The sequence below is a fragment of the Streptomyces sp. NPDC051561 genome, from assembly GCF_044454195.1.
GTDB lineage: Bacteria > Actinomycetota > Actinomycetes > Streptomycetales > Streptomycetaceae > Streptomyces.
Genome location: NZ_JBITDM010000007.1, coordinates 54,832 through 166,110 on the forward strand (window position 1 = coordinate 54,832; position 111,279 = coordinate 166,110).

Below are 111,279 nucleotides of genomic sequence, written 5' to 3' on the forward strand. Positions count from 1 at the left end.
ACCCCCCCCCCCCCCCCCCCCCCCCCCCCCCGCGCGGGCCCCGCCCCCCCCCGCCCCCCCCCCCCCCCCCCCCCCCCACGGCTCTGTGCGCAGTTCCGGCCGTGGCCGGGGGGCCGGTTGCGGTCGGCGAGTGCCGACCGTGATCAGAGCGCCCGGTCGTGCCCCTCCCAGTAGGGCTCGCGGAGGCGGCGTTTGTAGAGCTTTCCGTTGGGGTCGCGGGGCATCGTGGTGATGAAGTCCAGGGACTTGGGGCGCTTGTAGCCGGCCAGCCGGGTTTCGCAGTGGGCAAGGATGGTGGCGGCCAGGGCCTCCGACGGCTCGTGGCCCTCGGCGGTTTCGACGACCGCCTTGACCTGCTCGCCCCAGTCCGCGTGCGGGATGCCGAAGGCCGCCGCGTCGGCGACGGCGGGGTGGGTGAGCAGGGCGGCCTCGATCTCGGCGGGGTAGATGTTGACGCCACCCGAGATGATCATGTCGATCTTGCGGTCACGGAGGAAGAGGTAGCCGTCCTCGTCGAGGATGCCGAGGTCGCCGACGGTGAAGAAGTCACCGATGCGGTTCTTCCGGGTCTTGGCCTCGTCCTTGTGGTAGCTGAAGCCCCCGGTGTTCATCTTGAGGTAGACGGTGCCGAGCCGGCCGGGCGGCAGCCGGTTGCCGTCGTCGTCGAAGATGGCGAGCTCACTGATCGGCCAGGCCTTGCCGACGGTGCCGGGCTTCTTCAGCCAGTCCTCGGCGGTGGCGAACGCGCCGCCGCCCTCGCTGGCCGCGTAGTACTCCTCGACGCTGTTCCCCCACCACTCGATCATCGCCCGCTTGACGTGCTCCGGGCAGGGTGCGGCGCCGTGGATGGCGTGCCGCATCGAGGTCACGTCGTACGACCGCCTGGTCTCGTCCGGGAGGGCGAGGAGGCGGTGGAACTGGGTGGGGACCATGTGGGTGTGGGTGCAGCGGTGGGTGTCGATGAGGCGGAGCATGTCCTTAGGGGTCCACTTGTCCATCAGGACCAGGGGGTGCCCGATGTGCAGGGCGGCGCCCGCGAACTGGAGTACCGCGGTGTGGTAAAGCGGTGAGCAGACCAGGTGGACGTTGCCGTCGTGGGGTCGGATGCCGAAGATGCCGAGGAAGCCGCCGAGGTGTGACTCCTCGGGGAGCTTGCCGGAGAGGGGGCGGCGGATGCCCCGGGGGCGGCCCGTGGTGCCGGAGGTGTAGTTCATGACCCAGCCGAGGGCGCGGTCCTCCGGGGGCGACTCCGGTTGTCCGGCGAGGAGCTGGGGGTAGGGGAGGAAGCCCGGCACCGTGCCGACGGAGTATCGGTGGGTGGCGGGGAGGGCGGCTTCGTCGGCGGCGGAGGTGGCCGCGTCGGCGAAGCGTTCGTGGGCGATGAGGGCCTTGGCGGCGGAGTCGGAGACGATCCAGGCGATCTCGGGGCCGGTGAGGTGGTGGTTCACCGGGACGAGGTAGAGGCCGGCCTGGACCGCGGCCAGGTAGGCGGTGAAGAACTCGACGCCGTTGGGCAGGACCACGGCGAAGGAGTCACCCTGGCGCAGTCCCGCGGCGCGCAGACCGTGCACCAACTGGTTGGTGGCGGCGTGGAGTTGACCGGCCGACCACTTCTCGCCGTCGGGGGCGATCAGGACCGTGCGGTCGGGGTCGGCGGCGGCCTGGGCCCAGAAGCCGTTGGGGGGCTGATTGGACATGTGTCAGTTCCCGTCCCTTCCCGCGATGCGGTTGATGCGGTTCACGGCCTGCTCGAAGTCCCTGGTGAGGTCGTCGAAGACGGCCTGGACGCTGCGCCGGGAGTTCATCCGGCCGACGATCTGGCCGACCGGGGTGCCGAGCAGCGGCCCCACTTCGTACTTCTGGATACGGGAGTTGGCCTCGGCGACCAGCAGTCCCTGGAGGGGCATCGGGAGGGTGCCGGGGCCGTTGGGGTCGTCCCAGGCGTCGGTCCACTCGGTGCGGAGCTGGCGGGCGGGTTTGCCGGTGAGGGCGCGGGAGCGGACGGTGTCGCCGGAGCCCGCGGCGAGGAGTTTGGCGGTGAGGGCGGCGGAGTGGAGTTCGGCTTCCTCGGTGGTGAGCCAGAGGGAGCCGAGCCAGGCGCCCTGCGCGCCGAGGGCGAAAGCGGCGGCGATCTGCCCGCCGCTGCCGATGCCTCCGGCGGCGAGCACCGGCAACTCCCCGACCGAGTCGACGACTTCGGGCACCAGCACCATGGAGGCGATCTCGCCGGTGTGGCCGCCCGCCTCGTACCCCTGCGCGACGACGATGTCGATCCCGGCCTCCGCGTGGCGGCGGGCGTGCTTGGCGCTGCCCGCGAGGGCGGCGACCAGGACGTCCTGTGCGTGGGCGCGGGCGACGACATCGGCGGGGGGTGAGCCGAGCGCGTTGGCGAGGAGTTTGATCGGGTAGTCGAAGGCGACGTCGAGCTGGTTGCGGGCGACCTGTTCCATCCAGCCGGTGATCCGCCAGCCGGAGGCCTCACCCTCGGCGAGTTCGGGCACGCCGTGCTTGGCGAGGATCTCCTGGACGTACTGGCGGTGACCGGCAGGGATCATCGCCTCCACCTCGGCCTCGGTCACACCCTCGACCTTCTTGGCGGGCATCACGACATCCAGGCCGTACGGCTTCCCGTCGGTGTGCTCCTGCATCCAGTCGAGTTCGCGGGCGAGATCGTCCGGATCGGTGTAGCGCACCGCCCCGAGTACGCCGAATCCTCCCGCCCTGGTGAGGGCGGCGGCCACCGCGGGGAACGGCGTGAAGCCGAAGATGGCGTGCTCGACTCCCAGTTTCTGGCTCAGCTCCGTCTTCATGGGCGGCAGGATGCCGCAGGGCGGCTGCGAGGGGAAGAGCATTTCTGATGCTGCGTCAGATTCTTTGGGTGACGGGTCGGGCGCGGGCGCGGGGGATCCGCGCGCGAGGTGGGGCTGTCGGGGCTGTTGACACCGGGGTTTCGCTTTGGCCTGCTGGTGGCCATGACTGAGGATGGTGCGGACAGAGAGTTCAGGGACTTCAGCCGAAGGCACTTCGCGGGCGGGGCTTTGGCGCTGGGAGGTGCGTTGGTCTTGGGCCCCATTGCCGCCGCGGGTGCGGCGGAGGCGGAAGGCGCGAGCGTGGGCGCGGGTGGAGGCTCGGGCGGCGGCCGGCCGACGCTGAAATACGGTTCGCCCGCACGCGCCGGACTGCTCCCCCAGTATCTCGACCAACTGGTCGGGGACGCGCGGAAGTTCCTCGGCCCCTCCCCGAAGTACCCGTGGTACGCGGGTGCGGTACTGCTCGCCGGGCGGGGCGGTACGGTCGCGCTGCACGAGCCGATCGGGAAGGCCGTGCGCTACGCGGCGTACGACGAGAAAACCGACACGGCGGTGGAGTTCCCGCCGGAGCAGCAGATCGACATGGCCCGGGACACGGTCTTCGACCTGGCGTCGGTGTCCAAGCTGTTCACCTCGATGCTGGCGGTGCAGCAGATCGAGCGGGGCAGGCTGGCGCTGGAGGCGAAGGTGGCCTCCTATCTGCCGGAGTTCGGGGCGGCGGGCAAGCAGGAGATCACCGTCCGGCAGCTGCTCACGCACACCTCGGGCTTCAAGGCGTGGATTCCGCTGTACTCGCAGCCGACCCGCGAGGGCAAGCTGAAGATGCTGTGGAACGAGACCCCGGCCAACCCGCCCGGCACGGTGTATCTGTACTCGGACCTCAATCTGATCTCGCTCCAGCTGGTCCTGGAGAAGATCACCTCTCTCCCCCTGGACGCACAGCTCCGCAACGAGATCACCGCCCCGCTCGGCATGCGCCGCACCCGCTTCAACCCGCCCGCCTCCTGGAAGCCGAAGGTCGCGGCCACCGAGGACGCCCGCAAGCCCTGGTCGGGGATCGACCGCGGACTGGTCTGGGGTGAGGTGCACGACGAGAACGCGTTCGGCTTCGACGGGGTCGCGGGGCACGCCGGGGTCTTCTCCACCGCCTGGGACCTGGCGATCCTCGCCCGCACCCTGCTCAACGGCGGGGTGTACGGCCGGGCCCGCATCCTGCGCCCCGCGTCGGTGGAACTGATGTTCACCGACTTCAACACCGACTTCCCCGGCGACGAGCACGGTCTCGGCTTCGAGCTCTACCAGCACTGGTACATGGGCGCGATGGCCACTCCGCGCACCGCGGGCCACACCGGTTTCACCGGCACCAGTCTGGTCATCGACCCGACGACCGATTCCTTCCTGATCGTGCTGGGCAACTCCGTTCATCCGGTACGGAGTTGGCGCAGCGGGTCGGCGCCCCGGGTGGCAACGGCCAACGACATGGCGCGCGCGGTGGCGGTGCGGCCCGCCCGGGGACGCAGCGCCTGGTTCTCCGGTATGGAGTCCTCCACCACGGCGACGCTCGCGCTGCCCGCGCTGCCGGTGGGATCCGACCGGGCGGTGTTCCACTGCGACCTGTGGTGGGACACCGAACCGGCCGCCGACACACTGACGTTGGAGGCTTCCGCGGACGCGGGGGCGACCTGGACCGCCGTGCCGTTCACGACCGTACGCGAGGGCGGGAAGCCGGAGCCGCATCCGGGTGGCACGGCGACCGGGTGGTCCGGGCGGGTCTGGCACCGGGCGGGCGCGGACCTCGCGGCGTACCGGGGCAAGGACGTGACGCTGCGCTGGCGGTACGCGACCGATCTGCGGTACGTCGGTCGCGGGGTGTACGTCGACGGGCTGCGCGTCACGGACCGGGGGCGGCCGCTGTTCGACGAGTCCAGGCCCGGGGACGCCGCCCGGATCGCGGCGACGGGGTGGACGGCCTCCTCGGACTGACCGCCCTGGTCCGAACCCGGTGGCTCCTGAACCGGCGCCCGCGGCTCCCGGCCGGGAGCCGCGGGCGCCGGTTCAGCGGTGGCGGTGCAGGAGCAGCAGCGTGACTCCCGCCGCCACCGCCACGGCGCCCGCACCTGCCCGTACCGGCGCCCGCCCGGAACCGCCGAGCTTCCCGAAGCTGTACCGGGACTGGAGAGACAGTGCGGACCACTGGGACTGGGCCGACAGCAGCGACCCCGTGCTCATCCAGGACCCGATGGACATCCGCGACAGCGCGGAGCCGATCGACCCGACCGACAGTGCGCTGCCCACCGAGCCCACGGACAGCACGGAGCCGACCGACCCGATCGACAGCACGGAGCCGACGGAGCCGATCGACAGCACCGAGTCCTGCGAGTACAGCGAGAGGGGCGAGTTGTCGGCCTTCGCCGGGGACTTCCGCGCCGAGCACTTCCGGGATTTCGACATGGGCCCATCCTGCCCCGGAACCGCCGAGTCCGTCCGCCGAGTCCGTCCGCCGGCTCCGAGTCGGCTACCGCCCCAGCACCGCCATCGCCGCGTTGTGCCCGGCCACCCCGCTGACCCCGCCGCCCCTCACCGCGCCCGCCCCGCACAGCAGCACATTGGGGTGGGCGGTCGCCACGCCCCACCGCTCGGCCGCCCCTTCCGCGCCCTCCCGGAGGTACGGGTAGGACAGGTCGCCGTGGAAGATGTGTCCGCCCGGCAGCCGTAGTTCGCGTTCCAGGTCGAGCGGTGTCTTGGCCTCGATGCAGGGCCTGCCCTCGGCGTCCGGGGCGAGGCAGTCGGTGAGGGGCTCGGCGAGGTGGGTGTCGAGCTGTTCGAGGGTGGTGCGCAGCAGCTCGGTGCGGGTGGCCTCGTTGTCGGCGGTGAAGAGCCGGGACGGGGTGTGCAGGCCGAAGAGGGTGAGGGTCTGGTAGCCCTGCGCGGCCAGGTCGGGGCCGAGGATCGAGGGGTCGGTCAGCGAGTGGCAGTAGATCTCGGAGGGCGGGGCGCTGGGCAGCCGCCCCTGCGCCGCCTGGCGGTACGCGGTCGCCAACTCCTCGTATCCCTCGGCCACATGGAAGGTTCCGGCGAACGCGTCGCGCGGGTCCACGCCGCGGTCGCGCAGGCGCGGCAGCCGCCGCAGCAGCATGTTGACCTTGAGCTGGGCACCCTCGGGTGCGGCGGCGGACGGTTCCTCGCCGAGGAGCTGGGCGAGGTGGTGGGGTGAGGCGTTGACCAGGACGTGCTGGGCGGCGACCACGGCTTCGCCGGTTTCCGTACGGTACGAGACCTCGGCGCGCGCCCCGCCGGTGTCGATGTGCAGCACCTCGCAGCCGGTGCGGATCTCGGCGCCCGCCGAACGGGCCGCTGCCGCGAGGGCGTCGGTGAGGGCTCCCATACCGCCGACGGGGACGTCCCAGTCACCGGTGCCACCGCCGATCACGTGGTAGAGGAAGCAGCGGTTCTGGGCGAGCGACGGGTCGTGGGCGTCGGCGAAGGTGCCGATCAGGGCGTCGGTCAGGACCACGCCCCGTACCAGATCGTGCGAGAAGTTCTCCTCGATCGCGGTGCCGATGGGCTCCTCGAAGAGGGTGCGCCAGGCGGTCGCGTCGTCGATCCGGCGGCGGAGCGCGTCCCGGGTGGGCAGCGGGGCGGTGAGGGTCGGGAAGACGCGCTCGGCGACCTGACCCAACCGTCCGTAGAAGTCCTCCCAGGCGCGGAATTCCTTCTCTCCCCCGGTGAGTTCCGCGAAGGAGGCGCGGGTTCCGGAACCGCCGACCAGCAGTCCGCCGTCCCTGCTGGGGGTGTACGAGGAAATTGTCCGCTTCCGTACGGCGAAGGACAGTCCGAGGTCCCGCACAATAGTGCGGGGGAGCAACGAGACCAGATACGAGTAGCGCGACAGCCTGGCGTCGGTACCGGCGAAGGGGCGGGTGGACACCGCCGCTCCCCCGGTACCGGCGAGTCGTTCGAGCAGCAGCACCGAGCGGCCGGCCCGGGCGAGGTAGGCGGCGGCGACCAGTCCGTTGTGGCCGCCGCCGACAATCACGGCGTCGTACGGGGAACGCCGCGGCGCGACGGTGGACGAGGCAGAAGGTTCAACAGGGGCGGGCATGGCGGGACCCTATGCGGTACGCCACAGGTCCGACAGGGGGGGTACGGGGCGCGATGGCGACGGACTGGAGAAGCGCGGGCCCGGAGCAGGGGCCCGGGGACACGGCGTGGCGGCCGGAAGAGGGGGGCCGCTTTGTGCCCTCTCGTCCGGATAGGGAAAATCAGGAGGTGACCTACCCGGAACCCTCCACCCACCCGGCGCCGCTGGACCACCGGACCATCGAGCTGCACTCCGGCCCGGTTGTCGGCCGGTACGCCGAGGCTGCCGCCGAGCGGTACACCGAGACCGCCGGCGATCCGCGATCCGAAGCTGCCCGCGGTCCACGCGCGGACGCCCCTGTCGACTGGCGGCGGCGGGCGAGGACGTACGCCACTCCGGCTGCCGCCGTGGGTGTGCTCGTCGTGGTCGCCCTGCTGGGCATGGGCATCGTGTCCCGTGACACGGGCGAGCTGAACATACCCGGGGCCGGGACCACCACGCTGCTGCGTTCGGTGTTCCTGGCCGCCCTCTTCCTGCACCTCGGCGAGATCGTCGGGCACCGGATGGCGCGGACGGTGCCAGGGGCTCCGGAGGCCCGGCCACCCAGGTGGGGGATCGCGCTGTCGCTGGCCGGGGCGGCGGCCTCGTTCGGCCAGATCGTCCAGTTGGCGAGTCTGGGCGGTATGACGTTCACCGAGACGTATGCGACGGAGCCGGGCGGGATGCTGCTGCTCCAGGCCAACGCGTTCCTCGCGGCGGCGGCGTGCGCGTGGCTGAAGCGGCCGGTGTGGGCGGTGCTGCCGATTGCGGCGGTGATCTTCTCGGAGGCGGTGCGGGCGCATCCTGAGTTGGACACTCCGGAGATCGGGATCGCGTTGACGACGGTCCATCTGACGGCGTCGGCGTTGTGGACGGGTGGGTTGGTTTACGCGCTGCGGGCGATGCATGTGTGGCGACGGGTGGAGGTTTCGCCGGGGGCGGTGCCGGGGGCTGGTTCCGGGCTTGGGGCTGGGGCCGAGTCAGGGACGGGGCCGGGGCGGGCGCTGCTGGCGCGGTACGCGCGGATGGCGGCGTTTTTGTACGTGGCGCTGGCGGTGACCGGGACGTTCAGTACGCTGCGCCGGTTGCCGCTGGAGGATGTCTTCGTCACGGCCTATGGGCGGACGCTGTTGGTGAAGCTGGGGTTGTTCCTGGTGGTGAGTGTGCTGGCGCTGGTGGCGAGGGCGCGGTTGCGCAGATCGCTGCGGCGGCGGTCGGGGCGTGGGCGGCGGGATGAGGGCGGGGCGGCTCGGGCGGCCAAGGCGGAGGTGGTGGTTTTGGTGGGAGTGGTGGCGGTTTCGGCTTTGTTGACGGTGGTGCCGACACCGTCCTGGTAGGGGTGGCCGCCGCTGCGCGGGGCTGTTCCCCACCCCGCCCCTTCCCGAAACTGGGGCGCTGCCCCGGGCCCAGGAGGGGGTTGGTCAGCCGCGGTTTCTGCGCAGGGCGGCTACTCTGCGGTAGATTTCGGCGGCTTCGGGGGCGCGGCCCAGTTGTTCGAGGCACTGGGCCTCGTCGTTGCGGCTGGCGAGGGCGTCGGGGTGGTCCACGCCCAGGACGCGCTCGCGTTCCTGGGCCACTTGGCGGTAGACGGTGAGGGCGTCGGACCAGCGGCCGAGCCAGCCCAGGCCGACGGCGACCTCGCGGCGGGAGACGAGGGTGTCCGGGTGGCCGGGGCCCAGGACGCGCTCGCGGATGGCGCAGACGTCCCGGGCTTCGGCGAGGGCTTCCTCCCAGCGGGCCATGCGGCCGAGGTTGACGCCGAGGCCGTGGCGGGCGCGGAGGGTTTCCGTGTCGGCGGGTCCGGCGGTGCGGGTGCGGTCGTCGACCAGGTCGCGGTAGAGCTCCAGGGCTTCGGCGCTGCGGCCGAGGCGGCCGAGGCAGATGCCGACCTCGTAGCGGGCGGAGAGGGTGTCGGGGTGGTCGGCGCCGAGCGCGCGGGCGCGGGCCCTGGCGACGTCGCGGTAGGTCTGGAGCGCTTCGGTCCAGCGGCCGAGCTGGCCCAGTGCGTACGCCACTTCGTACTGGGTGACCAGGGTGTCGGGATGACCCGCGCCGAGCACTCTGGCGCGGGCCGCCGCGACATCACGGGCCATCCGGTAGGAGTCCTCCAGACGGCCCAGTCTGCTCAGGTTGAAGGCCAGGTTGTGGCGGCAGCGCAGGGTGTCCACATGCTCGGGGCCCATGGTGCGCTCGCGGGCGGTCAGCACCGCCGAGTACACCTGGTGGGCCTCGAAGTGCCGGCCGAGCTGGCCCAGTACGTACGCCGTCTCCTGCCTGGCGGCCAGGGTCTCCGGATGGTCGCCGCCCATGGTGCGGGCCCGGCCGTCGGCGACCCGGGTGAACTCGCGCAGGGCGTCCGCGGCGCGGCCGGTGCGGCTGAGCGTGAAGCCCACCTCGTAGTGGCTGGCGAGGGTGTCGGGGTGGTCGGGGCCCAGCGCGTGCTCGCGTTCGGCTGCGACCGCGCGGTGCACCTCGCCGGCCTCCTCCCACCGGCCCAGCCTGCCGAGGCTGAGGCCCGCGTTGTGCCTGCTGTCCAGGACTTCGAGGACTTCCGGCGGAGGCGTCGGCCGTTCCCTCGTGGACGGTACGGGGGTGCCCGCGGCGCGCAGCCCGGCCCCGCTGGTCCACTCCCCGGTCAGCCCGGCGGCCGGGTCGCCGTGCGCGGGGGTGAGCGAGCCGCTGCCGCCCGCCTTGTGGCCGGTGGTCATGCCGTTGGTCCAGGAGGGCAGCCGGGGGGGCGCGGCTCGGCGGCTGTTCGGGGCGCTCGGCGGGGCGGCGCAGACCGGGGGCGGCGGCGAGCACGGTCGCGGGGTGGCCCGGGACGCCGGGCAGCAGCCGGCCGGCCGACGGGGTGAGGCGTCCGTCGGTGAGGCGGCGGCCGAGGTCCTTGGCGTCGACGGGCCGCCCGTCGGGGGTCTTGGCGAGCAGGTCGAGGACTATCCGGTCGAAGAACTCGGGGAGTTCGGCCCGGTGCGTGCGCGGCGGCTCGGGGGTGGTGTCCCGATGGCCGACCAGGACCGCCCAGGCGTCCTCCAGGTCGAAGGGCGGGACGCCGGTGGCGATCTCGTACAGCACACAGCCCAGCGAGTAGAGGTCGCTGCGGTGGTCGACGTTGATGCCGCTGATCTGCTCGGGCGACATGTAGTGCGGGGTTCCCATGGCGATACCGGTGCCGGTGAGGCGGGAGGTGAAGCCGATGTCGTGGCCGAGGCGGGCAATGCCGAAGTCGCAGATCTTCACCGTGCCGTCGGTGAGCCGCATGATGTTGGCGGGCTTCAAGTCGCGGTGGACGATGCCCTGTTCATGGGTGTACGCGAGCGCCCAGGCGACCTGCTCGGCGATGTCGACGACATCGGGGACGGGCAGCGGATGCTGTTTGTTGTCCTCCAGGAGCTGGCTGAGGTTACGGCCCTCCAGCAGCTCCATCACCAGGTAGAGGACGCCCTCGTACTCGCCGAAGTCGTGGACGACGGTGACGCCGCGGTGCTGGAGGGCCGCGGCCACCCGGGCCTCGCGCCGGAAGCGTTCGCGCAGCACTCCGGAGATCGCCTGGTCGTGCTGGGTACCCATGGGCTTGAGGCACTTCACGGCGACCCGCCTGCCGAGCGACTCGTCACGGGCACGCCACACCTCGCCCATGCCCCCGCGCCCGATCAGGTCGAGCAGCCGGTACCGGCCCTGGATCAGCCTGGTGTCCGCCATCTCGTACTGTCGCCCCCGTCGCTTTGCTGCGCCCTCCCCGGCCCGTCCAGTATGGCCGCCCTCCGGTCGAGTTTGTACGGTGCGGGGCGGCTGCCGGGCCCGAGCCGGGCAACTGCCTTCAAGATGTGACCTGGTGGGAGCTGCCAGCGGAGCCGGGAGGGGATCGAGCGCAGAATGTTGCCGGTGGCGGTCAACCTGAGGTCGACCCGGCGCGGTGCGGGTGCGGACCGGCCGTACAGGGCGTGCGCGTAGGGCGGCAGTGAGGCGTAGGCGAGGCTCGCCACGCGCCGCCAGAGGAGTCCGCGGGCCGGTACCAGGGCCGGCGGCACCGGTGGTCTGCGCAGGAAGGCGTCCACCGTGCGGGCGTCCTCGCCGGCCTCCAGCCCGGGCCGCATCGTCTCGAAGTAGGCCGCCAACTCCCCCGTACTGGTAGGGACTTCCGCCGGATCGAGCCCCACCAGACGTGCACTTTCGCGGTGTTCGGCGACGTAGCGGTCCGCCTCGGCGTCACTCATCCGCAGTCCGGAGCGGCGGGCGATGCCCAGGTACGAGTCAATTTCCGCGCAGTGCACCCAGAGCAGCAGCTCCGGGTCGTCGACCCCGAGCTTGCGGTGGATGCCCCGGACCCGCGCCCCTGCTCGCTCGGCCGCCTCGGTGGTGCCGTAGGTGATCGTGCCGACGAAGTCGGCGGTGCGCATCAGCCGGCCCCAGGCGTCGTCCAGGAAGGTGCTGTTGATCATTACGCCGCGTACCGCCCGGGGGTGCAGCGCCTGGAGGTAGAGGGCGCGGACCCCTGCGATCCACATGACCGGGTCGCCGTGCACCTGCCAGGTGACGGAGGCGGGCCCGAAGAGGCCGGGGTCGAGGGCGGGCCGTGCCGCGGAGTGCGTGCTGCCCGGCTCGTCCGGCCCCGGCTCTCTCATGTCACCTGCCACTTTCTCGCTCAGTCGGTGTCACCCGGGACCTCAGTTGCTGTCACCCGGGATCAGGAACAGGTGGATCGACTGGTCCTTGGCGCGCAGCCGCTCCGTTCCCGCACTCTTCTTCGCACGGTCGGACACGATCACGACATGGTCGGCGGAGACCCAGGAGACGCCTTCCGCGTTGCCGTAGACCGTACGCCCCTTGCCGTCGGTGGGCAGGCGATGGACCGTTCCCTCGTCGACCTCCCACTTCTTGGCGGAGAGCCGGCCCACCCACAGCGCGGACGACGCCTGCGAGAGCACGGCGATCCGTCCGTCGCGCACGGACACACTGCTGTAGTCCTCGAAGGGCAGCGACCGGGGCAGCCGCACGGTGTCCGTACGGGTCCAGCGCTTGCCCTCGCGGCGGAAGACCTGGATCTGTCCGCCGCCCGGCGTCCGGCCCTTCTTGCCGCCCTCGCACCGGTTGCCCTCGCACAGGGCGAGGAGATGTCCGGTGCCCGCGCGCTCGACCCACTCCAGACCTTCCATGCCCTTGTTGGCGTCCGGCAGCTCGAAGTCGAGGAGCGCGGATCCGAGGGGGCGCAGTTTCGCGTCGTACTCCTGCACCCGGGCGCGGAAGCCCTTCGGCTTGACCGGTTCGGCCTCGCTGAGCGTGAAGTAGTGGTCGTTGAGGGCGTCGTGGGCGAGGTCCTCGTACCCCACGACCGTCTTGGTGCCGGCGGACTTCTTCGCCCGGCGGGCGTTGATCACGCCGTTCTCCGGCGCTTTGGGCGACAGCTCGCTGCTGACCCGGATGAGGGAGGTCAGGTTGTCGCAGACGACCAGGAAGGCGCCGTCGTGGTGGAGGACACCGCTGGCTTCCAGACGGGTGCCCGCGCTGTCGCCGATCAGGTCCTGGAGCTTGGCTTCCTTGACCAGGCGGAGCTCGCCGGGTGCTTTGGCCGGCTTCTTGTTGGTCGCGGTCATGAGGGGAGTACCTCCATCGCGCCCGGGAACGTCGCCCCACTGGCGCCGTTCGGGTAGGTCTTGCGCAGCTCGGCGAGCTGCTGGCGTGCGTGGTCGTACCGCATGCGGGTGTAGTGGAGGATCCCGTAGGTGAACTGCGAGCCCCGGCTCAGCTCCCACTGGCGGTATCCGGCGCGGTAGACCTCGTCGTTGGTGAACTGCCGCCCGGTGAAGGGCGCTCCGTGCTGGCTGGCCGACTCGCCGTACGCGGCGGACGAGATCAGCTGCCACAGCCCGTCGGCCCGCCCGGAGCCCTCCGCGCCCAGCAGTACGGCGACCTTCTCGGGGCTGAACTCCGTGTCCAGGAGGTATTCGAGGTGGTCGAGGTAGTACTGGCAGAAGTCGTGCTGCCGCAGCAGGTTGGTGAACAGCGGCAGGTGCGACGTCTCGTGCGGGGCGTGGGTGATCCGGCAGTAGTCGCGGCTCATGGCGGGCCAGTCGAGCAGGTCCGTGTACTGCCACGGGGTGGCGAAGAAGTCGATGCCCGAGCTGTTGTCGTAGTCCCAGGGGATGAAGGTGAAGTACGGGCGGGCCACGAACCCCGTCGGGTCGCCGAGCCGGCCCGAGTTGTAGAGGTAGTAGTTCGACGGCGTCGCGAAGTAGTTGTCCCAGCTGCCGAGGAGGACGTTGGCGCCCGCCCAGCGCAGGAAGGCAGGCACGTTCAGGATCTGCTCGACCGCGGCACGGAAGGCGTCGGTCGTGAACCTGCTGTCTTCTGCGCCCAGTTGGACACCGTTGACGGTCCGCACGAGGGTGGCGAGATCGTCGTAGCTGCCGGCGGCCGGGTCGTCCTCGTTGGTCTTCAGCCGGTAGGTGCGCTCGTCCTCCTGGCTGCCCGCGGTGAAGTAGTGCCGCCCGCCGTCGTCGCCGTCACCGCCGGACCTGTGCTCCAGGGTCGCGCAGCCGACGTCTCCGCAGTACGCCTTGTAGAGGTTGCCCTCGGCGTTCTTGCCGAAGTGGTCCTTCAGGAACTTCTTGTCGACCTGCTCGATGACCGAGAAGAGGCCCAGGTAGCGGTCGTTGATGGAGAAGGTGGCGTACGTGTGCTGCGCCGCCGGGACGCCCGCGCGTTCCAGCAGCCGCCAGGCGACGGCCTCGCGCATCTGCGACGGGTCGTTGTACATCGCCTTGAGGTTGATCCGCGCCATGCCGTAGAGCCGGTCCTCGCTCGCACCGACCTCGAAGTTGATCTTCCAGGAGCGTTTGGGTGCGTGCGCGGTCATGTTGCCGCTGTTGACCATCGAGAACGACGGTGTCGCGAGCAGCGTGTCCTCGGCGGCACCGCTCCTCGCCAGGGTGAGCCGGGCCCCCTGCGGCGCCTCCCGCACCTCGTCGGCCGTCAGGACGCCGGGCGGCCAGCCGGTGACCTTGACCTGATACATGTCCTGAGCGAAGAACTCCGCTTTGTTCTGCGCCGCGTTGAGGTAGCCGTCCACGATCTGCCCGATCGCGGTGGGCCGCCCCGCCGGGTCGAGAAGTACCAGGCTGCCGTCGAGCGGGATGCCCGCCGCCTCCCCCTGCTCGGCGAGCAACAGGTCGTACAGCGCACTGAACTCGGCCTTCGTCCGCAGCGCCGCGTCGAGTGGCCCCGCTGCGGCGTTGGCCTGCTCCGCGAGCCGCCGCCCGGTGCCCGCGGGCAACGCGGAAGGGGCGATGACCTGGTTCTTGAACGCGTCCCGGAACGTGCCCTTGCCGATGATCCTGTCCACGACGGCCTCCTGGGGTGAGCCTTCCTCTCTACGCTCGTCACCCCATGACCGCCAGGCCCGGATTCGGCCTGTCCGCCGGTGGAGACCCGTGGCCTCAGCAGCTCACCGCCGCACCCTCGGCATCCCCAGTCCGATCCACGAGATGATCTCGCGCTGGATCTCGTTGTTGCCGCCGCCGAAGGTGAAGATGACGGCCGAGCGGTAGCCGCGCTCCAGTTCCCCGTGCAGGACCTCGCCCGCAGAGCCCTCCTTGAGGGGCCCGGCCGAGCCGACGATCTCCATCAGCCAGCCGTAGGCGTCCCGGCGTGCCTCCGAGCCGTAGACCTTGACGGCGGAGGCGTCCTGCGGGGTGAGGGTGCCGTTCTGGAGGGCGGTCACCATCTGCCAGTTGAGCAGCTTCATGGCGTCGAGCCTCGTGTGGGTGCGGGCGAGCCGGCCGCGCACCCAGTTCAGGTCGATGACGCGGCGGCCGTCGGCGAGCTTGGTGTCCATGGCCCAGCGCTGTACGTCGTGCAGGGCGCGCACCGCCATGGTGCCGTGGGCGGCGAGGGTGACGCGCTCGTGGTTGAGCTGATTGGTGATCAGGCGCCAGCCCTTGTTCTCCTCGCCGACGCGGCGGGAGACGGGGACGCGGATGTTCTCGTAGTAGCTGGCGGTGGTGTCGTGCGAGGCGAGGGTGTTGATCAGGGTGCAGGAGTAGCCGGGGTCGCTGGTGGGGACGAGGAGCATGGTGATGCCTTTGTGGGGCGGGGCGTCGGGGTCGGTGCGCACCGCGAGCCAGACCCAGTCGGCGGTGTCGCCGTTGGTGGTCCATATCTTCTGGCCGTTGACGACGTAGGTGTCCCCGTCGCGCACCGCCCGGGTCTTCAGGGCCGCGAGGTCGGTGCCCGCGTCGGGTTCGCTGTAGCCGATGGCGAAGTCGAGTTCGCCGGAGAGGATCCTCGGCAGGAAGTACGCCTTCTGCTCGTCGGTGCCGTACCGCATGATCGTCGGCCCGACGGTGTTGAGCGCCATCAGCGGCAGCGGCACGTTGGCCTGTGCGGCCTCGTCGAAGAAGACGTACTGCTCCATGGGGGTCAGGCCCCGGCCGCCGTACTCCTCGGGCCAGCCGACCCCGAGCCAGCCGTCGGTGCCGAGCCGGCGGATGGTCTCGCGGTAGAAGCGCTTCTGGGCGGCGGGGTCGGTGTGGCGTGCGGTGGCGTCGTCGGGGATCAGGTCCGCGAAGTAGCTGCGCAGCTCGGCGCGCAACTGCTGCTGCTCGGGCGTGTATTCGAGGTGCACGGGCCCTCCAGGCATCTTGCGTACGGCGGGTGGCTGCGGCGGCGCACACAGTAGAACGTGTTGCAGGAATGAGGAAGGGGTGCGGGCAGCCGGGAGCTCTCAGGCCTCCCGGCGGAGCAGCGTGTCCATGGTCTCGGCGGCGGTCACCGAGGCGTCCGCGCAGCAGTTGTTGAACAGGACGTGGACCTGCGCGGACCGCTCGGCGAGTGCCGCGATGCGCGGTACCCACGGGCGCAGTTCGTCCTCGGTGTAGCGGTGCCGGTAGCTGTCCTCCTTGCCGCCGGTCCCCCACTGCGGGCTCCGGCCGTGGAACCGTACGACCGCGAGGTCCGGCGAGGTCGCCTCGGCCACCGGGGGCAGTGAGCCGGGCAGCCGCTGGGCGACGTCGACGCCGACCAGCGGGATGCGGTGCTCACGCAGCAGGGCGAGAGTGTCGGGCAGGCGTTCGGGGGTGAACCAGTCGGGGTGGCGGAATTCGACGGTGATCGGTACCTCGGCGCGCTCCCGGCACTCGGCGATGTAGTCCATCGCGCGCCGCTCGGGCCGGAACCACGGGGAGAACTGGAACAGCACGCTGCCGAGCCGGCCGGTGTCGCGGAGCGGGGCGATGCCGGTGTGGAACAGCCGCCACAGTTCGTCGAGGGCGTCCGGCGGCAGATCGCGTTTGCGGACCCGGCCCCTGCCCCGGGCCACCGACCGCAGCTGCGGCGGGAGTGCGGAGGTGCGGGCACTGTGGCCGGTGAGCAGCGCGAACGCCTTGAGGTCGAAGACGAAGTGGTCCGGGGTGCGCTGGGCCCACAGCTTGGCGACGCGCTCTGCGGGCAGCCCGTAGAAGGTGCTGTCGACCTCGACGAGGGAGAAGCGCCCGGAGTAGTGCCGCAGGCGCCCTTCGGCGCCCCGGGTGCCCGGCGGGTACCAGCCGCTGGTGACCAGAGCGGGGTCGGTCCAGGAGCAGGTGCCGACGCGGATACCGGTGGCGGGCGGGGTGCTGGGGTGGTCGCTGATGGCGCATCCTCGGGTGGCGGACATTCCGCCTCCCGGGTACCTCGCCCCCCGGGAGGCGAAACGCCCATCGGGGCACGGGAGTTCAGGGGGCCGAGAAACGGGGGTTCAGCCGCTGTCCGCCTCCGCGATGATCCGCAGCGCTTCCGCGAGGTCGTGCGGGCGGTGCACTCCCTCGCTCGGGGCGGTGCGGGCCCAGCCGGGGCCCGCGGCCAGTACCAGCGGCTGGGTGCGCGCGCCCCGGACGCCGCAGGCGGTGGCGCGGACCCTGCCGACCACCGATCGGTCCGCCGTGGGCCGGGTCTGGGACCACAGCACGACGGCTCGCGGGCCGGTGCGGCGTACCGCTTCGGACAGGGCGTTCAGCGGGACGGCGGCGCCGAACATCCGGGTGGGCAGACCCTGTTCGGCCAGCGCCGCGGTCAGGGCCTCCAGGGCGAGGGTGTGCAGTTCGCCCGGCAGACAGGCCAGGAGTACGGGCTGCTCGTCGTCGACCTCCTTGGCGGTGGCATTGCGGCGCAGGGCGGTGGAGACGTGCCAGGAGAGGAGGTGCTCGGCCTCCACGTACCGTTCGCCGGCCGCGTCGCCGGAGTCGGCCCAGGAGCGGCCGATGGCGCGCAGGGCGGGGGCCATCGCTTGCTGCCAGCCGTCGACGAGACCGTGGGTGTGCACGGCGTCGTTGAGGAGCTGGTCGAGCGTCGGGGAGTCGAGTCGTACGGCCGCGTTGCGCAGTCCGCGTACGGTACGGATCGGAACCGCGGCGTCCGGGGCACGCGGCCTGGGCACGCCGCCCGTGAACGGGGCGCTGGGCGGCGGTACTTGGCGCTCGGCCCGCCCCTGGCTCCCGCCGTTTCCTCCGGCGGATGTACGGGCCAGCCTGGCCGCCTCCGCCGGGGGGATGCCGCGCGCGGTCAGTGCGCACATGCGTTCAAGGAGGTCCACATCGGCGGCGGTCCAGCGGCGGTGCCTGCCGTCACCGCGGACGGCGGGCCCGATACCGTAACGCCGGTCCCAGGAACGCAGGGTGGTCGGCGCGACGCCGAGGCGGCGGGCGACGGCGCCGGTGCTGAGCCCGACGGGGGTGGGGCCGTGACCCTCACGGCGGTGGCCTGCGAGCCCGTCCTGGCGGTGGGGACCGTCCTGCTGGCGGGGCCCGTCGCCGCCCCGGTCGGGCCCGAGCCGGTCCGGTGTGCGGTCCGGCTGGTGGCTTGCGGTGCTGCCGGTTCCTCGGCTGCCCTCCGGGTTCCCGTTCATGGGCCGACGATACGACGCACGAACGACGCGGGTTGCCGGGTTTGCGTAACTCGCACGAATGTGGACAGCGCAGGAAGAGTGGCGAGCGCGCGGGGCCGGGTTTCCTCCACCGACGGCGTGTGGAGGTTGCGCGGATCCGCGCCCGAGCGCACTGGTGTCACGGGCGGAAGATCGGCCGCCCGTGGCGCTGCGACGGAACTGGCCGCCCGGCCCTGTCCGGCTCCCCCGGACCGGGTGGCCGACCCGTGTCGTAGGGGTCGGTGTCCCGTCCGGGCCCGTTCGGCTGTGCAGCGGCAGCCCAGACCCCGCTGCCGTTGGTGCGCCGGGGCGGGGTGGGGTGCGACTCCGTCGGAGGCCACCCCTCCCCCTCACCCGTACGACCTCTTACGGTCGCCGGAAGGACTCGGTCCCTCCAGCATGACGAGGACCGCACCCCCGTCGATTCCGGAGGAACCCATGACCAGCGTCCGTGACCTGATGACCCCCGAGGTCCGCTGCATTCCCGCGTCCGAGACCCTGGACCGCGCCGCCCAGCTGATGCGCGAACACCACATCGGTGCGCTGCCGGTGAGGAGCAGCGACGATGAGCTGACCGGCATCATCACCGACCGCGACATCGTCGTGAAGTGCATCGCCGCAGGTCACGACCCGTCGAAGAAGACCGCGGGCGACCTCGCCGAGGGCACCCCGGTATCGGTCGACGTGTCGGCGGACGCCGATGAGGCGGTACGCGTGATGAGCGACTCCCGCATCCGCCGCCTGCTGGTGCTGGACAACGGCGTCCCGGTCGGCATGGTGACCGAGGCGGACCTGGCCCGCGCGCTGCCCGCGGATCAGCTGGTGACCTTCGTCAGCGCCGTGTACGCGGGACGCTGACCGGTAGCGCAGGCCGGCGGTCGCGTACCGAACGCGGGGGTGCCCCGCCCGGAATCATTCCCGGGCGGGGCACCCCCGCGTTCCACTTCTGACTCACGTGCCTCGGGCCCGCACGCCGGAAGTGGCGGCAGCCCGCAGGATCACGGCAGCTCCGACTCGATCGCCGCCCGCCCCTCGGTCTCCAGCCGCTTGCGCGCCCACTCCAGGTTCTCCGGCGTGACATCGCGGCCCGAGGCCAGCACCAGGTCCTCGGGGGTCACGTCGTCGCTGCCGCCGCTGTGCAGGACGCTGTCCGGGGTCACTTCGGACGGGTCCGGTCCCTGGTCACTCATGCCGCCTCCTGTGTTCGTCCGGGTATTTCCGGTTCGTCGGGCAATTCTTGTCCCGGGCGGTGCGAACCGCACCTCCGGCCGCCCCGGGATGCGCCCGCCGCGCGAATGCGGCAGCTTGTGGTCATGAGTGACACCCAAGACGACAGCGGCGCTCTCCCCGAGGACGACGGCGTGCTGGACGCCCAGGACACCCTGATCACGGACAACCTCGACTACGACCCACTGGATTCCGGCATCGATCCGCCGAACCGCTGGTCCCCCGCCGAGTCCTTCGGTACGACGGCGGAGGAGGCCCATCGCGGCGAGTCCCTGGACCAACTGCTCGCCGAGGAGGAACCGGAGGCCCCGCAGCCCGCCGGGGACGAGACCGGCGAGGAGTACGCGGACGATCTCGACCTGGACCCGTCGGACGATCTGTAGGCGCGAAGGCCCGTACTCCGCGGGCCCGTGCCGAACAGGCCCCTGCCCCACAGCCCCGTAAAGGCCGGCGACCCCGTTCGCGGGTTCGGGTGAAGCTGTCCGATCCCAACTGAAATGTCCATGCCCGCGCTGTACGGTGCCGGGCATGAACGGGGCACGGGACGCATTCGGGGCCGAGTTGAGACGGCTGCGGGGCGAGCGTGGGATGTCACTCACCGCGCTCGCCCGCTCGATCCACTACAGCAAGGGCTACCTCAGCAAGATCGAGAACGGCGGGAAGCCACCGACTCCGGATGTGGCCCGCCGCTGTGACGAAGTCCTGGGGGCGGACGGGGCGTTGCGCGACCTGGTGCCGGAGGTCCCGGCCGCACGCCGGTCACCCTCCCCTTCCGCCGCGCCCGTGGCGCCGGTGCCCCAGGAGGGCTGCCCCTACCGGGGGTTGGCGCCCTTCGGGCCCGAGGACACCCGCTGGTTCTTCGGCCGGGAACAGGCGACGAAGGAACTGCTGCGCCGACTCGCGGAGCGGGCGGGCATCGGGCCGCTCGCGGTGGTCGCTTCCTCGGGCGCCGGCAAGTCCTCGCTGCTCAGGGCAGGACTGCTGCCCGCTCTGCGTGCCGGCACAGCGGCCGACTCGGGCACTCCCGAGCGGCCCGTGGTGCTGTGCACTCCGACCGCGCACCCTCTCGGCGAGCTGCTGCGCCGCCTGGCCGGGACGCTGGGTACCGACCCGGTGGGCGCAGATCCGGTCGGCACGAATCCCGTGGGCATGGAGCCCGGGATCACGCCGCAGGTGCTCGCCGAGTCGCCCGAGCGGCTGGTGACCGCCCTGCGGCACAGGTTCGCGGAGGCTCAACTCGTCGTGGTGGTCGACCAGTTCGAGGAGTGCTTCACGCTCTGCACGGATGGCGCCGAGCGACGCGCCTTCGTGGCCGTGCTCGGTGCGCTCGCCGCGGCCGGTGGCCCCGCCGTCGTCGTACTCGGGCTGCGCGCCGACTTCACCGGCCGGTGTCTCGAACTGACGCCTCTGCCCGAGGTGTTCACCCATGGGCTTTTCGCTCTGGGGCCGATGACCGAGCCCGAGCTGCGGGAGGCGGTCGCACGGCCCGCCGCGCGGGCCGGTCTGACCCTGGAGCCGGGGCTCACCGAACTTCTGCTGCGCGATCTGGGATCCGCCGGCACCCCCACCGGGGCCGTCGGCGCACTGCCCCTGCTGGCGCACGCCCTCCTGGTGACCTGGCAGCAGCGCACCGGCCATACCCTCACCGTCGCCGGGTACGAGCGGTCCGGCGGCATCCACGGAGCGGTGGCCCGCACCGCCGAGGACGTTTTCACCCAACTCCTGCCCACCGAAAGGGACATCGCCCGCCGGATACTGGTGCGCCTGGTCCACATCGGTGACGACGCCACCGAGTCCCGCCGCCGGGCGGGCCGCGAGGAGCTGCTGGGGCGGCGGGCCGACCGGGTCGCGGCGACGGCCGCGCTCGACGCCTTCGTACGGGCCAGGCTGCTGACCGTCGACCGGGACGCGGTGGAAATCACCCATGAGGCACTGCTGCGGGCCTGGCCCCGGCTGCGCGAGTGGATCGACGCCGACCGGGCCGGACTGCTGATCCGCCAGCAGCTCGCGGCGTCCGCCGCCGAGTGGGTGCGGGCCAACCGCGATACGGCCCTGCTGCACCGGGGGTCGCGGCTGCGCACGGTGGCCCGGTGGGCCGACGGGCGGGACGGGCGTATCGAACTCGGCTCCTGCGAAAGGGAGTTCATCGCGGCGGGCCTGGCCGAGGAGCAGGCCAGGGCGCGCACCGAGCGGCGGCGGGTACGCACCCGCGGCGCCCTGCTCGCCACCCTGGCCGCTCTGCTGGTGCTCGCGGTGGGCGCGGGCACCGTCGCCTTCCAGCAGCGGTCGCGGGCGTACCAGGAGCGGCGCACCGCACAGTCGCAGGCGATGGCGGTAAGGGCCGGGGCGCTCGCCGCCGGACGGCCGGAGGCCGCGATGCGGCTCGCCGTGCAGGCGTACCGGACGGCGCCCACCGTGGAGGCCCGCGGGGCGCTGCTGAGCACCCAGGCCCAGTACTTCGCCGGTCGTCTCACCGGGCACACCGGGCCGGTCAACGCGGTGGCGTTCAGCCCGGACGGCTCGGTCCTGGCGTCCGCCGGCAATGACGGAACGGTACGGATGCGGGGCGGCCCGGGGCAGCGGCAGGTGCTGGCCTCGCTCTCCGGGCACGGCGGGCAGGTGCTCGGCCTCGCGTTCAGCCCGGACGGGCGGCTGCTCGCGTCGGCGGGCGCGGACGGCACCGTACGGCTGTGGGACGTGCGGGCACGGCACGGGTCGGGGATGCTGCTCGGCCACGGCGGGGCGGTGCGGTCGGTGGCGTTCTCGCCGGACGGGACGAGCCTGGTGACGGGTGGCGCGGACCGGACGGTGCGGGTGTGGGACGTGGGGCGGGAGGAGTTGCGTACGACGCTGGAGGGGCACGGGGACGCGGTGATGGGGGTGGCGTACTCCCCCGACGGGCGGCGCGTGGCCTCCACCGGGCTGGACCGCACCGTGCGGCTCTGGGACCTGGCCGGGGAGTCGCAGGTGGTGCTGCGCGGGCACTTCGACGGGGTGCTCTCGGTGGCCTGGTCACCGGACGGCCGGCAGGTGGCGTCGGGCGGGATGGACCGTACGGTACGGCTCTGGGACACCGCCGGAGCGCGGCAGTCCGCCTCCCTCCCCGGGCACAGCGACGACGTCAACGCGGTCGCCTACGTCCGGGACGGTACGACGCTGGTGAGCACCGGCGGCGACGGCACCGCCCGGCTGTGGGACATGCCGAGCCACCGGAACACCGCGGTCCTGGCCGGGCACACGGACTATGTCCTGGGGGTCGCGGTCGGCGGCGGTCCGGACGGCCGGTTGCTCGCGACGGCCGGCTTCGACGGGACGGTGGTGCGCTGGGACCTGGGCCGTTCCGCGCTGACGGCGCGCCCGTTCGCGGAGTCCTGGCAGCCCGCGTTCTCGCCGGACGGACGTCTGCTGGCTTCGGCGAGCGCGGACCGTACGGTCCGCCTCTGGGACGCACGGACGCACCGCCCGGACGGGGTCCTGCGCGGGCACGGCGGCTCGGTGTTCGCCGTCGCCTTCTCGCCGGACGGACGTCGGCTGGCTTCGGCGAGCGCGGACCGCACGGTCAGGGTGTGGGACCCGCTCTCACACCGGCTGGTCAAGTCTCTTTCCGGGCACTCCGGTTCGGTGCTGGGGCTGGCCTGGTCACCGGACGGCCGGTGGATCGCCTCGGCGAGCACGGACCGTACGGTACGGATCTGGGACGCACGCACCCTCCACCAGGTCACCGCACTCACCGGCCACCGGGACTTCGCCAACGCGGTCGCTTTCAGTCCCGACGGCAGGACGCTCGCCTGCGGGGGCGACGATCTGACGGTCCGGCTGTGGGGCGTGCCCGGCTGGCAGCCCGGGGGCGTGCTGCACGGGCACACCGGGTCGGTACGGGCGGTGGCGTTCACCGGCGACGGCCGGATCCTGGCGAGCGGCGGCAACGACGGGGCCGTCCGTCTCTGGGACACCGCCACACTCACCCCCGCCGGCGCGCTCTCGGGTCATAGCGGTGCGGTGCGCGCGGTCGCCTTCGCGCCGGGCGGCGGCGGCCGGGTCCTGGCGAGCAGTGGCAGCGACGGGACCGTACGCCTGTGGGACGCGGCCCGGCAGCAGCCGACGGCCACACTGGGCGGGCACGGCGGCGCGGTGTGGGGCATCGCCTTCGACCGCCGCGGCAAAACCCTCGCCAGCAGCAGCAACGACGGCACGGTCCGGCTGTGGGACACCGACCTGGCGCGGCGGGAGGCGGCGGTGTGTGCGCTGGTCGGGTGTGGCGACGGGGGTGGGGCTTAGGAGTGCGCGGACGGGGGGTGGTTTCCCTGGCCGTTTCCCGTTTCCCGCTGCGTCAGGAGACGGCCAGGATCTCGACAGTCGCCGAAACCCCGGCCCACTCTCGAAGTGGCCGGGCACACCGTCGGCCGCACACCGAACGGGGAGCCCTCCATGCACCACCGCATCCGGTTCCGCCCCGGAACCAGGACCGCCGCCCTCGTCACCGCCGGGATCCTGGCCCTGGCGGCCGGCCCGCCGGCCTTCTCCCAGGCGAGGGCGGCCACCGCGTCCGCTCCCGCCGCGGCCGCTTGTGACGTCCTCGCCCCGGGCGCCTCGGCCGTCGCCGAGAGGGCGGTCCGGGCGGCGTGCAGCCAGATCGGCGTCTGGTACTCGTGGGGCGCGGGCCACCTCGCCCAGCCCGGACCGTCGTACGGCTATGTCGACCCGCAGGACCCGGACAGCAGCCAGGACCCGCAGCGCAAGGGTTTCGACTGTTCCGGCCTGGTCCGCTGGGCGTACGCACAGGCCACCGGTCAGGACATCCTCAACGGCAACGCGCACAGCCAGTACCACTCGGGCCGCGTCGCGCAGCGCTTCACCGCCGCGCAGGGTCTCGCTCCCCTGGTACCGGGCGACCTCGTCGTCTACAACGGCAGCAGCAGGGTCCACCACATCGCGATCTATCTGGGCGGCGGAAAGATGGTGGAGGCCAAGGAGTCCGGCACGAAGATCATGGTCAGCGACGTCCGGCTGGGCGGTGACTTCTTCGGAGCGGTACGGATCAACGCCGAGCCGGGGCAGGGCGGCAGCCACAGCACCTGGGGCACGGACGTCTGGACGCACTCCGAACCGTCGACGACGAGCGCCCGGGTGCACAGGTTCACCGGCCCGACACCGATCCGCGTCGAGTGCCAGAAGCGCGCGCAGCCCGTGACCGCCGAGGGCATCACCAACGACGCCTGGTCCTATCTGCCGGACCACAAGTCCTGGATCACCAACATCTATGTGAAGGGGGCGGCCTGGCTGGAGGGAGTTCCCACGTGCCGATGAACGCGTAGCCCAGGCGGCCGGACCGCACTCCGGCCGCCGCGGTGGGGACCAACGGTGTTCGGCTGAGCCGGGTTGAGGCCGGTTGGGCTACCCCGGGCGGGGGAATTACGCCGCCGCCCGCTGCCTCCCGCCTCACCCCGGGGCACCTGTGCCCCATGCCCGCCGCACCCCGCCCCCACCTCACGGCGCTCCGGCACGCACTCGTCGCGCTGCTGGTGTGCGCCGCCGTGTTCGCGCTGCCGGCGGGGGCCGGGGCGGACAGCCCGTCCGGGACGGAATTGCGGCCCGGCGCGGTGTCCTCGGGTGCTGTGGGCGAGGGCGAGGGAGTGCCCGACGGTTCGACCGACGCGGAGTCGCGGTTCCAGCCGGGTCAGGTGCGCCGCACCCACGCACCCTCTGCCCAGGCCGTGGTTCCGGCGCCCTTCGCGGCTCCCCGTCCGCCCCTGGGCCCGCCCGTCATCCCCGTCCGCACCGCACCGGCCAAGGGCCCCGCCCCGTACGCCGCTCGCTGTGCGGTACTGCGCTGCTGAGAGGCCCCGTGCCGGCACCCCGGGCGTTCCCGCCCGCATCCGCCGGTACGCCGTGCCCGTTCCCTGCCCGCCCAGGCGGGCGCCGCAGGGTCTCTCCGTACCGCGAAGGACGTCACAGCCATGCCGATCGACCCCTTTCTCGCCCTGAACGCGATGGTCCGCGCCGAGGTCACCCGCTCCGCCGAGCCGGGCTCCGAGCCCGTCGTCCGGCCCAAGTCGCCGCGCGCCGACGCTCCGGCCACCGAGCGCCGGACCGCCGCTCCCGACACGGAGCGGAACCTCGAACGGGACCGTGCCGCCGACGACGGCGGCCGACAGGGCTGAGTCGCGACCGCGGGCCGGGGCGTACGTCATCAGGACGTCACCCCGGCCCGCGGTGCTGCGGGGGCCCGGGGTTCAGCCTTGGGCCCCCACCGGCTCTCAGAGCGCGCAGTGCATCACATGCAGCCCGACGTAGCCCTGCTCGGGGTGACGGAAGCCCTCGGGGACCGTGCCGACGACCGTGAAGCCGAGGCGCTCGTAGAGGCGTACGGCGTGCACGTTGGATGCCGCGACCGCGTTGAACTGCATCGCGCGAAAGCCGTTCGCGCGGGCCCAGTCGAGGGTGTGCTCGACGAGGGCGCGGCCCACTCCCCGGCCGCCGTGTGCGGGGTCGACCATGTAGCTGGCGCTGGCGACATGGGCGCCGTTGCCGTTCTGGTTGTTGTTCATCTTGGCGGTGCCGAGGACCGTTCCGGCCTCGTCGACGGCCACCACGGTGCGGTTCGGGGCGGTGTACATCCACCAGCCGCGTCCGGTCTCCCGGTCGAGGTCGACGGGGAAGGTGAAGGTGTCACCCGCGGCGACGATTCTGTGGAAGAAGGGCCAGATGGCGGCCCAGTCGTCGTCGGTGGCTTCTCTGATCAGCATCCGGACAGGGTGCCCTCTCGTACCGCCCGAGCACCAGCCCTTTTCGTCCGTCCCATGACCTCAGGAGTGGGACACTCGCCATTCCTGTGAGACACTGATGTCTCATCTGAGTCTCACTAGTCCCGGAATGGATTCCTCATGCCCTCCCTCGCCACCGCCCGGCCCGACGCCGGGTCGGTCCTCGACCCCCGGCGCTGGATCGTGCTGGCGATCCTGTCGGGCAGCCTGCTGCTGATCGCCATGGACACCACGATCCTCAATGTCGCGTTCCCGTCCCTGGTCGCCGATCTGCAGCCGGGCTCGGTCGAACAGCTGTGGATCATCGACGTCTACGCACTCGCCCTGTCCGGACTGCTGGTCACTGCCGGTGCGCTGGGCGACCGGCTCGGACGCAAGCGGATGCTGCTGACCGGTTTCGCGGTGTTCGCGCTGGCCTCACTGCTCGCGGTGTTCGCCACCGAGGCCTGGCACCTGATCGCGGCCCGCGCACTGCTCGGCATCGGCGGTGCGGCGATCATGCCGTCGACCCTGTCGATCCTGCGGCACGTCTTCACCGACGCCCGCGAACGGGCCTTCGCGTACGCCGTGTGGGCGGCCGTCTTCGGCGGCGGCATGGCGCTGGGGCCGGTCGTCGGCGGGTTCCTGGTGGAGGACTTCGGCTGGCACTCGGCGTTCCTGCTGAACCTGCCGGTGGCCGCGCTGGTGATCGCGCTGGGCGCGTGGTTCCTGCCCGAGTCGTTCTCGCCGCGCAGCGGCCGCTGGGACTGGTGGGGTGTCGGCCAGTCGGTCGTCGGCATGCTGGCCCTCGCGGGCGGTATCAAGCAGCTCGGCAAGAGCGGCTTCGCGGACCCGTTGCCGTGGGCGCTGCTGGCGCTGGCCGCGGTGGCGCTGACGGTGTTCGTACGCCGCCAGCTCCGCCTGGAGAGCCCGCTGCTCCAGGTCCGCCTCTTCACCAACCGCTCCTTCTCCATCGCCGCCGTGTCGATCTTCCTCGGCATGGTCGGTATGGGTGCGGTGCTGTTCCTGGTGACGCAGTGGTTCCAGTACGGCCAGGGGTACAGCCCCCTGGAGGCGGGCTTCAGGCTGCTGCCCGCGTCGCTCGGCCTGATCGTCACCTCGATGGTGACGCCGTCGCTGATGCACCGCTTCCCGATCCGGCATGTGCTCGGCATCGGACTGCTGGTGATGACGGCGGGGCTGGCCCTGCCGTGGGTCGTCCAGCAGTTCGCGTCGATCGGCTACCCGGCGGTCGCCGTCGCGCTGACCGTGCTCGGCATGGGTGTCGGTGTCGCGACCACGGTCGCCTCGGTCACGCTGATGGCGGCGACCCCGGCCCACGAGGTCGGTGGCGCGGCGGCCGTCGAGGAGACCTGCTACGAACTGGGCGCGGCGCTCGGCGTGGCCATCCTGGGCAGCCTGGCGACGGCCCTGTACCGGGCGAACCTGCCCGCCCTGGAGATGTCCGGGTCCGCCGCGGATGCGGTCCGCAGCTCGGTGGGCGAGGCGGCCCACCTGGCCCAGACCATCGGCGGGGAGACGGGCCGTGCACTGCTGGACACGGTGTCCTCGGCGTACACCACGGCCATCACACCGGCCTTCCTGGCAGGAGCACTGCTGACGCTGGGGGCGGCGGCGGTGGCCTGGGCGTGGATTCCGCGTGATCTGCGACCTACGGAGAACGAGCACTGAGGGTGGGGGTGTTCGGCCCGGGGCGGGCCGGGCCCCCGCCGCAGGCGGACCCCCGCAGCGGCCCCGCCGCCGTCCTCTAGCCTGACGATCATGTGGATCGAGACCGTCACCGACATCCTCCGTGAGGCCGCCGCCGAGGCGATCGTCCCCCGGCACCGCGCCCTGACGGAGGGCGAGATCACGGAAAAGACCCCCGGCGAGGTCGTCACCGTGGCCGACCGGGAGGCAGAAGCACTGATCACCCGACGGCTTCGCGGCCTCCGGGACGTCCCCGTCGTCGGGGAAGAGGCCGTGGCCGCGCACCCCACCCTCCTCCAGGCCGCCCGGAGCGCCCCCGAGGCCTGGCTCGTCGACCCCCTGGACGGCACGGCCAACTTCGTCGCGGGCCACGACACCTACGCCGTGATGGCCGCCCTCGTCCGGCACGGCGAGACCGTCGCCGCCTGGATCGTGCAGCCCGCCTCGGGCCGCACCTACACGGCCGAAGCAGGCTCCGGCGCGTGGCGCGACGACGGTGTCCGGCTCCTCCGCGAACCTGCCCCCGCCGACCCGGCGGCCCTGCACGGCGCCGCCCTCACCAGGTTCCTCTCCCCCGCGGCCCGCGCCCACGCCGAAGCCTCCCGCCCGCACTTCGCCCACCTCGGCTCCGGCACCGGGTGCGCCGGCATCGACTACCCCCGACTCGCCGAGGGCGCCCTGGACTTCCTGCTCTACCACCGCACCCTCCCCTGGGACCACGCCCCGGGCGCCCTGCTCGCCACGGAGGCGGGCTGCACCGTACGGCGGCCGGACGGCGAACGCACCGCCTACCGCCCGTCCGACGACCTCAGCGGACTCCTCGCCGCCGCCGACCCGCGGTGCTGGCGCACCGCACGCGCACTCCTGCTGCCGACCCCCACCACCACACCGAAGACGAAGGGCTGAGACATGCACGCCGACGACCCCGTTCTCGTACACACCGAGGGCCACGCCGGACACCTCGTCCTCAACCGCCCCCGGGCCCTCAACTCCCTCACCCACCCCATGGTCCGCACCCTCGACGCCACCCTGGCCGCCTGGGAGTCGGACCCGTCCGTGGAAACCGTGGTGCTCTCCGGTGCGGGCGGACGCGGATTGTGCGCGGGCGGCGACATCCGGGCCATCCACGACGACGCCCGCGACGGCGACGGGCGGGCGACGGAGGCGTTCTGGTGGGACGAGTACCGGCTGAACGCGCGGATCGCCCGGTTCCCGAAGCCGTACGTCGCCCTGATGGACGGCATCGTGATGGGCGGCGGCGTCGGGGTGAGCGCCCACGGCGGCGTGCGCGTCGTCACGGAGCGGTCGCGCGTCGCCATGCCGGAGACCGGCATCGGCTTCGTCCCCGACGTCGGCGGTACGCATCTGCTGGCCCGGGCGCCCGGGGAGCTGGGCACCTATCTCGCCGTGTCGGGCGCGGCGGTGGGCGCGGCCGACGCCCTGCTGTGCGGGCTCGCCGACCACTTCGTACCGTCGGAGCGGCTGGCGGCACTGGTCGCCGATCTGGCCTCCGTACCGGCCGGGGAAGCGGTGCGCCGGTACGCGGCCGAGCCGGCGCCCGGGGAGCTGGCGGACGCCCGCGCATGGATCGACCACTGTTTCGCGGCGGACACCGCCGAGGAGATCGTGGAGCGGCTGGCCGACTGCGGGGAGCGGGCGGCCAAGGAGGCCGCCGAAACGATCCTCGCCAAGTCGCCGACCTCGGTGAAGGTGACGCTGGAGGCGGTCCGGCGGGCGCGGGAGCTCGGGTCGCTGGAGCGGGTGCTGGTGCAGGAGTACCGGGTGTCGTGCGCGGCGCTGCGCGGGCCGGACCTGGTGGAGGGCGTGCGCGCGCAGATCATCGACAAGGACCGGAACCCGCGGTGGTCACCGGCGACGCTCGCCGGAGTGCCGGCCGGGACGGTGGAGGGTTTCTTCGCCGGGCGCGGCGAGCGGGATCTCTGCCTCAAGGGCGTCGTCGGCGGGAGTGAGCCTGGCCGCTCTTAGAGCCTGTGTCTAAACCCCGGCCGGGCGCCCGCCGGGGTTTAGACACAGGCTCTAAGCAGGGTGAGGAAGGCCTCGGCGGCCGGGCCCGCGGGTCCGGCCGCCGGCCAGACCAGGCCGATCCGGGCCCGGACGGCGGGCTCGGTGATCCGCACGGCGCGCAGTCCGTACCGATGCAGCACGCTGTCCGGGAATCCCGGCAGCACGGCGACCCCCAGTCCGCGCGCGGCGAGCTGCACCAGGACCGGCGGGGGCGCCGCCTCGAAGGCGACCCGGGGGCGGAACCCGGCCTCCGCGCAGACCCGTTCGAGCACTCCGCGCACCCCGGTGCCCCGGGGCAGGCTGATCAGCGGGTACGCCCCGAGCCCGGCCAGCGGGACGGTGGGCGGGCCGGGCTCCGGGCCGCCCACGGCAAGGGGGTGCCCGGCCGGGACGACGGCGACCAGGGGCTCGTCCACCACCACCTGGACACGCACCCCGGGCGGCTCGTCCTGCGCGAGGCCGATCAGGGCGACATCGAGTTCGCCGCCGCGCAGGGCATCGAGCATCCGGTCGGAGGCGTCCTCGGTGAGCGAGATCTCGACGTCGGGATGGTCCCGGTGGAAGTCAGCCAGTACGGACACCACGTCGAATTCGTCCTGCGGGGCGCCGGAGACCAGGCCGAACCGGACCCGGCCGCGCAGCAGCCCGGTGAACTCGTCGGCGGTGTGCCGGACGGCCTCGGCGGCGGCGAGCGCGGCCCGGGCGTACGGCAGTACGGCCTCGCCCGCCTCGGTGGTGGTCACGGTGCGGCCGGTGCGGTCCAGCAGGCGCTGGCCCAGCTCCCGTTCGAGCTGCCGGATCTGGGCGCTCACCCCGGGCTGGGCCAGATGGAGCCGGGCGGCGGCCCGGGTGAAGTTGGCTTCTTCCACGACGGTGACGAAGTACTGAAGCTGCCGGAGTTCCATAACTGATCATGCTAGTGGTGAGAAGAAATGACTCTTGGACTTATGGCTGTACTGCCAACACCCTTGTGCCCATGGGGAACACGAGGAGTGCGGCAGATTCCGGAAGCGGCGCGGCAAAAATGGCCGCAGCGGGCGCGGCGGGCCCGGACAAGGAGACGCTCCGGGCCTCGATCGCGGCGGAACGGCGCGAGGTGGCCGACATGCTGGACGCGCTGCCCGCCGAGCGGTGGGACGAGCCGACGCTGTGCACAGGGTGGCGGGTGCGGGAGGTGGCGGCCCATATGTCGTTCGGATTCCGTCACTCGCTGCCCAGGGTGCTGGCGGAGCTGGTGACGGCGCGGGGCAGCCTGGACCGGATGACCGACCGGGTCGCGCGCCGGGATGCGGCGGTGATGTCCGGGCGGGAGATGGCGACGGCTCTGCGCCGGAACGCGCACCACCCGTGGAAGCCGCCGGTCGGCGGGCTCCCCTCGGCACTGAGCCACGACCTGGTGCACGGTCTGGACATCGCCATCCCGCTGGGCCTGGACCGCCGGGTACCGCAGGACCGGCTACGCATGGTGCTGGCTACGGCCAACCCGCGCGGTACCAAGTTCTTCGGGGCGCAGCTGGACGGGGTACGGCTCGTGGCGGACGACCTGGACTGGGCGTACGGGAGCGGGAGCGTGGTCACCGGGCCGGCGCAGGACCTGGTGGTGCTGCTGTTCGGACGGAAAGTGCCGGCGGGGCGGCTGCGGGGCGAGGAGAGCGACCGGTTCAGCCTGCGGTGATGCGGGCGGGGCTCTGGTGGGTGGTGGGCCGGGGCGCCGGTTTCGAGCGCCGCAGGGACGAGTGTCCCTCGGTCCTTCAGGTCGTCCGCCTCCGGCGCTTGGTGCGGCGTGGCGGCGCCTGCTGCGGGTACCCGCAGGACGTGGGCGCCCACCAGGGGCGCGCACCACACAGGAGCAGAGGCGGGGCAGGGGCCATGACGGTGGAGAAGCGGAGCGTGCTGGTACTGGACTGCGCGGAGGCCGAGGAGCTGGCGGACTTCTACGCCAGGCTCTTCGACGCGGAGACACGCCGGGGTGAGGACATGGATTTCGTCGAGATAGTCGGACACGACGGGGTGCATCTCGCGATCCGCCGCGATCACGGGTACGCCCCGCCGAGCTGGCCGCGCCCGGACGACTCCCAGCAGGCCCATCTGCGGATCCTGGTCGCCCTGGACGACATGGACGAGGCGGAGCGCGAGGTCATCAGTCTGGGCGCCCGACCGCTGCAGACCCAGAACAACTCCGTCGGCACCCGCGACATCCGCCGCTACTCCGACCCGGCGGGCCACCCCTTCTCCCTGGTGGGCACCCCCGTCAGCGGCGGCAGTGACCAGTCGGAAGGCGAACTGAGGCTGGCCTGAGACCCGTTCGGCACCCCGTCGGCCGTCCCCTCGGGCCGACGGGAGCGGATGGGTGGAACCACCGGGTCAGTAGAAGAAGCCGACCACGCCCGCCCCCTCCTTCTCGCGCGCCTTCACCAGCCACCCGACGACTGACTCGATCGCCTCCAGCACCTCGGAGTCCAGCGCCGCCCGCTGCTCCGGAGTGCTGGCCTCCCACTGCTTCAGCGCGCTGGAGCACTCCTGCGCGCTCCACTCGCCGTACCCGGGCACGAAGTCCGGCCGGGGCAGCTCACCGGGCAGGGAGCTGTAGCTGAACCCGGAGATCTCCACAGCCCTGATGCCCAGTGCCACGAGGCCCTTGTCGACCTCCTCCAGCCAGCCGCTGCGGAACGGCGAGAAGCAGTTGTTGAAGAGGCTGCGGCCGTGGAACCGGCAGACCATCTCGTAGGCGTATCCGTACTGCCAGGCGAACTCCTCGACGAACGGCCCGCCCGCGATCACCGCACGGAGCGCGTCGTACCGCGTGGGCGCTCCCCGCTCGATCTCGTGACTGAAGTAGTCGTCGTCGTGCGGGAATTGAGTCTTGAAGGCGCCGCCCATCATCCGGCGCAGCTTGTCGTCGCCGGAGCCGACGACGCCCCTGACCTTCGCCGGATCCACCAGATACAGACTCAAGGAGTAGCTCATGATCCGAGAGTAGGGGGCCCCACTGACAACGCCGCCGGGCGCCTGTGCTGACCCCTGAACCCATCCCGGAGGTTACGCGCCAGTAGGGCATCCGGGTGAACGGATCAAGGCAGGTCAGGAGAGGTTAAGGTCACAGCCGTTACACCTGCTGCGCCTTTAGCGGACTGGCCTAGCATCTGAGCATGACGGTCCTGCCTGACGACGGGCTCCCCCTGGCCGCCGAGTTCCCTGATGCGACCCATGAGCAGTGGCAGCGCCTGGTGGAAGGCGTGCTACGCAAATCGGGTAAAGACGTCACGGGAGCTGCGGCCGAAGACGCCCTCTCCACCTCCCTCGACGACGGGCTGACGACGCGCCCGCTGTACACCGCCGGTGACGGCCCTCCCTCCGTCGGCCCCGGCCTGCCCGGCTTCGCCCCGTTCACCCGGGGTTCCTCCCCCGCGGGTGCCACGGCGGCCGGCGGCTGGGACGTACGCCAGCGGCACGAGCGGCCCGACCCGGCGCTCGCCAACGAGGCCGTACTGGCCGACCTGGAGAACGGGGTGTCCTCCCTGTGGCTCACGGTCGGTGACGCCGGACTTCCCGTGTCCGGCCTGGAGCGGGCCCTGGACGGGGTCTACCTCGACCTGGCCGCCGTGGCGCTGGACGCGGGCGCCGATGTCGACGCCGCCGCCCGGGAGTTGCTCCGGCTGTACGAGGCCAGGGGCGTCACCCCCGAGGAGGCGCGCGGCAACCTCGGCGCCGACCCGCTGGGCCACGCCGCCCGCACCGGCAGCCACGACCCCGCGCTCGACGCGTCGGCCGCCGCGCTGGCCGGGCTGACCTCCCGTCAGTACCCGGGCCTGCGCGCCCTGGTGGTGGACGCACTGCCGTACCACGAGGCGGGCGGCTCGGCCGTGCAGGAGCTCGGCTGCTCGCTCGCCACCGGTGTCGCCTACCTCCGCAGCCTCACGGAGCACGGCCTCGACGTGGCAGCCGCCCTGCGACAGCTCGAATTCCGGTACGCCGCCACCGCCGACCAGTTCCTCACCATCGCCAAGCTCCGCGCGGCCCGTCGTCTCTGGGCGCGGGTCGCCGAGGCCTGCGGGGCCGCCGGTTGTGGAGCCCAGCAGCAGCATGTGGTGACCTCGTCGGTGATGATGACGCGCCGCGACCCGTGGGTGAACATGCTGCGCACCACGATCGCCTGCATGGCGGCCGGGGTGGGCGGCGCGGACGCGGTGACGGTCCTCCCGTTCGACCAGGCGATCGGCCTGCCGGACGCCTTCGCGCGGCGTATCGCCCGCAATACCTCCACCATCCTCGTCGAGGAGTCCCACCTGTCCCGGGTGGTCGACCCGGCGGGCGGCTCCTGGTACGTCGAGCAGCTGACGGACGAGCTGGCGGCGGCGGCCTGGGAGTGGTTCCAGGAGATCGAGAAGGCCGGTGGACAGGCAAAAGCCCTGCGGTCCGGGCTGGTCGGCGAGCGGATCGCCGCCACCTGGGAGCGCCGCAGCAAGGCGCTGGCCGAGCGGCGTGAACCCATCACCGGCGTCAGCGAGTTCCCGCAGCTCGCCGAGCGCCGGGTCGACCGCGACCCGGCCCCGGCGAAGCCCTCCGGCGGTCTCCCCAGGGTCCGTCGCGACGAGGCGTACGAGACGCTGCGCGCCCGCTCGGACGCGCAGCTGGCCGAGACCGGCTCCCGCCCCAGGGTCTTCGTCGCGGCCCTCGGGCCCGCCGCGGCCCACACCGGGCGGGTCACCTTCGCCGCGAACCTCTTCCAGGCGGGCGGCATCACACCGGTGCACGACCCGGTGACGGTGACCCCGGACACGGTGGCCGAGGCGTTCGTCGCGAGCGGCGCTCGCGTCGCCTGCATCTGCTCCAGCGACGCCCTCTACGCCGAGCAGGCGGCGGACGTCGCCGCGGCGCTCAAGGGGGCGGGCGCGCGGACGGTGTTCCTGGCGGGCCGTGCCGGGGAAGCCGAAGAGACGTACCGGAGTGCCGGCGTGGACGACTTCGTCTTCGCGGGCTCGGACGCGGTGGCCACCCTCACCGCCGTCCTCGACCGTATGGAAGTGAAGTAATGGGCAGCATTCCCGACTTCTCGCAGATCGAGCTGGGCAGGGCGACGGGCAGCGGCTCCGAGGAGCAGTGGCAGGAAGCCGTCAAGGAGTCGACCGGACGCAGCGTCGAGGACCTGGTCTGGGAGACCCCCGAGGGCATCGGGGTGAAGCCGCTGTACACGGAGCAGGACACCGAGGGGCTGGACTTCCTCGGGACGTACCCGGGTGTGGCTCCGTATCTGCGTGGCCCCTACCCCACCATGTACGTCAATCAGCCGTGGACGATCCGCCAGTACGCGGGCTTCTCGACGGCCGAGGAGTCCAACGCCTTCTACCGGCGCAACCTCGCCGCCGGTCAGAAGGGTCTGTCGGTCGCCTTCGACCTGCCGACGCACCGTGGTTACGACAGCGACCACCCGCGCGTCACCGGCGATGTCGGCATGGCGGGCGTGGCGATCGACTCGATCTACGACATGCGCCAGCTCTTCGACGGCATTCCGCTGGACAGGATGTCGGTGTCGATGACGATGAACGGCGCGGTGCTGCCCGTTCTCGCCCTGTACATCGTGGCGGCGGAGGAGCAGGGTGTACCGCCGGAGAAGCTGGCCGGGACCATTCAGAACGACATTCTGAAGGAGTTCATGGTCCGCAACACCTACATCTATCCGCCGAAGCCCTCAATGCGGATCATCTCCGACATCTTCGCGTACACCTCGCAGAAGATGCCGCGCTACAACTCCATCTCGATCTCCGGGTATCACATCCAGGAGGCGGGGGCGACGGCCGATCTGGAGCTGGCGTACACCCTCGCGGACGGTGTCGAGTATCTGCGGGCAGGGCTCGAAGTCGGCCTGGACGTAGACGCGTTCGCGCCACGGCTGTCCTTCTTCTGGGCGATCGGCATGAACTTCTTCATGGAGGTCGCCAAGCTCCGCGCGGCCCGCCTGCTGTGGGCGAAGCTGGTCAAGCAGTTCGACCCGAAGAACCCCAAGTCCCTGTCGCTGCGCACACATTCGCAGACCTCGGGCTGGTCGCTGACCGCGCAGGACGTGTTCAACAATGTGCCGCGCACCTGCATCGAGGCGATGGCCGCGACCCAGGGCCACACCCAGTCACTGCACACCAACGCCCTCGACGAGGCCCTCGCGCTGCCCACCGACTTCTCGGCGCGCATCGCCCGCAACACCCAGCTCCTCCTGCAGCAGGAGTCGGGGACCGGCCGGGTCATCGACCCGTGGGGCGGCTCCGCGTACGTCGAGAAGCTGACCCACGACCTGGCCCGGCGCGCCTGGCAGCACATCGAGGAGGTGGAGGCGGCCGGCGGTATGGCGAAGGCCATCGACGCGGGCATCCCCAAGCTCCGTATCGAGGAGGCCGCCGCGCGCACCCAGGCCCGTATCGACTCCGGGCGCCAGCCCGTGATCGGCGTCAACAAGTACCGGGTGGGGACCGACGAGGAGATCGACGTCCTCAAGGTAGACAACTCGTCCGTGCGGACCCAGCAGATCGCCAAGCTGAAGCGGCTGCGCGAGGAGCGCGACGAGGCGGCCTGCCAGGACGCGCTGCGGGCGCTCACCGCATCGGCCGAGCGCGGCAGCTCGCAGGGCCTGGACGACAACCTGCTGGCCCTGGCCGTGAACGCGGCCCGCGCCAAGGCCACCGTCGGCGAGATCTCGGACGCCCTGGAGAAGGTCTACGGGCGGCACGCGGGCCAGATCCGTACGATCGCCGGTGTGTACCGCAACGAGGCAGGAGAGTCCCCTTCCGTGGAGCGCACCCGTGCACTGGTCGACGCCTTCGAGGAGGCGGAGGGCCGCCGTCCGCGCATCCTGGTCGCCAAGATGGGCCAGGACGGGCACGACCGCGGCCAGAAGGTGATCGCCACCGCCTTCGCCGACCTGGGCTTCGACGTGGACGTCGGCCCGCTGTTCCAGACCCCGGCGGAGGTCGCACGGCAGGCCGTCGAGGCGGATGTGCACATCGTCGGTGTCTCCTCGCTCGCGGCCGGCCACCTCACTCTGGTCCCGGCGCTGCGCGAGGAACTGGCGGCGGAGGGCCGCGAGGACGTGATGATCGTGGTCGGCGGTGTGATCCCGCCGCAGGACATCCCCGCGCTGCACGAAGCGGGTGCCACCGCGGTCTTCCCGCCCGGCACGGTGATCCCGGACGCGGCGTACGACCTGGTGACGCGGCTGGCCGCCGACCTGGGGCACGAGCTGACGACAAGCAAGGACTGACACCGGATGCCGCCGAAGATCGACCTCGATGCGTACGTCAAGGGCGTACTCGACGGCAAGCGGGCCTTCGTGGCCCGGGCGATCACGCTCGTCGAGTCGTCCCGCCCGGACCACCGGCAGCTCGCCCAGAAGCTGCTGGCCGAGCTGCTGCCGCACGCGGGTGCGGCCCGCAGGATCGGCGTCAGCGGGGTGCCGGGGGTCGGCAAGTCGACGTTCATCGATGCGTTCGGGACGATGCTGACGGGGCTCGGGCACCGGGTCGCGGTGCTCGCCGTCGACCCGTCGTCCAGCCGGACCGGCGGCTCCATCCTGGGCGACAAGACCCGGATGGAGCGGCTGGCCGTCGATCCGGCGGCCTTCGTCCGTCCGTCCCCGTCGGCGGGCACGCTGGGCGGGGTGGCGCGGGCGACGCGGGAGGCGATGGTGGTCGTGGAGGCCGCCGGTTACGACGTCGTACTGGTGGAGACGGTCGGCGTCGGCCAGTCGGAGACGACGGTGGCGCAGATGGTCGACTCCTTCCTGCTGCTCACCCTCGCCCGCACTGGCGACCAGCTCCAGGGCATCAAGAAGGGCGTCCTGGAGCTGGCGGACGTGGTCGCGGTCAACAAGGCCGACGGCCCGCACGAGCGCGACGCCCGCTCGGCGGCACGGGAGCTGGCCGGCGCACTTCGCCTGATGCATCCCCAGGATCCCCACCCCGTTCAGGCGGGGGAGGCCCCACGGGCCGACGTCAACTGGACTCCCCCGGTGCTCACCTGCAGCGCCCGCGAGTCCGCCGGGCTCGACACCGTGTGGGACCGCCTGGAGCAGCACCGCACCCTCCTCGACTCCTCCGGGCGGCTGACCGCCAAGCGGGCCGGGCAGCAGGTGGACTGGGCCTGGGCGATGGTCCGGGACGAACTCCTCGGCCGGCTGCATTCCCATCCGGAGGTACGCCGGGTCACTCCCGGCGTCGAACAGGCACTGCGGGACGGACAGTTGACCGCGACCATGGCCGCCGAGCGCATCCTGGGCGCGTTCGAGGAATAGCCGCGCCCCCGGCACCGCGCATGGCCGCACCCCCCGCACCGCTTCACTGGAGCGCCGCCGGCTCCCGCTCGGGCAGCAGGAGTTGGCGGCGGACGAGGCCTGTCATCCAGATCAGGGTGAAGGGGATCACGGTGATGTTCTTCAGCGCCAGCAGGCAGGCGAAGTGGAGCTGATGGCCGGGCTCACCCTCGGCGGGGGCGAGCAGCCGCTCCGGCACGAAGTCGAAGACGAACATGGCCGCGAGGAGCAGCACCCCCTGCCCGGCGAGGTACGGCAGGAAGGTGCGCCCTGTCGTCGGGTACCGCTTCGGGGCGCCACCCCGGCCGCCCCGGCCGACCTCCGGGTCCTTGCGGAGGGCCACTTGCACGAGGTAGGCGACGAGCAGGACGCGCGAGGCGAGGGTGAGGGCTTCCAGGGGCAGGCGCGGCATATCGTCGACGAGGCGGGCGAAGAAGCGTTCGGTGCCCGCGACGAGACCCAGGGCGGTGAGGGGGACCAGGCGGGAGAGGTGGAAGCGCGGGGCCCAACCGGGTGTGTGGTGCTCTACCACGAGGCCGTCGGACGTCGGCTCGGGCTGAGTGCGACGGATCAGCGCGCGTTGAGCCTGGTGGGACGGGAAGGCCCCTTCACCGCAGGAGAGCCGGCTCGTCGGATGGGTGTCACCTCCGGTGCCGCCACCGGGCTGATCGACCGGCTGGAACGGGGTGGGCACCTTCGGCGCGAGGCCGATCCCGGCGACCGTCGGCGCACCCTGGTCAGGTCCACGGGAAACCGGCGGGACACCGGCCCGCTGCAGGACCTCTCCCGGGCCATGGGCGCGATGATGGCCCGCTACGGCCCCGACGAACTGGCGGCCATCGGGGATTACGTCCGCCGGACCATCGACGTACTGGAGGAACAGACCCGGCGGCTCGGACAGGAAGCCGCCACTCAGTAGCTGTTCCGATCATGATTGAGCGGCAGTTATCCTCGGATCCGGAGTGGGGACCAAGCTCCGTGAACGCCCCGGGGTGCTCAGCCACTTGCTTTCCCGCTGCCCTGGGCGGACAAGGGCCAGCTGGAGCCGCATCGCCGACAAACGCGACTCCAGCCCCGGCCCTCCCACGGGGAGACTTCCCGCATCCCCCCGGGTGGAGGGCCACGCGCGAAGCCGGGACGGCCGAACCGTCCGCTTCGCGCCAGGCGGCCATCGCCACCCGAATGGGCGGTGGCCGCCACCCCAGGCTACGCCGCCGCGGCCGTTGGTTGCACCCTCAACCAGTAATCGTCCCTGCCGCCACACCCCTCACCAACTGCACGGTGACGGTATTAACTTGGGACCCCAGCTGCCGAAATCTGCCGGAGGCCCCCGTGAAGATGCTCATGAACGTCCCCGAGACCGTCGTCACCGACGCCCTGCGCGGAATGGCCGCCGCCCACCCCGAACTGACCGTCGACGTGGAGAGCCGGGTGGTCGTGCGGCGCGACGCCCCCGTCGCGGGGAAGGTGGGAATCGTCTCGGGTGGCGGCAGCGGGCACGAGCCGTTGCACGCGGGGTTCGTGGGGCCGGGGATGCTGTCGGCCGCCTGCGCGGGTGAGGTCTTCACCTCGCCGGTTCCGGACCAGATGGTGCGGGCTGCGGCGGCCGTGGACTCCGGGGAGGGGGTGCTGTTCGTGGTGAAGAACTACACCGGGGACGTCCTCAACTTCGACATGGCGGCCGAACTGGCCGAGGAGGAGGGCATCCGGGTCGAGAAGGTGCTGGTCAACGACGATGTGGCGGTGACCGACAGCCTGTACACGGCTGGTCGGCGCGGCACCGGGGCGACCCTGTTCGTGGAGAAGATCGCCGGAGCGGCCGCCGAGGAGGGTGCCCCGCTGGAACGGGTGGCGGAGGTCGCCCGGCGGGTGAACGGGGCGGCACGGAGCTTCGGGGTGGCGCTGAGCGCCTGCTCCACCCCCGCCAAGGGCAGCCCGACCTTTGAACTACCGCCGGGTGAGCTGGAGTTGGGTGTCGGCATTCACGGTGAGCCGGGCCGCGAGCGACGCGCCATGATGACGGCGCGGGAGATCGCGGACTACACGGTGGACGTGATCCTGGAGGACCTGCGGCCCACCGGCCCGGTGCTGGCGCTGGTGAACGGGATGGGTGCCACTCCCCTGCTGGAGCTGTACGGGTTCAACGCCGAGGTGCAGCGGGTCCTTACCGAGCGCGGGGTGGCCGTCGCCCGTACCCTCGTCGGCAACTACGTCACGTCCCTCGACATGGCGGGCTGCTCGGTGACGCTGTGCCAGGCGGACGAGGAGCTGCTGCGGTGGTGGGACGCGCCGGTGCAGACCGCCGCGTTGCGCTGGGGACGCTGAGGTGGTGGGCCGGGTGGGTGCACACGAGGGAACGGAGAGGGAATTGGTGCTGGACGCCGGATTCTTCGGTCGGTGGATGAGGAGCACGGCCGCCGCCGTGGAGGTGGCGGCGGACCGGTTGACGGAGCTGGACTCCGCCATCGGGGACGCCGATCACGGGAGCAATCTGCGGCGCGGTTTCGCAGCCGTCGCGGCCGCACTGGAAAAGGAGCCGCCGGGAACGCCGGGCGGGGTACTGAACCTGGCGGGGCGGCAGTTGATCTCCACGGTGGGCGGCGCTTCGGGGCCGCTGTACGGGACCCTGCTGCGACGTACGGGCAAGGCGCTCGGGGACGGCACGGAGGTGACGGTGGCGGAGTTCGCCCGGGCGTTGCGGGCGGGGGTGGATGCCGTGGCGAAGCTGGGCGGGGCGGTGGCCGGGGACAAGACCATGCTGGACGCGCTGCTGCCGGCGGTCGAGGCGCTGGAGGGCGCGGCCGACGATGACGCCGCGGCCGCTTTCGGTGCCGCGCGCGAGGCCGCCGAGAGCGGTGCTCTCGCCACGGTGCCGCTCCAGGCGCGCAAGGGGCGGGCGAGTTATCTCGGTGCGCGCAGCGTCGGGCATCAGGACCCCGGAGCCACCTCGGCGGCGCTGCTCGTCCGTACGCTCGCGGAGGTGGCGGCATGAGTGCGGCCGGCCCCTCGCAGGAGAAGCTCGTCGGGATCGTGCTCGTCTCGCACAGTGCGGCCGTCGCCACCTCGGTCGCCGAGCTGGCGCGGGGCCTCGCGGGCGGCGGCCCGACCGCACCCGTGGCCGCGGCGGGCGGGGACGCGGACGGTGGCCTCGGTACGAGCGCGGAGCTGATCGCCTCGGCCGCCCGGTCGGTGGACCGGGGTGCGGGCGTGGCCGTGCTGGCCGACCTGGGCAGCGCCGTACTGACGGTGAAAGCACTGCTGACGGAGGCGGAGGAGGACGGTGAGGACGCCGAACTGCCGTCCGGCACCCGCCTGCTGGACGCCCCCTTCGTCGAGGGCGCGGTCGCCGCCGTCGTCACCGCGTCGGCGGGCGGTCCGCTGGACGCCGTCGAGGCGGCGGCAGCAGAGGCGTACACGTATCGCAAGATCTGACGCCCGACCGGCACCGGCAGCAGACCCCGCACCGGTCCAGGCGCCGGCGGTACCTCACTCCCGCGACCACCTCGCCGGAATGTACCGTCGGCGCCCCTCGGGCCGCTAGTGGCCCTCGGGTGTGACGCCCACGCCCGCCACACCGGGCTCCGTGTCCTCCGCCGGGGCGAACCAGGTCGGCTCGTTCGCCAGCGCCTGCTTGATCCGGAAGGTGGCGAACTCGCGCATCTCGGGCAGCGCGTCCACCGGGAACCAGGCCACCTCCAGGGACTCCTCGTCATTCACCCTGGCCTCGCCGCCGGTCGCCCGGCAGGCCACCGTGACGTCCATGAACTGGCAGATGTCGCCGTTGCCGTACTGCACCGGCTTCAGCGTCTGGACCAGGACGACCCGTTCCACCTCGACCTCGACGGCCGTCTCCTCGAACACCTCGCGCACCGCCGCCTGCGCGGGCTGCTCGCCCGGCTCGGGGATGCCACCGACGACCGACCACTCGCCGTTGTCGGAGCGTCGGCCGAGCAGCACCCGGCCCTGCTCGTCGAAGACGACGGCCGTCACACCGGGGAGGTAAAGCAGCTGGTGACCTGCGGTGGAACGGAGGTTCTTGATGAATTCGGGAGTAGCCATGACTCGACCCTAAGGGACGTCGGAGGTGCCCTTCGCGGTGCGCCGGGCGCGCATCGAGCGGACCGTGGCCCACCCGAGGGCGGCCACGCCGAGCAGCCCGAGCGCGACCTCCGGGGCGATGCCCGCCCTGGTCGCCGGGGTCAGCGAGGACCGCAGCGGGATCTTCGCGACGAGGGCGTCGGGCACGAACATCTCGGTCTGCCGGACGACCTTCCCGTCCGGCTGGATGACCGCGCTGACGCCGCTGGTGACCGGCACCAGGACCGCCCGCCCGTGCTCGGCGGCGCGCACCCGGCTCATGGCGAGCTGCTGGTAGGTCATCTCGCTGCGGCCGAAGGTGGCGTTGTTGCTGGGCACGGCGATGACCTGGCCGCCGTGCACCACGGTGTCCCGTACGGCGTCGTCGAAGGCCGCCTCGTAGCAGGTCACCAGGCCGACCTTGGTGCCCGCCATGTCGAAGACGCCGACCTTCCCGCCGGGGCCGAAGTCGCGCCGTACCCGGTCCACGTCCTTGCTGAAGATCCGGGCGAAGTCACGCATCGGCATGTACTCGCCGAACGGCTGGATGTGCCGCTTGTCGTAGGTGTCGACCGGGCCGCGCTCGGGGTCCCACTGGATGAGGGTGTTGCGCAGCGGGCCGGTCTCGGGGGTGAGGACCGCGCCGATGGCGACGGGGACACCGATGGCGTCGACGGCCTTGTCGATGGCTTCCCTGGCGTCGTAGTTGCGGTAGGGGTCGAGGTCGGAGGAGTTCTCCGGCCAGATGACGAAGTCCGGCGCGGGCTCCTTGCCGGCCTTCACCTCGGCGGCGAGCTGTTCGGTGCGACGCGCGTGGTTGTTGAGCACGGCGGCGCGCTGGGCGTTGAAGTCCAGTCCCAGGCGCGGCACATTGCCCTGGATCAGGGCGGTGGTGGCGGTGCCGTCCTCGGCGGAGTCGTCCAGCAGCGGGAGCGCGGCCAGCGAGGCGACCAGCGGCAGGAGTACGGCCACGGCCGCAGCCGTGACGCCCGCCCGGGACACGGCCCTGGTGCTCCGGTATGCAAGGAACTGCCGTACGCCCTCGAAGAGTCCGAAGCCGCACAGGGCGACCGCGAACCCCAGCAAGGGCGTCCCGCCGAGCGCGGCCAGCGACAGGAACACCCCGTCGGCCTGCCCGAACGCGATCTTCCCCCAGGAGAAGCCCTCGAACGGGAAGCGGGCCCGCAGCCCCTCCCCCACGATCCACAGCCCGGCCGCCCACACCGGCCACCACGGCAGCTTGGAGACCGCCGCGATCCCCATACCGGCGAAGGCCACGAACAGCGCCTCCAGCAGGGTCAGCGCCAGCCACGGCACCGGCCCGACCTCCTCGCCGGTCCACGACAGCAGCGGCAACAGGAAGCCGAGCCCGGCCAGCAGCCCGAGCCCGAATCCGGCGCGCAGCCGGCGCCCGTAGAGGGTCCAGCCGAGCAGGGCGAACCCGGGCAGCGCCAGCCACCACAGGGGCCGGGGCGGGAAGCTGGCGTACAGCAGCAGTCCGGAGACGGCGGCGGCGAAGGGCCGCGCCAGCCGCAGAAGCAACCGGGGCAGTCCCTTGCGGGAGGCGTCCGGGGCCGTTTCCGGCTGGTTCATGGGGGTGATGGTGGCGCTCACCCGGCGGAGTCTACGGTGGCGGCCGGGGCCGGGAGCAGGGCGGTCCTGGCATGCGTGAATCGAGGCACCTACCAGTGGCACGACACATGTGACACGAGGCATCTGCCGTTGGCACGGTGCCGAAGCATCGTTCCTGCACGATCTTGTGCGATACGTCCACAAAGCCCCGTCACTCCCGTTAGCGTGTGCGCCAGTGCCTGCCCAGCGGTCAGTTCCGGCCGTTGCGGGCGGGCCCCGTCAAGGTCGGGGGGCGACGGGGATGGACACGAGGGACGACAGGCCCGCATCCGGCGGTGCGCAGGACGCCCGGGAGTCGCGGGAGCACCGCGGGCTGACCGAGGTGGCCGGGGTGGTGGTGCTCGGCGGGTGTGCGCTGTGGGCGCTGGTCTGCGGAGCCGGGCGGGAGGCGCGTCCCGAGGGGGTGCTGCTCGCGGTGCTGGCGGTCGCGGCCGGGTACGCGTGCGGGCGGATCTTCGGCACTCTGCTGCCGGTGCTCGCCGCCACCGGGCTCTCGCTCGGTGCGCTCGGGCTCGCGCTGGCTTCACGGGAGGGCATGCCCGGCTCGATCGCGTACCCCGCGCCGGGGCACACGGGTGCGGCCGCGGCGCTGCTGGTGCTGGCGGCGGGGGCGGCGTGCTGCGCGGCGGGGGCGGCGAGGCCACCGGCGCTGCGGGTGCTGCTGCGGCTGGTGGCGCTGGGTGTGGCGGGAGTGGCGCTGGCGCTGGGGTCGGAGGCCGGGTTCGCGGCGGCGCTCGGGATCCTGCTCTGCTCGCTGGCCGCGGTGCGGATGCGGCAGCGACTGCTCGGCCTGGCGGGGCTCGCGGTGGCCACCGTGCTGGTGGCAGGCGCCTCCTGGGCGGTTGCCGAGGACGTACTCCCGGAGGGTCTGACCGCCTCGCTGGAGGGTCAGCTCACCCAGAACCGGGTGGAGCTGTGGCAGGACGCGCTGGCCATGGCGAAGGACAACCCGCTGCGCGGGGTCGGTCCCGAGCGGTTCGGCGAACTGAGCGTGACCACCCGCCAGTCGGTGAACTCCGACGGCAAACCGCACTCGGCGCCCCTCCAGCAGGCGGCCGAGCAGGGGATACCGGGCGTGGTGCTGCTCGCGACGGCCTTTGGCTGGCTGCTGTACGAGCTTCTGCGCTCCCCCAGATCCACCCAGGTCGTCCTCACGGCGGGCGCCGCGCTGACCGCGCTGGCCGCCCTGGCGAGCATCGGCAACGCGTTGAGCTTCACACCGGTGACGGCGGGGGCGGCGCTGCTCGCGGGCCTGGCCTCGGCACGGCTCCAGCCCGGCGAGTCAGCGGGTCCGCTGCCGCTCAGGCGCCCGGGTTCTCGGTGACGGGGTTGAGGCGCAGGAGCCGGTCGCGCACCGCGTGCACCGCGCCCGCGGCGTCGTCGACGGTGACCGTGAACACCCGGCCGTCGCCGAGCCGCAGCACCAGGCCCTCGCCGCGCCGGACCACCACGGCGGTGCCCTGCTCGGGCCGCCACCGGTAGCCCCAGCCGCCCCACTGGCGCGGCGTGACCCGGGGCGCGAACTCCACGGCGGTCACATGGGAGAGGGGAATGCGGCGGCGCGGCAGACCGATGTGGCCGCAGCGCACTTCGAAGGCTTCGTCGTCGACCTTGACCGCGACATGCACGAAGGCGAGCGTCCCGAAGATGACCATCACGCCGACCAGGACGCAGCCGGTCACGGCCATCAGGAGCGGGATGATCCCGGAGACCCACGAGGAGTCGACGGCGAGCTCGATGCCGAGCGCCAGGAAGGCGGCACCTGATGCGGAGAGCAGCCACTGAGCGCGGTTGGTGGCGCGTCCGGTCCAGCTCGCGGGGGCACTCTCGGCGGGCGGGCCGTCAGGTCCGGGGAAGTCCCTCATGCGTAGCAGCGTACTCACGATCCGCGTTCATGGCAGCCAGCAGACGGCCTTCGGCGTAGGCCAGCGCCGGGGTGGTGAGCGTGCGGGACTCCCGGCCACTGAGGAGAACCGTGAGGTGGGAGCTGGGGTCGGCGGCGGGCGCGGGTTCGGCGCCAGCCCGGCGAAGTGCTTGTGCGGCGACGGCCTCGGCGGAGCCCAGGAGCACCAGCGGCTGCGGGGCGCCGGGCTGCTGGAGGGCGGCCCGGATGCGCTCGGCGACGAGTTCGTAGTGGGTGCAGCCGAGGACCACGGTCCGGACGTCGGGCGGGGTGAGGGCGGCGGCCGCGGCCACCGCCCGGTCGATGGCCGCCTCGTCGGCGACCTCCAGCGCGTCGGCCAGTCCGGGACAGGGCACCTCGGTGACGTCCACCCCCGCCGCGAAGTCGCGGATCAGGCCGCGCTGGTAGGGGCTGCCGGTGGTGGCCGGGGTCGCCCAGATCGCGAAGGGGCCGCCACCGACGGCGGCGGGCTTGATCGCGGGGACGGTGCCGATGACCGGGATCTGCGGTTCCAGTGCGGCGCGGATCGCGTCCAGGGCGTGCACGGTGGCGGTGTTGCAGCCGATGATCAGCGCGTCCGGCTTCTGGGCGGCCGCCGCGTGGGCCACGGCGAGCGCGTGCGCCCTGATGTCGTCGGGGGTTCGGGGCCCCCAGGGCATCCCGTCCGGGTCGGAGGCGACCACCAGGTCCGCGTCGGGCCGCAGCCGGTGCACCGCGGCCGCCGCCGCGAGCAGGCCGATTCCGGAGTCCATGAGCGCGATCTTCACCTGGTCACCTTAGTCGAATGCTTCGAACGCCCCCTGCGGCGTCCTCCCGCTGAGGGCCGTTCCTGCGTCAGACTGCGGCAGTGAGCGTCGTCGCGTGGGCTGCCGTGGGATCACTGACCGTCTGGCTTTGGCTGTTGCTCTGCCACGGCTTCTTCTGGCGCACGGACCAGCGTCTGCCGCCGTCCGCCGAACCCGCCGAGGGCCGGTGGCCGTACGTCGCCGTGGTCGTCCCGGCCCGGGACGAGGCCGAGATGCTGCCCAGGAGCCTGCCGTCCCTGCTGACCCAGGACTATCCGGGCGGCGCCGAGGTGATCCTGATCGACGACGGCAGCAGCGACGGCACCGGCAAGCTGGCCCGCTCCCTGTCGCTCCGTTACGGCGGGCTGCCGCTGACGGTCGTCTCCCCCGGCGAACCGGGTCCCGGCTGGACCGGAAAGCTGTGGGCGGTGCGGTACGGCATTGAGCTGGCCCGGGCCGTCGCCCCGACGTATCTGCTGCTCACCGACGCCGACATCGCCCATGAGCCGGACAGTCTGCGGAAGTTGGTGGCCGCCGCGCACGGCAGCAGCTACGACATGGTGTCGCTGATGGCCAGGCTGCGGGTGCGCAGCGACTGGGAGCGGCTGCTGGTGCCGGCCTTCGTGTACTTCTTCGCGCAGCTCTACCCGTTCCGGCGGGTGAACCGTGCGCGGTCCACAACGGCCGCGGCGGCGGGCGGCTGTGTGCTGCTGCGCACCGAGGCAGCGGTGCGGGCGCGGGTGCCGGAGTCGATCCGTGGTGCGGTGATCGACGATGTGGCGCTGGCACGGGCGGTGCGGCGCTCGGGCGGACGTATCTGGCTGGGGCTCGCGGAGCGGGTGGACAGTGTGCGCCCGTACCCGCACCTCGGCGACCTGTGGCGGATGATCTCGCGCAGTGCGTATGCCCAGTTGCGGCACAACCCGCTGCTGCTGCTCGGCACGGTGCTGGGGCTGGCGCTGGTGTATCTGGTGCCGCCGTACGCGCTGGGCGCCGGGCTGCTGACCGGGGACGCGGCGGCCGGCTGGGCGGGGCTCGCGGCGTGGGCGGTGATGGCGGGATCGTATCTGCCGATGCTGCGCTACTACGGGCAGACGTCCGCGCTGGCGCCGCTGCTGCCGGTCACCGCACTGCTCTACACGCTGATGACGGTGGACTCCGCCGTGCGGCACTACCGGGGCCGTGGCGCGGCCTGGAAGGGGCGTACGTACTCCCGTCCCGAGGCCGCGCCGGACCGCTGAACTTCCCTGCGGGTGAACCTCCGTGGGGAGCTTCCCCGCGTGCGGCGTTACTTCCGGCCGGGGGTCCAGTTCATGCCCCAGCCGTAGGCCTGGTCGACGGTGCGCTGCGGGCTGACCCCGCGCTGCGGCACCAGGTACTGGGCCTCCCTGCGGACCGTGAGGTCGCCGTTCTCGTAGCTGATCAGGGCGAGGGCGGCGACCGTGGAGGGCACGGTGCACTCGTCGAGCGAGAAGTCGATCGGGGCGCCGTTCTGCGGGGTGAGGGTCACCGTGGCGTGCAGATCGGCGAAGGAGCGGGCGCCCTCGTAGATCGTCACGAAGATGAGCACACGGCGCAGTTGGGCCTTGTGGTCGAGGTTCACGGTGAGGTTCTCGCCGGTGGTGACCGCGCCGGTGCGGTCGTCGCCGTCGAGGAGGATGAACGGCGGCTGGTTGAGCGCGCCGAACGCGTTGCCCAGCGCCTGCACCACGCCCTTGCGGCCGTCGGTGAGTTCGTAGAGCGCGCACAGGTCGAGGTCGAGGTCGGAGTGCTGGGCCATCGCCCGGCCGAGCTTGCTGCCCCAGCCCTTGAACTGCTTGCGCGACTCCCAGTTGAGGTTGACGCGCATCGCACCGCCGGTGCCGCCCTGTTTGGCGAGGGAGACGGTCGGCGAGGCCTTGGTGAGCGTGACCTTGCTGAGGCGTACGGGGGTGGGGGCCGCCGGCGCGGGTGCGGCGGGCGGGGATGCCGGGGCAGCGGGTGCTGTCGTGGCGTAGGACGGCGTCGGGGCCGACGGCCAGGCGGGGGCCGTGGGGGCGGACGGAGCGACGGGGGCGGCGGGCGGGGCCACCGGGGCGGGCGCCGGGGCGGCCGCCGCCTGCTGCGGTTCGTCGACCGTGATACCGAAGTCCGTCGCCAGCCCTTCCAGGCCGGTGCTGTAACCCTGCCCCACCGCCCGGAACTTCCAGGCGCCCTGCCTGCGGTAGAGCTCGCCGAGCACGAACGCCGTCTCCACGGTGGCGTCCTGGCTGTCGAAGCGGGCGATCTCCGCACCGCCGGCCGCGTCCAGGACCCGTACGTACAGACCCGGCACCCGGCCGAAGTTGCCGCCGTCGGCCGAGGCGGCCAGCACCACGGTCTCCACGGCGCCCTCCACCCGGGCGAGATCGACGGAGAGGGTGTCCGTCACCACGCCCCCCGCACCGGGCTGCTTGCCCTCGTAGCGGACCGCACCCGAGGCGTGCGACGGCTGGTTGTAAAAGATGAAATCGGCGTCCGAACGCACCCGTCCACCGGTCAGCAGGAGCGCCGAGGCATCGACCTCGGGCACTCCGGGTCCGGACCCACGGCCCACCTCGACCCTTACGGACTGCGCCGGCACCGGCACATTGGTTCCTTTAAGCATGGACATGCTCGCCCCCAACAGAGTCGAAATGGACCGTTCCTTACACGATCCGAACGCTACAAGAAGACCGATTTTCCCAATTTCGCTCTGATTAGTGACCCAGGGCCACTCACAACACGCAAAACAACCCTCTTATCGGGCTCCCCAACCAGAACATCTTGGGCTTAACTTATGTGCCATGACCTCCCCCCGCGCCACCTATGGCGGCGGCTACTATTCCGCCACGTCCTTCCCGGACACCCCGATCTACGATTCCCTGGTCGCAGAGCGGGGTACGCCCCAGATCGCCCCGATCCGGGTGCCCGCCATGTACGACACCGGCAACAGCTATCTGCCGGCCCTCCCGTCGGCCCTCCCCGCGCTGCCGGCCGCACCTTCCCACCCGCAGCCCGGCTACGGCTACCCGCAGCCCGCACAGCAGCAACCGGCGCCCATGCAGCAGTACCAGCAGGCGCCGCATCTCCAGCAGGCTCCCGTGCCGCAGCTCCAGCAGGCACCGGTGCCCTACATCCCGCAGCAGGCGGGCCCGCCGCGTGGCGGCTACCAGGGCGGCCAGCCCATGCAGCCGCAGCGCCAGCAGCCACAGCGGCCGATGGCTCCGATGACCCCGGTGGCACCGGCCGGTCAGCAGCCGCAGCGTCCGGTCGCGCCGGGCGGGTACGAGGCGATGCGCCCGGTGGCCCCGCGCCCCGCGCCCACTCCCGCGCCGTACCAGGACCCGTACGACAACCGCCAGTACCCGCAGGGCGGCCGGGGGTACTGAGACGCGGCGCGACCCACTGCGGGACGCACGGCGAGCGGGACGTGCGACCAGGCACGCAGGAGGCATGAGCGGGCCCGGACACTCGTCCGGGCCCGCTGCCGGGCGTGCTGGCAGGATGGGGAACATGACGAACTCTGTTCCCGCGTCGGTGCACGCGTTGCATGTCTATCCGGTGAAGGCGCTCGGTGGCCTTTCGCTGTCCGAGACCGCCATCGAGCCGTGGGGACCGGCCGGGGACCGGCGTTGGCTGATCACCGACGCGGACGGCAGGGTTATCACCCAGCGCGAGCAGCGACGGCTGGCACTGGCGTCGGCCGAAGCCCTGCCGGGCGGCGCGGTACGGCTGTCGGCGCCCGGACGTGAGCCGCTCGACGTGGCGGTGCCGGAGCCGGTGGGAACGGAGCCCGTCACCCTCTTCGGCACCAAGTACGAGGCGGTACCCGCCGGTTCCGCCGCCGCCTCGTGGCTGAGTGACCATCTCGGGGTCGAGGCCCGGCTGCTGCACATGGACGACCCGGCGCACCGCCGCGCGATCGCCCCGGGCTTCGCCCGCGCGGGCGAGACGGTCAGTTTCGCCGACGGCTTCCCGCTGCTGGTCACCACGCTGGCCTCGCTGGACGCCCTCAACTCACTGATCGCGCAGGGCGACCTGCCGGACGAGGGCCCGCTCCCGATGAACCGGTTCCGGCCGAACGTGGTCCTGGACGGCACCGCCCCGTGGGCGGAGGACGACTGGCAGCGGATCACCATCGGCGAGGTGACCTTCCGGGTCGCCAAGCCGTGCGGTCGCTGCATCGTCACCACCACCGACCAGGCGAGCGCCGAGCGCGGCAAGGAGCCGCTGCGCACACTGGCCAGGCACCGGAGGATCGCCGGCGCGCTGGTGTTCGGCCAGAACCTCGTGCCGGAGAACACGGGCGTGCTGCGCACCGGCGACCCGGTGACCTTCCCCGAGGGTTAGCGTCCGGCGGCTCCTCCGACGAGGTCCGAGGCCCACGGCCCGAGGCCCGCCCCACCTCCGCGGGTTCGCCCCGCCTCCCCCGAATGAGCCGCACCTCTCGCGGGAACCCGCTGGAACGGCAGGCGCGTTGGGCGAGGGACGCGGAAGGGGCGCGGGACGGTGCGAGCAGCTGACGAGCCGGTGCGGAACGGCAGGGAGCGGCCACCCGGCACGGGCACCGCTTCGGGGGTCTGGCGCTGGCGGCACAGCCCGCTGTGCCGCCCGACCGACCGGGCCGAGGCCTGGGTGGCACTGTTCGCCGTCCTGGTGATCGCTCTCGCCGCCCCGGTGCTGGGGCTGCTCGCGGGGCTGCGGGCGGACACCTCCCTCCAGCACCAGGTGCGTCTCCAGCAGCAGCACCGTCACGAGGCGCGGGGCGTGGTGCTGCGCACCCTGCGTGATCAGGCCCGCCGTGCCGACGACGGGGCGGGCACCGGATACGCGGGCCCGGTCTCGGTGATGGCCCGCTGGACGGCGTACGACGGAGTCGAGCACACCGGGCGGGCGACGACGGTCCGCGGCGCCGCCGACCCGGGTGACACCTTCCGGGTGTGGACCGACGACCGCGGCAGGATCACCGGCCGCCCGGCGGACACGGCCACCGCCACCACCCAGGCCGCCCTGACCGGCTTCGGCGCGGCCGCCCTGCTCGCGGGTCTCGCACACGGCTCCCGGCTGCTGGTCGTACGCAGGCTCACGCAGCGGCGGTACGCGCGTCTCGACCGGGCGTGGGCCAAGGTCGGTCCGGAGTGGGGCCGGACAGGCACCGGGGGCTGACGAGGCGGCAGACCGGTCAACTCCCGCTTCCCCCGCGCGCTACGGTGGTGCAGCGAGATCGACGCGACGCACGAGGTGGGGGCACGGCAACGCCATGGCACAGGGCACGGTCCAGGTGACGCACTCCGGAACTTCCAGGTGGCGCCGCCGCACAGGTGAGTACGACTCCCTCGCCGCTGCCCTGGAGGCCGCGGGGGACGGCGATGTCCTCACCATCGCCCCCGGCACGTACCGGGAGAACCTCGTGGTGCGGCGCGCGGTGACGCTGCGCGGCCCGGAGGGGTCCGCCGGGTCGGTGCGGATCGCGCCGGCGGACGGGGTGGCGCTGACGGTGCGCGCCTCCGCCGTCGTACAGGAGCTGTCCCTGGAGGGGCAGGACTCGGCGGCGCCCGCCGTGCTGATCGAGGACGGCACCCCGGAGCTGGAGGGTCTGCGGATCGTGACCCGGTCGGCCGTCGGGATCGAGGTGCGGGGCGCGGCCAGACCGACGGTGCGGCGCTGCACCGTCGACAATCCGGCCGGCGTGGGAATCGGCGTGCTGGACGGCGCGGGCGGCCTGTTCGAGGAGTGCGAGGTGCTCGCGGCGGGCCAGGCGGGGGTCTCGGTCAGCGGCGGCGCGCACCCGCGACTGGAGCGCTGCAAGATCCATCACACTTCGGGCTCGGGGCTGGCGGTGACCGGAGAGGGCAGCGCCGTCGAGGCGATCGGCTGCGAGGTGTACGAGGTGAAGGGCACCGGCGTGCAGGTCACCTCGCGCGGCGCCGGGCACCTCACCGAGTGCTCGGTGCACCGGACCTCCGCGGACGGGGTCACTCTCGACACGGACGCCGTCCTGACGCTCGCCGACTGCGACATCCATGACATTCCGGAGAACGCGCTCGATCTGCGCGGCCGTGCGGTGCTGACGCTGACGCGCTCCACGGTGCGCCGCTTCGGCCGCAACGGGCTCTCGGTGTGGGACCCGGGGACCCGGGTCGACGCCAACGGGTGCGAGATCCACGACAGCACGGGCGACTATCCGGCGGTCTGGGTGAGCGACGGCGCCACCGTCGTCCTGGACTCCTGCCGGGTGCACGACGTGCCGGACGCGATCTTCGTGCTGGACCGCGGCTCGCGCGCGGACGTCGTCGACAGCGATCTCACCCAGGTCCGCAACACCGCCGTCTCGGTGAGCGACGGGGCGACCGCCCAGCTCGACGACTGCCGGATCAAGGAGGCGTCGACCGGCGCCTGGTTCCGCGACCACGGCAGCGGCGGCACCCTGGCCGGCTGCACCATCGACGGTGTGCAGACCGGCGTGATCGTCACCAAGGGTGCCGATCCCCGGATAGAGCGCTGCACCGTCACCTCCCCCGCCGAGTCGGGCTTCTACGTCTCCGCCGAGGGGCGCGGCACCTTCCACAACTGCCGGGTGACCGGCAGCAGCGGTTACGGCTTCCACGTCATGGACGGCTGCCGTACGACGCTGACCCGCTGCCGCACCGAGCGGTGCGCGCGCGGTGGTTACGAGTTCGCCGAGGACGGCCCGGTCTCGGAGGACTGCACCAGCGACGAGAGCGGGGTGAAGGCCGCGGCCCAGCCGCCGCCGGTCACCCTGACCGCCACCCAGTCCCCCGGCCTGCTCTCCAGCATCCCCGGCCAGCACCCGACAACTCCCGCCGCCACGGCCCCTGTTGACGACCCGGCCCGCTCCTCGCAGGACGTGCTCGGCGAACTGGACGCCCTGGTGGGGCTGGAGAGCGTGAAGAAGGAGGTGCGCGCACTGACCGACATGATCGAGATCGGGCGCCGCCGCCTGGAGGCCGGCCTCAAGGCCGCCTCGGTCCGCCGCCATCTGGTCTTCACCGGCTCCCCCGGCACCGGCAAGACCACGGTGGCCCGGCTGTACGGCGAGATCCTGGCCTCGCTCGGGGTCCTTGAGCGCGGGCACCTGGTCGAGGTGTCCCGGGTCGATCTGGTCGGCGAGCACATCGGGTCGACGGCGATCCGCACCCAGGAGGCGTTCGACCGGGCGCGCGGCGGGGTGCTGTTCATCGACGAGGCGTACGCGCTCTCCCCCGAGGACTCCGGCCGGGACTTCGGCAAGGAGGCCATCGACACCCTGGTGAAGCTGATGGAGGACCACCGGGAGGCGGTGGTGGTGATCGTCGCGGGCTACACGGCGGAGATGGAACGCTTCCTGAGCGTCAACCCCGGTGTCGCTTCCCGTTTCTCACGGACCATCACCTTCGACGACTACGAGGCGGACGAGCTGCTGCGGATCGTGGAGCAGCAGGCCGACGACCACGAGTACCGCCTGGGCGCGGGCACCCCGGAAGCGCTGCTGAAGTACTTCACCGCGCTGCCCAAGGGGCCCGCGTTCGGCAACGGCCGCACCGCCAGGCAGACCTTCGAGTCGATGGTGGAGCGGCACGCGGGCCGGGTCGCCCAGTTCACCGAGGTGTCCACGGACGACCTGACCCTGCTCTACCCGGACGACCTGCCCGAACTTCCCTGATCCACGCCACCGTCGCCGGGGTGCGGTCCGGAGTTCTGCCGGGGCACCGCCGGACTCGGCAGCCTCGCCAGGAGGTTGTCCCGCTCGATGGCGAACTCCGGGTCCGCCTGGTATTCGGAGTGGCCCAGTATCGGTGCGGGCAGTGGCTGTTCGCGGGTGCGGCCGTAGACGAGGGGGTCGCGCAGGGCGGGGTGGTCCACCGGGTGGCAGCCCTCGTCGGGCACGACGCGGACCGGGCCTCCTATCGGGTCGGTGTGCCGCCACAGGTTGCGCCAGCAGTCGACCTCGTCGTGCAGATGGCGCAGGCAGTAGGGGCCGAAGTAGGCGGGGAACCAGCGTCCGTAGAGCCGTTCCAGCGGGGCGCCGTAGGTGAGCATGGCGACGCGGTGGCGGGTGCGGGGCGGGAGCTGCCAGACGGCGGCGGCGGCGAGCACGCTGCCCTGGGAGTGGCCGGAGATGACGAGGCGGCCGCCGGTGCGTTCGGTCCAGGTGGCCATCCGCCAGGTCAGGTCGGGGACGGCGCGTTCCGCGTAGCAGGGCGGGGCGAAGGGGTGGGCGGCGCGCGGCCAGAAGGTGCCGACGTCCCAGAGGATGCCGATGGTGCGCCGGGCCTTGGGGTCGCGGTAGGCGCGGCGGCCCCAGGTGACGAAGAGCAGGAAGCCGAAGCCGATCAGCCAGGAACCCAGCGCCTGAGAGGCGTGGGTGAGCGCCTCGATGGGCGTGGGCATGCCCTTGGCGGCCCGGCCGGGCACCACGTCGTACAGGAAGGCGCCGAGCAGGGCGATGCCGCCGAGGACCAGCGTCGCCCCGGACAGGACGACGATCATGCGGGGTGCGGAGTCGGTGAGTGCGGCGGCGGCGCGGGCCAGGGCGATCCGGCCGGTGCGTACCGGATCCGGCCTCTCGCCCGGGTAGTCGTCCTCGACCCGGGAGGTCAGGGCGTTGCGCAGACGCCAGGTGCGGACCCCGTAGAAGAGCCCGAGCAGCACCAGGACCAGGAGCAGGGCCGGGATGACGGACGCCTGCCAGGTCAGCACGACGGGCGGGCCGAGGACCGTCTCGGCGGGTCCCGCGGTCATGCCGGGGGTGGCGGAGCCGTCGAGCCAGTCGGCGACCCGCTGGGCGATGCCGCCGGACATGACGCCGCCGAGCGCGCAGGCCAGCATCGCGACGGCGGGGCCCGCGAGTCCCTTCATGGCGGTACGGGCGACGGGCGCCCGGTGGTGCAGGCGGAGCGCCACGGCGGCGAGCGTCAGCACGAGGATCAGCTGGGCCAGCGCGAGGAGCCCGAAGCCCCGGGCGCCACCGGCCAGTTGGCCGGAGGACCGCCACTCGGGCCGTGACCAGCCCGCGTACAGCACGGCCAGTGCGAGGCCGGTGAGCGCGAGGGCGGGGAGCAGGGTGGTTTCCGCCTTGCCCAGGGCGTCGTCGAAGCGGGTTTCGCTGCGCCCGCGCCGGCAGATCACCCAGATGACGATTGCCCCGCCGAGGGCGATCGCCCCCTGGAGGGTCCAGCCGAGCGTGTCCAGGAGGGAGTTGGCGGCCGAGCGGTCGTAGCGGGCGGTGGCCACGGTGAGGGCGGCGGAGACGGTGAGGAATCCGGCGGCGGTGTGCGCGGCACGCAGCCGGGCGACCAGCCTGCGCCCGTACCAGAATCCGGGCCTGCCGAGCGCCGGGCCGGACGCGGTGTCGGGGTCCTCGGCGAGGCTGGGCAGCGGCTGCTGGGACTCGTACGCGCTCCAGGTGCGGTGCGAGAGGTACCAGAGCAGCCCGGTGAGCGCGGTGGGCACCACGGCGGCCAGTGCGATCCGCCGGCCCGGCTGGCTCCACCAGCCGCCGTGCGCGGTGGACAGGAACCCGAGCCAGGACTTCTTGCCCGAGCAGGCGTCCGAGCCCCCGCACTGCCAGGCGGTCAGATCGAGGGCGACCTCGCAGGCGGCGGCGACCAGCAGGAAGGTGAGGCTGACGGCGAGCAGGCGGACCAGTACGCCGTAAAGGCGGGTGAGGCGGGGGTGCCCGTGGGTGTTGGGGCGCATCCAGTGGGCGAGGTTGACCACCATGAAGGGGAGCAGCAGCAGCCACAGGGCCCTTATGCCGTTGCCGGAGGTGAGGTTGGACCAGACGTACGCCTCGGGGACCGGCTTCTCCCGGTAGTCGGCCGGGCGTTCTTCGGCGCCGACGTCCTCGGTGCGGCGGAAGATGGCGGCGGTGTGGTCGCCGGTGACCCGGACGGTACGGGGGTCGCCGAGCATCTCCTCGGGGGTGGCGCCGCCGACGCCGTGCACCAGCAGTTCGAGCGCGGGTGCCGGGCCGTCGGGTGAGGGTGTCGCGTGCGGGGGCGCGGGCGCGTCCGGGGCGGAGGACGCCGCCGGCACGGCCGGGTGCGGGGCCGGTGGGGCCGGTGGGGCCGGAATGCCGTCCGGGGCGGCTGAGGATGGGGACACTTCGGGGCTCGCTCTCGCGGACGTACGACGGGGAGGTCGGCGGCGGGGCCTGACGGCGGGGTATCGGCGGTGGGGTATCGGCGGCGGGGGCCGAACGGTGAAGCCCTCGGAGCACAGGTCTTCGAGTCACTGGCCTTCGGATCACGGGCCCCTCAGCCCGCGCGACCTGCCGGACAGCGGCCTCGCGGCACCGTGCTCCTTCAGCATCCCGGAAGAGGGCCGCCCTGCCCACCCTGCCGCACATTCTTCGCATGTCGCCTTCACCCGGCACGCACCAACTGCCCCGCAGGCACCTGGGTATACCGGCCGTGGAGCCCCGTGGCAGCGCGTGACAGGATGAGCAACCCTTACCTCTAGGCGAAGGACCGGGGTCCGTGACCGAGAATCAGAATCTGCTCGCGGAGCAACGGCGTGCCCTCATCCTCGATGAGGTGCGACGGCGCGGCGGGGTACGGGTCAACGAGCTGACCCGGCGGCTGAACGTCTCCGACATGACGGTGCGCCGTGATCTGGACGCGCTCGCCCGGCAGGGTGTGGTGGAGAAGGTGCACGGCGGGGCGGTCCCGGTCTCCGAGGCGAGCACCCACGAGCCCGGTTTCGAGGCCAAGTCGGCGCTGGAGCTCTCCGCGAAGGAGGACATCGCGCGCAGTGCCGCCGCGATGGTCGCGCCGGGCAGTGCCGTCGCCCTGTCCGGTGGCACCACCACCTACGCCCTGGCCCGGCATCTGCTGGACGTACCGGATCTGACGGTGGTGACCAACTCGGTCCGGGTGGCCGACGTGTTCCATGTCGCGCGGCAGAACGGCGGGGACGGCGGGGCCGCGACGGTAGTGCTCACCGGCGGGGTCAGGACGCCCTCGGACTCCCTGGTGGGCCCGGTCGCGGACCAGGCCATCGGCTCGCTGCACTTCGACGTGCTGTTCCTCGGGGTGCACGGCATATCCGTGGAGGCGGGCCTCTCGACGCCCAACCTGGCCGAGGCGGAGACCAACCGGCGGCTGGTGGGTTCGGCGCGCCGGGTGGTGGTGGTCGCGGATCACACCAAGTGGGGCACGGTGGGCCTGAGTTCGTTCGCGCGACTGGATCAGGTGGATGCGTTCGTGACGGATCAGGGACTGTCGGCGGCGGCGCGCGAGGAGATGGCCGAGCATCTGCCCGGACTGGTGGTGGCCGGGGAGTCCGAGGATCCCGTGAGCGCCGACGACGACTCCGTGGGCGCCGGCGACAATCCCGTTGACACCAAAGACAACTGACGCCACGTCAATTACCTTGACGGGTAAGCGTGTTACGTACGCGCGTCACGTCAGCAGCCCCCTTCGTCCGGAGGTTCACCCGCATGGTCCGCCAACTCCGGGGCGTCGGGCTCGACTTCGCCGAGTCCGCACCCGTAACCCTGGTCTTCGCCGCCGAACTCACCGCCTCGCCCGAGGACGTGTACCGGGCGCTGGCGGAGGAGACCGAGGACTGGCCGCGCTGGTTCTCGGCGGTGACGTTCGCCCGGCCGACGGCGGCGGGCCGCGAGGTGCACCTCAAGGGCAACACCAAGTTCATGGAGACCGTGATGGCCGCCGAACCGCCGGCCCGGTACGCCTACCGGGTCGACGTCTCCACCGCGCCGGGCGTGCGGGCCATGCTGGAGGACTGGCGGATCTGGCCGACGGGGGCCGCCACCCGGGTGCAGTGGACGATGGCCGTGGACGGCCCGGCGCCGCTCCGGCTGGTGCTGCGGGCGGCGCGCCCCGGAGTGGGGCGCGCGTTCCGCGACGCGATGCGGGAGCTGGACCGGCGGCTGGCCAAGTAGCCGACGTACGAGCACCTCACCCGTCAACCTGCCTTCGGCGTAAAGGGATTCGGGCACAGGCTCCTACGGCCAGACGCCGGTCTGCAGGAACTTCTCGATGGCTTCCGCGTACGGCGCGATGTCAAGTCCCTGCTCGGCCAGCCAGTCGTCCGAGTAGTACTTGTCCAGGTAGCGGTCACCCGGGTCGCAGATCAGCGTGACCACGCTGCCGGTGCGGCCCTGTTCCACCATCTCGGCGACGATCTTCAGCGCGCTCCACAGACCGGTGCCGGTGGAACCGCCGGCCTTGCGGCCGAGCGCCGCGTCCAGTGCCCGCACGGCCGCCACGCTGGCCGCGTCCGGGACCTTCATCATCCGATCGACGGCTCCCGTCACGAACGAGGGCTCCATCCGGGGGCGGCCGATGCCCTCGATGCGGGAGCCGCAGTCGCTGGTGGCGAGCGGGTCGTGGTTGTTCCAGCCGTCGAAGAAGCAGGAGTTCTCCGGGTCGGGGACGCAGATGAAGGTGTCGTGCTGCATGTAGTGGACGTAGCGGGCGATGGTCGCGGAGGTGCCGCCGGTGCCGGCGGTGGCGACGATCCAACTGGGCTCGGGGTAGCGCTCCAGCTTCATCTGCTGGTAGATCGACTCGGCGATGTTGTTGTTGCCGCGCCAGTCGGTGGCCCGCTCGGCGTAGGTGAACTGGTCCATGTAGTGGCCGCCGGTCTCCGCCGCGAGGCGGGCCGACTCCTCGTACATCTTGCGCGAGTCGTCCACGAAGTGGCACTGCCCGCCGTGGAACTCGATGAGCCGGATCTTCTCGGCGCTGGTCGTGCGCGGCATCACCGCGATGAACGGCACCCCGATCAGCCCCGCGAAGTACGCCTCGGAGACGGCGGTGGACCCACTGGAGGCCTCGATGACGGGGCGCTCCGGCCGGATCCAGCCGTTGCACAGCCCGTACAGGAACAGCGACCGGGCGAGCCGGTGCTTGAGGCTGCCGGTCGGGTGCGTCGACTCGTCCTTGAGGTACAGGTCGATGCCCCACTGCTCGGGCAGCGGGAAGCGCAGGAGGTGGGTGTCGGCGGAACGGTTGGCGTCCGCCTGCACCTTGCGCACGGCCTCTTTCAGCCAGGCCCGGTACGCCGGGTCACTGCGGTCCACGTCGACGGTCGGTACGGCGGTGGGCCGGGCGGCCGGAACCGCACCGCCGTGTCCTGCCGGGGTACTGGTGCTCATCCGCGCCACTCCTCGTGCTGATCCGTGCGATTGCGTCACTCTGCGTCGAAGTGCTGTGCCCTTGGCATGGGCGAGCGGCACCGCATTCCCGCACAGCCCACTTTAAGCCTCCCACCTGCACAAACGTTCACTTTGGGCAGCCATAGCACTCCCTTGTGTCACGGGCGTGCGCCACCTGGGGGCGCAGTCGGCCCACTGCGTCCATCCGCGCGCCACCCCCTCTGGTGTGCGCGCCCTCCCCGATGCAGACTGCCCAGCAGGAACGGGGGCACATCACGGGGGCAGGCAGCAGCCGGGAATTCACGGAGAAGGGGCGAACAGCCAATGCCGGAACCCGATTTCAGCGTGCTGGGCGTACGGATTGAGCGGTGGCCGCGCTCACTGACGCGGGCGGGGCAGGTCGTCGTACGGGACGGCGTACTGACCCTGTTGAGAAGCGACGGCCAGATGATCGACAGTGCACCGCTGGGGTCGGTGACGGCAGCGCGGCCCTGGTTCTCCGGGGACGGGCGGATGGTGGCCCGGCTGAACGGGATCCGCTACCGGCTGACCATGCCGGAGGCCGACGGCCGGCGCCTCGCGTCCCTGCGCGGCGCAGATGGCTGACCCGCCGCCGGAGACCGACGTGCCGGTAGCTGACGCGGAGCCGGTGGCTGACGCGGCGCGCCTGCCTGAAGCGACGCAAGTTGCGCAACGGTCGCCGCTGGGTCACCCTGGCGATACCTCACTCAGGGTGAAGGGGTGGTGACGCCGCGATCCGGCCCGCCGCCCGGTTCGAACCAGCAGACCCGGATCGTCTTCGACCGTCTTCCGACCTCAATCGGGGAGTCGCAGCCGTGATCAGCCAGCCCAGCAGGCACTGCGCGGTGGAGCTGCAAGCAATGCCCTCGCGTATCGGCCAAGTCCGCAGAATTGTCTCGGCGCAATTGCGCTACTGGCATCTGGACCCGTTGATAGACCCGGCCGCGCTCGGTGTCACCGAGCTGCTGACCAACGTTCACCGGCACGCCCAGCCCGACAAGACGTGCACCGTGGAGATCGAGTTGCTCTTCGACCGGCTCACGGTGTCCGTCCACGACCACGACCCCCGGCTGCCCACGCTGCGGGAGGCCGACCTCTTCGACACCGGCGGGCGCGGCCTGTCGCTGATCGAGGCGGTCAGCGAGAGCTGGGGAGTCCGCCCGCAGGGGGCTGACGGCAAGACCGTCTGGTTCGCCCTGCCCGCGCATGTGCCCTCGATGGCGCCCCCGGACTCACCCGAGGCGGCCCCGGTGTCCACGCACGGACGTGAGCGCAGGAAACGCACGGCGCCGGTCCGGTCCGCCCGCGTGGGCTGACCGGACCGCGCCACCACGGATCCATCAGGCCATGCCGCTCTTGCCCTTGAGCGGTCCCTCGGTACGGCCGAACTGCTCGTCCAGCACGGACAGCCGACGCCAGTACTCGTCCTCGTCGATCTCGCCGGTGGCGAAGCGACGGCCGAGCACGGTGATCGGCGACTGCTCGCCGTGACCGCGCTGGTGGCCGCCGGCCCACGGCGGTCCGCCCTGCCACGGCCCGCGTCCACGTCCGCGCCACACGGTGCGGCGCAGCAGGGTCAGGACGCCGAGGACGACGGCCGCCCAGAACAGCGGGAAGAGCAGGAGCCAGGGGCCGGGACCGCCGGTGTGCGCCAGGGTGTTCATTTCGGGTCAACTCCTCGATAGCGGTGGGGTGCTGCTTCTGCTGTCGAGAATGGCCCGGGGAGAGGGTCCCGGTCGTCGTGCGTCCGGCGGCCGTCGGCGTACCTCCCGGGGAGTACCGGAGGGGGTCGCGCCTGCTTCGTCGTGCGAGGGGAGGGGCGTCGGTTGCTCCCTTGCGCCCGCTGCTGCGTGCCGCCGGCTGCGGCCTTAGGTCTGTTGCGCAGTCGGCTGCTGCCTTACGTCTGTTGCGCAGTCGTCAGCGCGGTTCCCCGTACCAGCGCCACTTGTCGCGGCGGGGGCGGCCGGGGAGCTCGCCCCGGCCGGTGGCCCAGAGCAGGGTGGGCCACGGCGGGGTGTCGGCGGGGACGTCCGGGAAGAGGCGGTGCAGGGTGCGGGCGCACAGGTCCGCGGGCGGCTCCCAGGTGCCGGGGATACCGAGTCCGCTCGCCAGGTCATGGGTGTGGACGAGGGTTTCGACCACTCCCATCGCGGCGAAGCCCTCGGGGTCGGCCACCCCGAAGACGTGGTGCGCCCTGGCCTCCGGGGGCTTCACGGCGGTGACGGCGTACAGCAGTCCGGCAGCCGCGTCCAGGGCGACGAGCAGCCCCTGGACCCCTGCCTCCCGCTGGGCGCGGACGGCGTTGCCGGGGGCCCCCGGGGTCTCCTTGGTGTAGCGGAACGGCACGTCGATGTCGGTGCGCTCCGAGGCCAGTTGGGCGGCGTAGGAGAAGAGGTCGTCGATCAGGTGCTCGGCGGTCTCCCAGCAGTCCCAGTCGAGCGAACCCGCCTTGGCGCTCCAGTCGGCGCCGTCGGCCCTGCCGAGGGTGGCGAGCGCGACATCGGCGGCAAGGCGGACGTCCGCGGGGGTGATCTTCATGGGCGGACGGTAGCAAGCGGGTGTGCGCGCCAGAAGCCGGGGTTCTGACACAGGCTCCCAGGCTCTTCAGGCGTCCGCTCCCACGGCCAGGCCCCGCAGCGGGTCGTCGAGGACCGGCTGCCACGCCAATTCGGCCGCTCCGACGAGGGAGTTGTGGTCCAGGGTGCAGGGCAGGATCGGTACTCCCCCACTGCGCCCCCACAGACTGCGGTCGGCGACCACCGCGCGCAGCCGGTCCGGGGCTGCGGCGAGCAGTGCCTGGTGCAGTCCGCCGAGGATGATCCGGTCCGGGTTGAGGATGTTGACCAGACCGGCCAGGCCGAGACCGAGGCGGTCGACGAGGGCCTCGGTGGCGCCGCGCACCGCCAGGTCGGCGTACTCCGTGCGGAGCAGATCCTTCGACTGCTGGAGCAGCGAGACCTCGGGGCCCGGGGTGCGGCCGGCCTCCGCGAGGAAGGCGAGCGGGTCGACCTCCACGTCGAGGCAGCCCCGGCTGCCGCAGTGACAGGGGCGGCCCGCGGGGTTGACCGTGAGATGGCCGACCTCCAGGGCGAGGCCCGAACTCCCGCTGTGCAGACGGCCGTCGAGGACCAGGGCACCGCCGACGCCGCGGTGTCCGGTGGCGACGCACAGCAGGTGCTGGGCGCCGCGTCCGGCGCCGTGCCGGTGCTCGGCGAGGGCCGCGAGGTTGACATCGTTGCCGGTGAAGGCGGGGCCCTCGATACCGGCGGCGGCGATGCGCTCGGCGAAGATTCCGCGGACCGGGGAGCCCGCGGGCCAGGCCACGTGGATCGGGTTGAGGGCGGTGCCGTCGGGTTCGGCGACGGCGGAGGGGACGGCGAGCCCGGCTCCGGCACAGCGCCGGCCGGACTCCCTCAGCAGCTGGGCGCCCGCGTCGACGACCGCGCCGATGACCTGGGCGGGGTCGGCGTCGACGACCGCGCAGCCCGGTGCGGTGGCGACGATACGTCCGCCGAGGCCGACCAGGGCCGCGCGGTAGCCGTCGGCGTGTACCTGGGCCGCGAGCACGACGGGGCCACCATCGTCAACGGTCAGCCGGTGCGAGGGGCGTCCCTGCGATCCGGCGGCGGCGGGGCGGGAGTCGACCCGGATCAGCCCGAGGGCTTCGAGTTCGGCGGCGACCGCTCCGGCGGTGGCGCGGGTCACGCCGAGTTCGGCGGTGAGTACGGCGCGGGTGGGTGCGCGACCGGTGTGCACGAGCTCCAGCGCGGGTCCGAGCGCTCCCCGGCCTCGCTCCAACTTCGTTTTGGTGCTGCTCACCCTGGTCCCCTCGCCGTTCATGAGGTGGAGTCTGCCACGCCCCGCACCCTTCTTGCCCTGTTCCAGGAGCCCACCCTATGCTGACTTTGTGCCGAACCTAAACAAAGTCCGGACGGCCGCACCGGGAGGACCGGGCGCAGACCGCGCCGCCCCCTCCCTCTCCCGTCTCCGCACCGTACTGACCCTGTTCTTCGCCCTCGACGGCTTCATATTCGCCGGGTGGGTGGTCCGCATCCCGGCCATCAAGGAGCAGACCGAAGCCTCGGCCAGCACCCTCGGGCTGGCCCTCCTCGGAGTGTCGGCCGGCGCCGTGATCACCATGACGCTCACCGGCCGGCTCTGCAGCCGGCTGGGCAGCGCCCGGGTCACCGTGTTCTGCGGAGCACTGCTGTCGCTGAGCATCGCGCTGCCACCGCTGACTCACTCACCGCTGGCGCTGGGCCTGGTCCTACTGATCTTCGGCGCGTTGTACGGCGGCATCAGCGTCGCCATGAACAGTGCGGCGGTCGACCTGGTGACCGCGGTGCGCCGTCCGATCATGCCGAGCTTCCACGCGGCGTTCAGCATGGGCGGCATGGTCGGCGCGGGGCTCGGCGGGCTGGTCGCGGGCAGCCTGTCCCCGCTGGTCCACCTGTCGGTGCTGAGCGTGATGGGGCTGGCGCTCACGGCGGCGGCGGGTCCGGCGCTGCTGCGGGAATCGCGGAAGCTTCCGCAGATGGGGGCGCTTTCGCAGACAGGGGAGCTTCCGCGGGCGGGGACGCCTCCGCAGCCGGGGACGTCGGGACGTACGGATGACGGCTCGGCGGACGCCGGACCGGCGGAAGGCGCCACGGCGGCCACGGCGGCCACGGAAGGTACCGGGGACCGCACCCCCACCAAGAAGGCCACCGCTCCCGCCACCCGCCGCACCGTCGCCCTCTTCGGTGTGATCGCCCTGTGCACCGCCTACGGCGAAGGCGCTATCGCCGACTGGGGCCCGCTCCACCTCCAGCAGGACCTCGGCGCCCACCCGGGCGTGGCGGCCGCCGGATACTCGCTGTTCGCGCTCGCCATGACCATCGGCCGGTTCACCGGCACCACCCTCCTGGAGCGCCTGGGGCAGACCAGGACGCTGGTGGTGGGCGGGGCCACCGCGGCCTTCGGCATGCTGCTCGGTTCGCTGGCGCCGGTGCTCTGGCTGGCGCTGCTCGGCTTCGCCGTGACCGGGCTCGGACTGGCGAACATCTTCCCCGTCGCGGTCTCCCGGGCGGGCGAACTGGCAGGCCCCAGTGGGGTCGCGACCGCCTCCACGCTGGGTTACGGCGGCATGCTGCTCGGTCCGCCCGCCATCGGGTTCCTGGCCGACTGCCTGTCGCTGCCGCTCGCGATGACGACGGTGGCGGTGCTGGCCGCGGCCGCCGCCTGCCTCGGGCTGCTGGCCCGGCACTCGAAGTCGACGGTGACCGGCTCGTCGGTGGCCGGATAAGGGGCGCCTGGGTACGCGTACTCAGGCGGGGTCGGCGGTACGGGGGCACCCTGTGTGCCAAGGGGAACCTTTCACCGCCGATCCGTCCGGGGGGACGAGATGAAGGCACACCGCCTGCACGATCTCGCACAGCTCACCTACCGCAATCCCGCTTCCAGGGTCTATCTGACCCTGGTGACCGTGGCCGCGCTGTTCGTCACCGTCGACATGCTCCTCATCACGCACGACGACGCCTCGCTCGCGGGGGTCTGGCTGTTCCTGCTCGCGGCGCCCACCGTCTTCGTGTTCCTGATCGGCGGCCATCTGCTCGCCGTCGGCGTGGCCGACTCGGCGGCGTACCTCTATCCGGCGCTGGTGCTGTCCGTGCTGATCCAGTCGTACGCCCTAGGAGCCCTCGTCCACCTGCTGGGAGGCGGGCGCGCTGCTGCACGGGACATGTCACGATCGGCCGCATGAACACCGAGACCCGTCTCAACCACCTCGCGCGTCAGGGCGAGTTGCTGGCCACCGCGGCCGAGACGGCGGGCACGGACGCCACCGTGCCCACCTGCCCCGGCTGGCAGGTGGGCGACCTGCTGCGGCACACCGGAATGGTGCACCGCTGGGCGACCGCCTTCGTGGTCCACGGGTACAAGGAGTACCAACCGGACGGCGGGGAGCCCGACCTGGACGGCGCCGAACTGCTCACCTGGTTCCGCGAGGGGCACGCGGCCCTGGTGGCGGCCCTGCGCGCGGCCCCGGCCGCTCTGGAGTGCTGGACCTTCCTGCCCGCGCCGTCGCCCCTGGCCTTCTGGGCGCGCCGGCAGACGCACGAGACGACGGTGCACCGGATGGACGCCGAGTCCGCCGCCGGCGGCCGCCTCGGCCCCGTCGACCGGGAGTTGGCGCTCGACGGCATCGATGAGCTGCTGACCGCCTTCCACGCCCGCGAGCGCAGCCGGGTCAGGTCCCGCACACCGGGCACTCTGCGGGTGCGGGCCACGGACGGCCCCTCGCCCGCGGTCTGGACCGTCCACCTGTCACCGGACGCCCCGCCCCGTACCGTACGCGACGACGAAGGACCCGCCGACGCGGAACTGTCCGGGCCCGCGGAACTGCTCTACGCGACGCTCTGGAACCGGTTGCCGGCCAGCACTCTCAAGGTCAACGGCGACCTCGAACTCGTCCGCGCCTGGCAGGAGTTGTCCGGCATCACCTGGAACTGACCACGCACGGGGGCGGGCCTCACCTCGTGCGGTCCGCCAGTATCCGCTCCAGCACCGCCCGCTGCCTGGGCCGCACCTCGGCATGGAGGCTGCGGCCCTTGTCGGTCAGGGCCACCCGCACGCCCCGCCGGTCCGACGCGCACATGCCCCGCGTCACCAGGCCGTCCCGCTCCAGCCGCCCCACCAGCCGCGACAACGCACTCTGACTGAGGTGCACCCGGTCGGCGATCTCCTGCACCCGGAACGAACAGCCGCCACCCGGCACCGGCTCATGGCTGTCACCCGCGAGCACATCGAGCACCTCGAAGTCACTGGCACCCAGCCCGAAGGGGTGCAGTTCCCGGTCGAGTTCGCAGACCGTGCGGGCGTGCAGCGCGAGCACACCGCGCCACTGCTCCACGAGTTCGTACTCGGACTTCTCCGGCTTCTTCACTGCCATGGCCGCACGTTAGCAGAGCGTACGCCGTTTGTTGCACAAGAATTAAATGCACTTGCATCTCATGCATGTGCATGTACCTTTGCTGCCCATGACCACTGCGCTCAACACTCCCGATTCCAAGACGAGTTGGAGCCCCCGCCTGTGGGGCACCCTGCTGGTGCTCTGCGCCGCGATGTTCCTGGATGCCCTCGACGTCTCGATGGTCGGTGTCTCGCTGCCGTCGATCGCCGCCGATCTGGACCTCTCCACCGCGTCCCTGCAGTGGATCGTCAGCGGCTACATCCTCGGATACGGCGGACTGCTGATGCTGGGCGGCCGGGCGGCCGACCTGCTCGGCAGGCGCCGCGTGTTCCTGATCGCGCTGGCCGTCTTCGCGGCCGCCTCACTGCTCGGCGGACTCGTCGACTCCGGTCCGCTGCTGATCGCCAGCCGTTTCATCAAGGGCCTGAGCGCGGCGTTCACCGCCCCCGCCGGCCTCTCCATCATCACCACCACCTTCCCGGAGGGCCCGCAGCGCAACCGGGCACTGTCCATCTACACCACCTGCGCCGCGACCGGCTTCTCCATGGGACTGGTGCTCTCCGGTCTGCTCACCCAGTTCAGCTGGCGCTGGACGATGCTGATGCCCGCGCCGATCGCCCTGATCGCCCTGTTCGTCGGCATGAAGCTGATCCCCAGGAGCACCCGCGACGACGCCAAGCACGGCTACGACCTGCCCGGTGCGATCACCGGCACCCTCACCATGCTGCTGCTGGTCTTCACCGTCGTACAGGCACCGGAAGCCGGCTGGGGCTCGCCCCGAACCCTCCTGTCGTTCCTGGCGGTTGTCGCCCTCTTCAGCCTCTTCATCCGCATCGAGAAGCGCAGCGCCAGCCCGCTGATCAGGCTCGGAGTGCTGCGTTCCGGCCCGCAGATCAGGGCCCAGCTCGGCGGCGCGGTGTTCTTCGGCTCCTACGTCGGCTTCCAGTTCATCGTCGTCCAGTACATGCAGTCGCTGCTCGGCTGGTCGGCGCTGCAGACCGCGCTCGCCTTCCTGCCCGCGGGCCTGCTGGTCGCCCTGTCGTCGACGAAGATCGGTGATGTGGTCGACCGGTACGGCACACCGCGGATCGTCGCCGCCGGGTTCCTCGCCCTGGTGATCGGCTACGCCCTCTTCCTGCGCATCGGCCTCGACCCGAGCTACGCGGGCGTCATCCTGCCCTCCATGCTGCTGCTCGGCGCGGCCTGCGCCCTGGCCATCCCGTCGCTCAACATCCAGGCCACCAACGGTGTCCACGACGACGAACAGGGCATGGTCTCCGGCCTGTTGAACACCTCCTTCCAGGTCGGCGGCGCGCTCTTCCTGGCCGTGGTGACCGCCGTCATCACGGCGGGCGGCGAATCCGTCGGGGCCGGCGCGTCCCCGCAGCAGATGCTGGACAGCTACCGGCCGGGGCTGATCGTGGTCACCGGCATCGCCGTCGTCGGACTGCTGATCACCGCCACCGGGCTGCGCACCCGGCGGCCCTCGGAGTCGCTGGTGCTGCGGGCTTCGTCCGCCGATCCGGCCGGGGTGCGCAAGGAGGCCGCCGAGCCGGTCGCCGTACCGGGGCAGGTCGCCGAGCCCGTCGCCGTGGGTGAGCAGGCCGCCGGGCCGGTCGCCGTACGGGACTGAGCCGCACCTCCCGCGCAGTGGGAAGCACGGCCGGTGGGCGAGCACCTTGCCCACCGGCCGTGCGGCGCCGCAGACTTGGCGGTATGACGGGGCGGACGCGGGCACAGAGTGATGCGATGACCATCGAGATCGGGTTCGCGCTGGTCAGTGCGGCCGTTCTGGCGGGCCTCACCTTCCTCGGCGTCGCCGGACCGCCGTATCTGCTGGGCTTCCCCGCGGGGTGGTTCAGGGCGATGTACGTCCTCGGTGGCGTGCTGGCGGTGGTGGTCTTCGTCGTACGGGTCGTGTACGTCCTGTGGCGCTACCAGGGCGCCCCGGGCACGGAGCCGAACGGGCCGGGGCGCACCGACCGGTAGCGCGACGGGCCGGGGCGCCCCCTGCCGGCAGGGTTGCCGTCCCCGGCCGCTACCCCAGCCAGCCCGGTCGCACCAGCCCCGACTCATAGGCCAGGACGACCAGTTGGGCCCGGTCGCGGGCGCCGAGTTTGACCATGGTGCGGCTGACGTGGGTCTTGGCGGTGAGAGGGCTGACGACCAGACGGCGGGCGATCTCCTCGTTGGACAGACCGATGCCCACCAGGGCCATCACCTCCCGCTCACGGTCGGTGAGTTCTCGCAGCACACCGGCCTCGGCCGGCTCCTTCGACCGGGCGGCGAACTCGGCGATCAGTCGACGCGTCACGCCCGGCGAGAGCAGCGCGTCACCGTCCACCACCGCTTTCACCGCCCGCACCAGTTCCTCCGGCTCGGTGTCCTTGACGAGGAACCCCGAGGCCCCGGAGCGGATCGCCTCGAAGACGTACTCGTCGAGTTCGAAGGTGGTGAGCATGACCACCTTCACCCCGTCGAGGGCCGGGTCCTCGGTGATCCTGCGGGTGGCTGCGAGGCCGTCGAGATGCGGCATCCGGATGTCCATCAGGACCACGTCCGGGCGCAGTTCGCGCACCAGCCGCACGGCTTCCTCGCCGTCGGCGGCCTCCCCGGCGACCCCGATGTCGCCCTGCGCGCCGAGCAAGGCCCGGAATCCGGCCCTGACCAGCGCCTGGTCGTCGGCGAGCAGCACCTTGATCACGACGTTCCCTCTTCCTCTGTCCTTGGTGAAGCCGGTACGTCGGGTGTCCGTGGGGTGTCCGGTACGTCGGGTGTCCGTGGGGTGTCCGGTACGTCGGGTGTCCGTGGGGTGTCCGGTACGTCGCGCGGGGCCGCGCTGAGCGGAAGGTCTGCCTCCACCCGGTAGCCCCCGTCCGGGCGCGGGCCCGCGTCGATCGTGCCACCCAGGGCGGCGGCCCGCTCCCGCATTCCGGCGAGTCCGTTGCCGCTGCCGCCCGCGTCGTCGCCGGTGGCCGGTCCCGCGTCGTCGATGCGCAGGCGCAGTCCGGACGAGGTGTGGGTGACCGTGACGTCGGCGGTGCGGGAGCCGGAGTGCCGGACCACGTTGGTCAGCGCCTCCTGGATGATGCGGAAGGCGGCGAGGTCGGCACCCGGCGGGAGCCTGCGCACACTGCCGGTGGTCCCGGTGCGGACCGTGAGTCCTGCGGCGGCGGCCTGTTCGACCAGTTCGGGGAGCCGGTCGAGGCCGGGGGCCGGGGCGCGGGGCGCGTCGCCGGGGCCACGCAGCGAGTCGAGCACCTGGCGGACCTCGCCGAGCGCCTCCTTGCTGGCGGACTTGATGGTGGTGAGCGCGGAGCGGGCCTGTTCCGGGTCGGTGTCGAGCAGGGCGAGGCCCATGCTCGCCTGAACGTTGATCACGGAGATGCTGTGGGCGAGTACGTCGTGCAGTTCGCGGGCCATCCGCAGGCGCTCCTCCTCGGCGCGGCGCTTCTGGGCGGCGGCCCGCTCGGCGCGGGCGTGCGCCCACTCCTGGCGTTTCACCCGGACCAGTTCCGCGCCGGCCAGGATCGCGGCCGTCCAGGCGGCCGGGCCCAGACCCTCGCCCCAGGAGACGGGGCCGTCGCCCGCCGGGGGCAGCCATCGGTAGAGCCAGTGGCCGATGAGCAGATGCCCGGCCCACAGGGCACCGAGCGCACTCCAGGCGGCGATGCGGTGACCGTGCACCACGGCGGCGAAGCAGCCGAGCGCGACGGTGAGGAAGACCGGACCGTACGGATACCCGGCCCCGAGATAGACCAGCACGGAGCCGGTGGCCGCGAACACCACGGGCACCGGCCACCGGTGACGCCACAGCAGAATGGCGGGCCCCAGCAGCAGCAGTGCCCTGGCCAACGCGTCGATGTGCACCCGGTCGTGCTGCATGCCCGCGGCGAACCGGGACCCGACCAGCAGCACCACGGCCAGCACCGCGGTCGTCACCCACGGCAGTCCGGCGACCCCGCTGTGCCGCCGGACCGGGCCCGCCTCCCAGTGCCGGGCCCAGCGGGGCGGACCGAAGTGCGGTCCGGAGCGGGGCGGACCGGAGTGCGGTCCTGGCCGGCCGCCCCGCGCGGGGCCGGAGGCGAACTCGGACGGCGAACCGCAAGGGGGGCCGTCCGGGAAGCCGGATGCCGGGCCGGGCCTGCCGCGCCCACGCGGGTGGGCGCCGCCCCGGCGGTTGCGGGCACGGCTCCCGCCCCGGTCCGGCCGCCGGGGCGGGCGGCCTGCGCTTGCGTCCTGTGGCTCCATGCCGCTCACGCTAAGGGGGAAGCAGTGGCCACGGCGTCGGCCCGGCGGCGTGATCACCCGTACTCCCGCAGGAGTACGTCCCAGGAGTACCCGCACGACGGGAGCGTTGCGGTCCCCTCTGCCGCAAGATGTCTCCGGGCCTTTTCCCTGACGGCCGCCGCCCCGCCGGCCGGCCCGCTTCCCGGCCCACCCGTCGAAAAGAGGATCCGCCATGTCCGCCACCCACTACATCCGTCCCAGCCGCTTCGGCAGCCTCCTGAACGGATCAGTCGGCTGGCTGGCCCGGCACGGTATCAGCGTGCTCGGCACCGCCGAGCTGTCCGTGCGTGGCCGCAAGAGCGGGGAGTGGCGCAGGGTCCCGGTCAATCCGCTCCCGTACCGGGGCGGCCCCTATCTGATCTCCGCCCGGGGACACTCCGAGTGGGTGCGCAACATGCGTGCGGCCGGCGGCGGAAAGCTTCAAGTGGGCCGCAGGACACAGGAGTTCACCGCCGTGGAGGTGGCGGACGACGAGAAGCCGGTGATCATGCGGGCCTACCTGAAGAAGTGGGGCTGGGAGGTCGGCCGCTTCTTCGGCGGGATCACCGCGAACTCCACGGACGAGGAACTGCTCGCCGCCGCCCACAAGCACCCGGTCTTCCGCATCTCCGTCACCCGGTAGACCCGGCCGCCCGTAGCAGTACCCGCGCAAGCGGCCCGCCGGGCCTCAAGGGCCCGACGGGTCGGATGCCCGGATGCCGGGGGCACCGAGGGCGGCGCGGCTACGACCGTGGTCAGCCCTCGTCGGGCCGGTGCACCGCGTTCAGTGCGCGCTGGGCCATCGGGTGCATGCGGACCAGTTCACCGAGGGTGGTCTGGCCGCGGGTGATCCGCGCGAAGGCCCGCCAGGCCGGGCGGACCGAGGTGAGGGCGGCGTGCAGCAGTGCCGGGTGGCGTTCGAACTGGGTGAGCATGCGCTTGCCGACCCCCATTTCGACACCGAGTCCCGCCTTGATGGCGAAGGCGTAGTTGAGGGCCTGGCGGCGGGCGTCGACCGCGTCCTGGGCCTCGGCGATCCGTACCGCCCACTCCCCCGCCAGCCGTCCGGAGCGCAGTGCGAAGGAGATGCCCTCGCGGGTCCACGGCTCCAGGAGACCTGCGGCGTCGCCGCACACCAGGACCCGGCCGCGGGAGAGCGGTGAACCGGCGGCCCGGCAGCGGGTCAAGTGGCCAGAGGACACGGAGGGTTCGAAGCCGGCGAGGCCGAGGCGGGCGATGAAGTCCGTCAAGTACTGCTTGGTGGCGGCCCCTTCGCCCTTCGAGGCGATCACCCCGACCGTCAGGGTGTCGCCCTTGGGGAACACCCAGCCGTAACTCCCCGGAATCGGGCCCCAGTCGATGAGCACCCGCCCCGCCCAGTCCTCGGCGACCGAGGCCGGCACCGGGATCTCCGCCTCAAGACCGAGATCCACCTGGTCGAGTTCCACCCCGACATGAGCCCCTATCCGGCTGGCGCTGCCGTCGGCGCCGACCACCGCCCGCGCCAGAACGGTCTCCCCGTCGGACAGGACGACGGCCGCGGTGCGCCGGTCGGGTACCGCCGAGCCGTGCTGCTCGACCTTGGCTACGGTGGCACCGGTGCGCAGCACCGCGCCCGCCTTGGTCGCCGTCTCCACCAGTGCCTGGTCGAACTCGGGCCGGTTGATCAGCCCGAAGAGCATCTTCTTCGACCGTCTGGTGCGCGACCGCTTCCCGTCGAGCGAGAAGGTCACCGCGTGGATGCGGTCCCGCAGCGGAATGACGAAACCGGGCGGCATGCTGTCGCGGGACGGGCCGATGATGCCGCCGCCGCATGTCTTGTAGCGGGGCAGTTCGGCCTTCTCCAGGAGGAGCACCCGCCGCCCCGCGCTGGCCGCCGCGTACGCCGCGGAGGCTCCGGCCGGTCCGGCCCCGACCACCACGACGTCCCACACCGGCTCGCCGTCCTCGCCCGATCCGGGTCCGGTGTTTGCTGCGGCATCTGCGTTCTCGCTGCTCACGATGTGCTTCTGCTCCTGATCCGAACCGTGGCCATGCTTTCCAGCGGCATCCTACGGCGCGGCGAAGTACAGGTCCGCTGTGGGAGGATCGGTCATGTCTTCGCCGTACACACACCTGTCCGCGAAGCACGCACCGGAACAGCCGCAGGACCCCCCGATCCGCCGTCGCACCCACAAGGAGCGTGCCCATGACCGCCCGCCACCCGATCGCCACGTCCGTTGCCTCGCTGATGCCCCGCGCCAAGTCGGAGCTCGCCGAGTTGGTGGCCTTCCAGTCGGTGGCGGACCCGGCACAGTTCCCGAAGAGCGAGTGCGAGGCCGCCGCGAACTGGTGCGCGGACGCGCTGCGCGCCGAGGGCTTCACCGAGGTCGCCCTGCTCGACACTCCCGACGGCACCCAGTCGGTGTACGGCTTTCTGCCCGGTCCCGAGGGCGCGCCGACCGTACTGCTCTATGCGCACTACGACGTACAGCCGCCGCTGGGTGCCGACAAGTGGGTGTCGCCGCCGTTCGAGCTGACCGAGCGCGACGGCCGCTGGTACGGGCGTGGCGCGGCCGACTGCAAGGGCGGGTTCATCATGCATCTGCTCGCGCTGCGGGCCCTGAAGGAGAACGGCGGCGTCCCGGTCTCCGTGAAGGTGATCGCCGAGGGTTCCGAGGAGCAGGGCACCGGTGGTCTGGAGCGGTACGCCGAGGCGCACCCCGACCTGCTCACCGCGGACACCGTCGTCATCGGTGACACCGGCAACTTCCGGGTCGGCCTGCCGACGGTCACGGCGACGCTGCGCGGCATGACGATGCTGCGGGTCACCCTGGACTCCCTTGAGGGCAACCTGCACTCGGGCCAGTTCGGCGGGGCCGCCCCCGACGCGCTCGCCGCCATGATCCACCTGCTGGCCTCGCTGCGCGCCGCGGACGGCTCGACGACCGTGGACGGCGTTGAGGCGGACGGGACTTGGGAGGGTCTGCAGTACCCGGTGGACGAGTTCCGCGCCGATGCGAAGGTCCGGGACGGCGTCGAACTGATCGGCACCGGCACGGTCGCCGACCGCATCTGGGCGCGCCCCGCCGTCACCGTCGTCGGCATCGACTGCCCGCCGGTGGTCGGCGCCACCCCGTCGCTCCAGGCGAGTGCGCGGGCGCAGATCAGCCTGCGGGTGCCGCCGGGCCAGGACGCCACCAGGGCGACCGAACTGCTCACCGCGCATCTGCACGCGCACGCACCGTGGGGCGTCAAGGTCACCGTCGAGCAGGTCGGGCAGGGCCAGCCCTTCAAGGCGGACACCTCCAGCCCGGCGTACACCTCGATGGCCGACGCGATGCGGGTCGCCTACCCGGGCGAGGAGATGCAGACCTCCGGCATGGGCGGCTCCATCCCGCTGTGCAACACCCTGGCCGCGCTCTACCCGGAGGCGGAGATCCTCCTCATCGGGCTGAGCGAGCCCGAGGCCCAGATCCACGCGGTGAACGAGAGCGTCTCCCCCGAGGAGCTGGAGCGCCTCTCGGTGGCCGAGGCCCTCTTCCTCACCAACTACGCGGCCTCGAAGAAGAACTGACGCTCCCTCACCCCGGGCCCGGCAGGACGGCGGCCCGGCAGGACAGCGGCCTGGCAAAGATCAGCGCTGGGCGAACTATGCGCAGAGCGAAGAATCCTGCGGCGGGCGTACGGCATCTCGTACGTTCGCCGCATGGACCTCGTAGAGATACTTCCGCAGCTCCACATGCTGCGCTTCCCCATCGGACAGGCCTATCTCTGGCGCGACGGCACCGAGCTGACGCTGATCGACGCGGGCCACCGGGACGCCGCCGCCGACATCGAGGCGGCGATACGGAGCCTGGGCGCGGACCCCCGCGAGCTGCGCCGCATCGTGCTGACCCACTGCCACCGCGACCATGTGGGCGCCGCCGAGGAGCTGGCGGAGCGGTATGGCACCGAGGTGCTGGCGCACCGGCTGGACGCCCCGGTGATCCGTGGGGTCCGGGCGACCCCGGATCCCCAACTCCTCGACTGGGAGATCCCGTTGTACGAGCACGGGCTGACCGTGCTGCCCGCCCCGGCCACCCGGGTGGACCGTGAACTGGAGGGCGGGGAGGTGCTCGACTTCGGCGGCGGCGCCCGCGTCGTCCACTCCCCCGGCCACACGGACGGCTCCCTCTCCGTCCATCTGCCGCACCACGGGGTGCTGTTCACCGGTGACAGCATCGCCGCCGTGGGCGAGGTGATGCTCGGAGTGTTCAACGTCGACCGCGAGGAGGCACTGGCGACCATGCGCCGGCTGACCTCACTCGCCCCCTCCGTGGCCTGCTTCGGCCACGGAGACCCGCTGACGCAGGACGCCGCCCGGCTGCTGCTCGAAGCCGCGGAGCGGGCGTCGGCGGCAGGGTGACGGCGAGGGGCCCGACCGTCGTGGGGAACCCCCGGCGTGCCGGGGCAGCCGTCCCGCTCAGCCCACCGGCACCCCCGCCTCCAGATTGAGCACGGTCCCGCGCTCCCGGGCCCGCAGCGCCCAGCGCAGCCGCTCGTACCGTTCGGCGGGCAGCAGTCCGGCCGCCTCCTCCTCGGTGACGAACCGCCATTCACGCAACTCCGGTCCGGGCAGCGCCACTTGGCCCGCCTGCTCGCCACCGAGCCGCCCGCCGTCGAAGAGCATCCGCAGCCCGCCGAAGCCCGGCGGCCTGGGCGGCTCCCAGTCGACGACCAGCAGGGTGGGCACCCGTTCCAGACGTAGCCCCGTCTCCTCGGCCACCTCCCGCACCCCGGCCCTGGCGGGCGCCTCGCCGCTCTCCACGACACCGCCGGGAAACTCCCAGCCCGGCTTGTACGTCGGGTCCACCAGCAGCACCCGGTCCTGCGCGTCGAACAGCAGCACCCCCGCCGCGAGGGTCTCGGCCGCCGGTGGCGGGGTCTGCACTATCTCGCAGGGTCCGGCGGCTCCGGTCCGCACCGCTGCCGCGATGGCCTCGGCGGCCTCGCAGGGGGTGATCCGGCTCGTGTCGACGGTATGCGCGTCCGCACTGATCCAGCCCAGCGCGGACCGGTACGGCTCGATGTGGTCGTACGCCCACTGGCGCACCCGCACCTCGGCGTCCGCCGCGCTCATGCCGGGCTCCTCACGGGCCGCGATCCGCTCCCGCAGGATCGTTTCCTCCACGTGGAGCAGCACGTGTCGCACGGGGATCCGGCGCGAGGCGAGCCCACCGAAGATCTCGTCCCGGTACTCCTGCCTCAGCAGTGTCATCGGCACCACCAGCACCCCGCCCACTTCGGCGAGCAGCGCGGCAGCGGTGTCCACGACGGTCCGCCGCCACATCGGGAGGTCCTGGAAGTCGCTCACCTCGGCGAGGCGCTTGGCCGGCAGCAGGTGCCGCAGACCGGCGCCGGTCACCTCCGGGTCGTAGAACGTGCTGTTCGGGATCAGCTCGATCAGTTCGCGTGCGGTCGTGGTCTTGCCCGCCCCGAACGCACCGTTGACCCAGACGATCACGGTTCCCCCTCTGCCGTAGCCCCCAGTGGACTGCCCGCAACACCCTGCCACGAATAGCGGGTCCGGCGGCATGGTGCCTGCGACCGTTCGCGCACACAACCGTGTCCTTCCTGTGGCCCGGCGCGGGCAACGCTGCCAAGGCCGCACGGCGTCGATGCAGATACGGGGGCGCCTGCGGGGTGACTGCGACCGTGACCCGTCGTCACGGAGTCTCGTTGGGCGCACAGAGGTACAGCAGGAGCACGAAGAGAGGGGTGCGGCATGAACCGCACTGTTTTGCAGCGTTTTCCGGCCGGTGGCCCGCGCGGCAGCTGGCCCGCCGAGGAATACGCCCATGCGCGGCGCGCGGAGGGCTGCCCGGCCGAGGTGGTGATGGACCTGGACTCGGACGCCTTTCTGGTCGTCGTCCAGCACGGCGCGGCAGAGGTCGTGGGCCTGTGAACTCACGCGTGCGGTAGGAGTTTTACCAGGTGGGGCGGGCGCTGACGCCGCCGTCCACCACCAGGTTGGTGCCGGTGATCCAGGAGGCGGCGTCGGAGGCCAGGAACACACAGGCGTTGCCGATGTCTTCCGGCCGGCCGAGCCGGCCGAGCGGGGCCGCCTCGCTCCAGCGGCGTACACCGTCCGGCCAGTCGCCGGCGAGGCCGGGGCGGTCGATCAGCCCCGGCGAGACCGTGTTGACGCGGATCCCGGCGGCGCCGTGTTCGAGGGCGGCGGAGCGGGCGAACATCAGCAGGGCGGCCTTGGAGGCGCAGTAGTGCGCATGGCCGGGGGTGGCCATGGTGCCCTCGATGGAGGCGATGTGGGTGATGCTGCCGCCGCCTCGGGCCGCGAGCAGGGGTGCGGCGGCGCGAGTGCAGGAGAAGGCGCTGGTGGTGTTGGCCTCGTACATCTCGCGCCAGTCCTCGACGGACATCTCGGCGAGGCTCTTGACCGGCTGGATGCCGGCGCTGTGGACGAGGGCATCCAGTCCGCCGCGCCAGTCGGCCGCCGTCTCGACGAGCCGCCGGCACTGCGACTCCTCGGTCAGATCCGCCTGTACGGCCAGGGCCCGGCCGCCCGCGTCGCCGATCCGGGTGACGAGCGCGCGGGCCGACTTCTCGTCGTGCCGGTAGTGGGCGACCACGGCGGCGCCCGCGGCGGCGAACCGGTCGGCGATGCCACCGCCGATCAGGCCACCGGCCCCGGTGACCAGCGCCACGCGGCCGGTGAGGTCGGGCAGGTGCTTGGCGTCACTCATGGCCGTCGGGTCACTCCCGGTCGTCGCATCGCTCGTGGCTGTGGCGTCACTCATGGCTGTCGCGTCACTCTTCGTCGTCGGTCCGGGGCATGGCCAGTGGTGCGTCCTTGCGGCACAGCTCCGCGATGCGCGGGGCCTGCTCGGGATATTGGGCGGTGAGCTGCTCCGGGTCCGCGCCCTCGTAGTCCGAGGGCAGGAAGCCGGGCGCCATGGTGGTGCCGAACAGGGACCAGACGCCCGGCTGGGCGACCCGGGCCGCCATCCAGGTGCCCGCAGGCACGACGTACTGCACGGGTCCGCCCCGGGCGAAGTCGCCGAGCGGGATCAGGCGGTCGGTGCCGTCCGGGGCGAGCAGCAGCAGGTCGAGCGGGTCGCCCCGGTAGAAGTGCCAGACCTCGTCGGTGGGCAGCCGGTGGAAGGCGGAGAAGTCGCCGGGGGCGGACGTCAGCAGCATCATGATGGCGGTGCCGACCGGGCGGCCGGTGGCATCGGCCGGGCCTGCCCAGGTCTGCCGGAACATGCCGCCCTCGACGGGCAGCGGTGCGAGCCGGTACTGCTCCGCGAGACGTCCGGCTTCGGTGAGTGCGCTCACTGACTCGGTCACCGGGGAAACCTACCGCGCAACTGCCTTCCGGAAACGGGGAGTTGCCGCAGAGGTCCGGGAGGGGGAGCCGCCCGGGGCGACTATCCGCGCCGCTGTCCCTGGAGCGCTGCCGCCGCCGCGCCCACCAGACCCGCCTCGGTGCCCATGCTGGCGGGGACGACCTTCAGTCCCCGTACGAAGGACAGCGCCGCATAGTCCGCGAGAGCCTCGCGCAGCGGCTCGAAGAGTACGTCGCCCGCGCCCGCCACTCCCCCACCGATCACCGCGATGTCCACTTCCACGAGGGTGGCGGTGGCGGCGATTCCGGCGGCCAGGGCCTGCGCGGCGCGGGCGAAGGAGGCGAGGGCGACGGGGTCTCCGGCGTGCGCCGCGGCGGCCACCGCGGCGGCGGTGGTGTCGCCGTCGGGGCCGGGGGTCCAGCCCTGTCCGGCGGCCCGGCGGGCGATGTTGGGGCCGCTGGCGATACGTTCCACGCAGCCACGGGAGCCGCAGGGGCAGTGGTCGCCGTCCAGGTCGACACTGATGTGGCCGATGTGGCCCGCGTTTCCGGTGGGGCCGGGGTGAAGTCGGCCGTTCAGGACCAGGCCGCCGCCGACGCCGGTCGAGACGACCAGGCACAGAGCGTTGTCATGGCCCCTGGCGGCACCCTGCCAGTGCTCGGCAGCCGTCATCGCGACGCCGTCGCCGATGAGCCGTACCGGAAGGTCGCCGGTCGTCGCGCGCACCCGCTCGACCAGCGGAAAGCCGCGCCAGCCCGGGACGTTGACCGGGCTGACCGTGCCCGCCGAGGCATCCACCGGTCCCGCGCTGCCGATGCCGACGGCGGACACCCGGGGCCACAGCGGGGACGCCGTCAGCTCGGCCAGGACCGCGCCCACCGCGCCCATCACCCGTTCCCCGTCCTGCTGGGCGGGGGTGGGCTGCTGGGTCTTGAGATGTATCCGGCCGGTGTCGTCCACCAACGCACCTGCGATCTTGGTGCCGCCGATGTCCAGCGCGGCGACGAGGTCGGTGAACTCGGTGTGCATCGGTGTCGCGTCTCCAGGAGGAAAGAGGGGAGGAGGGAGGGAGGCGGGCGGGGGCGGGGCGGTGGGATCGCGGGGTGTCGAGGGGTCGGGAAGATCAGGGGCCAGACCAGTCTCCATTTAGCTGACAACGTTGTCCAGGTCTCGGCGGCCTATGCTCAGTGCCGCACCGTATCTTCCAGCCGTACTTCGTCCTCAACCGACAGGACAGCGCACCGTGGCCGACACCGCCCCTCTCACTCCCGTCGCAGGGAGGTCCCAGCGCCCCGTACCGCCCCAGAGCCGGTACGGCAACCGGCCGACCATGAAGGATGTCGCCGCCCGCGCGGGCGTCGGCCTCAAGACGGTCTCCCGGGTGGTCAACGCCGAGCCGGGTGTCACCCCCGACACCGAGCGGCGCGTCAAGGAGGCCATCGACGCCCTGGGCTTCCGGCGCAACGACAGTGCGCGGGTGCTGCGCAAGGGCCGTACCGCCAGCATCGGTCTGGTCCTGGAGGATCTGGCGGACCCCTTCTACGGCCCGCTGAACCGGGCGGTGGAGGAGGTCGCACGCGCCCATGGCGCGCTGCTCATCAACGGTTCCAGTGCCGAGGACCCGGACCGCGAGCAGGAGTTGGTGCTCGCGCTGTGCGCTCGCCGGGTGGATGGGCTGATCGTGATTCCGGCCGGGGACGACCACCGTTATCTGGAGCCGGAGATGGCGGCGGGGGTCGCCACGGTCTTCGTGGACCGCCCCGCGGGGAAGGTCGAGGCGGACACGGTACTGTCCGACAGTTTCGGCGGGGCGCGTAACGGGGTTGCCCATCTGATCGCGCACGGCCACCGGCGGATCGGCTTCATCGGCGACCAGCCGCGCATTCACACCGCTTCCGAGCGGCTGCGTGGCTACCACGCGGCGATGGAGGAGGCCGGTCTCGATGTCGAGCCGGCGTGGGTGGCGCTGGGGAGCACGGATCCGGCACGGGTGCGGGGGGCGGCCGGGGCGATGCTGGACGGGGCGGAGCCGGTGACGGCGTTGTTCTCCGGGAACAACCGGGTGACGGTCACGGTGGTGCGGGTCTTGGCGGACCGGGCGCAGGAGCGGGACCGGCCGACGGCCCTGGTCGGGTTCGACGACTTCGAGTTGGCGGATCTGCTGGTGCCGGGGGTGACGGTGGTGGCACAGGACGCGGCGGAGTTGGGGCGTGCGGCGGCGAATCTGCTGTTCCGGCGGCTGGAGGATGCGGCTCGGGCGCCGGAGAGGGTGGTGTTGGGGACGAGGTTGATCGCGCGGGGGTCGGGGGAGGTCGGGCCGGTGGGGTGAGGGTGTCGCGGTCGGGGTGGGCCGGGGGCGGCGCTTCCCGTCGAGGCCCGGATGCTGGGCCTTCGGGCGCGGTCCTGTCGGGGCTCCGGTGCGCTGCGCGGGGCTTCCGCCCCGCCCCTTCCCCGAACTGGGGCGCTGCCCCGGGCCCCGAGGGGGCGGGCCCGCCGGGGGAGGGTGGGGGTGTGCGGGCGGGTGGGGGTGGTCGGGCAGTTTCCCGCACCCCTGGCAGGCCCCTGGTGGGGCCTGCCTCCCCCGCTGGGACTGGGGTTGGGTTCAGCAGGCGGGGAGGCCCGGGAGGGGTTTGTCGTTGTCGCCGCCCTTGAGGTAGACGACGCTGACGTACACGTTGGTGTTGCCGCTGTCGTCGTCGGTCTTGGCCCACCAGACGTTGGTCCAGTTGCCGTAGGTGACGCGGCGGCCGAGGTTGGCCTGGCAGTAGAAGTAGTTGGTGCCCGCGTTGAGGGTGCCGGCGCGCTCGCCGTTGGAGCGGATCGAGTCGGAGGTGCGCCAGACGTTGCAGTGGTACTTGCCGCCGCCGATGCCGTTGCAGACCGGGGCCGGAGCGGGCGGGGGCGGGTTGCCGCCGCCACCGGTGGTGGTCGCGCCTCCGGTGCTGCTGCTTCCGGAGGTCGAGCCGCCGCCGGAGCCGGACGTTCCGCCGGTGGCGGCGGAACCGCCGGCGGTGGTGGAGCCGTTGCCGCCGGTGGTCGGTGCGCCGGTGGACTTGCCGCCGCCCGGGGTGGGTGAGGGCTTCTTCCCGGGGTCGTCCTTGCCCTTGGACTTGTCCTTGCCGGTGGGAGTCGGGCCCTGGGTCTTCTTCGCGGCGTCGGTGGGCAGGGCGCCGGGAGTCAGAGGCTCCTCGGCGGTCGGCGAGCCGGCGGAATCGGAGCTGTTGGCGGCCGGGCTGCCGACCGCTTTGCCGTCGTCACCCCGGTCGCCGAGCGCGTAGGTCACTCCGGCACCGGTCAGCAGTACGGCGGCAACTCCCGCCGTCACCAGGGCCCTTCGGCGTCCACCGGACGCGCCCTCGCGCCTCGTGGAACCGACCGTTCCGGTCGCCGCGGGTCCCGGCCCCGAGAAGGGCGAACCACCCGAGGACGTCGGCCCGGTTCCGTAGGCCGGCTGCCCGACGGAAGGGGTCGGGCCGGTTCCGTAACCCTGTTGTCCGGCGGTGGGGCCGGCACCCGTCCCGTAACCCTGAGGCACGGCGCCGTAGCCGGGCTGGACGGGTGGGGTGGGGGGTCCGAAGCCGGAGGGGGGTGCGCCGTACGGGGCCGGGGTGGAGGGCTGGGAGGTGGCGGGGCCGAATCCGCCTTGCGCGGGCGGCAGTCGTTCGCTCGCGGAGGGTGCGGGTGCGGACTCCGCTACGTCCGTCAGCAGGCGTGCCGCCTGGGCCGCGTCGGGGCGCTCGGCGGGGTCCTTGGCCATGAGCGCGCGCAGTACGGGGGCGAGCGGGCCCGACCGTACCGGATCGGGCAGCGGTTCCACGACGATCGCGTTCAGCGTCGACCAGGTGGAGGTGCGGCGGAAGGGCGACCCGCCCTCGACCGCGGCGTACAGCGTGGCGCCCAGCGCCCAGATGTCGGAGGCGGGCCCGGGTGCCTGGCCCTGGGCGCGCTCGGGCGCCAGGTAGTCCAGGGAGCCGACGAGTTCGCCGCTGCGGGTGAGGTGGGTGGAGGAGCCGTCGCCAGGGTCGTCGATGGCGGCGATGCCGAAGTCGGTGAGGACGACACGGCCGCCGGAGTCCAGCAGGATGTTGCCCGGCTTGACGTCGCGGTGCAGGACGCCGACCCGGTGCGCGGCGCCCAGCGCCTCCAGCACCTTTGCCCCGATGGACGCCGCCTCGCGCGGGTCGAGCAGGCCACGGTCCGTCAGGACGCCGTCCAGGGAAGGGCCGTCGACCAGTTCCATCACGATGAGCGGGCGGCCCTCGTGGTCGGCGATGTCGTGGACGGCGATGACGCCGGGGTGCCGGATGCGGGCGGCGGCGCGGGCCTCGCGCTGCATCCGGACCTGGAGGTCGGCCAGTTCCGGGCCCGAGGCGTCGTTGTACGTCCGCAGTTCCTTGACGGCGACCTCGCGGCCGAGCACTTCGTCCTCGGCCCGCCAGACGACGCCCATGCCACCCCGGCCGAGCTGCTCGATCACCCGGTAGCGACCGGCCAGTCGCTCGTTCTCCCCCGTAGCCACTACTGCCCCGTTCCGTTACGCCAGATGTGCTCGCGAACAGCGTACGGGGCAGCAGTGACAGCCGAGCGGGCGGTTACGAAGCCGTAGCAGTGAGGTCGCCGCGGCGCGGTGAGGCGAAGGTGTCCAGGTCCGCCCTGGTCAGGCCGGTGAGGCGGGCGACCTCGGCGGTGTCCAGGGCGCCGCAGTCGATGCCGCGCAGCAGGTAGCCGGCGAGGGCCTTGGCGGTCGCGGGCTCGTCCGCGATGTCGCCGCCGAGCTTGTTGGCGTACGCGGCGAGGCGGGCGGCGGCCTGCTCGAAGCCCTCGCGGTAGTAGGTGAAGACGGCCGCGTAACGGGTCGGCAGGTGGCCCGGGTGCATGTCCCAGCCCTGGTAGTAGGCGCGGGCCAGGGCGCGGCGGGTGAGGCCGTAGTGCAGACGCATGGCGTCGTGCACCTTCTCCGTGCTGCCGACGGGGAGGACATTGGTGGAGCCGTCGGAGACGCGGACTCCGGTTCCGGCGGCGGCGACCTGCATGACGGCCTTGGCATGGTCGGCGGCCGGGTGGTCGCTGGCCTGGTAGGCGGCGCTGACGCCGACGCAGGCGCTGTAGTCGAAGGTGCCGTAGTGCAGCCCGGTGGCGCGGCCCTCGGCGGCCTCGATCATGCGGGCGACGGTGGCGGTGCCGTCGGAGCCGAGGATGGACTGGCTGGTCTCGATCTGGATCTCGAAGCCGATCCGGCCCGCGGCCAGGCCGTGCGCCTTCTCGAACTCCTCCAGCAGCCGCACCATCGCGGTGACCTGGGCGGGGTAGGTGACCTTGGGCAGCGTCAGGACCAGCCCGTCGGGCAGTCCGCCGTTCTCCATCAGGCCGGAGAGGAAGATGTCGAGGGTGCGGATCGCGCGGTCGCGGACGGCGGCCTCGAAGCACTTCATGCGGATGCCCATGTACGGGGCCGCGGTGCCGTTCGCGTAGGCCTCGGCGACCAGGCGGGCGGCGCGGGCCGCGTACTGGTCCTCCTCGTCGGCGGGACCGGTGTAGCCGTCCTCGAAGTCGATCCGGAGGTCCTCGACGGGCTCCCGCTCCAGCTTGGCGCGCACCCGGTCGTACACGGCGTCGGCGAGCGAGGCGTCCAGGCCGAGGACGGCTGCGAACGAGGCGGCGTCCGGGGCGTGTTCGTCGAGCATCTTCAGCGCCTGGTCACCCCAGGAACGGATGGTTCCGGGCTCGTACACATTACCCGGGACGTAGACGGTGTGGACGGGCTGCCGGGTGCCGGGGTCTCCGGGATAGCGGCGCGCGAGCTCTTCGTCCACGGGTACGAGGGAGGCGCTGATGCCCTCGCTGACCGCGCCGGCGAGGCTCGTCGCCACCTTCTCCTGCTGACCCATTCCAACCCTCCAAGTTTCCGCTTCACGGAATCAACAATCCGCATAGTGAAGTTAATGGTTGGGCGTGATCCGAGTCAATGGGTGCCCGCAACACGCGTCCATACGGCTCGGGGCCGCCCGGCAGAAAACACCGTGCGGCCCCGAGTCGTACAGAAGATGCAGGTCAGCCCTTGCGGGACTCGACCTCGCCGGTCAGCTGCGGGACGACGGCGAACAGGTCGCCGACCACGCCGTAGTCGACCAGGTCGAAGATCGGAGCCTCGGCGTCCTTGTTGATGGCGACGATGGTCTTCGAGGTCTGCATACCGGCGCGGTGCTGGATCGCACCGGAGATGCCGGAGGCGATGTACAGCTGCGGCGAGACCGACTTGCCGGTCTGGCCGACCTGGTTGGAGTGCGGGTACCAGCCGGCGTCGACGGCGGCACGCGAGGCGCCGACGGCCGCGCCGAGCGAGTCGGCCAGCTTCTCGATGATCGAGAAGTTCTCGGCACCGTTGACGCCACGGCCACCGGAGACCACGATCGCGGCCTCGGTGAGTTCCGGGCGGCCGGTGGACTCGCGCGGGGTGCGCGAGACGACCTTGGTGCCACGGGCGGCGTCGGAGAAGGTGACACTGAGCGCCTCGACCGCACCGGCGGCCGGAGCGGCCTCGACCGGGGCCGAGTTCGGCTTCACGGTGATGACCGGAACGCCCTGCGAGACACGGGACTTGGTGGTGAACGACGCGGCGAACACGGCCTGCGTCGCGACCGGACCCTCGTCGCCCGCTTCCAGGTCGACGGCGTCGGTGATGATGCCGGACTTGATGCGGACCGCGAGACGGGCCGCGATCTCCTTGCCCTCGGCGGAGGACGGGACCAGCACGGCGGCCGGGGAGACGGCGTCGTACGCGGCCTGGAGCGCGTCCACCTTCGGGACGACGAGGTAGTCGCCGAACTCCGGGGCGTCCACGGTCAGTACACGGGTGGCGCCGTGCTCACCGAGCACGGTTGCGGCGGCGTCGCCACCGGCGCCGAGGAAGACCGCGACGGGCTCGCCGATACGGCGGGCGAGCGTCAGCAGCTCCAGGGTGGGCTTGCGGACGGCACCGTCCACGTGGTCGACGTAGACGAGAACTTCAGCCATGGGAATGCTCTCCTGCGAGTGCGAAGAAACGGGGAAGTGAGGGAGTCCGGTCCGGACTAGATGAACTTCTGACCGGCCAGGTACTCGGCCAGCTGCTTGCCGCCCTCGCCCTCGTCCTTGACGATCGTGCCCGCGGTGCGCTCGGGGCGCTTGTCCGCGGTCTTGACCTCGGTCCAGGAACCCTCCAGGCCGACCTGCTCGGCGTCCAGGTCCAGGTCGTCCAGGTCCAGCGACTCCACCGGCTTCTTCTTGGCGGCCATGATGCCCTTGAAGGACGGGTAGCGGGCCTCGCCCGACTGGTCCGTCACGGACACGAGCGCCGGGAGGGAGGCCTCCAGCTGCTCGCTCGCGGCGTCGCCGTCGCGGCGGCCCTTGACCACACCGTCCTCGACCTTGACCTCGGAGAGCAGGGTGACCTGCGGGACGCCCAGGCGCTCGGCCAGGATCGCCGGGAGGACGCCCATGGTGCCGTCGGTGGACGCCATGCCGGTGATGACCAGGTCGTAACCGGTCTTCTCGACGGCCTTGGCGAGCACCAGCGAGGTCGCCATGACGTCACTGCCGTGCAGGTCGTCGTCCTCGACGTGGACGGCCTTGTCGGCGCCCATCGAGAGCGCCTTGCGCAGCGCGTCCTTGGCGTCCTCGGGACCGACCGTCAGGACGGTGATCTCCGCGTCGTCGGCCTCGTCGGCGATCTGCAGCGCCTGCTCGACGGCGTACTCGTCGAGCTCCGACAGCAGACCGTCGACATCGTCGCGGTCGACCGTCAGGTCATCGGCGAAGTGCCGGTCGCCGGTGGCGTCGGGCACGTACTTCACACAGACAACGATCCTCAAGCTCACGCCGGCTCTCCTACTGCATCGTCTATTTGTCGGCTGCCTCGTTGCAGGCAGCATAGGCGCCTGAAGGGGCGGTTTCCGGTCGGGGCGGGTTGCGTCCCGACCGGAATATTACTCGTCAGTACACCCAGAGGGTTCCCCGTAAGCAAGCGCTTTGAACTGTGACCTTGCCAACGCTGTGTAATCGCCGACAAGAGACGCTTCCGGGGAACTCTCAGTCGCGCAGGGCGTTGAAGCGCCCTTGGTGGTAGAGCAGAGGCCGGCCCTGACCCGACGGGTCTCCCGCCACGACCTGGGCCAGCACGATCCGATGGTCCCCGGCGGGTACCCGCGCCACCACCCGGCACACCAGCCACGCCAGTACGCCGTCGAGCACGGGGACGCCCTCGGGGCCCGTGTGCCACTGCGTGGGCACGCCGAAACGATCCGCCCCGCTGCGCGCGAAGGTCGAGGCCAGCGCCTCCTGATGTTCCCCGAGGACGTGTACGCCGATGTGCTCGGCGCCCGCGATCACGGGCCAGCTGGAAGACCCCGTACCCACTCCGAAGGACACCAACGGGGGTTGGGCGGCTACGGAGTTGAGCGAGGTGGCGGTGAAGCCGACGGGGCGGCCCTCGCGGTCGGCGGCGGTGATCACGGCGACCCCCGCGGCGTGCTGCCGGAAGGCCGAGCGGAGCAGGTCGGGGGTGGCCGGGGCGGCCTGCCGGGGGGCGGCCAGGGCGGGCTGAAGCGTCATGGAGTTGTCCTTCGACGGGAGCGGAGGGCGCGGCTGTGGTGTCCGTGGGTGCTCAGACACCGGGACAGCGCGCACTCGCGTTGCGGGCCAGATCCACATCGGCCCGCCCGTACAGAAGGAGTTCCGGGGGCATGACGTCACCCTGACGATCGGGGGCGGGCAGCGTCAAGTGCGCACGGGTGAGCGACCACTGGGAGATTGATCACCTTGTGTCACACGTGTGACGGCCGCATGTCGCCGTTGCCCCCGGCCGGGCGACGGCATGCGGTGGTCGTCACCCCCGGTCAGGTGACGGCATGCGGTGGTCGTCACCCCGGGTCAGGCGACGGCATGGCCGAGCGCGGCGATGACATCCACCCGGCGCGGCTGCCCGGTGGCCCTGCGCACGATCCGGCCGTCCGCGTCCAGGACGAGCACGGTCGGCGTCTGCGTGATGCCGAGTTCCCGTACGAGCGCGAGGTGTTCCTCGGCGTCGATCTCGACATGGGTGACGCCCGCGACCATGGCGGCCACCTCGGCGAGGATTCTGCGGGTGGCCCAGCAGGGCCGGCAGAACGCGCTGGAGAACTGGACGAGGGTGGCCCGCTCCCCCGGCTCCACTCCCAGCTCGGCGGCGCCCAGCTCTCGGGCACCCTCCTGTTCCGGCATATTTCACCCTCCACTTACCCGTGTCCTGTCACAGTGTGCAGCGTGTCCCCGGTCCCCTTGATTCCCGCCCCCGCATCCGGTGACACGCAGGCAGCAGCAGGTCAGGGCATGGGTGGACATCGTGTGACGTGACGAGAATCTCTCGTATCGGGTACTCGGGGACTGGCTACTCGGCCGTACATGGGGCACGATCTGGCAGACGCCGAAAACCTACGGCAGCGTAACTTTCACCGGGAGAGCCCTCCCCGGGTCGAGAAGGGTCCCCGTCATGGCAGAACTCGTCTATCCGCCGATCATCGGCGCCGCGCGCACGCTGTTCAAGGCGCTCGACCTCAAGATCGACACCGAGGGTTCTGAGAACATCCCGCGCACCGGCGGCGCCGTCCTGGTGAGCAATCACATCAGTTACCTGGACTTCATCTTCAACGGCCTGGCCGCGCTTCCGCAGAAGCGCCTGGTGCGCTTCATGGCCAAGGAGTCGGTGTTCCGGCACAAGGTCTCGGGCCCGCTGATGCGCGGCATGAAGCACATCCCGGTGGACCGCAAGCAGGGCGAGAACGCGTACAAGCACGCACTGGCCTCGCTGCGTTCCGGCGAGATCATCGGCGTCTTCCCGGAAGCGACGATCTCCGAGTCGTTCACGCTGAAGAGCTTCAAGTCCGGCGCCGCACGGCTCGCCCAGGAGGCCGGTGTGCCGCTGATCCCGATGGCGGTCTGGGGCACCCAGCGCATCTGGACCAAGGGCCACCCGCGCAACTTCGGCCGCAACCACTTCCCCATCACCATCCGCGTCGGCAAGCCCGTGGAGTCCGGCACGGACGAGTACGCGGGCGCCCTCACCCGACGGCTGCGCGAGCGCGTCCAGGAACTCCTGGAGGCTGCTCAGCGCGCGTACCCGGTGCGCCCGAAGGACGACAAGGACACCTGGTGGGTCCCGGCCCACCTCGGCGGCACGGCGCCGACCCCGGCGCAGCTGCGCGAAGCGGGCTGAGGCTCCGGTTCCGGGTCCGCGACGGGGCTCCGGCGCCCCGCTCCTGCTCCGGGGCTCACAGGGAGTTCGGCAGCGCGTCCCACAGCTGCGCCCGGTCCGTCGACTCCTTGAGGGCGCGCAGCACTTCCGGATGGGGCGTGGCGTACAGGACGGGATGGTCCATCTCGCCGCGCCCCGTGCGCGGCACCCACGCCAGCCGCTCCCCGTCGAGCGAGAACCGCGCGTCCAGGCCCGCCGTGTTGCCCCGGCAGTCCTGCCGGTGCCAGGCCCCGTGGAACCGTACGGCCACCAGTCCGTGCGCACAGTGGCCGCTCGCCCCGTCGTACTCCAGCCGCTGGTAGCAGAGCGCCGTCGGGATGTCCTCGGCGCGCAGCAGCGCCGTCAGGGCGTGCGCCTTCGCGTGGCAGATTCCGGTGCCCTGCGCGAGCACGTCGGAGGCGCGCCAGGTGACCCGCGGATCCCCCGAGTCGGCCGAGTGCGGGATGGTGTCGCGCACGTACTCGTAAGCCGCTTTGGCGTATACATATGAATCCGCGGCGTCCGCCGCGAGTCGCGCGGCCGTCTCCCGTACCAGCGGGTGGTGGTGGTCGATGACCTCGTCGGCGGCCAAGTAGGCGGACAGGTCCGGGGTTTGCTGGATCAGTTCCATGGCTCGGGAGCATAGGAACGCGACCGACCGTGAGTCAATAACCTTACGGTCGATCGCATATCCATGCAGCGTTCAGCAGTGGGGCGTCAGCGCGCCATCTCTTCCTTCAGCGCCTGTACGAACGCGTCCACGTCATCCTCCGTCGTGTCGAACGCGCACATCCAGCGCACGTCCCCGGCCGCCTCGTCCCAGAAGTAGAACCGGAAGCGCTTCTGCAGCCGCTCACTCACCTCGTGGGGCAGCCGCGCGAAGACGGCGTTGGCCTGTACCTCGTAGAGGATCTCCACGCCGTCGACACCGCGCACACCGGCCGCGAGGCGCTGGGCCATCGCATTGGAGTGCCGAGCGTTGCGCAGCCACAGGTCGCGGGCCAGCAGCGCCTCCAGCTGCACCGAGACGAAACGCATCTTCGAGGCGAGCTGCATCGACGACTTGCGCAGCCGCTTCATCGCCATCGGGCGTACCGCGTCCGGGTTCAGCACCACGACGGCTTCGCCGAAGAGCATGCCGTTCTTGGTGCCGCCGTACGACAGCATGTCGACGCCGACCGCGTTGGTGAAGGTGCGCATCGGTACGTCGAGGGACGCGGCCGCGTTGGCGATGCGGGCGCCGTCGAGGTGGACCTTCATGCCGTGCTGGTGGGCGTGGTCGCAGATCGCGCGTATCTCGTCGGGGGTGTAAACGGTGCCCAGCTCGGTGTTCTGGGTGATCGAGACGACCTGGGGCATGGCCCGGTGCTCGTCGTCGAAGCCCCAGGCCTGCCGGTCGATCAGTTCGGGGGTGAGCTTGCCGTCGGGCGTCGCTACGGTGAGCAGCTTCAGCCCGCCCATCCGCTCCGGCGCCCCGCCCTCGTCCACGTTGATGTGCGCGCTCTCGGCGGCGATCACCGCACCCCAGCGGTCGGTCAGCGCCTGGAGGGACACCACGTTGGCACCGGTGCCGTTGAAGACCGGGAAGGCCTCGGCGGACGGGCCGAAGTGGCCGCGGATCACCTGCTGGAGGTGGGCGGTGTAGTCGTCCTCGCCATAGGCGACCTGGTGGCCGCCGTTGGCGAGGGCCAGGGCGGCCAGGACCTCGGGGTGGGCGCCGGCGTAGTTGTCGCTGGCGAAGCCCCGTACCGCGGGGTCGTGGTGGCGACGGGCGTCGGTCCTGGGCGGATTGACCGGTCCCTCCGTGCTCACGGAGGTGGTGGTCGTGGTCGTCGTCACCGTGGTCGTCGTGGTGGTCCCCGCGTCCTTCGCGGAGCCGGTCACGGTCTTCGTCACGGCTTGGGGGTCAGCCACAGGCGCTGTCCATTCACTTCGGAGGCGGGCTGCTCCCAGACCCCGGCGATCGCGTCGGCAAGGTCCTTGACGTCGGTGAAGCCCGCGAACTTCGCATTCGGGCGCTCGGCGCGCATCGCGTCGTGCACCAGTGCCTTGATCACCAGGATCGCAGCCGCGGTGCGCGGCCCTTCCTCGCCCCCCGCCTTGCGGAAGGCGTCCCCGAGCGCGAGCGTCCACGCCTCGGCGGCGGCCTTGGAGGCGGCGTACGCGGCGTTGCCCGCGGTCGGCCTGGAGGCCCCGGCGGCGCTGATCAGCAGATAGCGGCCGCGGTCGCTGCGCTGGAGGCCGTCCTGGAAGGCGAGCGAGGTGTGCTGGACCGTGCGGATCAGCAGCTTCTCCAGGAGGTCCCAGTCGGCGAGGTCGGTCTCCGCGAAGGACGCGGAACCGCGCCAGCCGCCGACCAGGTGGACCATGCCGTCGATCCGGCCGAATTCCTTCTCGGTCTTGGCCGCCCATTCCCGGGTGGCGTCCAGATCGAGCAGGTCGACGGTGTCACCGGTGACAGTGGCCCCGCCGTGCGCGTACCTCGCGGCGTCCACGGCCTCCGCGAGGCGGGCCGCGTCGGCGTCCGAGCCGACGACGGTGGCGCCGGCCTCGGCGAGGCGCAGCAGGGTGGCCCGGCCCGCGGGCCCGGCTGCACCGGCGACCGCGATGACCGCTCCGTCGAGAGGGCCCTCGGGAGTGTTGACAGCGTTCATGACGGTCGCCTCCTCGGCGCGGGGGCTCACGCGGCCACCCGCTCGGCGCTCGCTCCGGTGATGCCCTTGGTGGAGGCGATCACTGTCTTGAGCTTCTTGGAAAGCGCCTCATAGAACATGCTCAGCGGAAACTCGTCGGGAAGCACGTCGTCGACGAGTTTCCGCGGCGGCAGCGACAGGTCCAGGGCGTCGGGACCCTTGGCCCAGCGGGACCCCGGGTGGGGGGCGAGATAGCCCGCGACCAGGTCGTACGCGGCGAACCAGTGCACCAGCTTCGGCCGGTCGATGCCCGCCCGGTACAGGTCCTCGATCTCGCCGCAGAGCTGGTTGGTGACCTGCGGAGCCCGCTCCCAGTCGATCTTGAGGGTGTTGTCGGTCCAGCGCACCACGTCGTGCTTGTGGAGGTACGCGAAGAGCAGCTGACCGCCGAGGCCGTCGTAGTTGCGGACCCGCTCACCGGTGACCGGGAAGCGGAACATCCGGTCGAAGAGCACCGCGTACTGCACGTCGCGGCCCTGTGTGACGCCGTCGGCCTCCAGCTTCACGGCCTCCTTGAAGGCGGTGAGGTCGCAGCGCAGCTCTTCGAGGCCGTACATCCAGAACGGCTGGCGCTGCTTGATCATGAAGGGGTCGAAGGGCAGGTCGCCGTGGCTGTGGGTGCGGTCGTGGACCATGTCCCACAGCACGAAGGCCTGCTGGCAGCGATCCTGGTCGGCGACCATCTCGCGGATGTCGTCGGGCAGTTCGAGGCCCAGGACGCGCACCGCTTCGTCGGTGACCGCGCGGAAGCGGGCCGCCTCGCGGTCGCAGAAGATGCCGCCCCAGGTGAATCGTTCCGGCGCCTGGCGCACGGCGATGGTCTCCGGGAAGAGCACGGCGGAGTTGGTGTCGTAACCCGAGGTGAAGTCCTCGAAGGTGATGCCGCAGAACAGCGGGTTGTCGTAGCGGGTGCGCTCCAGCTCGGCCAGCCACTCGGGCCACACCATGCGCAGCACGACCGCTTCGAGATTGCGGTCGGGGTTGCCGTTCTGGGTGTACATCGGGAAGACCACGAGGTGCTGGAGGCCGTCGGCGCGCGACTGGGCGGGCTGGAAGGCCAGCAGGGAGTCCAGGAAGTCGGGGACGCCGAATCCGGCGTCGACCCAGGTGCGGAGGTCGCTCGCGAGCGCCTTGTGGTACTCCGTGTCGTGCGCCAGCAGCGGGGAGAGCTGCTCGACAGCGGTGATCACCCGGTCGACGGCGGCCTCCGCGGTGACCCGGGCCGGGGCGCCGTCGGCGTCGAAGTCGATGGATCCGTCGGCGGACTGCCAGGGCCGGATCTCCTCGACGGAGCCCTTGAGGGCACCCCAGGCCGGGTGGTCGATCACCCGCGAGGCCTCGGCTATGCCTCCACCAGCAATGTCCTGCATCAGATTTTGCGTCATGTCACTTCCTCCACGGGAGAACCTCGCGTAAAGGAACCGTATCCACGCGTGGTTCTCCCGCACAAGAGGAGCCGGAACAAATTATCCTGTCACGCCCCCGAGATCACCGGAATTCTTCCTGCCGTAAACCCCGGCGGCGGCGATGGCTCCGGCGACTTCGGTCATGGCCGTACGGGAGTCCGCCAGTGCCTCGGTGAACCCCAGGAACCCGTGGAACATCGCCCGGAAGTGCCCCTCGGTGACCCTCACCCCTGCTTCCCGCAGAGCGGAGGCGTACTCCTGCCCCTCGTCGCAGAGCGGGTCGCAGCCCGCCGTGAGGAGGTACGCGGGCGGAAGACCGGACAGGTCGGGGGCGCGCAGCGGGGAGGCGTACGGATGGCGGGAGTGCGGACTCGCGGGCCCCGCCTCTCCCAGGTACTGCTCCCAGAACCACCGCATATGAGCCGCCGTCAGGAAGTAGCCGGAGGCGTTGCGCCGGTACGAGTCGGTGTCCTGGGCGGCGTCGAGCACCGGGTAGAGCAGCACCTGGAGCGCGATTTCCGGGCCGCCCCGCTCACGGGCGAGCCGCGCCGCGACGGTGGCGAGGGCGCCGCCCGCACTGTCGCCCGCGACCACCAGCGCAGCCGGATCCCCGCCCCACTGCCCCAGGTGGCCGGCCACCCAGCGGACCGCCGCGTACGCGTCCTCGACCGCCGCCGGAAAGGGCGCTTCCGGCGCCAGCCGGTAGTCGACCGAGACCACGGCCGCCCCCGCCTCCCGGCACAGCTTGCGCACCGTGCCGTCGTGGGAGTCCAGGCCGCAGATGCTGAATCCGCCACCGTGGAAGAAGACCACGGTGGGGTACGGGGCGCGGGCCGGGCCGCCCCCCTGGGCCGGGCCCCGCATCCGGGCCTGATCCGGGGCCGCACCCGCGTCCGCACCCCCAGCCGCCTCCGGCAGATAGATCCGCACCCGCAGTTCGGGCGCCCCCTCGGGCCCCGGGATCGTGCGGTCCTCCACCGACCCCACCGACCCCACCGGCAGCAGCGGACGGCCCGGAGCCGGGGCCGAGGCCAGGATCCGGCGGGCCTCGGCGGCATCGGTGACCGTACCCCCGAGGTCGGGGAACGCCTTGCTCAGCAGGTCGACCAGCGGCCGGGCGGCCGGGTCGAGCCGGTCGGTTCCCGTCACGACGGTTCACCCCTGCCTGAAGTACGGGATGACCTTCTCGCCCCACTGCCGCAACGTCTCCAGACAGGCCTCCTGCGGCACGGTCCCCATCTGGATCAGGCACATGATCTCGTCGGCGCCCGCGTCCCTGAGCCGTTCCACGTACGCGATGGCGTCGTCGGCGGTGCCGTAGGCGTGGTCGGCGTTGAAGGTGGCGGTCGCGGTCGGGCGCAGCGGAATCTGCTGCTCGTTCAGCCGGGCCACCACCTGCTCGGCCGCCCTGCGCATCTCGGCCGCCTCGTCGGCGCCCTCCACCACCGCTTCGTCCGGGATGCCCGCGCCGGCGTACCAGTGGCCGATGGACTGGGCGAAGAAGCGCTGGCCTCGTATCCCGATGCTGCGGGCCTGTTCGCCGTCGTCCAGGACGATGGTGGGGCAGAGCACGGAGAAGTGGTCGTTGACGACGGTCGACACGAGGCGGGTGTGGGAACGGGCCGCGCGCGCCGCGTCGTACGCCTGGCGCATCACGGTGATCGAGTCGGGTCCGGCGAACCCCATCACCAGTGCGCCGACGCCGAGTTCGGCGGCCTGGGTGAGGGTTTCGGTGCGACTGCACGCGAGGAAGAGGGGTGGGTGAGGGCGCTGCTGGGGGCGCGGCAGGATCGGGTGCGGACCGATGTCGATGAGCTCGCCGTGGTACTCCAGCTCCTCCTCCTGCCAGGCCTTGCCGATGATCCGCAAGCCCTCCTCGACCTCCTGGGTCGTCCGGTCGCGGTCGACGCCGCACAACGAGGTCTCCTGCTCGGTGCCGCCGCGCCCGGCGCCGAGGTCGAGCCGGCCGCCGGAGAGCAGGTCGAGCATCGCGGCGCGTTCGGCGACCCGCGCGGGGTGGTTGAAGGCGAACGGCATACAGACGACGCCGTGGCCGATCCGGATGGTCGAGGTCTTGGCCGCGACGTAGGAGAGGAAGACCTCGGGTGCGGACATATGGGCGTACCACTTGAGGGAGTGGTGCTCGACGGCCCAGATGCGGTCGAAGCCCATCTCCTCGGCGAGCACGGCCTGTTCGACGCTGTCGCGGATGACCTGATGCTCGCGCTCGGGAGTGGGGTCGGCCAGTTGGGCCTCGAAGATGACTGAGAATTTCACGGCCCCTCCAGGGGGTTGATTTCCGTGCTCCGCCGTTACTTCAATGCGTCATATGACTAGTCGTCAGGTCCCGAAGAAGCAAGACGCACGGCAGGACGGCCCTCCCCAGCTCCCGCCCACTGCCTGGGCGGTGCTCGGCCTGCTCTCCTTCCCCGGCGAGCGCACCGGCTACGAACTGAAGAAGTGGGCGGACTCCTCGCTGCGCTTCTTCTACTGGTCGCCGGCGCTCAGCCAGATCTATGCCGAGCTGCGCCGCCTGGAGTCACTGGATTACGTCACGTCCCGGCGCTCAGGGCCCGAGGAACCGCGCGCCAAACGGAATTACACGATCACCGCCACCGGCCGTGCGGCGCTGGCCCACTGGGCGGACGGCCCGAAGGACGCCGATCCCCCTGTGCTGAAGCACCCGCTGGTACTGCGCGTCTGGCTCGGCCACCTCGCGGACCCGGCCCGGCTGCACGCCCGGGTGCAGGCTCATGTCACGCGCACGGAAGGTGAGTTGACCGAGGTGCGGGAGGCGCAGAAGCGGGCCGAGGGGGTGGCGGAGTGGGCGCATCCGCGGGTGGCGCTGCGCTGGGCGGAGCGTCGGCACCTCGCGGAACTGGAGCTGGCGCGGGCGATGCTGGCGGACCTCATGGAGCTCTCGGCGGATACGTGACCCCTCCGTCAACCTCCGTCCCACACGCTCACGGACGGGTGACCAAGAGCCGACCCGGCACCGAACGGCGGTAGGACGGTCGCACCCTGTCCTACGTACCGCCGTACGTCCCTCTGTGCCTGGAGTTGTCCCCCGTGAGCATGCGCGCCCTCCTTCTCGCCGCCGTCGTCACCGCCCTGATCCTCGGAATCGTGAACCTCCAGGCGGAGGATTCCACTTCCGCACGCCGGCCGGGTTCCGTTGCGGAGGCGGGCCGTTAGGCTTTCGGGAGTCCACGCGTGTGGGTTTTGAGTCGCTTTGAGCCGCCGTCGACGGAAGCGAGATCGCCTTGCCTTTCCTCACCATCGGTCATCGCGGAGTCATGGGTGTCGAGCCCGAGAACACCCTGAGCTCCTTCCTCCACGCCCAGCAGGCGGGCATGGACGTCATCGAACTCGATCTGCATCTGAGCAAGGACGGCGCGCTCGTCGTCATGCACGACGCCGACGTCGACCGCACCACCGACGGGCACGGCGCCATCTGCGAGCTGACCCTCGACGAACTCCGCGCCCTGGACGCGGGCGGCGGCCAGCGCGTTCCCCTCTTCGAGGAGGTGCTGGACGCGGTCTCCGCGCCGCTCCAGGCCGAGATCAAGGACGTGGCCGCCGCGCAGGCGCTCGCCGAGGTGATCCACCGGCGCGATCTGCTGGGCCGGGTGGAGGTGCTGTCGTTCCACGACGAGGCACTGGCCCGGATCTCGGAGCTGGTGCCCGGGGTGCGGACCGCGCTGGTCGCGCAGTTCTACGGAACCGAGGTGGTCGACCGCGCCCTGGCGGCCGGGGCGGGGGCGGTCGTCCTCGACATCCAGCGGCTCACCCTGGAGACCGTCCGGCGGGCGCACGCCGAGAAGCTGCGGGTGATCGGCTGGGTGGTGAACACCCTGGACGAGCTGCGGGTGGCACGCGCCCTGGAGCTGGACGGGGTGACCACGGACTCCCCGGACATCCGCAGGACCGGCCGCTTCATGGCCTGACGCCTGGGGATCACGGCGTGACACCTCCGCTTCATGGCGTGACGCCGACCGTTCATGTCATGGCGTGACGCCGGCTGTTCATGTCGTTGCGCCTCCGGCCCGAGCGCGCTCAGAGGACCTTGAGCAGCAGCTCGAACTCCAGGTCGTCGCGCTGCGGCACACCGAAGCGCTCGTCGCCGTACGGGAAGGGCGTCATCCTTCCCGTACGGCGGTACCCGCGCCGCTCGTACCAGGCGACGAGTTCGTCCCGTACCGAGATCACCGTCATGTGCATCTCGGTCACCCCCCAGGTTTCCTTCGCCACCCGCTCCGCTTCGGCCATGACCGCCTTGCCGACGCCGCCGCCCTGGGTGCCGGGACGTACCGCGAACATTCCGAAGTAGGCGAAGTCGCCGCGGTGTTCGAGCTGGCAGCAGGCGACCAGCACACCGTCGCGCTCGACGACGAGCAGCCGGCCACCGGGGGCGTTGATGACGGCGAGGACGCCTTCGGGGTCGGTGCGCTGCCCCTGGAGGATGTCCGCCTCGGTGGTCCAGCCGGCCCGGCTGGCGTCCCCCCGGTAGGCCGACTCGACGAGCGCGACGAGGGCGGGGACGTCGCGCTCGTCGGCGTCACGGAAGACGAGTTCCCCGGGGGCCGGGCGGGTGGTGGTGGACATGGCGGTGTATCCCTCTCGACGTTGCGGCGCAGGCGGTTGCGGTGGAGCACTGGTTGTGAGCCTATTGCGCCTGGGCTCCGCGCTCCCCCGCGCTCCCCCCGCGTGCCCTTGCGCTCGCGTGCGCACCGGTCATTGTGGGCATCGACTCCTCGACGTGTCGACAGGTCGAGGAGAACCCGATCGGGGAGGTTCGCCGTGCACGGACCGGCGATGTCCGGCTGGCTACTGGTGGCATTGTGCGGGGTGACGAGTGCCTACTGCCTGCTGCGGATGCGCAGCGGGCCGAGCGAGCAGCGCCCGGTGGCCCGGGGTGAGGCGCTGATGGGGGCCGGGATGGCGGTGATGGCGGTGCCCGCGGCCGTCTACGACCCGCCGGACTGGGGCTGGGCGGTGTACGCGGCGGTGTTCGGCGGGGCGGCGCTGCGGACCCTGTGGTGGATGCGCGGCAGTGTCCGGCCGTGGCGCTCGCACACCGGATCGCACCATCTGCACCATCTGATCGGTTCGGTCGCGATGGTGTACATGGCGCTGGCCATGGCGCCGGGAGTCAGCGGCGGCGGTCATGCCGGGCACGGGGCCGCGGGTGGGATGCCCCTGCTGACCGGGGTGCTGCTGGCCTATTACGCGGTGTACGTGCTGCGGGTGGGGGTCCACCTGATCCCGGTCCCCGTCGTGGCCACCGCGTCGGGCGGGACGCTCACCTGGGGAGCCCTCCCCGAACTGGCGCTGGCCTGCCGCCTCTCCATGGCGCTGGGCATGCTGACCATGTTGCTCACACTCTGAGAGCCTGTGTCCCAACCCTGGTCGGGCGCCCGGTACGGGTGAGGCGTACGTCACTCCCCGCCTCGGCCCGTACCGCACCCGGGGCAGCCCTCATAGGCTGGGCCCATGACGGTCTCCCTGGCGCTGCTGGTACTCGGCCTGCTGACCGCCGTCGTCGCTCCGCGTCTGCTTGCGGCGACCGACTGGCGCGAGCGGGAACCCGTGGTCGCGCTGTGGATGTGGCAGTGCGTGGTCGGCGGGGTACTGCTCTGCTTCGCGCTCGCGATGACGTTCAGCGCGGCCGCCGCCTGGCAGATGGTGCGCGGGCACATCTTCGCGTCCGCGCCGCACGGGGTCGTCGAGGCGTACGCGCTGAGCGCGACCGGCCCCTGGGCGGCCGTCCTGGCGGTGGTGCTCGCGGGCTGCGGGGTGTGGACGGCCGCGATGCTGACCCGGGAGATCCACCGGGCCCGGGTACGCCGCAGGCAGCACCGCACGGAACTGCTGGTCCGCGCTCCGGTGCTGCCCGGCGAGGAGCCCGGCGAGGACCGCCTGGTCGTACTGGAGGGGGAGCACCCGGACGCCCGGTGGCTGCCCGGCACCGAACCCCGGCTGGTCATCACCACGGCGGCGCTGCGCAGGCTCAAGGGGCGTCAGCTGGACGCGGTGGTCGCGCACGAGCAGGGGCACGCGCGGGCCCGGCACGACTGGCTGCTGCACTGCTCGGGTGCGCTGGCGAGCGGATTCCCGCGGATTCCGGTGTTCGCCGCGTTCCGCGACGAGATGCACCGACTGGTGGAGCTGGCCGCCGACGACATGGCCTCCAAGCGGTACGGCCGGCTGACGACCGCGCTCGCCCTGGTCGAACTCAACGAGCACCGTGGGGTGTTCGGCCCCTCGTCGCCGCCGGACGCCGGTCTTCCGCAGCGTGTCGACCGACTGCTCTCGCCGGTCCCGAGGCTGAGCCCGGGCCGTCGGCTGCGGCTGACCGCGGCTTCCGCGCTGGTGCCGGTCGTGCCGCTGGTGGTGGCCTTCGTGCCGGGACTCAGCGCGCTGGGATAGCTTGATCCGCCGTCGTCCGGCAAGGATCACCTCATGCACTCCCCCGCTCCCGTGACGTCCCCGCGCCCGCCGGCCCTCCTCGCGGGCACCCTGCTCACCTCTCTCTTCGCCGTGCTGCTCGCCCTGGTCGCGGCCCAGTGGAGTCCGCTGCTGACCCTCGACGGGCAGATCGCGAACGGGCTGCACCGGCTGGCGGTCGACGATCCGGGCGCCACCCGGGCGCAGCGGATCCTCTCCGACTGGATCTGGGATCCGTGGGCCATGCGGCTGCTGGTGGCGGTGGCCTTCGTCTGGCTGTGGCTGCGTGAGAAGCGTCTGCTCGCGGTGTGGATCGCGGTGACGAGCGCAGTGGGCGCGCTGGTGCAGCAGGTCCTCAAGTGGGCGGTGGGACGAGAGCGTCCCGTGTGGCCGGACCCGGTCGACACCGCGCACTACGCCGCCTTCCCCTCCGGCCACGCGATGACGGCGACGGTCACCTTCGGGCTGCTGCTGTGGCTGCTGCATCTGCACGGGGCGCGGCGCGCGGCCCGCACGACGCTGCTGGTGGTGGGGGTGGTGTCGGTGCTCGGGGTGGGTTTCACCAGGCTGTATCTGGGGGTGCACTGGTTCACCGACGTCCTGGGCGGCTGGCTGCTCGGCGCGGCCCTGGTGCTGCTGTCGGCGACCTTTTACGCGTACCGGACCGCACCCCGGGAATGATCGTCGCCATGACGACCAAAGCCGTGCTCTTCGACTTCTCCGGCACGCTCCTGCGCATCGAGTCAACCCGCTCCTGGCTGCGCGGGGCGCTCGCCGACCACTCCCCCGCGCTTGCCCTGCCGGAAGCCGAACTGGACCGTTACGCCGCCCTGTTGCAGGAGGCGGGCTCCCTTCCCGGCGGTGCGGAGCCGCTGCGGATGCCGCCCGGTCTGGCCGGTGCGTGGGCGGTCCGCGACGAGAGCACGGAGCAGCACCGGGCGGTGTACACCGCGCTCTCCCGCCAGGTGGAGCTGCCGGACGATGCCCTGCACGACGAGTTGTACGACCGCCACCGCTCCCCGGCCGCCTGGCAGCCGTACCCCGACACCCTGGAGGTCCTGAGGGCGCTCAGGGCACGCGGCGTGGCCGTCGGAGTGGTGAGCAACATCGGCTGGGACCTGCGCCCGGTGTTCCGGGCGCACGGTCTGGACCGGTTCGTCGACGCCTACACCCTGAGCTTCGAGTACGGCGTCCAGAAGCCCGACCCCAGGCTGTTCCGGGCGGCGTGCGAGGCGCTGGGCCAGGATCCGGCCCAGGTCCTGATGGTGGGTGACGACCGACATGCGGACGGCGGGGCCGCCGCGCTGGGCTGCGGGGTGCACTTCGTGGACCACCTGCCGGTCGCGGAACGCCCGGACGGACTGCGACCGGTGCTCGGGCTGCTCGACCGAACATGACGCGAGCCCCGGAAGGAAACCTTCCGAGGCCCACGCGCGCCTGCCGTCTCGGGCGATCCCCCGCGTCGCCCAAGGCAGCAGGGCAATGCTTCCGCCCCAGCTCGGCGAGCCGGAAACGGAACCGCGCTGAGTGTATTGGCTCGGAGCCAGTCAACGCAGGAGTTATCAGGATGTCCCCGCGCAGCGCGTCGGTCAATGAGGAGCTGCGCCGTCGTTCCCGGGCACGGCTCCTGGAGGCGACCGTGGAGCTGGTCGGGGAGCGCGGTTACGAGGCGACCACGCTGGGGGACATCGCGGACCGGGCGGGTTCCGCGCGGGGACTGGTGTCGTACTACTTCCCCGGCAAGCGGCAGCTGCTCCAGTCCGCCGTGCACCGGCTGATGCATCTGACGATCCGCGAGGCCCTGGAGCGCGAGCCGCAGCCCGCATCGGGCCCGGAGACGCTGGCCAGGGCGGTGGACGCGGTCCTGAATCTGGCCCACGAGCGGCCGGTGCTGATGCGCACGCACATGGCGGGCATCCTCCAGAACGAGGGCTTCGTGCAGTGCCCGGAGCAGCAGCAGCTGGCCCGGGTACTGAGAGGAGCCGTGCAGCGGTACGGGGCGGAGGACCCCGACTCCGCGTACCCCTTGCTGCGCGCGCTGCTGATGGGCGCGGTCTTCGCACTGCTGCTGCCCGGGGCGCCGATGCCGCTGGTGCGGCTGCGCGCGGAGCTGTTCCAGCGGTACGGCCTGGACTGGGACATGGGGGTGCCGCCGGACGGAGATCCGCCCGACGGCACCTGTGGCTGAGCGCTTCCCAGCAGCCTGCTACCGGTTGATCCGTGGAATCAGCGGTATCAGAGGTAGTCGGGCTGGGTCTGCACGTTGAGCTCGCGCATCCGGACCCACTTCGCGGGGTCGGTACGGCGGTCGTTGATCTTCAGGACGTCGAAGCCCTTGGCGATGTCGTTCGAGAAGACGTAGCCGTTGTAGTAGTACGCCGACCAGGAACCGCCCGTGGAGATGGCGTCGGTGGACAGCGGGCCGCGCTCGAAGTAGCCGATCTCCTTGGGCTTCGAGGAGTCGGTGAAGTCCCAGAAGGAGACACCGCCCTGGTACCAGGCCTGGACCATGATGTCGCGGCCGGGAACGGGGATCAGCGAGCCGTTGTGGGCGACGCAGTTCTCGGTGTCGGCCTGGTGGCGGGGGATCTTGTAGTAGCTCTTGAAGACGAGCTTGCGCTTGTCGCCGTGACCCTTGATGTCGTAGATGCCGTTGGCGCCGCGCTTGGGGCCGGTGGCCTCGTTGCAGGTCGCGCCGCCGCCGCCACCGAGCTCGTCGGTGAAGACGACCTTGTTGGCGCGCTCGTTGAAGGTCGCCGAGTGCCAGAACGCGAAGTTGACGTTGTCCTGGACGCGGTCGATGACCTTCGGCTTCTCCGGGTTCTTGATGTCGAAGATGATGCCGTCACCCATGCACGCGCCGGCTGCCAGGTCCTTCGAGGGCAGCACGGTCAGGTCGTGGCAGCCGGTGGTCTCGGAGAGGTTCGGGTTCTCCGTGCCGCCGCCGGGGTTGCCGCCGTCCGGGAAGAGGACGGGGAAGTCGATGACCGCGGCCTTCTGCGGGGCCTTGCGGGGCACCTTGATGATCGAGATGCCGTCGTGCGGCGGCTGGCAGTCCGGGTAGGTGGCGCGCGGCGAGTACGAAGAGACGTAGATGTACACGTTGCGGCCGTCCGGCACCAGGGTGTTCGTGTGCGAACCGCAGGCGGTCTCGACGGCGGCGACGTACCGGGGGTTCCGGACGTCGCTGATGTCGAAGATCTTCATCCCTTCCCACGAGGACTTCTCGGTCGCGGGCTGCGTGGTGCTGGTGCAGGAGTTGTCACTGCGCGAGGAGTCGGTGGAGAGGAAGAGCAGGTTGCCGGAGACCGAGATGTCGTTCTGCGATCCCGGACACAGGACCTGGGAGACGGTCCTCGGCTTCTTCGGGTTGCTGATGTCGAAGATCCGGAAGCCGTCGTAGTTGCCGGCGAAGGCGTACTTGCCCTGGAACGCCAGGTCCGTGTTGAGGCCCTTGAGGGCGTCCTTCGGGATGTTGGCGAGGTGTTCGACGTTCTTGCTGTGGACGATCTCGTCCACACCCGGTATCTCACCGCTCTGGATGGCCTCGCGGGCCTCCTGCTGCTGCGAGGTGGTGACGCCCTGGCGCTTGGCCGGAGTGTCACCGGGGTCGGGGGTCGCGGCGGCGGGGCCCGCGGCGAGGAGGGTCGCGAGCAGACCGGCCGCGGCTGTTGCCACGCCGAGGCGTCTGCGTCTGCGGACCCGGGGATTGGTCGACGAGGTCACTGCGTACTCCCTTGATCTGGTTCGCAGTTGAACTTGTGAGGGACGTGGTGAGTATCTGCCTTCTCATGTACATCTCAACAGATGGCAACGCAGATGTAATGAAGTTTTTTGATCATCCGTGTTCGGAACCGTGCTAGGACGGACACCAACTACCCCGTGCGTCCCAGGAGGTCGCTGTGCAATCCCGTCAACAGGGCGGATATCGTCGCAGGTTCGCCGTGACGGCCTCGCTCGCTGCCGCCGCCCTGCTCGCGCTGACCGCCTGCGACGCGGCCCCGGAGGAGGAGCCGAAGGCGAAGTCGGCGGCGGGCAGCGTGGTCGCCCCGGGGAAGCCGGGCGAGAGGGCCAGGACCCTCTCCCCCGAGGAGGCGCGCAAGGAAGCCCCGCAGGACAAGCCCAACTCGGCGGACTTCACCTACGCCGAGATGATGATCGCCCACCACGCCCAGGCGCTGGTGATGACCGAACTCGTCCCGGCACGCGCCTTTGCCGAGGGCGTGAAGCAGGTCGCCCAGCGGATCTCCGCCGCCCAGGGTCCTGAGATCGGCGCGATGAAGGGCTGGCAGACCAACAACGGTGCGGACAAGCGCCCGAAGACTCCGCACGACCACGCCTCGATGGCCGGCATGGCCACCGAGAAGCAGCTGGCGGAGCTGAGGGCCGCCAAGGGCAAGGCCTTCGACCGGCTCTTCCTGAAGCTGATGATCACGCACCACAAGGGGGCGCTGACCATGGCCGGGGACGCCCTGAACGACGGCAACGACGTGGCGATCGAGGAGATGGCGACGGAACTGGTCGCCCAGCAGTCGGTCGAGATCAACAGGATGGCCCGGATGCTCCAGGCCGAGTAGCCCGGGCCCCCGGACGGCACTGGACGACCGGCACCGGGCGGCCGTCCACGGCCCCGTACCGCGAAATTCGCAGCCCGTACGGGAGGAACACCCACTCCCGTACGGGAAGACCGGTTCAGCGGCGGTTGTGCCGCGGCGCCAGGTAGCCCTCGTCACGGGCGCTCGCGATGACCTTGAGCGACTTGCGGCGGCTGCGTCCGGTCGCGTACATCACCGCGAGCACCGGATCCCTTCCCTCCTGCTGGGCCGCCCGGTACGCCTCGGCCGCGATCCGGCGCCCCGCGCTGCCGCGCGGCCAGGACGGGCGGGCCCGGCCCTTGCCGACAGGCTCGTCGTCGAAGCCCGGACCGCCTTCGCAGAAGCCCCGCCGGGAGGTGGCGCCGAGCCGGTGCTGCTCGATGACGACCTGGCAGGCGTCCTCCAGCGGCCCTTCGATCCAGTCGGCGAGCGCGGCGAAACCGTCCAGCGACAAGGGCGGTTCGGCCCGCATGTCCTCGATGGCGACCCGCCCCTCCGACACCACGGTGAGCACATCGATCCGGGCGCCGTCGGCGAAGGTCAGCCGGATGTTGAACCACGGGGGCAGGAGGTCGCGGCGTGGGCCGTCGGCCCACCCCGAGGCGGAGTTGGCGTGGTCGGCAGTGACGGTGCCGTGGCCCTGCAATTCCCAGACAGGCCACACCGAAACTGCACCATTCGGTTCATAGCGACTAGTGGCGTTGTAATAGGTACTTTCCGGCACATAAGTAACGTAGCTGTGCCCGGCTCCCGGGGTGCCACGGCGCGCACGCGGGCCGCCCAAGCGCTACCCCGTTAGCGCAGCACCCGTCCCCCCGCACGGCTCCGGCCTGCACCTGTACGGCCGGCCCGCGCAGCCCTCTGCCGTTGCCGCCCCACCGGTGCGATGCTGGAGCGACCTGCGGGAGGGAGCTTTTCGTGCTTCGCGTCGCCGTCGTCGGGTCGGGCCCCAGTGGGGTCTACACCGCCCAGGCCCTTGTCCAGCAGACCGCCGTTCCCGACGTCCGGGTGCATGTGCTCGACCGGCTGCCGTGCCCCTACGGGCTGGTGCGTTACGGCGTCGCCCCCGACCACGAGAAGATCAAGTCCCTGCAAGGCACGCTGCGTACGGTGCTGGAGCACGAGCGGGTCACCTTCGTCGGCAACATCGCGGCGGCCACTCCCGAACTGCCCGCCCGGCGGCTCCTCGACCTCTACCACGCGGTGGTGTACTGCGTCGGCGCGGCCACCGACCGCCGCCTCGGCATCCCGGGCGAGGACCTCCCCGGCAGCTTCTCCGCCACCGAGTTCGTCTCCTGGTACAGCGCGCATCCGGACGCCGATCCCGGCGGGTTCGCCCTGGGGGTGCGCTCCGCGGTGGTGATCGGGGTGGGCAATGTGGCCGTGGACGTGGCCCGGATACTGGCCCGCGCAGCCGGTGAGTTGCTGCCCACCGACGTACCGCAGCCCGCCCTCGATCTGCTGTCGGGGTCCACGGTGCGCGAGGTGCACATGGTGGGGCGGCGCGGTCCCTCGCAGGCGAAGTTCACCACCAAGGAGCTGCGCGAACTCGGCGGGCTTCCACAGGCGTCGGTGTCGGTGGACCCGGCCGAACTCTCCCTGGATCCAGCCTTTCTGGACCCCTCCGCCCTGCCCACCGCGCTGCGCCGCAATGTGGAGGTGCTGCGCGGCTGGGCCGCCGCCCCCGTGCCGTCACGCAAGCGGACGCTGCACCTGCGCTTCCATCTCCGCCCCGTCGAACTCCTCGCCGACGCGGGCCGGGTGGCCGCCGTACGGTTCGAGCGGACGGTGCCGGCCGGCGCGGGCGGGGTGCGCGGGACCGGGACGTACGAGGACATCGAGGCGCAGTTGGTGCTGCGGTCGGTCGGCTACCGGGGGATGCCGCTGCCCGGCCTGCCGTTCGATCCGGCGCGCGGGACGGTGCCGCACACGGCGGGCCGGGTGCTGCGGGAGGGCCTGCCGTCGCTCGGGGAGTACGTCGCCGGATGGATCAAGCGGGGCCCCACGGGAGTGATCGGCACCAACCGGCCGTGCGCCAAGGAGACCGCCCTCTCGCTGCTCGCCGACGCGGACGCGCTGTCCCGGCGCGAGGTGGCCGCCGACCCCCTGGACGTACTGCGTGAATCGGGGCTGCGCCCGGTCGAGTGGCCGGGATGGCTGGCGATCGAGGCGGCGGAGGCGGCGCTGGGCAGCTCATTGGGCCGGCGGTCGGTGAAGATCGCGGACTGGGCGGGGCTGTTGGGGGCGGCGGCGCAGAACTGGGCCTGAGGGCCGGGAGCCCGGGGGCGGCGGGGCGGGAGTCGCACCGCATGGGCTTCGGCCGTGCGCGGGTCCCAGCCCCCCACAGGCTTCCGGTCGCGCCCGGCCTCAGTCGCGCGCGGCCTGCCGCTCGGCCGCTTCCAGCACCGCCGCCAGCAGCCCGGGGAAGAGCTCCTCCAGATCGTCGAGGCGCAGTCCGCTCATCTTCGCGGTGCCCCGGTAGGCCTGGCGGATGACACCGCTCTCGCGCAGGACGCGGAAGTGGTGGGTGGTGGTCGACTTGGAGACCGGCAGCTCGAAGGAGGAGCAGGCCAGTTCGGTCGCCGCCGCCGAGAGGTCGCGGACGATGTGCATCCGCATCGGGTCGGAGAGGGCGTGCAGCACGCCTTCGAGACGGATCTCGGTGCGCGCGGGATGCGCGAGCTCACGGCTGCCGGCTGCGGCGGCGGTGACGGTGGCCATGACGGACTCCCTCTTCCTCGGCGTACGGGATCTGGTGGATCGGGGGCGGTACGGGGTGGCACATGGCCGGAGGGCACGCACGGGGCGACACCCTCGGAAGCATTGTACGAGACTCTTCGTAGTTTGACAGACGTCGTACTACGATGGTTATCGTACGACCAGCAATCGGCCCTTCCCCGAACGGAGTTCCCCGTGAGCAGCCTCTTCCAGCCCTTCACCCTCCGCGAGCTGACCTTCCCGAACCGGATCTGGATGGCCCCGATGTGCCAGTACAGCGCCGACGCCACGGGTGCCCGGGCCGGGGTGCCGCACGACTGGCACTTCGCCCACTACGCCGCCCGGGCGACCGGCGGAACGGGGCTGGTCCTGGTCGAGGCGACGGCGGTGACGCCCCGGGGGCGCATCAGCCCCTGGGACCTCGGCCTGTGGAACGACACCCAGGTGGCGGCGTTCCGCCGGATCACCGAGTTCCTGACCTCGCGGGGCACCGTCCCCGGCATCCAGCTCGCCCACGCGGGTCGCAAGGCGTCCACCGACCGGCCCTGGCTGACCCGTGGCCCGGTGGGTCCGGACAACGACGGGTGGCAGCCGGTGGGCCCGAGCCCGCTGGCCTTCCAGGACGGGCACCCGGTGCCGGACGAGCTGACCGTGGAAGAGATCAAGGAGATCGTCGGGGAGTTCGCGGCTGCGGCGCGGCGGGCCCTGGACGCGGGATTCCAGGTGGCGGAGATCCACGGGGCGCACGGCTATCTGATCGGTGAGTTCCTCTCCCCGCACTCCAACCGGCGCAGCGACGAGTACGGCGGGTCCTTCGACAACCGCACGCGGTTCGCGCTCGAAGTGGTGGACGCCGTGCGCGAGGTATGGCCGCAGGAGCTGCCGCTGTTCTTCCGGATCTCGGCCACCGACTGGCTGGACGAGGGCGGCTGGAGCGGCGACGACACGGTGCGGTTCGCCGCACTGCTCCAGGAGCACGGGGTGGACCTGCTGGACGTGTCGACCGGCGGAAACGCGGCGGGTGCCCGCATCCCGGTCGGCCCCGGCTACCAGGTGCCGTTCGCGGCGCGGGTGAAGGCGGAGACCTCGCTTCCGGTGGCCGCGGTGGGCCTGATCACCGAGGCCGCCCAGGCGGAGAAGATCGTGGCCAACGGGGAGGCGGACGCCGTCCTCCTCGGCCGTGAGCTGCTCCGCGACCCGTCGTGGGCGCAGCGCGCCGCGCGGGAGCTCGGCGGTGAGATGGCGGTGCCGGACCAGTACGGCTGGGCGGTCTGACGGGACGGTGCCGCGAGCGACACCACGCCGACGCCGGTCACCGGGCCCTTCACCGTACGTCGAAGGGCTCGGTGGCTCCGGTGAAGGTGCCGGCCGGGGTGTCGCCGTCGTACCGCAGGCGGTAGCTGCCGGGAGGCGAGCCCGCGGGAACGGTCCAGGTGAGGGTGGCGGTGGAGGTGGTGCGGCTGGAGCGCGCCCAGCGGAAGGTGGTCGACCAGTCGCCGTCGTCGGCGATGCGGGTCCAGGAGGCGGCGTCCTCCTGGAGGTGTTCCACGGTGAGGTAACTGCCGCCCCTGCGGAGGTCGTTGTTCGGGTGGGCGGCGACGAAGGTGGCGGTGACCCGGTCGCCGATGCGGGCGAAGGAGAGTACGTCGCCGAAGGCGCGGCCCGGGTGGGGTGCGTCCGGGGGCGGGACGCGCTTGTACGGGCGGGCCGGGGGCAGCGGTTCCGGGGTGCCCCGGTGGACGGGGCGGCCGTCGCGCATCGCGGTGGCGAGGGAGGCCGCCGTCTGGCAGAGCGCGGGGAGCTGCCAGCGGCCGAAGAGGGTGGAGCCGCCCTCGTACTCCTGGGCGTCGTACTCCTCGGGGGTGGTGACGTAGTGGAAGTAGCCGTTGCTGTAGCTCGCGACGAGTACGTCGTCGAGGTCGGCGCCGACGACTCCGGCGACGGTACGGCGCAGCCGCAGGCCCGCGACGATGGTGACCTCGCCGGGGATGCCGATCAGGTAGAGGCGGCCGATGCGCAGCAGCTGGACGGGGACGCGCTCCTGGATCATCGGGCGCAGCCGGTTGAGCGGGCCCGCGGGCAGGACCAGCGCCTTGGGGGCGTGGGCGTCGCGCAGGGAGGGTGAGAGGGCGTAGATCACCCGCCGGGAGACGGCGTCCCAGAGCGGGTTGCGGCCCTCGCGGAATCCGGCGAAGCCCCTGCCGTCGGCCCAGGCACCGGCGAGCGCCGCCGCGCCGCCCACCGGGGAGCCGGTGCGGTGGGCGCGGCCGTCGCCGGTGAAGTCGGGGCCGACCTCGGTGCGGGAGAGGTCGAGGTGGGTGATCCGGTGGTCGAGGGGGCCGGTGAGGGCGGTGGCCCGGCCGAGGAGGTCGGTGGCGGACCGGTGCTGGCGGGTGCCGGTGATGCGGGTGTTGTCGTACTCGTTCTCGGTGGGACCGCTGCCGGGGCGGAGGTTGAGGTTCGGGGACATGTCGCCGGCGTTGGTCTGGGCGAACGCGGTGATCAGCTCCTGGGGTTCCGGGGCCAGATAGTCGGCGCCCGCCTCCAGCCGCTCCCACTTGTAGGCGGCGTACCCCTTGTTGTCGCTGCTGATCAGGGTGTTGGTGTTGGTCATGCTGGTGTTGTGCACGGGGAACCAGTGCACCGCACCTGCCAGTTGGCCTTCCCGGGCGATGCGCAGCAGGGTGGTGTGCGGATCGATGGCGTCGGGGAAGTGGGCGCGGTCGTGTGCGGGGTTGCGGTCGAAGGCGCGGCGCGAGCGGTTGGCGCTGGTGTCGTGCAACTCGCCGTGCGCGAGGGAGAGTTCGGCGGGGGCGAGGTCGTCGAGGGCGGCGCGCGCGGCCTGGGTGATGCCGTCGACGATGGCGGAGTACGTTTTGGGGCGGAAGCCGCCGGTGTTGCTGTTGTAGAGGGCGTGGTGGAAGTAGCCGCCCGGGCCGCAGTGGGTGTGGGTGGCGGTGATCATCACATTGGATTCGGTCCAGCCGTCGGGCAGCCGTCGTACGACCTCCTGGACCAGACCGCCGGAGACCAGCGGGAGGTCGCAGACCACCAGGAGCAGCCGGCGGTCACCGGCGGCCGTGCCTTCGGCGAGGGCGAAGGCGCGGGCGCGCAGGCGGGTGTGGATGCCGGTGGTCTGCTGGCCGGCCTTGCCGTAGCCGAGCATTCCGCACTCGGCGGCCTCCCCGGTGATGTCGGCGATGCCCCGGCCGGCCAGATGGGTCATGTCTGTTCGCTCCTGGTGGGTGTGCTGGTCGCGGTGTGCGCGGTACTCCGGCGCAGCAGCCATCCTGCCCCGGCGGCGGCGAAGTACATCAACACCCCGTACAACGCACCGGGGATGGCCATTTCGGTGTTGTGCAGAATGCCCATGGCGATGGTGATGGCCAGGGTGGTGTTGTGCAGGCCGATCTCCATGCAGCAGGCGATCGCCTGACCCCGGTCGACCTTCAGCAGGCGGGGTATCCAGTAGCCGATGCCCAGGCTGATCACCAGCAGGGCGACGGAGACCGGTCCGGTGGAGCCGAGGTACTCGCCGAGGTTCTCGCGCTCCTGGATGAGGGCGCCGACGATGATCAGTGCCAGTACGGCGACGGAGAAGATCCGCACCGGCCGGTCCGTCCGGTCGGCGAACGCCGCCGAGCGGGCCCGGACGTACATCCCGATGGCCACCGGGATCAGCACGATCGCGAACACCTGGAGGGTCTTGCCGAATTGCAGCCCGAGCTCGGCGTTCGCGGAGCCCGCGGGGAAGAAGTACGCCGCCGAGAGGTTGAAGACCAACGGCAGGGTGACGACGGAGATCACCGAATTGACCGCGGTGAGCGTCACGTTGAGGGCGACGTCACCGCCGTAGAGATGGCTGAAGAGATTGGCTGTCGTGCCACCGGGCGAGGCGACGAGCAGCATCATGCCGACGGCGAGTACCGGGGTCAGTCCGAAGGCGATCACCAGGCCGAAGCAGAGGGCCGGGAGCAGCAGCACCTGGCAGACCAGGGCGACGACGGTGACCTTGGGGTGGGCGAGTACGCGGCGGAAGTCGGCCGGGGTGAGGCTGAGTCCGAGGCCGAGCATGATGATGCCGAGTGCGAAGGGAAGCAGAACGCCGGCTATTCCCATGGGAGTTGTCCGTCCGGCCCGTCCACCGGCCCCTCAGCCGAACAGGTCGGGGTCGGAGGCGTGGATCTGGTCCATCAGCGGCTGCGCCTGGAACCAGCCCGCGAAGGAGCCGCCGAGCTGCCCCCGGGTGATCAGGGCGGTCTCGCGGTCGATCAGCCTGGGGGTGCCCGCGGCCATCGCGAGGAGCTGGGCCTGGCAGGAGCGCTCCATGGTGATGAACCACCAGACGGCCTCCGCGACGGTGGAGCCGACGGTCAGCAGGCCGTGGTTCTGGAGGATGGCCGCCTTGTACGGGCCGAGAGCCCTGGCGATCCGCTTGCCCTCCTCGGCGTCGCTGACCACACCCTGGTAGTCGGCGTAGAGGCCGTGGTCCTCGAAGAAGGCGCAGGCGTCCTGGGTGATCGGGTCCAGCGGGATGCCGAGGCTGGAGAAGGCCTTGCCGTGCAGGGAGTGCGAGTGCGCGGCGGCGACGGCGTCCGGCCGGGCCTGATGGACGGCGGCGTGGATGACGAAGGCGGCGCGGTTGACCGGGCGGTTGCCGTGCAGCAGCGTGCCCTCGTGGTCGACCAGGATCAGGTCGGAGGCCTTGATCAGGCTGAAGGCCATGCCGAAGGGGTTCACCCAGAAGCGGTCGGGGTGCTCGGGGTCGCGGACGGTGATGTGTCCGGCCACGCCCTCCGAGAAGCCGAATTTGGCGAACAGCCGGAATCCGGCGGCCAGTTGCTCCTTGCGGTACTGCCTTTCCTCCTCGACGGTGCCGAAGGCCGGGGGCGTCGGGACGGATGCGCCGGGCGGCATCGGGCCCGCCGCCGCGGCGATGACCTGCTCCATCGTGGGTGACGTCATGGCTGACTCTCTTCGTCGAGGGGCCGTTCAGGGCGTACCGACTGGATGGTTTGACACGGGTGCGGGGGCTGTCAAGGAGTTGGCGCACAACCGGCCGCGCAACCCGCCGCGCCCCCTGCCCCGCACTGTCCCAGCATTCCCGGCTTACCGCCACGACCTGGGCGGATGCCGCTCCCCGGGGCCGTTGTCAGTGGTGGGGTGCAGACTGGCCGATACCTGGAGACAACGAAGTCTGGGAGGTGTCGGCCATGTCCGACGTTCTGCTCGCTGTAGGCACACGCAAGGGACTCT

General features: G+C 71.9%; 105 protein-coding genes and 1 pseudogene (1 of these 106 only partly in view). 53 read left to right on the forward strand and 53 right to left on the reverse strand.

Going from position 1 to position 111,279, the window contains the following annotated elements:
* Positions 1-143: 143 nt before the first annotated feature.
* On the reverse strand, positions 144-1,697 hold the full coding sequence (locus tag ACIA73_RS17915) for an acyl-CoA synthetase (RefSeq protein ID WP_399439489.1): 1,554 nt from the start codon (positions 1,695-1,697) through the stop codon (positions 144-146).
* Between the two features lie 3 nt (positions 1,698-1,700).
* A complete protein-coding gene (locus ACIA73_RS17920) occupies positions 1,701-2,810 on the reverse strand; it encodes an NAD(P)H-dependent flavin oxidoreductase (protein ID WP_399439490.1) in 1,110 nt (369 codons plus the stop codon).
* Positions 2,811-2,972: 162 nt separating this feature from the next.
* On the opposite strand from ACIA73_RS17920, the gene ACIA73_RS17925 reads away from it, so the two are divergent.
* Complete coding sequence (locus ACIA73_RS17925; protein ID WP_399439492.1) at positions 2,973-4,793, forward strand: serine hydrolase; 1,821 nt, start codon at positions 2,973-2,975, stop codon at positions 4,791-4,793.
* A 72-nt stretch (positions 4,794-4,865) separates the two neighbouring features.
* Here the strand turns inward: ACIA73_RS17925 and ACIA73_RS17930 are convergent, their stop codons facing one another.
* Complete coding sequence (locus tag ACIA73_RS17930; protein ID WP_399439493.1) at positions 4,866-5,261, reverse strand: hypothetical protein; 396 nt, start codon at positions 5,259-5,261, stop codon at positions 4,866-4,868.
* Positions 5,262-5,325: 64 nt separating this feature from the next.
* The gene (locus ACIA73_RS17935; RefSeq protein ID WP_399439495.1) at positions 5,326-6,912 is read right to left on the reverse strand and encodes a phytoene desaturase family protein; all 1,587 of its coding nucleotides are present in this window, start codon (positions 6,910-6,912) and stop codon (positions 5,326-5,328) included.
* Positions 6,913-7,079: 167 nt separating this feature from the next.
* Here ACIA73_RS17935 and ACIA73_RS17940 point away from each other — a divergent pair, with 167 nt between their 5' ends.
* Positions 7,080-8,267 carry a CopD family protein gene (locus ACIA73_RS17940; RefSeq protein ID WP_399439496.1) on the forward strand — a complete coding sequence of 396 codons (1,188 nt, stop codon included), beginning with the start codon at positions 7,080-7,082 and terminating at the stop codon, positions 8,265-8,267.
* 84 nt (positions 8,268-8,351) lie between these two features.
* Here ACIA73_RS17940 and ACIA73_RS17945 read toward each other — a convergent pair.
* The 7 genes and pseudogenes from ACIA73_RS17945 to ACIA73_RS17975 form a co-directional block, all read right to left on the reverse strand.
* Positions 8,352-10,632 (reverse strand): annotated as a pseudogene (locus ACIA73_RS17945) (tetratricopeptide repeat protein).
* Positions 10,614-11,555 (reverse strand): oxygenase MpaB family protein, encoded by a 942-nt coding sequence (locus ACIA73_RS17950; protein ID WP_399439498.1) that lies wholly within the window; start codon positions 11,553-11,555, stop codon positions 10,614-10,616. Before ACIA73_RS17950 ends, ACIA73_RS17945 begins: the two are co-directional and overlap by 19 nt.
* 42 nt (positions 11,556-11,597) lie before the next feature.
* Entirely contained in the window at positions 11,598-12,524 is a 927-nt protein-coding gene (locus tag ACIA73_RS17955) for a hypothetical protein (protein ID WP_399439499.1), read from the reverse strand.
* Positions 12,521-14,272, reverse strand: coding sequence for a CotH kinase family protein (locus tag ACIA73_RS17960; RefSeq protein WP_399439501.1), 1,752 nt, complete (start codon positions 14,270-14,272; stop codon positions 12,521-12,523). The genes ACIA73_RS17955 and ACIA73_RS17960 overlap by 4 nt, the downstream gene beginning before the upstream one ends.
* A 102-nt stretch (positions 14,273-14,374) precedes the next feature.
* A complete protein-coding gene (locus ACIA73_RS17965; RefSeq protein WP_399439502.1) occupies positions 14,375-15,553 on the reverse strand; it encodes an acyl-CoA dehydrogenase family protein in 1,179 nt (392 codons plus the stop codon).
* 99 nt (positions 15,554-15,652) lie between these two features.
* Complete coding sequence (locus tag ACIA73_RS17970) at positions 15,653-16,582, reverse strand: DUF72 domain-containing protein (protein WP_399439503.1); 930 nt, start codon at positions 16,580-16,582, stop codon at positions 15,653-15,655.
* 81 nt (positions 16,583-16,663) lie between these two features.
* A complete protein-coding gene (locus ACIA73_RS17975; protein WP_399439504.1) occupies positions 16,664-17,809 on the reverse strand; it encodes a MerR family transcriptional regulator in 1,146 nt (381 codons plus the stop codon).
* 456 nt (positions 17,810-18,265) lie between these two features.
* On the opposite strand from ACIA73_RS17975, the gene ACIA73_RS17980 reads away from it, so the two are divergent.
* A complete protein-coding gene (locus tag ACIA73_RS17980) occupies positions 18,266-18,685 on the forward strand; it encodes a CBS domain-containing protein (protein ID WP_399439505.1) in 420 nt (139 codons plus the stop codon).
* A gap of 140 nt (positions 18,686-18,825) precedes the next feature.
* Here ACIA73_RS17980 and ACIA73_RS17985 read toward each other — a convergent pair whose 3' ends face one another.
* Positions 18,826-19,017: a hypothetical protein gene (locus tag ACIA73_RS17985; RefSeq protein ID WP_399439506.1), complete on the reverse strand. Its 192-nt coding sequence runs from the start codon at positions 19,015-19,017 to the stop codon at positions 18,826-18,828.
* 123 nt (positions 19,018-19,140) lie between these two features.
* Here ACIA73_RS17985 and ACIA73_RS17990 point away from each other — a divergent pair, with 123 nt between their 5' ends.
* The 5 genes from ACIA73_RS17990 (at position 19,141) to ACIA73_RS18010 (ending at position 25,215) form a co-directional block, all read left to right on the forward strand.
* Positions 19,141-19,437 carry a hypothetical protein gene (locus tag ACIA73_RS17990; protein WP_399439507.1) on the forward strand — a complete coding sequence of 99 codons (297 nt, stop codon included), beginning with the start codon at positions 19,141-19,143 and terminating at the stop codon, positions 19,435-19,437.
* Between the two features lie 145 nt (positions 19,438-19,582).
* The gene (locus tag ACIA73_RS17995; protein WP_399439508.1) at positions 19,583-23,332 is read left to right on the forward strand and encodes a helix-turn-helix domain-containing protein; all 3,750 of its coding nucleotides are present in this window, start codon (positions 19,583-19,585) and stop codon (positions 23,330-23,332) included.
* A 150-nt stretch (positions 23,333-23,482) separates the two neighbouring features.
* On the forward strand, positions 23,483-24,361 hold the full coding sequence (locus tag ACIA73_RS18000) for an NlpC/P60 family protein (RefSeq protein ID WP_399439509.1): 879 nt from the start codon (positions 23,483-23,485) through the stop codon (positions 24,359-24,361).
* Between the two features lie 155 nt (positions 24,362-24,516).
* Positions 24,517-24,891 carry a hypothetical protein gene (locus ACIA73_RS18005; protein ID WP_399439510.1) on the forward strand — a complete coding sequence of 125 codons (375 nt, stop codon included), beginning with the start codon at positions 24,517-24,519 and terminating at the stop codon, positions 24,889-24,891.
* A 120-nt stretch (positions 24,892-25,011) separates the two neighbouring features.
* Positions 25,012-25,215, forward strand: coding sequence for a hypothetical protein (locus ACIA73_RS18010; RefSeq protein WP_399439512.1), 204 nt, complete (start codon positions 25,012-25,014; stop codon positions 25,213-25,215).
* 96 nt (positions 25,216-25,311) lie between these two features.
* Here the strand turns inward: ACIA73_RS18010 and ACIA73_RS18015 are convergent, their stop codons facing one another.
* Complete coding sequence (locus ACIA73_RS18015) at positions 25,312-25,800, reverse strand: GNAT family N-acetyltransferase (RefSeq protein ID WP_399439513.1); 489 nt, start codon at positions 25,798-25,800, stop codon at positions 25,312-25,314.
* 138 nt (positions 25,801-25,938) lie between these two features.
* Between ACIA73_RS18015 and ACIA73_RS18020 the strand changes: the two genes are divergently transcribed.
* The 3 genes from ACIA73_RS18020 (at position 25,939) to ACIA73_RS18030 (ending at position 29,493) form a co-directional block, all read left to right on the forward strand.
* On the forward strand, positions 25,939-27,489 hold the full coding sequence (locus tag ACIA73_RS18020; RefSeq protein WP_399439514.1) for an MFS transporter: 1,551 nt from the start codon (positions 25,939-25,941) through the stop codon (positions 27,487-27,489).
* Between the two features lie 90 nt (positions 27,490-27,579).
* Positions 27,580-28,413, forward strand: a complete 834-nt coding sequence (locus ACIA73_RS18025) for an inositol monophosphatase family protein (protein WP_399439515.1) — start codon at positions 27,580-27,582, stop codon at positions 28,411-28,413.
* Between the two features lie 3 nt (positions 28,414-28,416).
* On the forward strand, positions 28,417-29,493 hold the full coding sequence (locus tag ACIA73_RS18030; protein ID WP_399439516.1) for an enoyl-CoA hydratase/isomerase family protein: 1,077 nt from the start codon (positions 28,417-28,419) through the stop codon (positions 29,491-29,493).
* 38 nt (positions 29,494-29,531) lie between these two features.
* Here the strand turns inward: ACIA73_RS18030 and ACIA73_RS18035 are convergent, their stop codons facing one another.
* A complete protein-coding gene (locus tag ACIA73_RS18035; RefSeq protein WP_399439517.1) occupies positions 29,532-30,437 on the reverse strand; it encodes a LysR family transcriptional regulator in 906 nt (301 codons plus the stop codon).
* Between the two features lie 119 nt (positions 30,438-30,556).
* Here ACIA73_RS18035 and ACIA73_RS18040 point away from each other — a divergent pair, with 119 nt between their 5' ends.
* Together ACIA73_RS18040 and ACIA73_RS18045 are read left to right on the forward strand one after the other, a co-directional pair.
* Positions 30,557-31,207 carry a maleylpyruvate isomerase family mycothiol-dependent enzyme gene (locus ACIA73_RS18040; protein ID WP_399439789.1) on the forward strand — a complete coding sequence of 217 codons (651 nt, stop codon included), beginning with the start codon at positions 30,557-30,559 and terminating at the stop codon, positions 31,205-31,207.
* A gap of 194 nt (positions 31,208-31,401) precedes the next feature.
* Positions 31,402-31,830: a VOC family protein gene (locus ACIA73_RS18045; protein WP_399439518.1), complete on the forward strand. Its 429-nt coding sequence runs from the start codon at positions 31,402-31,404 to the stop codon at positions 31,828-31,830.
* Between the two features lie 66 nt (positions 31,831-31,896).
* Here ACIA73_RS18045 and ACIA73_RS18050 read toward each other — a convergent pair whose 3' ends face one another.
* Positions 31,897-32,499 (reverse strand): hypothetical protein, encoded by a 603-nt coding sequence (locus ACIA73_RS18050; RefSeq protein WP_399439519.1) that lies wholly within the window; start codon positions 32,497-32,499, stop codon positions 31,897-31,899.
* A gap of 182 nt (positions 32,500-32,681) precedes the next feature.
* Here ACIA73_RS18050 and mutA point away from each other — a divergent pair, with 182 nt between their 5' ends.
* Genes mutA through meaB form a run of 3 tightly spaced genes read left to right on the forward strand, consistent with a single transcriptional unit; the run spans position 32,682 to position 37,810 of the window.
* Positions 32,682-34,565: a methylmalonyl-CoA mutase small subunit gene (gene mutA / locus ACIA73_RS18055; protein WP_399439520.1), complete on the forward strand. Its 1,884-nt coding sequence runs from the start codon at positions 32,682-32,684 to the stop codon at positions 34,563-34,565.
* Positions 34,565-36,781, forward strand: a complete 2,217-nt coding sequence (gene scpA, locus ACIA73_RS18060; RefSeq protein WP_399439521.1) for a methylmalonyl-CoA mutase — start codon at positions 34,565-34,567, stop codon at positions 36,779-36,781. The genes mutA and scpA overlap by 1 nt, the downstream gene beginning before the upstream one ends.
* A gap of 6 nt (positions 36,782-36,787) precedes the next feature.
* Positions 36,788-37,810, forward strand: coding sequence for a methylmalonyl Co-A mutase-associated GTPase MeaB (meaB, locus tag ACIA73_RS18065; RefSeq protein WP_399439522.1), 1,023 nt, complete (start codon positions 36,788-36,790; stop codon positions 37,808-37,810).
* 43 nt (positions 37,811-37,853) lie between these two features.
* On the opposite strand, the gene ACIA73_RS18070 is transcribed toward meaB, so the two are convergent.
* A complete protein-coding gene (locus tag ACIA73_RS18070) occupies positions 37,854-38,360 on the reverse strand; it encodes a hypothetical protein (protein WP_399439523.1) in 507 nt (168 codons plus the stop codon).
* Here ACIA73_RS18070 and ACIA73_RS18075 point away from each other — a divergent pair.
* The 4 genes from ACIA73_RS18075 (at position 38,349) to ACIA73_RS18090 (ending at position 41,260) form a co-directional block, all read left to right on the forward strand.
* The gene (locus tag ACIA73_RS18075; protein ID WP_399439525.1) at positions 38,349-38,747 is read left to right on the forward strand and encodes a MarR family transcriptional regulator; all 399 of its coding nucleotides are present in this window, start codon (positions 38,349-38,351) and stop codon (positions 38,745-38,747) included. The two genes, ACIA73_RS18070 and ACIA73_RS18075, sit on opposite strands and share 12 nt — an antisense overlap.
* Positions 38,748-39,166: 419 nt before the next feature.
* Complete coding sequence (dhaK, locus tag ACIA73_RS18080) at positions 39,167-40,153, forward strand: dihydroxyacetone kinase subunit DhaK (RefSeq protein ID WP_399439790.1); 987 nt, start codon at positions 39,167-39,169, stop codon at positions 40,151-40,153.
* Between the two features lie 46 nt (positions 40,154-40,199).
* Complete coding sequence (dhaL, locus tag ACIA73_RS18085) at positions 40,200-40,820, forward strand: dihydroxyacetone kinase subunit DhaL (protein ID WP_399439791.1); 621 nt, start codon at positions 40,200-40,202, stop codon at positions 40,818-40,820.
* A complete protein-coding gene (locus ACIA73_RS18090; RefSeq protein ID WP_399439526.1) occupies positions 40,817-41,260 on the forward strand; it encodes a PTS-dependent dihydroxyacetone kinase phosphotransferase subunit DhaM in 444 nt (147 codons plus the stop codon). Before dhaL ends, ACIA73_RS18090 begins: the two co-directional genes overlap by 4 nt.
* A gap of 105 nt (positions 41,261-41,365) precedes the next feature.
* Here ACIA73_RS18090 and ACIA73_RS18095 read toward each other — a convergent pair whose 3' ends face one another.
* Both ACIA73_RS18095 and lnt read right to left on the reverse strand, forming a co-directional pair.
* Positions 41,366-41,887 carry an NUDIX hydrolase gene (locus ACIA73_RS18095; RefSeq protein WP_399439527.1) on the reverse strand — a complete coding sequence of 174 codons (522 nt, stop codon included), beginning with the start codon at positions 41,885-41,887 and terminating at the stop codon, positions 41,366-41,368.
* Positions 41,888-41,896: 9 nt separating this feature from the next.
* Entirely contained in the window at positions 41,897-43,519 is a 1,623-nt protein-coding gene (lnt, locus tag ACIA73_RS18100) for an apolipoprotein N-acyltransferase (RefSeq protein WP_399439528.1), read from the reverse strand.
* A 259-nt stretch (positions 43,520-43,778) separates the two neighbouring features.
* Between lnt and ACIA73_RS18105 the strand changes: the two genes are divergently transcribed.
* Entirely contained in the window at positions 43,779-44,861 is a 1,083-nt protein-coding gene (locus ACIA73_RS18105; RefSeq protein WP_399439529.1) for an O-antigen ligase family protein, read from the forward strand.
* Here the strand turns inward: ACIA73_RS18105 and ACIA73_RS18110 are convergent.
* Positions 44,839-45,402 carry a hypothetical protein gene (locus tag ACIA73_RS18110; RefSeq protein ID WP_399439530.1) on the reverse strand — a complete coding sequence of 188 codons (564 nt, stop codon included), beginning with the start codon at positions 45,400-45,402 and terminating at the stop codon, positions 44,839-44,841. The two genes, ACIA73_RS18105 and ACIA73_RS18110, sit on opposite strands and share 23 nt — an antisense overlap.
* Positions 45,380-46,207, reverse strand: coding sequence for a glutamate racemase (locus tag ACIA73_RS18115; RefSeq protein ID WP_399439531.1), 828 nt, complete (start codon positions 46,205-46,207; stop codon positions 45,380-45,382). Before ACIA73_RS18115 ends, ACIA73_RS18110 begins: the two co-directional genes overlap by 23 nt.
* 80 nt (positions 46,208-46,287) lie before the next feature.
* On the opposite strand from ACIA73_RS18115, the gene ACIA73_RS18120 reads away from it, so the two are divergent.
* Positions 46,288-47,466 carry a glycosyltransferase gene (locus ACIA73_RS18120; RefSeq protein ID WP_399439533.1) on the forward strand — a complete coding sequence of 393 codons (1,179 nt, stop codon included), beginning with the start codon at positions 46,288-46,290 and terminating at the stop codon, positions 47,464-47,466.
* Positions 47,467-47,513: 47 nt separating this feature from the next.
* On the opposite strand, the gene ACIA73_RS18125 is transcribed toward ACIA73_RS18120, so the two are convergent.
* Complete coding sequence (locus tag ACIA73_RS18125; protein ID WP_399439792.1) at positions 47,514-48,851, reverse strand: TerD family protein; 1,338 nt, start codon at positions 48,849-48,851, stop codon at positions 47,514-47,516.
* A gap of 178 nt (positions 48,852-49,029) precedes the next feature.
* Between ACIA73_RS18125 and ACIA73_RS18130 the strand changes: the two genes are divergently transcribed.
* From ACIA73_RS18130 to ACIA73_RS18145, 4 genes are all read left to right on the forward strand, one after another.
* Complete coding sequence (locus ACIA73_RS18130) at positions 49,030-49,614, forward strand: DUF6643 family protein (RefSeq protein WP_399439534.1); 585 nt, start codon at positions 49,030-49,032, stop codon at positions 49,612-49,614.
* Positions 49,615-49,729: 115 nt separating this feature from the next.
* A complete protein-coding gene (locus tag ACIA73_RS18135; RefSeq protein ID WP_399439535.1) occupies positions 49,730-50,575 on the forward strand; it encodes an MOSC domain-containing protein in 846 nt (281 codons plus the stop codon).
* 159 nt (positions 50,576-50,734) lie between these two features.
* Positions 50,735-51,391, forward strand: coding sequence for a hypothetical protein (locus tag ACIA73_RS18140; RefSeq protein WP_399439536.1), 657 nt, complete (start codon positions 50,735-50,737; stop codon positions 51,389-51,391).
* A 94-nt stretch (positions 51,392-51,485) separates the two neighbouring features.
* Positions 51,486-53,888 (forward strand): right-handed parallel beta-helix repeat-containing protein, encoded by a 2,403-nt coding sequence (locus ACIA73_RS18145; RefSeq protein WP_399439537.1) that lies wholly within the window; start codon positions 51,486-51,488, stop codon positions 53,886-53,888.
* Here ACIA73_RS18145 and ACIA73_RS18150 read toward each other — a convergent pair.
* The gene (locus tag ACIA73_RS18150) at positions 53,858-56,263 is read right to left on the reverse strand and encodes a hypothetical protein (protein WP_399439793.1); all 2,406 of its coding nucleotides are present in this window, start codon (positions 56,261-56,263) and stop codon (positions 53,858-53,860) included. The two genes, ACIA73_RS18145 and ACIA73_RS18150, sit on opposite strands and share 31 nt — an antisense overlap.
* 443 nt (positions 56,264-56,706) lie before the next feature.
* Here ACIA73_RS18150 and ACIA73_RS18155 point away from each other — a divergent pair, with 443 nt between their 5' ends.
* Together ACIA73_RS18155 and ACIA73_RS18160 are read left to right on the forward strand one after the other, a co-directional pair.
* Entirely contained in the window at positions 56,707-57,585 is an 879-nt protein-coding gene (locus tag ACIA73_RS18155) for a DeoR/GlpR family DNA-binding transcription regulator (RefSeq protein ID WP_399439538.1), read from the forward strand.
* 83 nt (positions 57,586-57,668) lie between these two features.
* Positions 57,669-58,133 carry an SRPBCC family protein gene (locus ACIA73_RS18160; protein ID WP_399439539.1) on the forward strand — a complete coding sequence of 155 codons (465 nt, stop codon included), beginning with the start codon at positions 57,669-57,671 and terminating at the stop codon, positions 58,131-58,133.
* A 63-nt stretch (positions 58,134-58,196) separates the two neighbouring features.
* Here ACIA73_RS18160 and ACIA73_RS18165 read toward each other — a convergent pair whose 3' ends face one another.
* Positions 58,197-59,351, reverse strand: coding sequence for a PLP-dependent cysteine synthase family protein (locus ACIA73_RS18165; RefSeq protein WP_399439541.1), 1,155 nt, complete (start codon positions 59,349-59,351; stop codon positions 58,197-58,199).
* Positions 59,352-59,675: 324 nt separating this feature from the next.
* Here ACIA73_RS18165 and ACIA73_RS18170 point away from each other — a divergent pair, with 324 nt between their 5' ends.
* Positions 59,676-59,957 carry a hypothetical protein gene (locus ACIA73_RS18170; RefSeq protein ID WP_399439542.1) on the forward strand — a complete coding sequence of 94 codons (282 nt, stop codon included), beginning with the start codon at positions 59,676-59,678 and terminating at the stop codon, positions 59,955-59,957.
* A gap of 230 nt (positions 59,958-60,187) precedes the next feature.
* Positions 60,188-60,688 (forward strand): ATP-binding protein, encoded by a 501-nt coding sequence (locus tag ACIA73_RS18175; protein WP_399439543.1) that lies wholly within the window; start codon positions 60,188-60,190, stop codon positions 60,686-60,688.
* Positions 60,689-60,712: 24 nt separating this feature from the next.
* On the opposite strand, the gene ACIA73_RS18180 is transcribed toward ACIA73_RS18175, so the two are convergent.
* From ACIA73_RS18180 to ACIA73_RS18190, 3 genes are all read right to left on the reverse strand, one after another.
* A complete protein-coding gene (locus tag ACIA73_RS18180) occupies positions 60,713-61,036 on the reverse strand; it encodes an SHOCT domain-containing protein (RefSeq protein ID WP_399439544.1) in 324 nt (107 codons plus the stop codon).
* Positions 61,037-61,289: 253 nt separating this feature from the next.
* A complete protein-coding gene (locus ACIA73_RS18185) occupies positions 61,290-61,910 on the reverse strand; it encodes a hypothetical protein (RefSeq protein WP_399439545.1) in 621 nt (206 codons plus the stop codon).
* A gap of 66 nt (positions 61,911-61,976) precedes the next feature.
* Positions 61,977-63,212, reverse strand: coding sequence for an ROK family protein (locus ACIA73_RS18190; protein WP_399439546.1), 1,236 nt, complete (start codon positions 63,210-63,212; stop codon positions 61,977-61,979).
* Between the two features lie 67 nt (positions 63,213-63,279).
* Between ACIA73_RS18190 and ACIA73_RS18195 the strand changes: the two genes are divergently transcribed.
* The 3 genes from ACIA73_RS18195 to ACIA73_RS18205 all read left to right on the forward strand — a co-directional run bounded on the left by ACIA73_RS18195 (position 63,280) and on the right by ACIA73_RS18205 (position 65,861).
* On the forward strand, positions 63,280-64,656 hold the full coding sequence (locus ACIA73_RS18195; RefSeq protein WP_399439547.1) for an MFS transporter: 1,377 nt from the start codon (positions 63,280-63,282) through the stop codon (positions 64,654-64,656).
* Between the two features lie 99 nt (positions 64,657-64,755).
* Positions 64,756-65,112: an SCO4225 family membrane protein gene (locus ACIA73_RS18200; protein WP_399439548.1), complete on the forward strand. Its 357-nt coding sequence runs from the start codon at positions 64,756-64,758 to the stop codon at positions 65,110-65,112.
* On the forward strand, positions 65,109-65,861 hold the full coding sequence (locus ACIA73_RS18205) for a maleylpyruvate isomerase family mycothiol-dependent enzyme (RefSeq protein ID WP_399439549.1): 753 nt from the start codon (positions 65,109-65,111) through the stop codon (positions 65,859-65,861). The genes ACIA73_RS18200 and ACIA73_RS18205 overlap by 4 nt, the downstream gene beginning before the upstream one ends.
* A gap of 19 nt (positions 65,862-65,880) precedes the next feature.
* On the opposite strand, the gene ACIA73_RS18210 is transcribed toward ACIA73_RS18205, so the two are convergent.
* Entirely contained in the window at positions 65,881-66,300 is a 420-nt protein-coding gene (locus tag ACIA73_RS18210; RefSeq protein WP_399439550.1) for a MarR family winged helix-turn-helix transcriptional regulator, read from the reverse strand.
* 88 nt (positions 66,301-66,388) lie between these two features.
* On the opposite strand from ACIA73_RS18210, the gene ACIA73_RS18215 reads away from it, so the two are divergent.
* Both ACIA73_RS18215 and ACIA73_RS18220 read left to right on the forward strand, forming a co-directional pair.
* Positions 66,389-67,954, forward strand: a complete 1,566-nt coding sequence (locus tag ACIA73_RS18215) for an MFS transporter (RefSeq protein WP_399439551.1) — start codon at positions 66,389-66,391, stop codon at positions 67,952-67,954.
* A gap of 116 nt (positions 67,955-68,070) precedes the next feature.
* On the forward strand, positions 68,071-68,310 hold the full coding sequence (locus ACIA73_RS18220; RefSeq protein WP_399439552.1) for a DUF6332 family protein: 240 nt from the start codon (positions 68,071-68,073) through the stop codon (positions 68,308-68,310).
* Between the two features lie 49 nt (positions 68,311-68,359).
* On the opposite strand, the gene ACIA73_RS18225 is transcribed toward ACIA73_RS18220, so the two are convergent.
* Positions 68,360-69,025 carry a response regulator gene (locus ACIA73_RS18225; RefSeq protein ID WP_399439553.1) on the reverse strand — a complete coding sequence of 222 codons (666 nt, stop codon included), beginning with the start codon at positions 69,023-69,025 and terminating at the stop codon, positions 68,360-68,362.
* Positions 69,022-70,572 (reverse strand): histidine kinase, encoded by a 1,551-nt coding sequence (locus ACIA73_RS18230; RefSeq protein ID WP_399439554.1) that lies wholly within the window; start codon positions 70,570-70,572, stop codon positions 69,022-69,024. Before ACIA73_RS18230 ends, ACIA73_RS18225 begins: the two co-directional genes overlap by 4 nt.
* Before the next feature lie 211 nt (positions 70,573-70,783).
* On the opposite strand from ACIA73_RS18230, the gene ACIA73_RS18235 reads away from it, so the two are divergent.
* Positions 70,784-71,233 (forward strand): nitroreductase family deazaflavin-dependent oxidoreductase, encoded by a 450-nt coding sequence (locus tag ACIA73_RS18235; RefSeq protein WP_399439555.1) that lies wholly within the window; start codon positions 70,784-70,786, stop codon positions 71,231-71,233.
* Between the two features lie 112 nt (positions 71,234-71,345).
* On the opposite strand, the gene ACIA73_RS18240 is transcribed toward ACIA73_RS18235, so the two are convergent.
* Positions 71,346-72,590: a geranylgeranyl reductase family protein gene (locus tag ACIA73_RS18240; protein ID WP_399439556.1), complete on the reverse strand. Its 1,245-nt coding sequence runs from the start codon at positions 72,588-72,590 to the stop codon at positions 71,346-71,348.
* Between the two features lie 188 nt (positions 72,591-72,778).
* Between ACIA73_RS18240 and ACIA73_RS18245 the strand changes: the two genes are divergently transcribed.
* Both ACIA73_RS18245 and ACIA73_RS18250 read left to right on the forward strand, forming a co-directional pair.
* Positions 72,779-74,146, forward strand: coding sequence for a dipeptidase (locus ACIA73_RS18245; protein WP_399439558.1), 1,368 nt, complete (start codon positions 72,779-72,781; stop codon positions 74,144-74,146).
* Between the two features lie 132 nt (positions 74,147-74,278).
* Positions 74,279-74,977 (forward strand): MBL fold metallo-hydrolase, encoded by a 699-nt coding sequence (locus ACIA73_RS18250; protein WP_399439559.1) that lies wholly within the window; start codon positions 74,279-74,281, stop codon positions 74,975-74,977.
* Between the two features lie 57 nt (positions 74,978-75,034).
* Here ACIA73_RS18250 and ACIA73_RS18255 read toward each other — a convergent pair whose 3' ends face one another.
* On the reverse strand, positions 75,035-76,075 hold the full coding sequence (locus ACIA73_RS18255; protein WP_399439560.1) for an NUDIX domain-containing protein: 1,041 nt from the start codon (positions 76,073-76,075) through the stop codon (positions 75,035-75,037).
* 261 nt (positions 76,076-76,336) lie between these two features.
* Between ACIA73_RS18255 and ACIA73_RS18260 the strand changes: the two genes are divergently transcribed.
* The gene (locus ACIA73_RS18260) at positions 76,337-76,516 is read left to right on the forward strand and encodes a hypothetical protein (protein WP_399439561.1); all 180 of its coding nucleotides are present in this window, start codon (positions 76,337-76,339) and stop codon (positions 76,514-76,516) included.
* Positions 76,517-76,538: 22 nt separating this feature from the next.
* Here ACIA73_RS18260 and ACIA73_RS18265 read toward each other — a convergent pair whose 3' ends face one another.
* The 3 genes from ACIA73_RS18265 to ACIA73_RS18275 all read right to left on the reverse strand — a co-directional run bounded on the left by ACIA73_RS18265 (position 76,539) and on the right by ACIA73_RS18275 (position 78,947).
* The gene (locus ACIA73_RS18265; RefSeq protein WP_399439794.1) at positions 76,539-77,315 is read right to left on the reverse strand and encodes an SDR family NAD(P)-dependent oxidoreductase; all 777 of its coding nucleotides are present in this window, start codon (positions 77,313-77,315) and stop codon (positions 76,539-76,541) included.
* 64 nt (positions 77,316-77,379) lie between these two features.
* On the reverse strand, positions 77,380-77,919 hold the full coding sequence (locus ACIA73_RS18270) for a cupin domain-containing protein (protein ID WP_399439562.1): 540 nt from the start codon (positions 77,917-77,919) through the stop codon (positions 77,380-77,382).
* 80 nt (positions 77,920-77,999) lie between these two features.
* The gene (locus ACIA73_RS18275; RefSeq protein ID WP_399439564.1) at positions 78,000-78,947 is read right to left on the reverse strand and encodes an ROK family protein; all 948 of its coding nucleotides are present in this window, start codon (positions 78,945-78,947) and stop codon (positions 78,000-78,002) included.
* A gap of 301 nt (positions 78,948-79,248) precedes the next feature.
* Here ACIA73_RS18275 and ACIA73_RS18280 point away from each other — a divergent pair, with 301 nt between their 5' ends.
* On the forward strand, positions 79,249-80,247 hold the full coding sequence (locus ACIA73_RS18280) for a LacI family DNA-binding transcriptional regulator (protein WP_399439795.1): 999 nt from the start codon (positions 79,249-79,251) through the stop codon (positions 80,245-80,247).
* Between the two features lie 273 nt (positions 80,248-80,520).
* Here the strand turns inward: ACIA73_RS18280 and ACIA73_RS18285 are convergent, their stop codons facing one another.
* The 6 genes from ACIA73_RS18285 to ACIA73_RS18310 all read right to left on the reverse strand — a co-directional run bounded on the left by ACIA73_RS18285 (position 80,521) and on the right by ACIA73_RS18310 (position 87,155).
* Positions 80,521-82,437, reverse strand: a complete 1,917-nt coding sequence (locus tag ACIA73_RS18285) for a protein kinase (RefSeq protein ID WP_399439565.1) — start codon at positions 82,435-82,437, stop codon at positions 80,521-80,523.
* A gap of 73 nt (positions 82,438-82,510) precedes the next feature.
* Positions 82,511-83,806 carry a DUF6986 family protein gene (locus tag ACIA73_RS18290; protein WP_399439566.1) on the reverse strand — a complete coding sequence of 432 codons (1,296 nt, stop codon included), beginning with the start codon at positions 83,804-83,806 and terminating at the stop codon, positions 82,511-82,513.
* A gap of 163 nt (positions 83,807-83,969) precedes the next feature.
* A complete protein-coding gene (locus tag ACIA73_RS18295) occupies positions 83,970-84,932 on the reverse strand; it encodes an electron transfer flavoprotein subunit alpha/FixB family protein (RefSeq protein ID WP_399439567.1) in 963 nt (320 codons plus the stop codon).
* 56 nt (positions 84,933-84,988) lie between these two features.
* The gene (locus tag ACIA73_RS18300; RefSeq protein ID WP_399439568.1) at positions 84,989-85,774 is read right to left on the reverse strand and encodes an electron transfer flavoprotein subunit beta/FixA family protein; all 786 of its coding nucleotides are present in this window, start codon (positions 85,772-85,774) and stop codon (positions 84,989-84,991) included.
* Between the two features lie 211 nt (positions 85,775-85,985).
* Positions 85,986-86,507, reverse strand: coding sequence for a flavin reductase family protein (locus ACIA73_RS18305; RefSeq protein ID WP_399439569.1), 522 nt, complete (start codon positions 86,505-86,507; stop codon positions 85,986-85,988).
* Between the two features lie 318 nt (positions 86,508-86,825).
* Positions 86,826-87,155: a TlpA family protein disulfide reductase gene (locus ACIA73_RS18310; RefSeq protein ID WP_399439570.1), complete on the reverse strand. Its 330-nt coding sequence runs from the start codon at positions 87,153-87,155 to the stop codon at positions 86,826-86,828.
* A gap of 268 nt (positions 87,156-87,423) precedes the next feature.
* On the opposite strand from ACIA73_RS18310, the gene ACIA73_RS18315 reads away from it, so the two are divergent.
* Entirely contained in the window at positions 87,424-88,146 is a 723-nt protein-coding gene (locus ACIA73_RS18315) for a lysophospholipid acyltransferase family protein (RefSeq protein WP_399439571.1), read from the forward strand.
* Between the two features lie 55 nt (positions 88,147-88,201).
* On the opposite strand, the gene ACIA73_RS18320 is transcribed toward ACIA73_RS18315, so the two are convergent.
* From ACIA73_RS18320 to ACIA73_RS18345, 6 genes are all read right to left on the reverse strand, one after another.
* Positions 88,202-88,795, reverse strand: a complete 594-nt coding sequence (locus ACIA73_RS18320) for a transglutaminase family protein (RefSeq protein WP_399439572.1) — start codon at positions 88,793-88,795, stop codon at positions 88,202-88,204.
* An 86-nt stretch (positions 88,796-88,881) separates the two neighbouring features.
* Positions 88,882-89,976, reverse strand: coding sequence for a threonine aldolase family protein (locus ACIA73_RS18325; protein WP_399439796.1), 1,095 nt, complete (start codon positions 89,974-89,976; stop codon positions 88,882-88,884).
* Positions 89,977-90,056: 80 nt separating this feature from the next.
* Positions 90,057-90,818 (reverse strand): SDR family NAD(P)-dependent oxidoreductase, encoded by a 762-nt coding sequence (locus ACIA73_RS18330; protein ID WP_399439573.1) that lies wholly within the window; start codon positions 90,816-90,818, stop codon positions 90,057-90,059.
* 26 nt (positions 90,819-90,844) lie between these two features.
* Entirely contained in the window at positions 90,845-92,242 is a 1,398-nt protein-coding gene (locus tag ACIA73_RS18335; protein WP_399439574.1) for a DUF6421 family protein, read from the reverse strand.
* Positions 92,243-92,323: 81 nt separating this feature from the next.
* On the reverse strand, positions 92,324-93,412 hold the full coding sequence (locus ACIA73_RS18340; protein ID WP_399439575.1) for an alpha/beta hydrolase fold domain-containing protein: 1,089 nt from the start codon (positions 93,410-93,412) through the stop codon (positions 92,324-92,326).
* A 6-nt stretch (positions 93,413-93,418) separates the two neighbouring features.
* Positions 93,419-94,540 (reverse strand): LLM class flavin-dependent oxidoreductase, encoded by a 1,122-nt coding sequence (locus tag ACIA73_RS18345; RefSeq protein ID WP_399439576.1) that lies wholly within the window; start codon positions 94,538-94,540, stop codon positions 93,419-93,421.
* Between the two features lie 52 nt (positions 94,541-94,592).
* Here ACIA73_RS18345 and ACIA73_RS18350 point away from each other — a divergent pair, with 52 nt between their 5' ends.
* The 3 genes from ACIA73_RS18350 (at position 94,593) to ACIA73_RS18360 (ending at position 96,210) form a co-directional block, all read left to right on the forward strand.
* Positions 94,593-95,198 carry a PadR family transcriptional regulator gene (locus ACIA73_RS18350; RefSeq protein WP_399439577.1) on the forward strand — a complete coding sequence of 202 codons (606 nt, stop codon included), beginning with the start codon at positions 94,593-94,595 and terminating at the stop codon, positions 95,196-95,198.
* A 134-nt stretch (positions 95,199-95,332) separates the two neighbouring features.
* The gene (locus ACIA73_RS18355; RefSeq protein WP_399439578.1) at positions 95,333-95,458 is read left to right on the forward strand and encodes a hypothetical protein; all 126 of its coding nucleotides are present in this window, start codon (positions 95,333-95,335) and stop codon (positions 95,456-95,458) included.
* Positions 95,459-95,526: 68 nt separating this feature from the next.
* Positions 95,527-96,210, forward strand: coding sequence for a glycerophosphodiester phosphodiesterase (locus tag ACIA73_RS18360; protein ID WP_399439579.1), 684 nt, complete (start codon positions 95,527-95,529; stop codon positions 96,208-96,210).
* A gap of 109 nt (positions 96,211-96,319) precedes the next feature.
* Here the strand turns inward: ACIA73_RS18360 and ACIA73_RS18365 are convergent, their stop codons facing one another.
* Positions 96,320-96,868 (reverse strand): GNAT family N-acetyltransferase, encoded by a 549-nt coding sequence (locus ACIA73_RS18365; protein WP_399439580.1) that lies wholly within the window; start codon positions 96,866-96,868, stop codon positions 96,320-96,322.
* A 195-nt stretch (positions 96,869-97,063) separates the two neighbouring features.
* Between ACIA73_RS18365 and ACIA73_RS18370 the strand changes: the two genes are divergently transcribed.
* The 5 genes from ACIA73_RS18370 (at position 97,064) to ACIA73_RS18390 (ending at position 100,898) form a co-directional block, all read left to right on the forward strand.
* Positions 97,064-97,651, forward strand: a complete 588-nt coding sequence (locus tag ACIA73_RS18370; protein ID WP_399439581.1) for a DUF5134 domain-containing protein — start codon at positions 97,064-97,066, stop codon at positions 97,649-97,651.
* 105 nt (positions 97,652-97,756) lie between these two features.
* Complete coding sequence (locus ACIA73_RS18375; protein WP_399439582.1) at positions 97,757-98,692, forward strand: M56 family metallopeptidase; 936 nt, start codon at positions 97,757-97,759, stop codon at positions 98,690-98,692.
* Positions 98,693-98,725: 33 nt separating this feature from the next.
* On the forward strand, positions 98,726-99,391 hold the full coding sequence (locus tag ACIA73_RS18380; RefSeq protein ID WP_399439583.1) for a phosphatase PAP2 family protein: 666 nt from the start codon (positions 98,726-98,728) through the stop codon (positions 99,389-99,391).
* A gap of 8 nt (positions 99,392-99,399) precedes the next feature.
* Positions 99,400-100,107 (forward strand): HAD family hydrolase, encoded by a 708-nt coding sequence (locus ACIA73_RS18385; protein ID WP_399439584.1) that lies wholly within the window; start codon positions 99,400-99,402, stop codon positions 100,105-100,107.
* A 170-nt stretch (positions 100,108-100,277) separates the two neighbouring features.
* Positions 100,278-100,898 (forward strand): TetR/AcrR family transcriptional regulator, encoded by a 621-nt coding sequence (locus ACIA73_RS18390; protein ID WP_399439585.1) that lies wholly within the window; start codon positions 100,278-100,280, stop codon positions 100,896-100,898.
* Positions 100,899-100,945: 47 nt separating this feature from the next.
* On the opposite strand, the gene ACIA73_RS18395 is transcribed toward ACIA73_RS18390, so the two are convergent.
* Positions 100,946-102,436: an LVIVD repeat-containing protein gene (locus tag ACIA73_RS18395; protein ID WP_399439587.1), complete on the reverse strand. Its 1,491-nt coding sequence runs from the start codon at positions 102,434-102,436 to the stop codon at positions 100,946-100,948.
* Between the two features lie 176 nt (positions 102,437-102,612).
* Here ACIA73_RS18395 and ACIA73_RS18400 point away from each other — a divergent pair, with 176 nt between their 5' ends.
* On the forward strand, positions 102,613-103,287 hold the full coding sequence (locus ACIA73_RS18400) for a DUF305 domain-containing protein (RefSeq protein WP_399439588.1): 675 nt from the start codon (positions 102,613-102,615) through the stop codon (positions 103,285-103,287).
* A gap of 115 nt (positions 103,288-103,402) precedes the next feature.
* Here ACIA73_RS18400 and ACIA73_RS18405 read toward each other — a convergent pair whose 3' ends face one another.
* Positions 103,403-103,969, reverse strand: coding sequence for a DUF6214 family protein (locus tag ACIA73_RS18405; RefSeq protein ID WP_399439589.1), 567 nt, complete (start codon positions 103,967-103,969; stop codon positions 103,403-103,405).
* A 254-nt stretch (positions 103,970-104,223) separates the two neighbouring features.
* Between ACIA73_RS18405 and ACIA73_RS18410 the strand changes: the two genes are divergently transcribed.
* Positions 104,224-105,573: an FAD-dependent oxidoreductase gene (locus ACIA73_RS18410; RefSeq protein WP_399439590.1), complete on the forward strand. Its 1,350-nt coding sequence runs from the start codon at positions 104,224-104,226 to the stop codon at positions 105,571-105,573.
* A gap of 99 nt (positions 105,574-105,672) precedes the next feature.
* Here the strand turns inward: ACIA73_RS18410 and ACIA73_RS18415 are convergent, their stop codons facing one another.
* Positions 105,673-106,026, reverse strand: coding sequence for an ArsR/SmtB family transcription factor (locus tag ACIA73_RS18415; RefSeq protein ID WP_399439591.1), 354 nt, complete (start codon positions 106,024-106,026; stop codon positions 105,673-105,675).
* Positions 106,027-106,218: 192 nt separating this feature from the next.
* On the opposite strand from ACIA73_RS18415, the gene ACIA73_RS18420 reads away from it, so the two are divergent.
* The gene (locus tag ACIA73_RS18420) at positions 106,219-107,298 is read left to right on the forward strand and encodes an NADH:flavin oxidoreductase/NADH oxidase (protein ID WP_399439592.1); all 1,080 of its coding nucleotides are present in this window, start codon (positions 106,219-106,221) and stop codon (positions 107,296-107,298) included.
* Positions 107,299-107,347: 49 nt separating this feature from the next.
* On the opposite strand, the gene ACIA73_RS18425 is transcribed toward ACIA73_RS18420, so the two are convergent.
* From ACIA73_RS18425 to ACIA73_RS18435, 3 genes are read right to left on the reverse strand one after another with little or no spacing between them, the layout of a single operon-like run.
* Entirely contained in the window at positions 107,348-109,249 is a 1,902-nt protein-coding gene (locus tag ACIA73_RS18425; RefSeq protein WP_399439593.1) for a neutral/alkaline non-lysosomal ceramidase N-terminal domain-containing protein, read from the reverse strand.
* Entirely contained in the window at positions 109,246-110,142 is an 897-nt protein-coding gene (locus tag ACIA73_RS18430; RefSeq protein WP_399439594.1) for a bile acid:sodium symporter family protein, read from the reverse strand. Before ACIA73_RS18430 ends, ACIA73_RS18425 begins: the two co-directional genes overlap by 4 nt.
* 33 nt (positions 110,143-110,175) lie before the next feature.
* Positions 110,176-110,940, reverse strand: a complete 765-nt coding sequence (locus tag ACIA73_RS18435) for a class II aldolase/adducin family protein (RefSeq protein ID WP_399439797.1) — start codon at positions 110,938-110,940, stop codon at positions 110,176-110,178.
* A gap of 296 nt (positions 110,941-111,236) precedes the next feature.
* Between ACIA73_RS18435 and ACIA73_RS18440 the strand changes: the two genes are divergently transcribed.
* On the forward strand, positions 111,237-111,279 hold the beginning of the coding sequence (locus ACIA73_RS18440) for a WD40/YVTN/BNR-like repeat-containing protein (RefSeq protein WP_399439595.1). The gene runs 1,046 nt beyond the window's last position; the window shows 43 of its 1,089 coding nt (coding positions 1-43); its start codon is at positions 111,237-111,239; the stop codon falls past the right edge of the window.

Coding starts and splice junctions, on each gene's coding strand:
- ACIA73_RS18435 (WP_399439797.1), bottom strand. CDS start 110,940: ATGCCGCCCGGCGCATCCGTCCCGACGCCCCCGGCCTTCGGCACCGTC.
- ACIA73_RS18210 (WP_399439550.1), bottom strand. CDS start 66,300: ATGGCAGTGAAGAAGCCGGAGAAGTCCGAGTACGAACTCGTGGAGCAG.
- ACIA73_RS18170 (WP_399439542.1), top strand. CDS start 59,676: ATGCCGGAACCCGATTTCAGCGTGCTGGGCGTACGGATTGAGCGGTGG.
- ACIA73_RS18020 (WP_399439514.1), top strand. CDS start 25,939: ATGCCCTCCCTCGCCACCGCCCGGCCCGACGCCGGGTCGGTCCTCGAC.
- ACIA73_RS17990 (WP_399439507.1), top strand. CDS start 19,141: ATGAGTGACACCCAAGACGACAGCGGCGCTCTCCCCGAGGACGACGGC.
- ACIA73_RS18145 (WP_399439537.1), top strand. CDS start 51,486: ATGGCACAGGGCACGGTCCAGGTGACGCACTCCGGAACTTCCAGGTGG.
- ACIA73_RS18245 (WP_399439558.1), top strand. CDS start 72,779: ATGACCGCCCGCCACCCGATCGCCACGTCCGTTGCCTCGCTGATGCCC.
- ACIA73_RS18250 (WP_399439559.1), top strand. CDS start 74,279: ATGGACCTCGTAGAGATACTTCCGCAGCTCCACATGCTGCGCTTCCCC.
- ACIA73_RS18125 (WP_399439792.1), bottom strand. CDS start 48,851: ATGCTTAAAGGAACCAATGTGCCGGTGCCGGCGCAGTCCGTAAGGGTC.
- ACIA73_RS18025 (WP_399439515.1), top strand. CDS start 27,580: ATGTGGATCGAGACCGTCACCGACATCCTCCGTGAGGCCGCCGCCGAG.
- ACIA73_RS18320 (WP_399439572.1), bottom strand. CDS start 88,795: ATGGAACTGATCCAGCAAACCCCGGACCTGTCCGCCTACTTGGCCGCC.
- ACIA73_RS18095 (WP_399439527.1), bottom strand. CDS start 41,887: ATGGCTACTCCCGAATTCATCAAGAACCTCCGTTCCACCGCAGGTCAC.
- ACIA73_RS18425 (WP_399439593.1), bottom strand. CDS start 109,249: ATGACCCATCTGGCCGGCCGGGGCATCGCCGACATCACCGGGGAGGCC.
- ACIA73_RS17955 (WP_399439499.1), bottom strand. CDS start 12,524: ATGACCGCGACCAACAAGAAGCCGGCCAAAGCACCCGGCGAGCTCCGC.
- ACIA73_RS18135 (WP_399439535.1), top strand. CDS start 49,730: ATGGGGAACATGACGAACTCTGTTCCCGCGTCGGTGCACGCGTTGCAT.
- ACIA73_RS17925 (WP_399439492.1), top strand. CDS start 2,973: ATGACTGAGGATGGTGCGGACAGAGAGTTCAGGGACTTCAGCCGAAGG.
- ACIA73_RS17995 (WP_399439508.1), top strand. CDS start 19,583: ATGAACGGGGCACGGGACGCATTCGGGGCCGAGTTGAGACGGCTGCGG.
- ACIA73_RS18330 (WP_399439573.1), bottom strand. CDS start 90,818: ATGAACGCTGTCAACACTCCCGAGGGCCCTCTCGACGGAGCGGTCATC.
- ACIA73_RS18030 (WP_399439516.1), top strand. CDS start 28,417: ATGCACGCCGACGACCCCGTTCTCGTACACACCGAGGGCCACGCCGGA.
- ACIA73_RS18265 (WP_399439794.1), bottom strand. CDS start 77,315: ATGAGTGACGCCAAGCACCTGCCCGACCTCACCGGCCGCGTGGCGCTG.
- ACIA73_RS18215 (WP_399439551.1), top strand. CDS start 66,389: ATGACCACTGCGCTCAACACTCCCGATTCCAAGACGAGTTGGAGCCCC.
- ACIA73_RS17950 (WP_399439498.1), bottom strand. CDS start 11,555: ATGAGAGAGCCGGGGCCGGACGAGCCGGGCAGCACGCACTCCGCGGCA.
- ACIA73_RS18390 (WP_399439585.1), top strand. CDS start 100,278: ATGTCCCCGCGCAGCGCGTCGGTCAATGAGGAGCTGCGCCGTCGTTCC.
- ACIA73_RS18000 (WP_399439509.1), top strand. CDS start 23,483: ATGCACCACCGCATCCGGTTCCGCCCCGGAACCAGGACCGCCGCCCTC.
- ACIA73_RS18010 (WP_399439512.1), top strand. CDS start 25,012: ATGCCGATCGACCCCTTTCTCGCCCTGAACGCGATGGTCCGCGCCGAG.
- ACIA73_RS17970 (WP_399439503.1), bottom strand. CDS start 16,582: ATGTCCGCCACCCGAGGATGCGCCATCAGCGACCACCCCAGCACCCCG.
- ACIA73_RS18205 (WP_399439549.1), top strand. CDS start 65,109: ATGAACACCGAGACCCGTCTCAACCACCTCGCGCGTCAGGGCGAGTTG.
- ACIA73_RS18165 (WP_399439541.1), bottom strand. CDS start 59,351: ATGAGCACCAGTACCCCGGCAGGACACGGCGGTGCGGTTCCGGCCGCC.
- ACIA73_RS17975 (WP_399439504.1), bottom strand. CDS start 17,809: ATGAACGGGAACCCGGAGGGCAGCCGAGGAACCGGCAGCACCGCAAGC.
- ACIA73_RS17920 (WP_399439490.1), bottom strand. CDS start 2,810: ATGAAGACGGAGCTGAGCCAGAAACTGGGAGTCGAGCACGCCATCTTC.
- ACIA73_RS17985 (WP_399439506.1), bottom strand. CDS start 19,017: ATGAGTGACCAGGGACCGGACCCGTCCGAAGTGACCCCGGACAGCGTC.
- ACIA73_RS18280 (WP_399439795.1), top strand. CDS start 79,249: ATGAAGGATGTCGCCGCCCGCGCGGGCGTCGGCCTCAAGACGGTCTCC.
- dhaK (WP_399439790.1), top strand. CDS start 39,167: ATGCTCATGAACGTCCCCGAGACCGTCGTCACCGACGCCCTGCGCGGA.
- ACIA73_RS18185 (WP_399439545.1), bottom strand. CDS start 61,910: ATGAAGATCACCCCCGCGGACGTCCGCCTTGCCGCCGATGTCGCGCTC.
- ACIA73_RS18040 (WP_399439789.1), top strand. CDS start 30,557: ATGGCCGCAGCGGGCGCGGCGGGCCCGGACAAGGAGACGCTCCGGGCC.
- ACIA73_RS18305 (WP_399439569.1), bottom strand. CDS start 86,507: ATGACGCTTCAGCCCGCCCTGGCCGCCCCCCGGCAGGCCGCCCCGGCC.
- ACIA73_RS18110 (WP_399439530.1), bottom strand. CDS start 45,402: ATGAGGGACTTCCCCGGACCTGACGGCCCGCCCGCCGAGAGTGCCCCC.
- ACIA73_RS18235 (WP_399439555.1), top strand. CDS start 70,784: ATGTCCGCCACCCACTACATCCGTCCCAGCCGCTTCGGCAGCCTCCTG.
- ACIA73_RS18130 (WP_399439534.1), top strand. CDS start 49,030: ATGACCTCCCCCCGCGCCACCTATGGCGGCGGCTACTATTCCGCCACG.
- ACIA73_RS18160 (WP_399439539.1), top strand. CDS start 57,669: ATGGTCCGCCAACTCCGGGGCGTCGGGCTCGACTTCGCCGAGTCCGCA.
- ACIA73_RS18365 (WP_399439580.1), bottom strand. CDS start 96,868: ATGTCCACCACCACCCGCCCGGCCCCCGGGGAACTCGTCTTCCGTGAC.
- ACIA73_RS18035 (WP_399439517.1), bottom strand. CDS start 30,437: ATGGAACTCCGGCAGCTTCAGTACTTCGTCACCGTCGTGGAAGAAGCC.
- ACIA73_RS18200 (WP_399439548.1), top strand. CDS start 64,756: ATGAAGGCACACCGCCTGCACGATCTCGCACAGCTCACCTACCGCAAT.
- ACIA73_RS18385 (WP_399439584.1), top strand. CDS start 99,400: ATGACGACCAAAGCCGTGCTCTTCGACTTCTCCGGCACGCTCCTGCGC.
- ACIA73_RS18310 (WP_399439570.1), bottom strand. CDS start 87,155: ATGCCGGAACAGGAGGGTGCCCGAGAGCTGGGCGCCGCCGAGCTGGGA.
- ACIA73_RS17915 (WP_399439489.1), bottom strand. CDS start 1,697: ATGTCCAATCAGCCCCCCAACGGCTTCTGGGCCCAGGCCGCCGCCGAC.
- ACIA73_RS18090 (WP_399439526.1), top strand. CDS start 40,817: ATGAGTGCGGCCGGCCCCTCGCAGGAGAAGCTCGTCGGGATCGTGCTC.
- ACIA73_RS18220 (WP_399439552.1), top strand. CDS start 68,071: ATGACCATCGAGATCGGGTTCGCGCTGGTCAGTGCGGCCGTTCTGGCG.
- ACIA73_RS18335 (WP_399439574.1), bottom strand. CDS start 92,242: ATGACGCAAAATCTGATGCAGGACATTGCTGGTGGAGGCATAGCCGAG.
- meaB (WP_399439522.1), top strand. CDS start 36,788: ATGCCGCCGAAGATCGACCTCGATGCGTACGTCAAGGGCGTACTCGAC.
- ACIA73_RS18180 (WP_399439544.1), bottom strand. CDS start 61,036: ATGAACACCCTGGCGCACACCGGCGGTCCCGGCCCCTGGCTCCTGCTC.
- ACIA73_RS17935 (WP_399439495.1), bottom strand. CDS start 6,912: ATGCCCGCCCCTGTTGAACCTTCTGCCTCGTCCACCGTCGCGCCGCGG.
- ACIA73_RS18260 (WP_399439561.1), top strand. CDS start 76,337: ATGAACCGCACTGTTTTGCAGCGTTTTCCGGCCGGTGGCCCGCGCGGC.
- ACIA73_RS18315 (WP_399439571.1), top strand. CDS start 87,424: ATGGCAGAACTCGTCTATCCGCCGATCATCGGCGCCGCGCGCACGCTG.
- ACIA73_RS18045 (WP_399439518.1), top strand. CDS start 31,402: ATGACGGTGGAGAAGCGGAGCGTGCTGGTACTGGACTGCGCGGAGGCC.
- ACIA73_RS18380 (WP_399439583.1), top strand. CDS start 98,726: ATGCACTCCCCCGCTCCCGTGACGTCCCCGCGCCCGCCGGCCCTCCTC.
- ACIA73_RS18050 (WP_399439519.1), bottom strand. CDS start 32,499: ATGAGCTACTCCTTGAGTCTGTATCTGGTGGATCCGGCGAAGGTCAGG.
- ACIA73_RS18415 (WP_399439591.1), bottom strand. CDS start 106,026: ATGGCCACCGTCACCGCCGCCGCAGCCGGCAGCCGTGAGCTCGCGCAT.
- ACIA73_RS18290 (WP_399439566.1), bottom strand. CDS start 83,806: ATGGGTCAGCAGGAGAAGGTGGCGACGAGCCTCGCCGGCGCGGTCAGC.
- ACIA73_RS18430 (WP_399439594.1), bottom strand. CDS start 110,142: ATGGGAATAGCCGGCGTTCTGCTTCCCTTCGCACTCGGCATCATCATG.
- mutA (WP_399439520.1), top strand. CDS start 32,682: ATGACGGTCCTGCCTGACGACGGGCTCCCCCTGGCCGCCGAGTTCCCT.
- ACIA73_RS18005 (WP_399439510.1), top strand. CDS start 24,517: ATGCCCGCCGCACCCCGCCCCCACCTCACGGCGCTCCGGCACGCACTC.
- scpA (WP_399439521.1), top strand. CDS start 34,565: ATGGGCAGCATTCCCGACTTCTCGCAGATCGAGCTGGGCAGGGCGACG.
- ACIA73_RS18275 (WP_399439564.1), bottom strand. CDS start 78,947: ATGCACACCGAGTTCACCGACCTCGTCGCCGCGCTGGACATCGGCGGC.
- ACIA73_RS18295 (WP_399439567.1), bottom strand. CDS start 84,932: ATGGCTGAAGTTCTCGTCTACGTCGACCACGTGGACGGTGCCGTCCGC.
- ACIA73_RS18230 (WP_399439554.1), bottom strand. CDS start 70,572: ATGGAGCCACAGGACGCAAGCGCAGGCCGCCCGCCCCGGCGGCCGGAC.
- ACIA73_RS18190 (WP_399439546.1), bottom strand. CDS start 63,212: ATGAACGGCGAGGGGACCAGGGTGAGCAGCACCAAAACGAAGTTGGAG.
- ACIA73_RS17980 (WP_399439505.1), top strand. CDS start 18,266: ATGACCAGCGTCCGTGACCTGATGACCCCCGAGGTCCGCTGCATTCCC.
- ACIA73_RS18105 (WP_399439529.1), top strand. CDS start 43,779: ATGGACACGAGGGACGACAGGCCCGCATCCGGCGGTGCGCAGGACGCC.
- ACIA73_RS18375 (WP_399439582.1), top strand. CDS start 97,757: ATGACGGTCTCCCTGGCGCTGCTGGTACTCGGCCTGCTGACCGCCGTC.
- ACIA73_RS17930 (WP_399439493.1), bottom strand. CDS start 5,261: ATGTCGAAATCCCGGAAGTGCTCGGCGCGGAAGTCCCCGGCGAAGGCC.
- ACIA73_RS18015 (WP_399439513.1), bottom strand. CDS start 25,800: ATGCTGATCAGAGAAGCCACCGACGACGACTGGGCCGCCATCTGGCCC.
- ACIA73_RS18350 (WP_399439577.1), top strand. CDS start 94,593: ATGACTAGTCGTCAGGTCCCGAAGAAGCAAGACGCACGGCAGGACGGC.